The sequence below is a fragment of the Burkholderia sp. Bp8991 genome, assembly GCF_003853795.1.
Taxonomy (GTDB): domain Bacteria; phylum Pseudomonadota; class Gammaproteobacteria; order Burkholderiales; family Burkholderiaceae; genus Burkholderia.
In genome coordinates, this window is sequence record NZ_QTQJ01000010.1 from 114528 (window position 1) to 227224 (window position 112697).

The 112697-nt window shown below is 68.3% G+C and carries 106 protein-coding genes and 2 pseudogenes (2 of these 108 cut by a window edge); 65 read left to right on the forward strand and 43 right to left on the reverse strand.

The features are described from left to right. Window positions 1-740, forward strand: partial view of an ABC transporter substrate-binding protein gene (locus DIE02_RS14035; RefSeq protein WP_124486032.1) — the 3' portion only. The gene continues 64 nt to the left of window position 1, outside the view; only the last 740 of its 804 coding nucleotides appear in the window; the start codon falls outside the window, past its left edge; it ends in the stop codon at window positions 738-740. 55 nt (window positions 741-795) lie between these two features. After that, the gene (locus tag DIE02_RS14040; protein WP_044844966.1) at window positions 796-1644 is read left to right on the forward strand and encodes a phytanoyl-CoA dioxygenase family protein; all 849 of its coding nucleotides are present in this window, start codon (window positions 796-798) and stop codon (window positions 1642-1644) included. Between the two features lie 141 nt (window positions 1645-1785). Here DIE02_RS14040 and hutC read toward each other — a convergent pair whose 3' ends face one another. Together hutC and DIE02_RS14050 are read right to left on the reverse strand one after the other, a co-directional pair. Further along, window positions 1786-2523 (reverse strand): histidine utilization repressor, encoded by a 738-nt coding sequence (gene hutC / locus DIE02_RS14045; RefSeq protein ID WP_044844967.1) that lies wholly within the window; start codon window positions 2521-2523, stop codon window positions 1786-1788. A 43-nt stretch (window positions 2524-2566) separates the two neighbouring features. Next, window positions 2567-3331 (reverse strand): SDR family oxidoreductase, encoded by a 765-nt coding sequence (locus tag DIE02_RS14050; protein WP_124529136.1) that lies wholly within the window; start codon window positions 3329-3331, stop codon window positions 2567-2569. 408 nt (window positions 3332-3739) lie between these two features. Here DIE02_RS14050 and DIE02_RS14055 point away from each other — a divergent pair, with 408 nt between their 5' ends. Further along, on the forward strand, window positions 3740-4450 hold the full coding sequence (locus DIE02_RS14055) for a YceH family protein (RefSeq protein WP_044844969.1): 711 nt from the start codon (window positions 3740-3742) through the stop codon (window positions 4448-4450). Window positions 4451-4509: 59 nt separating this feature from the next. On the opposite strand, the gene DIE02_RS14060 is transcribed toward DIE02_RS14055, so the two are convergent. Beyond that, entirely contained in the window at window positions 4510-5064 is a 555-nt protein-coding gene (locus DIE02_RS14060) for a hypothetical protein (RefSeq protein ID WP_124486034.1), read from the reverse strand. 425 nt (window positions 5065-5489) lie between these two features. Here DIE02_RS14060 and DIE02_RS14065 point away from each other — a divergent pair, with 425 nt between their 5' ends. The 5 genes from DIE02_RS14065 to trhA all read left to right on the forward strand — a co-directional run bounded on the left by DIE02_RS14065 (window position 5490) and on the right by trhA (window position 10861). Next, window positions 5490-6620 (forward strand): 3-deoxy-7-phosphoheptulonate synthase, encoded by a 1131-nt coding sequence (locus DIE02_RS14065; RefSeq protein WP_014900794.1) that lies wholly within the window; start codon window positions 5490-5492, stop codon window positions 6618-6620. Window positions 6621-6995: 375 nt separating this feature from the next. Continuing rightward, on the forward strand, window positions 6996-7424 hold the full coding sequence (locus DIE02_RS14075; RefSeq protein WP_044844971.1) for a PRC-barrel domain-containing protein: 429 nt from the start codon (window positions 6996-6998) through the stop codon (window positions 7422-7424). A gap of 290 nt (window positions 7425-7714) precedes the next feature. Next, on the forward strand, window positions 7715-9793 hold the full coding sequence (locus DIE02_RS14080; RefSeq protein WP_124520108.1) for a carbon starvation CstA family protein: 2079 nt from the start codon (window positions 7715-7717) through the stop codon (window positions 9791-9793). Window positions 9794-9805: 12 nt separating this feature from the next. Further along, on the forward strand, window positions 9806-10012 hold the full coding sequence (locus DIE02_RS14085; protein ID WP_006766647.1) for a YbdD/YjiX family protein: 207 nt from the start codon (window positions 9806-9808) through the stop codon (window positions 10010-10012). 228 nt (window positions 10013-10240) lie between these two features. Beyond that, window positions 10241-10861: a PAQR family membrane homeostasis protein TrhA gene (trhA, locus tag DIE02_RS14090; protein ID WP_044844973.1), complete on the forward strand. Its 621-nt coding sequence runs from the start codon at window positions 10241-10243 to the stop codon at window positions 10859-10861. Between the two features lie 93 nt (window positions 10862-10954). On the opposite strand, the gene DIE02_RS14095 is transcribed toward trhA, so the two are convergent. After that, window positions 10955-11386: a nuclear transport factor 2 family protein gene (locus DIE02_RS14095; RefSeq protein WP_124529138.1), complete on the reverse strand. Its 432-nt coding sequence runs from the start codon at window positions 11384-11386 to the stop codon at window positions 10955-10957. A gap of 129 nt (window positions 11387-11515) precedes the next feature. Further along, window positions 11516-11869: a DOPA 4,5-dioxygenase family protein gene (locus DIE02_RS14100; protein WP_044844975.1), complete on the reverse strand. Its 354-nt coding sequence runs from the start codon at window positions 11867-11869 to the stop codon at window positions 11516-11518. Window positions 11870-11899: 30 nt separating this feature from the next. Between DIE02_RS14100 and DIE02_RS14105 the strand changes: the two genes are divergently transcribed. The 5 genes from DIE02_RS14105 (at window position 11900) to DIE02_RS14125 (ending at window position 13885) form a co-directional block, all read left to right on the forward strand. After that, window positions 11900-12187, forward strand: a complete 288-nt coding sequence (locus tag DIE02_RS14105; protein ID WP_124486038.1) for a hypothetical protein — start codon at window positions 11900-11902, stop codon at window positions 12185-12187. 176 nt (window positions 12188-12363) lie between these two features. After that, window positions 12364-12741: a hypothetical protein gene (locus DIE02_RS14110; protein WP_124529245.1), complete on the forward strand. Its 378-nt coding sequence runs from the start codon at window positions 12364-12366 to the stop codon at window positions 12739-12741. Between the two features lie 14 nt (window positions 12742-12755). Continuing rightward, on the forward strand, window positions 12756-12968 hold the full coding sequence (locus DIE02_RS14115) for a hypothetical protein (RefSeq protein ID WP_124529140.1): 213 nt from the start codon (window positions 12756-12758) through the stop codon (window positions 12966-12968). After that, entirely contained in the window at window positions 12965-13444 is a 480-nt protein-coding gene (locus DIE02_RS14120; protein ID WP_124529142.1) for a hypothetical protein, read from the forward strand. Before DIE02_RS14115 ends, DIE02_RS14120 begins: the two co-directional genes overlap by 4 nt. Before the next feature lie 180 nt (window positions 13445-13624). After that, window positions 13625-13885, forward strand: a complete 261-nt coding sequence (locus tag DIE02_RS14125) for a hypothetical protein (RefSeq protein WP_124529144.1) — start codon at window positions 13625-13627, stop codon at window positions 13883-13885. A gap of 167 nt (window positions 13886-14052) precedes the next feature. Here DIE02_RS14125 and hpnH read toward each other — a convergent pair whose 3' ends face one another. Together hpnH and ispH are read right to left on the reverse strand one after the other, a co-directional pair. Continuing rightward, entirely contained in the window at window positions 14053-15213 is a 1161-nt protein-coding gene (hpnH, locus tag DIE02_RS14130; protein ID WP_124529146.1) for an adenosyl-hopene transferase HpnH, read from the reverse strand. 12 nt (window positions 15214-15225) lie between these two features. Next, complete coding sequence (gene ispH / locus DIE02_RS14135; RefSeq protein ID WP_044844980.1) at window positions 15226-16167, reverse strand: 4-hydroxy-3-methylbut-2-enyl diphosphate reductase; 942 nt, start codon at window positions 16165-16167, stop codon at window positions 15226-15228. 416 nt (window positions 16168-16583) lie between these two features. Here ispH and DIE02_RS14145 point away from each other — a divergent pair, with 416 nt between their 5' ends. Continuing rightward, window positions 16584-17771 (forward strand): glycosyltransferase, encoded by a 1188-nt coding sequence (locus tag DIE02_RS14145; protein WP_124520105.1) that lies wholly within the window; start codon window positions 16584-16586, stop codon window positions 17769-17771. A gap of 124 nt (window positions 17772-17895) precedes the next feature. Here DIE02_RS14145 and DIE02_RS14150 read toward each other — a convergent pair whose 3' ends face one another. Beyond that, window positions 17896-19311, reverse strand: coding sequence for a phage tail protein (locus tag DIE02_RS14150; protein ID WP_124529148.1), 1416 nt, complete (start codon window positions 19309-19311; stop codon window positions 17896-17898). Between the two features lie 108 nt (window positions 19312-19419). Beyond that, complete coding sequence (gene hpnA / locus DIE02_RS14155; RefSeq protein ID WP_044844982.1) at window positions 19420-20427, reverse strand: hopanoid-associated sugar epimerase; 1008 nt, start codon at window positions 20425-20427, stop codon at window positions 19420-19422. 256 nt (window positions 20428-20683) lie between these two features. Between hpnA and DIE02_RS14160 the strand changes: the two genes are divergently transcribed. From DIE02_RS14160 to DIE02_RS14170, 3 genes are all read left to right on the forward strand, one after another. Beyond that, window positions 20684-20980 (forward strand): acylphosphatase, encoded by a 297-nt coding sequence (locus tag DIE02_RS14160; RefSeq protein ID WP_124486044.1) that lies wholly within the window; start codon window positions 20684-20686, stop codon window positions 20978-20980. A gap of 19 nt (window positions 20981-20999) precedes the next feature. Then, on the forward strand, window positions 21000-21899 hold the full coding sequence (gene rarD / locus DIE02_RS14165) for an EamA family transporter RarD (protein ID WP_124520101.1): 900 nt from the start codon (window positions 21000-21002) through the stop codon (window positions 21897-21899). Between the two features lie 398 nt (window positions 21900-22297). Continuing rightward, window positions 22298-23422, forward strand: coding sequence for an OpgC domain-containing protein (locus DIE02_RS14170; protein WP_124529150.1), 1125 nt, complete (start codon window positions 22298-22300; stop codon window positions 23420-23422). Between the two features lie 49 nt (window positions 23423-23471). Here the strand turns inward: DIE02_RS14170 and DIE02_RS14175 are convergent, their stop codons facing one another. Together DIE02_RS14175 and DIE02_RS14180 are read right to left on the reverse strand one after the other, a co-directional pair. Next, window positions 23472-23678 (reverse strand): hypothetical protein, encoded by a 207-nt coding sequence (locus DIE02_RS14175; RefSeq protein WP_044844987.1) that lies wholly within the window; start codon window positions 23676-23678, stop codon window positions 23472-23474. A 120-nt stretch (window positions 23679-23798) separates the two neighbouring features. Further along, window positions 23799-25322 carry a peptide MFS transporter gene (locus tag DIE02_RS14180; protein WP_044844988.1) on the reverse strand — a complete coding sequence of 508 codons (1524 nt, stop codon included), beginning with the start codon at window positions 25320-25322 and terminating at the stop codon, window positions 23799-23801. Between the two features lie 498 nt (window positions 25323-25820). On the opposite strand from DIE02_RS14180, the gene DIE02_RS14190 reads away from it, so the two are divergent. The 7 genes from DIE02_RS14190 to DIE02_RS14220 all read left to right on the forward strand — a co-directional run bounded on the left by DIE02_RS14190 (window position 25821) and on the right by DIE02_RS14220 (window position 33712). Then, the gene (locus DIE02_RS14190; RefSeq protein WP_044844989.1) at window positions 25821-26399 is read left to right on the forward strand and encodes a cupin domain-containing protein; all 579 of its coding nucleotides are present in this window, start codon (window positions 25821-25823) and stop codon (window positions 26397-26399) included. 177 nt (window positions 26400-26576) lie between these two features. Beyond that, entirely contained in the window at window positions 26577-28190 is a 1614-nt protein-coding gene (locus DIE02_RS14195; RefSeq protein ID WP_044844990.1) for a peptide ABC transporter substrate-binding protein, read from the forward strand. Between the two features lie 11 nt (window positions 28191-28201). Next, the gene (locus tag DIE02_RS14200) at window positions 28202-29140 is read left to right on the forward strand and encodes an ABC transporter permease subunit (RefSeq protein WP_124529152.1); all 939 of its coding nucleotides are present in this window, start codon (window positions 28202-28204) and stop codon (window positions 29138-29140) included. 13 nt (window positions 29141-29153) lie between these two features. Next, on the forward strand, window positions 29154-30056 hold the full coding sequence (locus DIE02_RS14205) for an ABC transporter permease (RefSeq protein ID WP_044844992.1): 903 nt from the start codon (window positions 29154-29156) through the stop codon (window positions 30054-30056). Window positions 30057-30058: 2 nt separating this feature from the next. Then, a complete protein-coding gene (locus tag DIE02_RS14210) occupies window positions 30059-31051 on the forward strand; it encodes an ABC transporter ATP-binding protein (RefSeq protein ID WP_044844993.1) in 993 nt (330 codons plus the stop codon). Next, entirely contained in the window at window positions 31048-32079 is a 1032-nt protein-coding gene (locus tag DIE02_RS14215; protein WP_044844994.1) for an ABC transporter ATP-binding protein, read from the forward strand. The genes DIE02_RS14210 and DIE02_RS14215 overlap by 4 nt, the downstream gene beginning before the upstream one ends. A gap of 160 nt (window positions 32080-32239) precedes the next feature. After that, a complete protein-coding gene (locus DIE02_RS14220) occupies window positions 32240-33712 on the forward strand; it encodes an OprD family porin (protein ID WP_044845036.1) in 1473 nt (490 codons plus the stop codon). 68 nt (window positions 33713-33780) lie between these two features. Here DIE02_RS14220 and DIE02_RS14225 read toward each other — a convergent pair whose 3' ends face one another. Both DIE02_RS14225 and DIE02_RS14235 read right to left on the reverse strand, forming a co-directional pair. After that, window positions 33781-34773 (reverse strand): DedA family protein/thiosulfate sulfurtransferase GlpE, encoded by a 993-nt coding sequence (locus tag DIE02_RS14225; protein ID WP_044844995.1) that lies wholly within the window; start codon window positions 34771-34773, stop codon window positions 33781-33783. 163 nt (window positions 34774-34936) lie between these two features. Continuing rightward, complete coding sequence (locus tag DIE02_RS14235) at window positions 34937-35212, reverse strand: hypothetical protein (RefSeq protein ID WP_044844996.1); 276 nt, start codon at window positions 35210-35212, stop codon at window positions 34937-34939. A 325-nt stretch (window positions 35213-35537) separates the two neighbouring features. Between DIE02_RS14235 and DIE02_RS14240 the strand changes: the two are divergent. Both DIE02_RS14240 and DIE02_RS14245 read left to right on the forward strand, forming a co-directional pair. Then, window positions 35538-35675, forward strand: a pseudogene (locus DIE02_RS14240) (GNAT family N-acetyltransferase); the annotation flags it as partial. Window positions 35676-36226: 551 nt separating this feature from the next. Further along, window positions 36227-37822, forward strand: a complete 1596-nt coding sequence (locus tag DIE02_RS14245; RefSeq protein ID WP_124529154.1) for a thioredoxin family protein — start codon at window positions 36227-36229, stop codon at window positions 37820-37822. A gap of 48 nt (window positions 37823-37870) precedes the next feature. On the opposite strand, the gene DIE02_RS14250 is transcribed toward DIE02_RS14245, so the two are convergent. Beyond that, window positions 37871-38122: a DUF4148 domain-containing protein gene (locus DIE02_RS14250; protein WP_124529156.1), complete on the reverse strand. Its 252-nt coding sequence runs from the start codon at window positions 38120-38122 to the stop codon at window positions 37871-37873. Window positions 38123-38584: 462 nt separating this feature from the next. Beyond that, the gene (locus tag DIE02_RS14255) at window positions 38585-39988 is read right to left on the reverse strand and encodes a GntP family permease (RefSeq protein ID WP_044845000.1); all 1404 of its coding nucleotides are present in this window, start codon (window positions 39986-39988) and stop codon (window positions 38585-38587) included. 326 nt (window positions 39989-40314) lie between these two features. Here DIE02_RS14255 and DIE02_RS14260 point away from each other — a divergent pair, with 326 nt between their 5' ends. The 5 genes from DIE02_RS14260 (at window position 40315) to DIE02_RS14280 (ending at window position 46109) form a co-directional block, all read left to right on the forward strand. Next, the gene (locus tag DIE02_RS14260) at window positions 40315-41802 is read left to right on the forward strand and encodes a sigma-54-dependent Fis family transcriptional regulator (protein ID WP_124486052.1); all 1488 of its coding nucleotides are present in this window, start codon (window positions 40315-40317) and stop codon (window positions 41800-41802) included. Window positions 41803-41868: 66 nt separating this feature from the next. Next, entirely contained in the window at window positions 41869-42408 is a 540-nt protein-coding gene (locus DIE02_RS14265; RefSeq protein ID WP_124486053.1) for a BON domain-containing protein, read from the forward strand. Between the two features lie 61 nt (window positions 42409-42469). Further along, window positions 42470-42754: a hypothetical protein gene (locus DIE02_RS35975; RefSeq protein WP_235879175.1), complete on the forward strand. Its 285-nt coding sequence runs from the start codon at window positions 42470-42472 to the stop codon at window positions 42752-42754. 104 nt (window positions 42755-42858) lie between these two features. Then, window positions 42859-43155: an H-NS family nucleoid-associated regulatory protein gene (locus DIE02_RS14275; protein ID WP_044845003.1), complete on the forward strand. Its 297-nt coding sequence runs from the start codon at window positions 42859-42861 to the stop codon at window positions 43153-43155. A gap of 572 nt (window positions 43156-43727) precedes the next feature. Then, window positions 43728-46109: a GNAT family N-acetyltransferase gene (locus tag DIE02_RS14280; RefSeq protein WP_124486054.1), complete on the forward strand. Its 2382-nt coding sequence runs from the start codon at window positions 43728-43730 to the stop codon at window positions 46107-46109. Window positions 46110-46797: 688 nt separating this feature from the next. Here DIE02_RS14280 and DIE02_RS14285 read toward each other — a convergent pair. Both DIE02_RS14285 and DIE02_RS14290 read right to left on the reverse strand, forming a co-directional pair. Further along, window positions 46798-47349, reverse strand: a complete 552-nt coding sequence (locus DIE02_RS14285) for a hypothetical protein (RefSeq protein ID WP_124486055.1) — start codon at window positions 47347-47349, stop codon at window positions 46798-46800. A gap of 248 nt (window positions 47350-47597) precedes the next feature. Then, window positions 47598-48422: an IclR family transcriptional regulator gene (locus DIE02_RS14290; RefSeq protein ID WP_185500306.1), complete on the reverse strand. Its 825-nt coding sequence runs from the start codon at window positions 48420-48422 to the stop codon at window positions 47598-47600. Window positions 48423-49065: 643 nt separating this feature from the next. Between DIE02_RS14290 and DIE02_RS14300 the strand changes: the two genes are divergently transcribed. Then, complete coding sequence (locus DIE02_RS14300; RefSeq protein WP_124486056.1) at window positions 49066-49914, forward strand: ureidoglycolate lyase; 849 nt, start codon at window positions 49066-49068, stop codon at window positions 49912-49914. Window positions 49915-50109: 195 nt separating this feature from the next. Here the strand turns inward: DIE02_RS14300 and DIE02_RS14305 are convergent, their stop codons facing one another. Continuing rightward, the gene (locus DIE02_RS14305) at window positions 50110-50493 is read right to left on the reverse strand and encodes a VOC family protein (protein WP_124486057.1); all 384 of its coding nucleotides are present in this window, start codon (window positions 50491-50493) and stop codon (window positions 50110-50112) included. 255 nt (window positions 50494-50748) lie between these two features. Here DIE02_RS14305 and DIE02_RS14310 point away from each other — a divergent pair, with 255 nt between their 5' ends. Next, window positions 50749-51402 (forward strand): ABATE domain-containing protein, encoded by a 654-nt coding sequence (locus tag DIE02_RS14310; RefSeq protein ID WP_124486058.1) that lies wholly within the window; start codon window positions 50749-50751, stop codon window positions 51400-51402. A gap of 54 nt (window positions 51403-51456) precedes the next feature. Here DIE02_RS14310 and prpR read toward each other — a convergent pair whose 3' ends face one another. Further along, entirely contained in the window at window positions 51457-53445 is a 1989-nt protein-coding gene (prpR, locus tag DIE02_RS14315) for a propionate catabolism operon regulatory protein PrpR (protein WP_124486059.1), read from the reverse strand. A 170-nt stretch (window positions 53446-53615) separates the two neighbouring features. On the opposite strand from prpR, the gene prpB reads away from it, so the two are divergent. The 4 genes from prpB to prpF all read left to right on the forward strand — a co-directional run bounded on the left by prpB (window position 53616) and on the right by prpF (window position 59692). Then, window positions 53616-54509, forward strand: coding sequence for a methylisocitrate lyase (prpB, locus tag DIE02_RS14320; RefSeq protein ID WP_044845010.1), 894 nt, complete (start codon window positions 53616-53618; stop codon window positions 54507-54509). A gap of 117 nt (window positions 54510-54626) precedes the next feature. Beyond that, a complete protein-coding gene (gene prpC / locus DIE02_RS14325; protein WP_044845011.1) occupies window positions 54627-55799 on the forward strand; it encodes a 2-methylcitrate synthase in 1173 nt (390 codons plus the stop codon). Window positions 55800-55880: 81 nt separating this feature from the next. After that, window positions 55881-58475, forward strand: a complete 2595-nt coding sequence (gene acnD / locus DIE02_RS14330) for a Fe/S-dependent 2-methylisocitrate dehydratase AcnD (RefSeq protein WP_124486060.1) — start codon at window positions 55881-55883, stop codon at window positions 58473-58475. Between the two features lie 26 nt (window positions 58476-58501). Further along, on the forward strand, window positions 58502-59692 hold the full coding sequence (gene prpF / locus DIE02_RS14335) for a 2-methylaconitate cis-trans isomerase PrpF (protein WP_044845013.1): 1191 nt from the start codon (window positions 58502-58504) through the stop codon (window positions 59690-59692). A gap of 74 nt (window positions 59693-59766) precedes the next feature. Here the strand turns inward: prpF and DIE02_RS14340 are convergent, their stop codons facing one another. From DIE02_RS14340 to DIE02_RS14370, 7 genes are all read right to left on the reverse strand, one after another. Continuing rightward, window positions 59767-60705, reverse strand: coding sequence for an alpha/beta hydrolase (locus tag DIE02_RS14340; protein ID WP_124486061.1), 939 nt, complete (start codon window positions 60703-60705; stop codon window positions 59767-59769). 63 nt (window positions 60706-60768) lie between these two features. Then, on the reverse strand, window positions 60769-61923 hold the full coding sequence (locus DIE02_RS14345) for an acyl-CoA dehydrogenase family protein (protein ID WP_124486062.1): 1155 nt from the start codon (window positions 61921-61923) through the stop codon (window positions 60769-60771). A 38-nt stretch (window positions 61924-61961) separates the two neighbouring features. Continuing rightward, complete coding sequence (locus DIE02_RS14350; RefSeq protein ID WP_124529158.1) at window positions 61962-63284, reverse strand: MFS transporter; 1323 nt, start codon at window positions 63282-63284, stop codon at window positions 61962-61964. 10 nt (window positions 63285-63294) lie between these two features. Beyond that, window positions 63295-64347, reverse strand: a complete 1053-nt coding sequence (locus DIE02_RS14355) for a porin (protein WP_124486064.1) — start codon at window positions 64345-64347, stop codon at window positions 63295-63297. A 96-nt stretch (window positions 64348-64443) separates the two neighbouring features. After that, the gene (locus DIE02_RS14360; protein ID WP_124529160.1) at window positions 64444-65244 is read right to left on the reverse strand and encodes an enoyl-CoA hydratase/isomerase family protein; all 801 of its coding nucleotides are present in this window, start codon (window positions 65242-65244) and stop codon (window positions 64444-64446) included. Then, the gene (locus tag DIE02_RS14365) at window positions 65241-66458 is read right to left on the reverse strand and encodes a CaiB/BaiF CoA-transferase family protein (RefSeq protein WP_124529162.1); all 1218 of its coding nucleotides are present in this window, start codon (window positions 66456-66458) and stop codon (window positions 65241-65243) included. Before DIE02_RS14365 ends, DIE02_RS14360 begins: the two co-directional genes overlap by 4 nt. 70 nt (window positions 66459-66528) lie before the next feature. Beyond that, the gene (locus tag DIE02_RS14370; protein ID WP_124529164.1) at window positions 66529-67311 is read right to left on the reverse strand and encodes a crotonase/enoyl-CoA hydratase family protein; all 783 of its coding nucleotides are present in this window, start codon (window positions 67309-67311) and stop codon (window positions 66529-66531) included. 134 nt (window positions 67312-67445) lie between these two features. Here DIE02_RS14370 and DIE02_RS14375 point away from each other — a divergent pair, with 134 nt between their 5' ends. The 4 genes from DIE02_RS14375 to DIE02_RS14390 all read left to right on the forward strand — a co-directional run bounded on the left by DIE02_RS14375 (window position 67446) and on the right by DIE02_RS14390 (window position 70098). Beyond that, a complete protein-coding gene (locus DIE02_RS14375) occupies window positions 67446-68210 on the forward strand; it encodes an IclR family transcriptional regulator (RefSeq protein ID WP_124486068.1) in 765 nt (254 codons plus the stop codon). A gap of 198 nt (window positions 68211-68408) precedes the next feature. After that, entirely contained in the window at window positions 68409-69461 is a 1053-nt protein-coding gene (locus DIE02_RS14380; protein ID WP_124529166.1) for a CaiB/BaiF CoA-transferase family protein, read from the forward strand. 117 nt (window positions 69462-69578) lie between these two features. Continuing rightward, complete coding sequence (locus tag DIE02_RS14385) at window positions 69579-69827, forward strand: type II toxin-antitoxin system Phd/YefM family antitoxin (RefSeq protein WP_124529169.1); 249 nt, start codon at window positions 69579-69581, stop codon at window positions 69825-69827. Next, window positions 69817-70098: a type II toxin-antitoxin system RelE/ParE family toxin gene (locus DIE02_RS14390; RefSeq protein WP_124529171.1), complete on the forward strand. Its 282-nt coding sequence runs from the start codon at window positions 69817-69819 to the stop codon at window positions 70096-70098. Before DIE02_RS14385 ends, DIE02_RS14390 begins: the two co-directional genes overlap by 11 nt. Before the next feature lie 64 nt (window positions 70099-70162). On the opposite strand, the gene DIE02_RS14395 is transcribed toward DIE02_RS14390, so the two are convergent. Then, window positions 70163-70606, reverse strand: a complete 444-nt coding sequence (locus DIE02_RS14395) for a PaaI family thioesterase (RefSeq protein ID WP_044845017.1) — start codon at window positions 70604-70606, stop codon at window positions 70163-70165. Window positions 70607-70875: 269 nt separating this feature from the next. Between DIE02_RS14395 and DIE02_RS14400 the strand changes: the two genes are divergently transcribed. Next, window positions 70876-72504, forward strand: coding sequence for a methyl-accepting chemotaxis protein (locus tag DIE02_RS14400; RefSeq protein WP_124529173.1), 1629 nt, complete (start codon window positions 70876-70878; stop codon window positions 72502-72504). Here DIE02_RS14400 and DIE02_RS14405 read toward each other — a convergent pair. Further along, window positions 72477-73586, reverse strand: coding sequence for an AGE family epimerase/isomerase (locus DIE02_RS14405; RefSeq protein WP_124486075.1), 1110 nt, complete (start codon window positions 73584-73586; stop codon window positions 72477-72479). The two genes, DIE02_RS14400 and DIE02_RS14405, sit on opposite strands and share 28 nt — an antisense overlap. Before the next feature lie 114 nt (window positions 73587-73700). On the opposite strand from DIE02_RS14405, the gene DIE02_RS14410 reads away from it, so the two are divergent. From DIE02_RS14410 to DIE02_RS14420, 4 genes are all read left to right on the forward strand, one after another. Next, window positions 73701-74399 (forward strand): MgtC/SapB family protein, encoded by a 699-nt coding sequence (locus DIE02_RS14410; RefSeq protein WP_124486076.1) that lies wholly within the window; start codon window positions 73701-73703, stop codon window positions 74397-74399. 104 nt (window positions 74400-74503) lie between these two features. Then, on the forward strand, window positions 74504-75928 hold the full coding sequence (locus DIE02_RS14415) for a flagellar hook-length control protein FliK (RefSeq protein ID WP_124529175.1): 1425 nt from the start codon (window positions 74504-74506) through the stop codon (window positions 75926-75928). Window positions 75929-76103: 175 nt separating this feature from the next. After that, on the forward strand, window positions 76104-76259 hold the full coding sequence (locus DIE02_RS35500) for a hypothetical protein (RefSeq protein WP_167359264.1): 156 nt from the start codon (window positions 76104-76106) through the stop codon (window positions 76257-76259). A 183-nt stretch (window positions 76260-76442) separates the two neighbouring features. Continuing rightward, window positions 76443-76922 (forward strand): N-acetyltransferase, encoded by a 480-nt coding sequence (locus tag DIE02_RS14420; protein ID WP_124529177.1) that lies wholly within the window; start codon window positions 76443-76445, stop codon window positions 76920-76922. A 194-nt stretch (window positions 76923-77116) separates the two neighbouring features. On the opposite strand, the gene DIE02_RS35505 is transcribed toward DIE02_RS14420, so the two are convergent. Beyond that, the gene (locus tag DIE02_RS35505; protein ID WP_185702624.1) at window positions 77117-77335 is read right to left on the reverse strand and encodes a hypothetical protein; all 219 of its coding nucleotides are present in this window, start codon (window positions 77333-77335) and stop codon (window positions 77117-77119) included. Between DIE02_RS35505 and DIE02_RS14430 the strand changes: the two genes are divergently transcribed. Beyond that, a complete protein-coding gene (locus DIE02_RS14430; protein WP_124520069.1) occupies window positions 77334-77570 on the forward strand; it encodes a hypothetical protein in 237 nt (78 codons plus the stop codon). The genes DIE02_RS35505 and DIE02_RS14430 overlap by 2 nt on opposite strands. A 61-nt stretch (window positions 77571-77631) precedes the next feature. Here DIE02_RS14430 and DIE02_RS14435 read toward each other — a convergent pair whose 3' ends face one another. Beyond that, window positions 77632-80472, reverse strand: a complete 2841-nt coding sequence (locus DIE02_RS14435; protein WP_124529179.1) for a heavy metal translocating P-type ATPase — start codon at window positions 80470-80472, stop codon at window positions 77632-77634. Window positions 80473-80851: 379 nt separating this feature from the next. On the opposite strand from DIE02_RS14435, the gene DIE02_RS14440 reads away from it, so the two are divergent. Continuing rightward, on the forward strand, window positions 80852-82279 hold the full coding sequence (locus DIE02_RS14440; protein ID WP_124529181.1) for a DUF1254 domain-containing protein: 1428 nt from the start codon (window positions 80852-80854) through the stop codon (window positions 82277-82279). A gap of 152 nt (window positions 82280-82431) precedes the next feature. Next, window positions 82432-86265, forward strand: a complete 3834-nt coding sequence (locus tag DIE02_RS14445; RefSeq protein WP_124529183.1) for a DUF748 domain-containing protein — start codon at window positions 82432-82434, stop codon at window positions 86263-86265. 65 nt (window positions 86266-86330) lie between these two features. Here the strand turns inward: DIE02_RS14445 and DIE02_RS14450 are convergent, their stop codons facing one another. Further along, window positions 86331-86552: a hypothetical protein gene (locus tag DIE02_RS14450; RefSeq protein ID WP_185500307.1), complete on the reverse strand. Its 222-nt coding sequence runs from the start codon at window positions 86550-86552 to the stop codon at window positions 86331-86333. Between the two features lie 303 nt (window positions 86553-86855). Here DIE02_RS14450 and DIE02_RS14460 point away from each other — a divergent pair, with 303 nt between their 5' ends. Then, a complete protein-coding gene (locus DIE02_RS14460) occupies window positions 86856-88532 on the forward strand; it encodes an alkaline phosphatase family protein (protein WP_124529185.1) in 1677 nt (558 codons plus the stop codon). Window positions 88533-88611: 79 nt separating this feature from the next. Here DIE02_RS14460 and DIE02_RS14465 read toward each other — a convergent pair whose 3' ends face one another. Beyond that, window positions 88612-89508, reverse strand: coding sequence for a LysR family transcriptional regulator (locus DIE02_RS14465; RefSeq protein ID WP_044845028.1), 897 nt, complete (start codon window positions 89506-89508; stop codon window positions 88612-88614). A gap of 162 nt (window positions 89509-89670) precedes the next feature. Between DIE02_RS14465 and DIE02_RS14470 the strand changes: the two genes are divergently transcribed. The 8 genes from DIE02_RS14470 to DIE02_RS14505 all read left to right on the forward strand — a co-directional run bounded on the left by DIE02_RS14470 (window position 89671) and on the right by DIE02_RS14505 (window position 96270). Then, window positions 89671-90522, forward strand: coding sequence for an ABC transporter permease (locus DIE02_RS14470; RefSeq protein ID WP_124529187.1), 852 nt, complete (start codon window positions 89671-89673; stop codon window positions 90520-90522). Window positions 90523-90529: 7 nt separating this feature from the next. Next, window positions 90530-91561, forward strand: a complete 1032-nt coding sequence (locus DIE02_RS14475; protein ID WP_124486085.1) for an ABC transporter ATP-binding protein — start codon at window positions 90530-90532, stop codon at window positions 91559-91561. A gap of 35 nt (window positions 91562-91596) precedes the next feature. Continuing rightward, entirely contained in the window at window positions 91597-92685 is a 1089-nt protein-coding gene (locus DIE02_RS14480) for an extracellular solute-binding protein (RefSeq protein WP_124529189.1), read from the forward strand. Window positions 92686-92695: 10 nt separating this feature from the next. Next, on the forward strand, window positions 92696-93526 hold the full coding sequence (locus DIE02_RS14485) for an ABC transporter permease (protein ID WP_124529191.1): 831 nt from the start codon (window positions 92696-92698) through the stop codon (window positions 93524-93526). Between the two features lie 70 nt (window positions 93527-93596). After that, window positions 93597-94052: a TIGR00725 family protein gene (locus DIE02_RS14490; protein WP_063927876.1), complete on the forward strand. Its 456-nt coding sequence runs from the start codon at window positions 93597-93599 to the stop codon at window positions 94050-94052. A gap of 284 nt (window positions 94053-94336) precedes the next feature. Continuing rightward, the gene (locus DIE02_RS14495; RefSeq protein WP_044848494.1) at window positions 94337-94531 is read left to right on the forward strand and encodes a YqaE/Pmp3 family membrane protein; all 195 of its coding nucleotides are present in this window, start codon (window positions 94337-94339) and stop codon (window positions 94529-94531) included. Between the two features lie 120 nt (window positions 94532-94651). After that, window positions 94652-95968: a type II toxin-antitoxin system HipA family toxin gene (locus tag DIE02_RS14500; protein WP_124529193.1), complete on the forward strand. Its 1317-nt coding sequence runs from the start codon at window positions 94652-94654 to the stop codon at window positions 95966-95968. A gap of 14 nt (window positions 95969-95982) precedes the next feature. Next, window positions 95983-96270, forward strand: a complete 288-nt coding sequence (locus DIE02_RS14505; RefSeq protein WP_044848495.1) for a helix-turn-helix domain-containing protein — start codon at window positions 95983-95985, stop codon at window positions 96268-96270. Window positions 96271-96375: 105 nt separating this feature from the next. Here DIE02_RS14505 and DIE02_RS14510 read toward each other — a convergent pair whose 3' ends face one another. From DIE02_RS14510 to DIE02_RS14520, 3 genes are read right to left on the reverse strand one after another with little or no spacing between them, the layout of a single operon-like run. Next, on the reverse strand, window positions 96376-96555 hold the full coding sequence (locus DIE02_RS14510) for a hypothetical protein (protein WP_044848496.1): 180 nt from the start codon (window positions 96553-96555) through the stop codon (window positions 96376-96378). Beyond that, entirely contained in the window at window positions 96527-97534 is a 1008-nt protein-coding gene (gene cydB, locus DIE02_RS14515; protein ID WP_124529195.1) for a cytochrome d ubiquinol oxidase subunit II, read from the reverse strand. The genes DIE02_RS14510 and cydB overlap by 29 nt, the downstream gene beginning before the upstream one ends. Window positions 97535-97563: 29 nt before the next feature. Then, window positions 97564-98985 (reverse strand): cytochrome ubiquinol oxidase subunit I, encoded by a 1422-nt coding sequence (locus DIE02_RS14520; protein WP_124486090.1) that lies wholly within the window; start codon window positions 98983-98985, stop codon window positions 97564-97566. A gap of 541 nt (window positions 98986-99526) precedes the next feature. On the opposite strand from DIE02_RS14520, the gene ltaE reads away from it, so the two are divergent. Next, the gene (gene ltaE / locus DIE02_RS14525) at window positions 99527-100540 is read left to right on the forward strand and encodes a low-specificity L-threonine aldolase (protein WP_124529197.1); all 1014 of its coding nucleotides are present in this window, start codon (window positions 99527-99529) and stop codon (window positions 100538-100540) included. 114 nt (window positions 100541-100654) lie between these two features. On the opposite strand, the gene DIE02_RS14530 is transcribed toward ltaE, so the two are convergent. Then, window positions 100655-100867 (reverse strand): DUF1059 domain-containing protein, encoded by a 213-nt coding sequence (locus DIE02_RS14530; protein ID WP_044848500.1) that lies wholly within the window; start codon window positions 100865-100867, stop codon window positions 100655-100657. 156 nt (window positions 100868-101023) lie between these two features. After that, on the reverse strand, window positions 101024-101929 hold the full coding sequence (locus tag DIE02_RS14535; protein WP_124529199.1) for an HTH-type transcriptional regulator ArgP: 906 nt from the start codon (window positions 101927-101929) through the stop codon (window positions 101024-101026). A 234-nt stretch (window positions 101930-102163) separates the two neighbouring features. Between DIE02_RS14535 and DIE02_RS14540 the strand changes: the two genes are divergently transcribed. After that, window positions 102164-103234: an MBL fold metallo-hydrolase gene (locus tag DIE02_RS14540; RefSeq protein ID WP_124486093.1), complete on the forward strand. Its 1071-nt coding sequence runs from the start codon at window positions 102164-102166 to the stop codon at window positions 103232-103234. A gap of 128 nt (window positions 103235-103362) precedes the next feature. Next, window positions 103363-104022, forward strand: a complete 660-nt coding sequence (locus DIE02_RS14545) for a glutathione S-transferase family protein (protein WP_124529201.1) — start codon at window positions 103363-103365, stop codon at window positions 104020-104022. A gap of 136 nt (window positions 104023-104158) precedes the next feature. Here the strand turns inward: DIE02_RS14545 and DIE02_RS14550 are convergent, their stop codons facing one another. From DIE02_RS14550 to DIE02_RS14565, 4 genes and pseudogenes are all read right to left on the reverse strand, one after another. Then, entirely contained in the window at window positions 104159-104854 is a 696-nt protein-coding gene (locus DIE02_RS14550) for a phosphatase PAP2 family protein (protein WP_124529203.1), read from the reverse strand. Between the two features lie 431 nt (window positions 104855-105285). Then, window positions 105286-105452: pseudogene (locus tag DIE02_RS36445) on the reverse strand (MFS transporter); the annotation flags it as partial. Between the two features lie 39 nt (window positions 105453-105491). Continuing rightward, window positions 105492-106130, reverse strand: a complete 639-nt coding sequence (locus DIE02_RS14560) for a 2-hydroxychromene-2-carboxylate isomerase (protein ID WP_124529205.1) — start codon at window positions 106128-106130, stop codon at window positions 105492-105494. 133 nt (window positions 106131-106263) lie between these two features. Continuing rightward, entirely contained in the window at window positions 106264-107085 is an 822-nt protein-coding gene (locus tag DIE02_RS14565) for an IclR family transcriptional regulator (RefSeq protein ID WP_124529207.1), read from the reverse strand. Window positions 107086-107258: 173 nt separating this feature from the next. On the opposite strand from DIE02_RS14565, the gene DIE02_RS14570 reads away from it, so the two are divergent. The 4 genes from DIE02_RS14570 to DIE02_RS14585 all read left to right on the forward strand — a co-directional run bounded on the left by DIE02_RS14570 (window position 107259) and on the right by DIE02_RS14585 (window position 112062). Next, entirely contained in the window at window positions 107259-108245 is a 987-nt protein-coding gene (locus DIE02_RS14570) for a hydroxymethylglutaryl-CoA lyase (RefSeq protein WP_124529209.1), read from the forward strand. Next, window positions 108242-109537: a CaiB/BaiF CoA-transferase family protein gene (locus tag DIE02_RS14575; RefSeq protein WP_124486097.1), complete on the forward strand. Its 1296-nt coding sequence runs from the start codon at window positions 108242-108244 to the stop codon at window positions 109535-109537. The genes DIE02_RS14570 and DIE02_RS14575 overlap by 4 nt, the downstream gene beginning before the upstream one ends. An 85-nt stretch (window positions 109538-109622) precedes the next feature. Then, a complete protein-coding gene (locus tag DIE02_RS14580; RefSeq protein WP_124529211.1) occupies window positions 109623-110930 on the forward strand; it encodes an MFS transporter in 1308 nt (435 codons plus the stop codon). Between the two features lies 1 nt (window position 110931). Continuing rightward, window positions 110932-112062, forward strand: a complete 1131-nt coding sequence (locus DIE02_RS14585; RefSeq protein ID WP_124529213.1) for an amidohydrolase — start codon at window positions 110932-110934, stop codon at window positions 112060-112062. A 28-nt stretch (window positions 112063-112090) separates the two neighbouring features. On the opposite strand, the gene DIE02_RS14590 is transcribed toward DIE02_RS14585, so the two are convergent. Both DIE02_RS14590 and DIE02_RS14595 read right to left on the reverse strand, forming a co-directional pair. Next, window positions 112091-112567 (reverse strand): SRPBCC family protein, encoded by a 477-nt coding sequence (locus DIE02_RS14590; protein WP_044848511.1) that lies wholly within the window; start codon window positions 112565-112567, stop codon window positions 112091-112093. 118 nt (window positions 112568-112685) lie between these two features. Further along, window positions 112686-112697 carry the final stretch of an SRPBCC family protein gene (locus DIE02_RS14595; protein WP_124529215.1) on the reverse strand. Its footprint extends 474 nt past the window's final position, so the window shows 12 of its 486 coding nt (coding positions 475-486); the start codon falls outside the window, past its right edge; it ends in the stop codon at window positions 112686-112688.

Below are 112697 nucleotides of genomic sequence, written 5' to 3' on the forward strand. Positions count from 1 at the left end.
AGGACACGGCGACGATCCGCTGGGGCATCGATCCCACCTATCCGCCGTTCGAGGCGAAGCAGCCCGACGGCTCGCTCGCCGGCTTCGACATCGACCTGCGCAATGCGATCTGCGAGCAGCTGCGCGCGAAATGCGTGTGGGTCGAGCAGGGTTTCGACGGGATGATTCCGGCGCTGCGCGCGCGCAAGTTCGACGTGATCATGTCCGCGATGACGGCCACCGACGAGCGGCTCAAGCAGATCGACTTTTCGAACAAGCTGTATGCGTCGCCGGGCGCGCTCGTCGCACCGGCCGGCTCGAAGCTGCTGCCGACCGCGGCGTCGCTCGCGGGCAAGCGCGTCGGGATCGACCAGGGCACGACGCAGGAGGCCTACGCGAAGGCCGAATGGGCGACCAAGGGCGTGACGATCGTGTCGTACCAGAACCAGGACCAGGTGTATCAGGATCTGGTGAACGGCCGCCTCGACGCGACCTTCCAGGACAAGACGCAAGCCGGCTATTCGTTCCTGAAGACGCCGCGCGGCAAGGGTTATGCATTCGCGGGGCCCGACGTGACCGACGTGCGCATCACCGGCTACGGCGTCGCGATGGGCGTGCGCAAAGGCGACGCCGAGATGAAGAAGCGGCTGAATGACGCGATCGTCGCGATCCGCGCGAACGGCACGTACCAGAAGATCGCCGCGAAATATTTCGACTTCGACATCTACGGCGCCAAGCAGCAGCTGACTTCCGCGCCGTGAACCCGTGACCCTGCAATTCCATGACCCCGTGGCTCAATCAATCGACAGGCAACCCATGACGAGTATCCAGGAACGCGTCGCGAAAGCCGTGACGCCCGAACTGATCGCCGCCTTCCGCGACGAAGGCGCGGTATGCATCAAGGGCATCTTCTCGCCCGACGAAGTGGCCGCGCTGCGTGCCGGCATCGACGCGAACCTCGCGCAGCCGAGCGCGCGCGCGAAGGTCGCGAGCCGGCCCGACGATCCGGGCTGGTTCTTCGAGGACTTCTGCAACTGGCAGCACAACGACGCGTATCGCGACTTCATCGTGCGGTCGCCCGCGCCGTCGGTGGCCGCGGCGCTGATGGGCACGCAGACGGTGCGGCTGCATCACGACCACCTGCTCGTGAAGGAGCCCGGCACGCGGCAGCGCACGCCGTGGCACCAGGACCAGCCGTACTACAACATCGAAGGCGACGACAACGTCAGCATGTGGATTCCGGTCGATCCGGTGCCGCTCGAATCGACGCTCGAATTCGTCGCGGGTTCGCACCAGGGGCCGTGGCTGATGCCGCGCACGTTCATGGACAAGGAGGCGAAGTGGTTCCCGGAAGGCAGCCTCGCCGACCTGCCCGACATCGAAGCCGACCGCGCGGCGTTCCCGATCCGTCACTGGGCGCTCGAGCCGGGCGACATGGTGTGCTTCCGGATGCTGACGCTGCATGCGTCGGGCGGGACGCAGAACCGCCGGCGCGCGTTCTCGATCCGCTTCGTCGGCGACGATATCCGTCATGCGCCGCGCCGCTGGAAGACGTCGCCCGATTTCCCGGGACTGGCCGACGAACTGCCCGACGGCGCGCCGCTCGAGCATGCGCTATTTCCGGTCGTGTGGTCGCGCGGCGCGGGGCAGGTCGGGGCGATCTGAGCGGCGCGGATCGACTTCGTCGCGCGACATCGAGCGACGGCAAGCGACGGCAAGCGACCTTCAGCGACGCCATGCGCGCGGTGGCCGTTGCTTCGCGAAGCGGCGCGCAGCGCGTGGTCTCTTACCCGCGCTGAAGAAGGTTCAGGTCTGGTGACGTCCGGCGCCCGGCTTGAAGCGCGAGCCGAGCCGGTAGCGGTTGCCCGGATGCAGGAAGTGCACGAACGTGACGGGCAGCCCGTTCGTCCAGGTGCGGCGCGTGAGCGTGAGGCACGGCTCGTCGGCGCGCATGTCGAGCAGCCGCGCCTGTTCACCGGACGGCAGCGACGCGTCGACGACGTGCTCGATCTCCAGTTCGTAGTGCGACACGTTGTTGAACAGGTATTCGGACGGTGGCTCGGCCTGGAAATCCTGATCGATGAATTCGGGCGCGGCGGCCGGGTTCACGTAACGATCCTCGAGCTGGATCGGGCGGCCGTTTTCCTCGTGCACGCACACCACGTGAAAGACCGGCGTGTTGACCGCCAGCCCGAACGCGGCCGCGACGTCGAACGACGCGGGCTCGCGCGACTGGCTGAGCACGCGGCAGCGATACTCGTGGCCGCGCGCGCGGATCTCGTCGCGGATGTGCGCGATCATCAGCAGGTTCGACTGCGGCTTCACCTCGGCGACGAAGGTGCCGACGCCCGCGATGCGCTTCAGCACGCCTTCCTCGGTCAGCTCGCGCAGCGCGCGGTTGACCGTCATGCGCGCGACGCCGAATTGCGCGGCGAGATCGAGTTCGGACGGAATGCGGTCCCCCGGGCGCCAGTCGCCCGCATCGACGTTCTGGCGAACGAGTGTCTTGATCTGCTGGAACGGTGCGGTGGTCTTCGTGACCATCGGGGATCCTTGGGGAAGGGCAATCGCGAAATTCTATCCCGGATCAGGGCGCGGGCAGTTCGCGAACGTCGGCCGTCGGCACGGATCCGAACGCATCGCTCAGCGCATAGCCGATCAGCTGCCGCGCGGCAGCCTCGGGTGTCGATAGCGCGCCGCTCGACTTCAGTTCGTCGAATTTCTCGCGCATCGGGAAGTTCGCTTCGCTGGTCGAGCGGATCGTCGCCTGCATGCCCGTATCGACGACGCCCGGCGCGACGCTGCAGATTCGCAGCGCGCGGTTCGCATCGAGCGCGACGGCGCGCGCGTGATGATCGAGCGCGGCCTTGGTCGCGCAGTAGACGCTCCAGCCCGCGTACGCGTTGCGCGCGGCGCCGCTCGACACGTGCAGGATCCGGCATTCGGTCGGCGCCGCTGCCGCCTGCACGAGCGCGGCCGACAGCATCAGCGGCGCCGCGACGTTCAGGCCGACCGCGCGCGCGACGAGCGCCGGATCCTGTGCGTCGAGCGGCCCGATCGGATCGACGATGCCCGCGTTGTTGAAGAGCAGCACGATCGACGCGCCGTCGACGAAGCGGCGCAGCGTGTCGCCGGCGAGCCAGGTTGCGACGGCCGACGTGTCCGACAGGTCGAGTTCGATTTCGGCGAAACGGTCGCCGGCCTGCGCGGCGAGCGACGGATGACGGCTGCGCGATACGCCGAGCACGGCGATGCCTTCCTGCAGCAATTGTTCGGCAAGCGACGCGCCGAGGCCGCGCGTGTGTCCGGTGACGATGGCGCGCACGTGCGGCGCGAGAGAGGAGGCGATCATGGCGGTGAACGAGTGAACGGTTGAAGCGTGTTGACAGGCGCGGCGCGCAGGCGGGGCGGCACGGCGTGCGGGACGGGCGATGCGCGGTATTGAACTGGCGGACGAATCCGGCCGAGCGCCGCGCGTCCGGGTGTACGCATATCGTAGCGCCGGCCTGCGCGACGCGCAAACGCGGGACGACGCCGCGCGTGAGCGCGGAGCACGCGTCCGTGCGGCCGAACGCAGGCGTCGTCGTGCGCCGCCGCACGGCCGAACCGTTGGACGAAAACCGGCCGCGGCAAGTGCGCGCGCCGCGGCGGCGAGTGGCGCCGGGCCTCACGTCGCGAGCTATCATATGGCTCGCCCGTTCGCGACGCCGGACGGGCCGCGACCGTTTCCCTTCACCTGCTGCACGCTGCGACGCCATCCATGAACACCACGCCGGACATGCCCACGCCACGCGCCCTGCGCGAACTCACGCCCCTCGAGGCCCGCATTCTCGGGGTGCTCGTCGAGAAGCAGCACACGGTGCCGGACACCTATCCGTTGTCGCTGAATGCGCTGACCGCGGGCTGCAACCAGAAAACCGCGCGCTCGCCGGTGATGAACGTCAGCGAGGACGAAGTCACGACCGCGCTCGACGGGCTCAAGCACCTGAGCCTCGTGATGGAGGGCAGCAGCAGCCGCGTGCCGCGTTTCGAGCACAACGTGAACCGCGTGCTCGGGATTCCGAGCCAGGCGATCGCGCTGCTGACGATCCTGCTGCTGCGCGGCCCGCAGACGGCCGCCGAACTGCGCCTGAACAGCGCACGCCTGCACGGCTTCGCGGACATCTCGTCGGTCGAGGCGTTCCTCGACGAACTCGCGGCGCGTGCGCAGCCGCTCGTCGTCCGGCTGCCGCGCGCGCCCGGTGCGCGCGAGAACCGCTGGATGCACCTGATGTGCGGCGAGGTGAACGTCGCCGACTACGCCGGTGCGGACGCGGGCGGCGGCGCGGATTCCGTTCCGCCGTCGGAGTTCGAGGCGCTCAAGGCCGAGCAGAAGCGGCTTGCGGATGAAGTGGCGCGGCTGAACGCACTCGTGCAGCGGATGGCGACCGAACTCGGGATCGACGTCGATACCCCGGGCGACGCCGGCTGATTGCCCGCCCGAGCCAACTCGACACCGGCGCGCATTTGAGTCGTGGATGGAGAAGCGATTCAGCCGATGCTGATTCGCGTGGCACCTGCGTCGACGAGCCGGAACAGCAGATCCTCGACGGCCGCGCCCGGCGCCGAGCCCAGGTCCGCATTGACGCGCCATCCTTGCTCCGTGCCCGCCGGTTCCGACAGATAGTGAACGATGCCGTGCAGGCCGTCCTCGGCCGGCTCGCCTGCGTCGTCGGCGTCGAACCACGCGAAGAACCATGTCCTGAACGCGTCGGTGGCCGCGGCCTCGCCGATGCCGTCGGCTTCGATCGTCGCCCAGTCCCACACGAACGGCCGGATCGACACGGCCGCCGTTTCGAGTTCGAACGCGAACGGTTCGAAGTCCAGTTGCGTGGTCGAGTCGACCATTGCCGGCTGGCCGGCCGATTCGCCTTCGGTGTGAACGATGTCGGCGCGGCACGGCAGTGCGAGCGGGCCTTCGGTGGCCAGCGTGCCGTCGGCTTTCCGGTAGGCCGGTTCGACGACGGCCGCCGGTTGCGCTGCCGCTTGTGCGAGCAGGTCGGCGTAGGGCTGGCGGATGGCGCTGAGCAGTTCGGATACGGTCATCGTGGCGTGTCGGGTCATGTTGCGTACGATCAATCACAGACAGGTGGTGCGTCGTGCCGCCTGCGCAGAAGGCGAGGCGTCATCGGCAGCGGACAGCGATGATCGTACGGTACGTCGGCCACACGCGACCACTCGGCCGAACGGCCGGCGCCCCGGGTCGCGTTGCGGCTGGCGACCGGCGGCGCCTGCATGACGCCCGTTCCATGAAGCCCTGTCGACAGGCCCGGAAACGTCGGCAGGCGCGCGCCCGAATCGCGCGGCATCGGCGCAACGCGCCGAATGCCCGGGCGATCCGTTGCGGATCGCCGTTCTTTCGCCCGGCCTCTTGACGCAGATCGCATGCCCCCGCCGCGCCTCGCTGCCGCCTTGCGCGAGTGCCATAATCGAGCCTGCACCTCATTCCAGACGTCCCCCGGAGAATCACCATGCAGAACCTCGACAATCCTTCCCACGATCGCGAGGTAGGCAGTGCCGACGCGACGCAGGACACCACGCGTATCGACGACGTCCGCATCGGCGCCGTGCGTCCGCTGATCTCGCCGGCGCTGCTGCAGGACGAACTGCCGGTGCCGGCCGCCACGCAGACGCTCGTCGAGGACACGCGCCGCGCGATCGGCGACATCCTGCACGGCCGCGACGACCGGCTGCTGCTCGTCGTCGGCCCGTGCTCGATCCACGATCACGACCAGGCGCTCGAGTACGCCCGCCGCCTGAAGGCCGCCGCCGATGCGCTGAAGGACGACCTGCTGATCACGATGCGCGTGTACTTCGAGAAGCCGCGCACGACGGTCGGCTGGAAGGGCTACATCAACGATCCGCGCCTCGACGGCAGCTTCCGCATCAACGAAGGGCTGCGCGCGGCGCGGCAACTGCTGCTCGACATCAACGCGCTCGGCCTGCCTGCGTCGACCGAATTCCTCGACCTGCTGAGCCCGCAGTACATCGCGGACCTGATCGCGTGGGGCGCGATCGGTGCGCGCACGACCGAGAGCCAGAGCCATCGTCAGCTGGCATCGGGGCTGAGCTGTCCGATCGGTTTCAAGAATGGCACCGACGGCGGCGTGCAGGTCGCATCCGACGCGATCGTCGCCGCGCGCGCGAGCCATGCGTTCATGGGGATGACGAAGATGGGCATGGCAGCGATCTTCGAGACGCGCGGCAACGACGACGCGCACGTGATCCTGCGCGGCGGCAAGAACGGGCCGAACTACGACGCCGAGCACGTCGAGGCGAGCTGCGCGGTGCTGCGCAAGAGCGGGTTGCGCGAGCAGGTGATGGTCGATTGCTCGCATGCGAATTCCAACAAGTCGCACGAGCGGCAGATCGAGGTCGCGCAGGATCTCGCGCGGCAGCTGTCGCAGGGCGAGCACCGGATCGTCGGCGTGATGGTCGAGAGCCATCTCGAGGCCGGGCGCCAGGATCTGAAGCCGGGCGTGCCGCTGCAGTACGGCGTGTCGATCACCGACGCGTGCCTGAGCTGGACGCAGACGGAGCCGGTGCTCGACGTGCTGGCGGAGGCGGTGCGGCATCGCAGGGTGTATTCGCGCAACGCGTGAGGCGGTGTGACTGCGTGGCGGGGCCGGGGACGTCCGCCGCACGGTCCGTGCGCCGGTGACGACCGGATGCCCGTCTCCGACGTTCTCCCGATCGACATGCCGCGGCGCGCACATCCTGTCCGCACGGACATTGATCTTCATCCGTCTCGCCCCGCCTGTCACGTCGCACTCCGAACGCACGATCCGGCGAATGCCGCTACCATGAAGCCGTGTTGCACGCTGCGGTCCGGCCACGCCGGTCCGTCATGCACACACGCACTGGCGGCGCGGCTGGCCGCCACGCGACCGACGAAGCGCGGGGCGCTCACCGATCAGCCGTTGCGCCCGCGTCGCTTCGCTCCCGGAATCAACAACAACCGAACCGGAGTGCAATACATGAAGTTCTACAAGACCCTCATCGCGGCAACCGTCCTCGCATCGAGCGTCAGCGCGCACGCGCAGATCGCCGGCGCGCAGCCGCTCAGCGTGACCGTCGAGCAATCGCAGGCGCTGCTCGAAGGCTGGAGCGTGAAGAAGAGCGTGCTCGGCAAGGCCGTGTACAACGACCAGAACCAGAAAGTCGGCACGGTGCGCGACCTGATCGTCGCGCCGGACGGCTCGGTGTCGGCGGCGATCGTGTCGGCCGGCGGCTTCCTCGGCGTGGCCGCGCATGACGTCGCGGTGCCGATCGCGTCGCTCGACGTGCGCAACGGCAACATCTACCTGCCGGGCGCGACGAAGGACGCGCTGAAGGCCACGCCGGCATTCCAGTACGCGAAGGTGCCGTCGCCGCCGAAGCCGAAGAAGGCCGACGACAAGCACTGATCCACGCGGCCCGGCGCGCGACCTGCCATGCCCGGCCGGCCGCGCGCCGGCCCGCGCCACGTCGCGTCGCGCGTCGATCCATCTCGGGCGCGTCGCGCGCCCACGCTCGGTCTACGTAATTCTACGTAGCCCCGCATACGTAGTTGTGCGCTTGTAAGCTGCCCCTGTCGCGCGGAATACTACGGCCCATCGCCGCGGCATCCACGAGACGCGGCACGACGCATCGACGTCACGCGGGTTCGGCGCCTGGCCGGATCCACTCAAAACCACATTGGAGACCAGGAGACGCCATGAATCGGGCTTCCAGTACCCTGCTATGGATCGCCGTCGCGCTGCTCGGCGCATTCGCGTTCGGGACGATCGCACTCGCGCACGGCGAACGCGTCAGCGCGCTGTGGATCGTGATCGCCGCAGTCTGCGTATATCTGATCGCATATCGCTTCTACAGCCGTTTCATCGCCAGCAAGGTCATGCAGCTCGACGGGCTGCGGATGACGCCGGCCGTCCGGCACAACGACGGCCTCGACTACGTACCGACCAACAAGTACGTGCTGTTCGGCCATCACTTCGCCGCGATCGCCGGCGCCGGGCCGCTCGTCGGCCCCGTGCTCGCCGCGCAGATGGGCTACACGCCCGGCATGCTGTGGATCCTGGCCGGCGTCGTGTTCGCCGGCGCGGTGCAGGACTTCATCGTGCTGTTCATCTCGACGCGCCGCGACGGCCGCTCGCTCGGCGACCTCGTCAAGATGGAGCTTGGCACGGTGCCCGGCGTGATCGCGCTGTTCGGCGCGTTCCTGATCATGGTGATCATCCTCGCGGTGCTCGCGCTGATCGTCGTGAAGGCGCTGACGAATTCGCCGTGGGGCACGTTCACCGTCGCCGCGACGATTCCGATCGCGCTGTTCATGGGCGTCTACACGCGCTACATCCGTCCGGGCCGCATCGGCGAAGTGTCGATCATCGGCTTCGTGCTGCTGATGGCGTCGATCGCGTTCGGCCAGACCGTGCACGATTCGCCGGCGCTCGCCGCGTGGTTCACGTTCAGCGGCACGCAGCTCACGTGGATCCTGATCGGCTACGGTTTCGTCGCATCGGTGCTGCCGGTGTGGCTGCTGCTCGCGCCGCGCGACTACCTGTCGACGTTCCTGAAGATCGGCACGATCCTCGGCCTTGCGATCGGCATCCTGGTCGTCGCACCGGAACTGAAGATGCCCGCGCTGACGAAGTTCGTCGACGGCACGGGCCCGGTGTGGTCGGGCAACCTGTTCCCGTTCCTGTTCATCACGATCGCGTGCGGCGCGGTGTCGGGCTTCCATGCGCTGATCTCGTCGGGCACGACGCCGAAGCTGATCGACAACGAAACCAACGCGCGCTTCATCGGTTACGGCGCGATGCTGATGGAATCGTTCGTCGCGATCATGGCGCTGGTCGCCGCGTGCGTGATCGAGCCGGGCATCTACTTCGCGATGAACGCACCGGCCGCCGTGCTCGGCTCGACGCCGGAAGCCGTCGCGAACACGGTCACGCAATGGGGCTTCGTGCTGACGCCCGACATGCTGACGCAGACCGCGAAGGCCGTCGGCGAAACGACGATCATCGCGCGTGCGGGCGGCGCGCCGACGCTGGCCGTCGGCATGGCGCACATCCTGCACCAGGTGATCGGCGGCGAAGCGATGATGGCGTTCTGGTATCACTTCGCGATCCTGTTCGAGGCGCTGTTCATCCTGACGGCGGTCGACGCCGGCACGCGCGCGGGCCGCTTCATGCTGCAGGACCTGCTCGGCACGTTCCACCCGGCGCTCAAGCGCACCGAGTCGCTGCCCGCGAACCTGGTCGCCACCGCGCTGTGCGTGGCCGCGTGGGGCTACTTCCTGTACCAGGGCGTGGTCGATCCGCTCGGCGGCATCAACACGCTGTGGCCGCTGTTCGGCATCTCGAACCAGATGCTCGCCGCGATCGCGCTGGTGCTCGGCACCGTCGTGCTGTTCAAGATGAAGCGCGAGCGCTACGCGTGGGTGACGATCGTGCCGACCGCATGGCTGCTGATCTGCACGCTGACGGCAGGCTGGCAGAAGATCTTCGATGCGAACCCGAAGGTCAGCTTCCTCGCGCACGCGGCGAAGCTGCAGGCCGCGGTGGACGAAGGCAAGGTGCTCGCACCGGCGAAGTCGATCGCGCAGATGCAGCGGATCATTTTCAACGACTACATCGATGCGGCGCTGGCCGGCCTGTTCATCTTCGTCGTCGTGGCGATCGCGGGGTACGGGCTGCTCGCCGTGCTGCGCGCGCGCCGCGAGTCGAAGCCGACCGTGCGCGAGACGCCGTACGAAGCGATGCCGGCCGCGCAGGCGCTTGGCAGCGGACGTTAAAGGGAGGCCGCGATGTTCAGCGATCTGGGCAGCGACCTGCGCAGCGCGGGGCGTTACCTCGGGCAGGCGTTGCGGCTGATGGTCGGCCTGCCCGACTACGACACCTACGTCGCGCACATGCGCGACACCCATCCGGACCGCGAGCCGATGACGTATGAGGAATTCTTCCGCGAGCGTCAGAATGCGCGGTACGGGTCGGGGGCAGGGAAGTGTTGCTGAAGCGGGCCGGCGAAGCCGGCCGGTAAGGGCACCACCAAGGGCAGTCCGGTGACGGACCAGGAAGCGCCGCGAAGGCATTCGCGGCGCTTTTTATTTGGCGGGCCGGGGCGGGCATGTTTGCTGCCTGTCGTGGTTGCGGCGGTTGGCCCGCTTCAGCGCGGCTTGATCCGGCCGCCGGTATCATAGGGCTCTACTTTTTTCCGATGAATCCGCGCAGGAGAACCCGTCGTGCATGTCGGTGAGCGTTTCAACAGCATTTCCCATCTCGTCGGCGCGGTATTGTCGGTGGCAGGGCTGGTCGCGCTGGTGACGATGGGCGCGCTCGACCGCGATCCTTACAAGATCGTGAGCTTCAGCGTGTACGGCGCGATGCTGATCCTGCTGTACGGGATCTCGACCGCGTATCACAGCGTGCGCAACCCGCGGCTCAAGGCGATCCTGCAGAAGTGTGACCATTCGGCGATCTATCTGCTGATCGCGGGCAGCTACACGCCGTTCACGCTCGTCACGCTGCGCGGCCCGTGGGGCTGGTCGCTGTTCGGCGTCAGCTGGGGGCTCGCCGCGTTCGGGATCGTGCAGGAGCTCACGCTCGGACGGCGCACGCGCATCGTGTCGATGATCCTGTACGTGCTGATGGGCTGGCTCGCGCTCGTCGCGATCCGCCCGCTGATCCATGCGTTGCCGCCGGTGGGTACCGCATGGCTCGTGGCCGGCGGCGTCATCTACAGCGCCGGGATCTACTTCTTCATCAACGACGAACGCATCCGCCACGGGCACGGTATCTGGCACCTTTTCGTGCTGGCCGGCAGCCTGTGCCAGTTCGTCAGTGTCGCGATGTATGTGGCGTGAGCGACGCGGGACGCAGGCGAAGGCGCAGCCGCATGCGGCTGCGGCCGTGTCAGTCGGAGCAGGCGCGCCGCGCGTTCTTCGCGGTCGTCGGCGTCAGGTGCGACCGGCCGCTGGCGCGACGTTGCGCAGCGTGTTGAACCCGACCCACCCCCAGTAGACGCGATGATGCGCGATCAGCCCGTCGCGCAGATCCATCACCTCGACGAGATCGACCTGATCGCCGTCCGGCGTTTCGCGCGGATATTCCCAGGTGAGTTGCTTGCCGTTCGAAAAGAACCGGCCCGTGCGGTACCAGCGTCCGAGCCGGTTGCCCGGATTGCGCAGCCCTGCCGCGAAGAACGCGCCGATCGCGGGCTTGCCGTGCAGCACGCCCGAGCCGTGATCGGGCAGCGTGGCGACGATCAGCGGCGTTTCGAGGATCGCGTCGTCCGCGTACAGCGACATCAGCGCATCGAGGTCGCGTGCGACGACGGCGGCGTGCCAGTCTCGATGGATGCGGTGCGCATCGGTGTCGGCGTGGGTCATGGTGCGTTCCGGCAAGCGTGGATAACGGCACCACTGTATTGATTCAATGCTGCCGGACGTTTCACCGCAGGCCGAAACGTGGATGTTGCGTGCGCCGAGCGCAACCGCAACCGCGTTCCGCCGTTCGCGTCAGCCCCCCAGCGCGCCGAGATTCAGTTCATGCGACTTGCCGATCCACACCGCGCTGTCGCGATGGTCGCGCAGTTCGTCGTTGGTATTCGGATGCAGGAAGATGTCGAGCGCGCCGTGATTCAGCACGAGCCACGGCACGATGGTGTCGAACCGCGTGGCGTCGAATGCGATCTGGTACGACCAGGCCGGATGCGGGCCGACGAGGCGTTCGTGAAAGCGGCCGAGCTCGATGATCGCGCCGAACCGTTCTTCGACGACGAGGCGAAACGCCCAGGCCGCGTCGCGGCTGGCGGCGTCGAAGTAGACGTGTGCGTGCCAACTGTTGATCGCGGTGGAATCGATATCAGCCATGACGGGACTCGTGAGAGGAATAGGGAAGGCATGAGCGCCGTCACTTGCGGCGCGATGGGCAATTATCGCGCGTCCTTGTCGGACACGTCTTGTCGCGAAGCGATAAATCGGCGTGAAGAATGGTTGCGCGTCAAAGAAACCGGCGGGTTCGTTGAGGTATTTCCCGCGCGGGCCGGCATGCGCGGCATCGTGCCGCAAGCCCGGCCGGCGCGGGCTCCGAGCGAAATCGCTTCGGCAATACGTCATTTCGAAAATGGCAAAAGCGATTCGCGCACTGCATCGAATCGTCTGCAAAAACGCGATCAGGTCGTTGAATGAAATAAAGAAATTCCACTCGGGCGGCATTGGCGAGTCGCGCGCGTCACGCGCCGGCCGTCAGTGCCGAAAATATCAATTGCGGAATCGGCTATTCAAGCGCGCGGCCGCGCGACATACGATGGTTTCACCGCATCGACGTCGAAGATCGATGCGGACGCAACCATCTGGAGGCCATGATGCGATCCGTTGTTTCCCTTGCAGTGCTGTCCGGCGCGCTTGCCGCGCTGCCCGCCGCGAGCTTCGCGCAGTCCGTCGACACCGAGTGGCAGTCGAACGTCGCGCCGTGGACCTGGTCCGCGGCGCGTGCCGAAACCGACGTGCAGCTGATGCAGATGACGCGCGCCGGCTATCGCGCGACGACGGCCGGCAACCAGAACTATCCGCTCGCGATGCAGCGTGCGCTCGAACGCGTACGGAACCCGGTGCCCGACCGCTCGCGCGACGAGAAGGCCGCGATGGAAGCGCGTGCGGCCAGCGCCGCGCAGAGCGGCCATCCGGTAAAGGCGTTCTTCGTGAAGACCGCGTACTACCTGAAAGGCGAGAACACGTTCTGATGCGGGAGACGAGCATGGCATGCGCGAACCGACTCGCCGACGCGTGGCGCACGTCGACGATCCGCCGGCTGCCGCGCGCGTGCGCGACGCGGCGGCGTGACGATCCGTACGCTGCGCGGCGCCGCGCGAACGGCCATCGCGCCGCGCGCCCCGGCGCAGTCGCGTGCCGCACCGGGTTGCCGCGCTTCGACGCGGACGACGTTGCCGCGAGCGAGAGCGAATCATGAAGGCCGTCCGGAAAAGCCGTCGCCATCCGCCGCTGACGCGCGAATGGCTGCTGCCGTTGCCGCCCGCGCATGTGCGCGACATCTCGCTGAAATGCCACATGGCGCTCGTCGCGCTGCGTGGCGAGCACGGCAGCGAAACGTTGCTGATGCGGTTGCGCACGAGCGTCTACCTGGTGTTCCTCGCGCTCGACGACGCGGTATCGGCGGACGCGAGCGTCGACCTGTGCGTCGATGCGGAGCGCGTGCTGGACGCGAGCGTCGCGCGCGCGGCGGAAAGCGGCGCATGGACGCTGCACGACGACGAATGCGCGGTGCTCGAGCGCATCCTCGCCGCGAACGATGCGTGCGTCGCGACGCTCACGCGGCACCGGCTCGCCGAGCTGTGGCGTCACGTCAGTGCGTTGGCGTCGGCCGACCAGCCGGCCCTCGTCGCGCAAGCCGCGGCGAAGATGCGGGAACCGGCCGTTCTGCATTGAGCATCGTCGACGCGACCGGCGCCGCGCGATGTTTCATACCTGTCCCATTCCCCGACGCCGACGCTCGCCGTCTAATGTCATGACGGGAACCGGACGGGTTCGGTCGATGACGATCCATCGTCGCGTGGGCGATGATCGTACGTGTCGGCGTGAACGCATCCGTTTCGATCAGGAGGAGCGATGGCGCTATACAGGATCGGCGGCTACTTCACGTGCGGAAGCGGCCGCGCATTCAGCGAGAACCTGCCGCCGGGCAGCGAAGTGACGATCGCGGGCATCTATCGATGCACCGTTTGCGGCGATGAGATCGGCATTGCGAAGCGGCAGACGCTGCCGTCCGACGACGAGCATCGGCACGATCTCGATCCACCGTCCGACCCGCTGCTCGACCTCGGCCCGACGGCATGGCAATTGATCGCGGCCGCGGAGTCGAGACACTAGGCGAGCGGCGTTCGCCCGCTCATGCGTGCGCGGATGCGCGCCGCTCCCCGCACGAACGCCGACACAACCCAAGCCCGACAAAACAAAAGCGCCACGGAGCGAACTCCGTGGCGCTTCTTCGATGCCGGCCGATGCGGAGGCGCGAACCTCCGCATGGCGACACGCGCTTAAGCCGCCGTTGCCGGCTTGGCCGGCTTCTGCAGCTTGCCCTTGCCGGCGCGCTGGATTTCCTCGAGCTTGATCTCGACGTGGCGCGAGAACACGTACTCGGCCGGACGCTGCTTCGCGATCGAGATGTCCGGCGCGAACGCGCCTTCGGTCTTGATGCCCTTCCGGCTCACGGCGAACGCCTTCAGCGGATGCGCGATCGTGTCCATCACGGCGGTGGCTTCGAAGCCGCAGTGGACCATGCAGTCCGCGCACTTCTCGTAGTTGCCGACGCCGTAGTTGTCCCAGTTCGTGTCTTCCATCAGTTCCTTGAAGGTCTTCACGTAACCTTCGCCGACCAGATAGCACGGCTTCTGCCAGCCGAACACGGTACGCGCCGGGTTGCCCCACGGCGTGCACTTGTACGTCTGGTTGCCGGCCAGGAAGTCGAGGAACAGCGACGACTGGCTGAACGACCAGCGCTTGCCGCCTTCGCCGCGCTTCAGGATTTCGCGGAACAGGTTCTTCGTCTTGTCGCGGTTCAGGAAGTGCTGCTGATCCGGCGCGCGCTCGTACGCATAGCCCGGCGACACGGTGATGCCGTCGACGCCGATCGGCCCCAGCGTATCGAAGAACTTCGCGACGCGCTCGGGGATCGCATCGTTGAACAGCGTGCAGTTGATGTTCACGCGGAAGCCGCGGCGCTTCGCTTCCTTGATGGCCGCGACCGCCTTGTCGTACACGCCGTCCTGCGACACGGAATGGTCGTGCATTTCCTTGTCGCCGTCGAGGTGGACCGACCAGACGAAGTACGGATTCGGCTCGTAGTCGTCCATCTTCTTTTCCATCAGGAGCGCGTTCGTGCACAGGTACACGAACTTCTTGCGCTTCATGATGCCCTTGACGATCTCCGGCATCTCCTTGTGGAGCAGCGGCTCGCCGCCGGCGATCGACACGATGGGCGCGCCGCACTCGTCGACGGCTTCCAGGCATTCCTCGACGGACAGGCGCTGGTTCAGGATCGGGTCCGGATAATCGATCTTGCCGCAGCCGTTGCAGGCGAGGTTGCAGCGGAACAGCGGCTCGAGCATCAGCGCGAGCGGATAGCGTTTGTTGCCGGACAGGTGTTGGCGCATGATGTATGCGCCGACGCGGACTTGCTGGAGCAGCGGAATAGACAAGAGATGTCCTCCTTAAACTTCGCGGGCGACAGCTTGCGTAAGCTTCGCCGGCAACTTGAATTCGACTTTTTCCTCACGGCCCGCCATCGTCGTGACATCGACGGGCCCCAGCGCGCGCAGCGCGCCGATTACATCCTCGACCATTTCCTCGGGTGCCGACGCGCCGGCGGTCAGGCCGACCGTCTGCACGCCCGCGAACCATTCGGCCTTCACTTCCGAGCCGTCGGCGACGAGATAGCTCGGTACACCGCTTTCGGTGCCGATCTCGCGCAGGCGGTTCGAGTTCGAGCTGTTCGTCGCACCGACGACCAGCAGCACGTCGACCTGGCCGCTCAGCTCGCGCACGGCGGCCTGGCGGTTTTGCGTCGCGTAGCAGATGTCGCGCGTGTCCGGGCCGACGATGTCGGTAAACCGGCGCTGCAGCGCTTCGATGATGCCGCGCGTGTCGTCGACCGACAGCGTCGTCTGCGTGACGTACGCGACCGGCGTGTCGACCGGCAGCGTCAGCGTATCGACTTCGGCCTCGCTCTGCACGAGGATCACCTCGGCCGGGATCTGGCCGATCGTGCCCTCGACTTCCGGATGGCCCGCATGGCCGATCAGGATCAGCCGGCGGCCCGCCGCGACGTACTGGCGGCCCTGCACGTGCACTTTCGTGACGAGCGGGCAGGTGGCGTCCAGCACGTCGAGCCCGCGCGTTTCCGCGTCGCGTTCGACCGTCTGGGCGACCCCGTGCGCGCTGAAGATCGCCACGGCGCCGTGCGGCACCTCGTCGAGCTCCTCGACGAATCGAGCCCCTTTATTACGCAGGTTTTCGACGACGTGCCGGTTATGCACGATCTCATGACGCACATAGACCGGCGCACCGTGCTGTTGCAGCGCGCGATCGACGATCTCGATCGCGCGGACAACCCCCGCACAAAAGCCGCGGGGCTGGGCAAGGATGACTCGCATAAGTGAGCGAACTCCGACGACAGACGCCGGGTTCGAAGAGCTGGCACCGCTCGCTCGCCCCGGCTTGATGTTATGAAGGCAGGAACGAACCGGCCAGGCCAGGCCCCGGAACCCCGAATTAATCGCGCATTTTAACCCTATCGGGCCGTCCTTGCTCTGGTGCTGTATCGGCCGTGTTGCATCCGCCGCAGCGCCGCGTCGGCGCTCGTGCGTGCGGAACCCGGTAAACTGCGCGGTTTCGCGGGCAGCCCGTCCGGCTGCCCGGCGTCGCGCTCATTTCAAGGCCATTCGATGACCGTCGATTCTTACGCGTATTGCCCTGCCGCTGGTGCGGTCAAGGGTGTTTTCACTCCGACCCCGATTGAGATCGAACGATCCGGGGCTGCTGGCGCCGGCGTCCGGCAGGAGGCGTGCCGATGATGCTGGCGATTACCTTCCTGGTGTCCGGCCTGTCGCTGGTGATCTGGATCGTGCTGCTGGTCGCGCGCGGCGGCTTCTGGCGCGCGCGACCCGCGCGGGCCCTGCCGCCGGAAGCGCGCGGCGCCGCGGCCGAGGCCGGCTGGCCGGCGGTCGTCGCGGTCGTGCCGGCGCGCAACGAGGTCGACGTGATCGCGCAAGCGGCGACGTCGCTGCTCGAGCAGGATTATCCGGGCGACTTTCATCTGATCATTGTCGACGACCACAGCGACGACGGCACCGCCGCCGCGGCCCGCGCGGCGGCGCTCGCGATCAACCGCGCCGACCGCCTGACCGTGCTGGCCGCGAAGCCGCTGCCGGCCGGCTGGTCGGGCAAGGTGTGGGCGCAGTCGCAGGGCATCGCCGCGGTGCGCACGCTCGGGCTGCCGGCCGACTATCTGCTGCTGACGGATGCCGACATCGGCCATCCGCCCGACGCGGTGGCCCAGCTCGTCACGCGCGCGCAGGCCGAACAGCGCGATCTCGTGTCGCTGATGGTGCGGCTGCGCTGCGATTCGTTCTGGGAAAAGGCGCTGATCCCGGCGTTCGTGTTCTTCTTCGCGAAGCTCTATCCGTTCTCGTGGATCAACAATCCGCGCAAACGGACGGCCGGCGCCGCGGGCGGCTGCATGCTGGTCAAGCGCAGCGCGCTGGAAGAGGCCGGCGGCATCGAATCGATCCGCGGCGCGCTGATCGACGACTGCAGCCTCGCCGCGCAGATCAAGCATCGCGGCAGCGGCCGGCATCCGATCCGGCTCGACCTTGCCGAGCGCAGCGTGTCGCTGCGTCCGTACGACAGCTGGCGCGACATCTGGAACATGATCGCGCGCACCGCGTTCACGCAGCTCCATTATTCGCCGCTGCTGCTCGCCGGCACGCTGCTCGGGATGACGATCATCTATCTCGTGCCGCCTGTGGCCGCGCTCGCATACGGCGCGCGGGCCTGGCCGGCGTGGCTGGCATGGGCGTCGATGTGCACGGCGTATGCGCCGATGCTGCGCTATTACCGGCGCTCGCCGCTGTGGGCGCCCGCGCTGCCGCTCGTCGCGCTGTTCTACGTCGGCGCGACGTTCGCGTCCGCGTGGCGCTACTGGCGCGGCAAGGGTGGTCAGTGGAAGGCGCGGGTGCAGGCGCCGGTGGAGCGCTGAAGCGGGCCGGCGGATGCCGGCCGTCAGGACCACCGGATTGCTGAAAACAGACAGCCCGAATCGACGTGAGCCGATTCGGGCTGTTTGCTTTCCGGCCGACGTCCGGTCGCCGCTGCGCGCGTGCTTACCGCTGCGTCAGCATCATGTACATCTGAATCACGACGTCCGGCGAGAACGTGAACGGCACCCAGCCGTAGCCGGTGTGGCGCGCGACCAGCAGACGATCGCCGTTCGACTGCTTCTGCACGGCCATCATCGGGTTCTTCGTCGTCACGAAGCGCCAGCCGGCCGGGATGCCCGGCGGCGGTTCCGGCTGCATCGACGCGCGCGCATGCGCGAGTTCCTCGATCAGCTGGCCCAGCTGTTCCGGGTGCAACGTGATCGACTGGCCGTTGACGGTCAGCGTCAGTTCGTTCTGCGACGGGCGCGCGACGTGCAGCGTCGCCTTGTCCGCGGGGGCGTCGGCGGCTGCTTCGGCCGCAGGTGCGACTTCGATCGCGGCGTCGGCGACGGTGGTCGCGACGACGTCGGTGATCGCGTCGGCCGCCGCAGCGGCGACTTCATCGGCGGCAGCCGGCGCGGTGGCGTTCGTCATCGGCTCAACGGCGGACCCGACGGCCGGTTCGACCACCTCAGCCGCGACGGCCGGCTCGATGGCCAAAGCTGCCGCGTTCGTCGCGGCGTCCTTCACGACGGCTTCGACCAGCGCTTCCGCGTCGGCGATCGCCTTCGCGTGACGCTCGGCGGCCGCTTCCGCCTGCGCGATCGCGTCGGTATGGCGCTGCGCGACGGCCTCGGCCTCGGCAGTCGCCTCCGCATGGCGTTGCGCGGCCGCGTCGGCTTGCGCGATCGCTTCGGCGTGACGCTGCGTGATCGCTTCGGCTTCGGCGGTTGCCTCGACATGGCGCTGCGCAGCCGCTTCCGCTTCGGCGATCGCCTGCGTGTGACGCTGCGCGAGTGCCTCGGCCTCGGCGATCGCGGCCGCGTGGCGCTGCGTCGCGGCCTCGGCTGCGGCGGTCGCTTCCGCATGGCGCTTCGCGGCGGCTTCGGCTTCCGCGGCGGCCGCTGCATGACGCTGCGCGGCCGCGTCCGCTTCGGTCGCGGCGGCGTGATGACGCTGCGCGGCGGCCTCGGCTTCGGCGATCGCGGCCGCATGACGCTGCGACGCGGCTTCGGCATCCGCGTGGCGCTGCGCGAGCGCCTCGGTCAGCGCGGTCGCTTCGGCGTGCCGCTGGACGGCGGCCTCGGCCTGCGCGGCGGCTTCGGTGTGGCGTTGGGCGGCGGCTTCGGCCGCGGCGGTGGCGTCGGCGTGGCGCTGCTGCGCGGCATCGGCGTCGGCGGCTGCGGCCGTGTGGCGCTGCGCGGCGGCCTGTGCTTCGGCTTCCGCGGCGGCGTGACGTGCGGCGGCGGCCTGGGCTTCCGCCGCGGCGGCGCGCGCGAACGCTTCCGCGCTGCGTGCCGCCTGCTGCGCGGCGTGGTGATCGTGGAGGAGCTGATCGACGCCCGCGTTGAGCGAATCGATCTGTTCGTTCAGGTTCATGCGTGTCTTCTCTGCGTAAGACCCGCGATTTTAACCGCTGCGCCGGTGCCGGTCCGTCAGCGACGTGTAACAAAGTGCGCAAAGCGGCGTGAAATACGCCGCTTTGTGTTACTTCAGGTAGCCCGCCGAGCCGAACCAGTCGAGCGCATCGCGCAGTCCTTCGCGGTACGGACGCGCACGGTAGCCGAGCTCGCGCTCGGCCTTCGCGGACGTGAAATACATCTTGTTCTTCGACATCCGCAGCCCGTCGACGGTCACGAACGGCTCCTTCTTCGTGAACTTCGCGACGGCCTCCGCACCGACGGCGAGCGGGTAGAGCGGCCAGCGCGGCAGCGCGATCGTCGGCGCCTTGCGGCCCGTCATCTGTGCGATGTCGGCCAGCATCTGCTGCAGCGGCAGGTTCTCGCCGCCGAGGATGTAGCGCTCGCCGATCCGGCCGCGCTCGAGCGCGAGGAAGTGGCCGTGCGCGACGTCGTCGACGTGCACCAGGTTCAGCCCGGTATCGACGAACGCGGGAATCTTGCCGAGCGCGGCCTCGACGATGATGCGGCCGGTCGGCGTCGGCTTTACGTCGCGCGGGCCGATCGGCGTCGACGGGTTGACGATCACGGCCGGCAGCCCTTCGTCGGCGATCATCCGCTCGACCGCGCGCTCGGCCAGCACCTTGCTGCGCTTGTACACGCCGATCGCCTGCTCGGCGGTCAGCGGCCGGTTCTCGTCGGACGGATCGCCGGCGCTCGTGACCTTCAGCGTCGCGACGCTGCTCGTGTAGACGATCCGTTCGACGCCTTCGGCGCGCGCCGCGCGCATCGTCGCGACCGCGCCTTCGAGGTTCGCGCGCTCGATCTCGTGCGGGTCCGGCGCCCACAGTCGGTAGTCGGCCGCCACGTGCAGCAGGTAGCGCACGCCGCGCAGCGCGGCGCGCATCGACGTCTCGTCGCGCATGTCGCCGGTGACGATCTCGGCGTCGAGATCCGCGACGTTCGTGCGCGGGCTGGTCGGGCGCACCAGCACGCGCACCGCATAGCCTTTCTGCTGCGCGATGCGTGCGACGGCCGAGCCGACGAAACCGGACGCGCCGGTGACGAGAACGAGATCGCGGGAGGTATCAGTCATGCGTTTCCTTCAGGGCCGCGCGCGGGCGGCGCGGCGGTTGTGCGTCGGCGAGATTGTACGTGGTCGGCGCGCCCGGCGACGCGAGCGCCGTCCTCCGGCACGCACGCATCGCCGGGCAGCAAACCCGCAGTTGCGTGCTCGCGCGGGCGGCTGCACTGGCGACGGCGCCGAGCCGGCCCGCCGGGCCCGTGTGCGAAGCGGCCGACGCGACTACAATGCCGGGCTTGAATGGATTGCACGACGGGAGGGCGACGCGATGAGCCGCAATGAACTGGACGAACGGATCGAGACCTACTACGTGCGGGTGCGCGGCGTCGTGCAGGGCGTCGGTTTCCGTCACGCGACGGTGCGCGAGGCGCATGCGCTGAAGCTGCGCGGCTGGGTCGCGAATCTCGAGGACGGCAGCGTCGAGGCGATGATCCAGGGCCCGGGCGCACAGATCGACCGGATGCTCGCGTGGCTGCGCCACGGGCCGCCGTCCGCGCGCGTGACCGAGGTGACGTTCGAGGAGCGCCACGTCGAAAAGCGCTTCGAGCGCTTCCAGCAGCAGTAACGCGCAAGGCTAAAACAACATGACGGGGTATCCGGAGGCCGGGCGCGGCATCGCGCTCTCGGTGATGGCGTCGACGCTGTTCGCGCTGATGTCCGCCTACGCGAAACTGCTCGCGCCGCTCACGGGGCTCGACATCTTCGCGTGGCGCATCCTGTGGACCGCGCCGGGCGCGCTCGCCCTGATCGCGCTGCGCGGCCGCTGGCCGGCGCTCGTCGAACTCGTGCGGCGCGGCGTGCGCGACTGGCGCCTGCTGGTCGCGCTGCCCGCGAGCGCGGCGCTGCTCGGCCTGCAGCTGTGGCTGTTCCTGTGGGCGCCGCTGCACGGACGCATGCTCGAAGTGTCGCTCGGCTATTTCCTGCTGCCGCTGACGATGGTGCTCGTCGGCCGCTTCTACTATCACGAACGGCTCGATCCGCTGCAATGGGCGGCGGTCGCATGCGCGGCGCTCGGCGTCGCGCACGAGGTATGGGCGACGCGCGCGTTCGCGTGGCCGACGCTCGTCGTCGCGCTCGGCTATCCGCCGTATTTCGTGCTGCGCCGCCGGATCAACGCCGATTCGCTGGCCGCGTTCGCGCTCGAGATCGTGCTGCTGTGTCCGGTCGCGTTCGCGATGGTGTCGGCGAGCGCGACGCCGGTCGCCAGCCATCCGCGGCTGTGGGCCGTGCTGCTGCCGGGGCTCGGCGTGCTCAGCACGCTCGCGCTCGCGAGCTACCTGAAGGCGAGCCGGATGCTGCCGATGGCGCTGTTCGGGATCCTCGGCTACGTCGAACCGGTGCTGCTCGTCGCGGTGTCGCTGCTGCTGCTCGGCGAGACGCTGAGCGTCGCGCAGCTCGCGACGTACGGGCCGATCTGGGCGGCCGTTGCATTGACCGCGTGGCACAGCGCGATGCTGATGCGGCGCTTGCCCGCGCGCGGCTGAGCATCGCCGCCCGGCCGTGCGACGGCGGCAACGAACGTGCCGCGCAGTGCGCATTGCTTGCGTCGCGTCACGCGATGCCGGCGTCGAACCGGCATCGCGCTGATGTGCAGCTGACGTCTGGCTGGCGGCCTCGCCAGCGTTGCATCGCCGATGTCACGCCTGTAATCGAACAGAAGATTCCGTTGCACTTTGTTACTTAGGGTATCTCCCGACCGGCCGCTAGACTGATCTGACCGCCTCCTCTTCGTATGCGGCTTTTCCATGAACGGTCATTTTCGTGCCGGGCCGGCCGGGTTGGCGCGATACGAGCATACGCGTAGCGCCGCCGATCGCGTTCGCCTTCTCCCTTCCGAATCCTCCTTCGGTGCATGCCGCACCGTCGTCGTGCAGGTGCGGCCATGTCGTTGAACACGCCGCCTGCCGTCCCGATGCCGCCGACCCGTAGCGCGCGCCTGATCGAAGTCGATTTCTTCCGCGGCATCGTGCTGCTGATGATCGTCGTCGATCACATCGGCGCGAGCGTGCTGTCGCGCGTGACGCTCCATGCATTCGCGCTGTGCGATGCGGCCGAGGTGTTCGTGTTCCTCGGCGGCTTCGCGACCGCGAGCGCGTACGGCGCGATCGCCGACCGGCACGGCGCGCGCGCGGCGCAGCGGCGGTTCGTGCGCCGCGCGATGCAGATCTACCGCGCGTTTCTCGCGACGTCGACGCTGATGCTCGTCGTGTCCGCCGTGCTCGACCATTACGGGATCGACACGCCGAACCTCGCGCTCGACGACGTCAGCGTAATGCTCGCGTCGCCGCTCACGGGGCTCGCCGAACTGCTCACGTTCCAGCGCCAGCCGTATCTCGCGTCGGTGCTGCCGATGTACGTGCTGTTCGCGCTCGCGTCGCCGGTGATCGTGCCGTTCGCGCGCCGCCATCCGTGGCTCCTCGTCGCGTTCGGCGCGACGTCGTGGCTCGCGGCGGGCTGGCTCGGCCCCGAGCTGCTGGACACCGATGCGTTCCGCTGGAACTTCAACCCGTTCGCGTGGCAGCTGATGTTCGTCGCCGGCGTGCTCGCCCGCTGCCAGCCTTTCTACCGGTACGTCGCGCTCGGGCGCTGGAGCGCCGCGGCGACCGGCGTCGCGTGCGCGATCGTGCTCGGTTGTGCGAGCTACAAGCTGTTCTCGGGGCTGCCGTTGCCGGAAGGTATTCTCAAGCGCGATCTCGCGCTGCCGCGCATCGTGAGCTTCGCGGCGATTGCCTGGCTGATGGCCGACTGCGTGCGCTACGGCTGGATCGCGCGCATTGCGCGGGCCGTGCGGCCGGTCGTCGCGGTCGGCCGGCGCGGCCTGATCTGCTTCGTCGCGGGCGCGGCGATCTCGCTCGTCATCGATTCGCTGCTGCATCCGGTCGCGAACGGCGCCGAGCTGCGGCATATCGGCGTGGGCCTCGCGGCCGACGCATGCGCGGTCGGGCTGATGATGGCGGTGGCCGGTTCGGGAACGTGGTTCGCACGCCGGCGCGGCGCGGCCGCGTGAACGGTGCGGGAAAACGCGCAGGCGGCACGCAACGTGCCGCGCTGTGCGCTCAGTGAGGTGAGCCGATACGGGAGCGGGGGACGACGGTCGCGTCGTCGGATTCGGCGTCGTCGCGTTCGTCGGACTTCGGATCGTCCTGCTGCGCGAGCACCGCATCGGCTTCGGCCGCGGCCCGGGCGGCGCGCAATGTGGTGCAGCGCTGCGCGTGCCGGATGTCCGACAGTATCCTCAAGAGCCGAGTCGTCTTGTTTTTCATGATCTTCTCCCGCCAGTGCGCATCACGACGGAGCAGATGCGCCGTTGCAACCAGTGTAGGACGTGCTGGCCGCGCTGGCGGGAGAATGTGGCGTGCACGCCGCACGCCGAGGGATAGTACTTACTGCGCCGAGGCCATCGCCTGCGCCTGCACCGCTTCTTCCTCGCGGCGCTCTTCCGCGCAGCGCTGATGCTGGCGCGACAGGCGGTTCATCATCGGCAGCAGCAGCAGGGCGAGCAGCATGCCGATCGCGGCGAGCCAGCCGAGCTTCTCGAACAGCGACAGGTACAGCGGCAGCGATTCGGTGGCCGGCAGGTCGTGCGACGGCATCTGCGCGAAGTTCGCGACGACGCTGCCCAGATACTGCGACACACCCGTCGCGACGAAATACGCGCCCATCATGAAGCCGCTCATGCGCGCCGGCACGTAGCGGGCGATCATCGCGAGGCCGAGGCCGCTCACCAGCAGTTCGCCGAGCGAGTAGAGGCCGTAGCCCCACACCATGAACCACGACGACACGCGGCCGTCCACCGCGTAGCGGCCGCTGATCGTGAACACCAGGTAGCCGGCGGCTACCGCGCCGAAGCCGAACGCATACTTCGCGGCGACCGGCAGGTCACGGCCGCTCTTCGAGAACGCGTTGTAGACCCACACGAGCACCGGGCTCAGCATCATGATCCAGATCGGGTTCAGCGCCTGGAACTGCGCGGCGCTCCACGTGAACAGCGTCGTGCCGAACAGGATGAAGCGCGGATCGACGTTGCGCAGCGCGAACAGCGTGAGCGACGTCGACATCTGCACGTAGAAGATGAAGAACAGGATCACCTGGCCGATCAGCACGAGCGCCGCGATCAGGCCCGCGCGTTCCGAACGCTCCGACTTCGCGATCATGTACGCGAAGATCGCGAGGATCGCGAACGCCGCCGTCCATACGCTCGCGACTGCGAGCTGCTTGTGCTGCAGCACGTACAGCGTGACCAGCGCGAGCGCCACGCCGCCCGCCGCCACGCCGCCGAGGCGCTTCCAGCGGATCGGTTCGTCGTCGGGCTGCGAGCCGATGTGCGCGAGCGTGCGGTGCATCAGCATGAAGTTCAGGATCGCGAGCAGCATGCCGGCGCAGCAGACCGCGAACGCGGTGTGCCAGCCCCAGTGATCCTTGATCCACGGCGTCGCGAGCATCGACACGGTCGAGCCGATGTTGACCGCCATGTAGTAGATCGTGAACGCGCTGTCGATGCGCGCATCGTCGCCTTCGTAGATGCGGCGCACGAGGTTCGCCGCGTTGGCCTTGAACAGGCCGTTGCCGACGACGATCACGCCGAGCGATGCGTACATGTACGCGAGCGCGTCGTTCGGGATCGCCAGCATCAGGTAGCCGGCGCACAGCACGGCCGCGCCGATGATCATCGTGCGACGTGCGCCGAGCACCTTGTCGCCGATCCAGCCGCCGATCGACGGCGACGCGTAGACGAGCGCGGTGAACGCGCCCCAGGTCAGGTTCGCATGGCTGTCGGTGAAACCGAGCCGGTCGACCATGAAGAGGACCAGGAGCGCGGCCATACCGTAGTAGCCGAAGCGCTCCCACATTTCGATGAGGAAGACCGTCGTAAACGAACGGGTCTGTGAAACAGGTGCGTGCATCATCAATCTCGTTTGAAACGGACGGCGCGGATCGCGCGTCGCCTTGGGGTCGAACTGGCGCCGGAGCACGGTGGCCGGGTAGGCTTTGCGTCGGCGATGGAGCAGTCGGGCGGGTTAGCCCGGGCCGGGGTCGGACTCCGCCCGATAAGGCGGTGCGAGGCCCCGACCGGCGCGCGAGTGGTAACGTTTGCCGGTCCGGTGCGTCAGGTCCGCGCCACTCAGGGAAACTCCCGATATGGCAGCAGCTTTCAGGAAAATTTGTCTCATCATCTATTTGTAAGCTTCGCGCCCGTTCTCCGAAAATTCCCGGAGAGCCGCTTGCAGCTTGCCTGTGAAGCCGGCGAGTCTGGCAAGATAGCGCGTCGTTTCGCCCGCTTCGTGCCCTGTTTAGTGCACCGGGCTCAACACCGAAGACGTGTGCGAACCCGAAGATTAAGCTATCTCGTATTAACTTAGTTACTTTCCATCAAACATTTTTTGACGACCACTTTTCGGCCTGCTATGGTTCCCCCCACTGAAAACTCGCGAGCGGCAGACGCTGCCGCACTCGGCAGCAAGATTCGCGCGTTGCGCCAACGACTCAAGCGCACGCTCGACGACACCGCTACCGCCGCGGGGATTTCGAAGCCGTTTCTGTCTCAAGTCGAACGCGGGCTCGCGTCGCCGTCACTGACGTCGCTGGCCGGTATCGCACAGGCGCTCGGCGTGACGGTGCAGTACTTCGTGGATACGCCGAGCGAGGAACGCTCGGTCTGCAGAGGCGATCAGTTGCGCTTCTTCGGATTCGCCGATTCGGCGAACCTGTTCGCGAGGCTGACCAACGTGACCGAAGGGCGTCAGCTCGAGGCGATCCTCGTGCGGATGCCGCCGGGGCAGAAGCGGTCGGAGGTGACGACCCATGCAGGAGAGGAATTCCTGTATGTAATTGAAGGGGAAGTGTCGCTGACGCTGGAAGGCAAGACGTTCGTCCTGCAGGCCGGCGACAGTTCGCACTATCAGTCGACGGTCCCGCACAGCTGGGTCAACACCGCGAAGGTCGAGTCGGTGGTGGTCTGGGTCGGTACGCCGCGGCTGTTCTAACGCACAGGTATTCCTTCGTTTCCAAGACGGAATGCCTGTCGAAAGAAACGTAAGGAATACTAAGATGCAATACGAGAATCACGGGCCTCCTCAATCGCTGTACCCGTCAGCGTCTCACGCGTAACCGCGGCATCCGCCGCGCATCGCTCGCCGAACAACTTTCTCAAGACTGCCACGATGAAATCCTTGCATGCCATGTCGGCCGTGCTGGCCGCGCTCGCCCTGACGACGCCCGTCGCCCACGCCGTTACCGTTCCGTCGAACGTCACGCTCGCTCCTCAACAGGACCTGACGCGCCAGGTGCCCGCCGAAGTCGAGTCGCTCGACCCGGCGCACATCGAATCGTGGACCGGCAACACGATCGGCCTCGACCTGTTCGAAGGGCTTGCCCGCATCGACGCGGCCGGCCAGGTCGTGCCGGGTGTCGCGCAGTCGTGGGAGCGCAAGACGCCGCAGACCTGGATCTTCAAGCTGCGCCACGATGCGAAGTGGAGCAACGGCCAGCCCGTGACGGCCGCCGATTTCGTCTACTCGTGGCAGCGCCTCGTCGACCCGAAGACGGGCTCGAAGTACACGATCCTCGTCGAGTTCGTGAAGAACTCGAAGGACATCATCGCCGGCAAGGCCGCGCCGACGACGCTCGGCGTGCGCGCAGTCGACCCGTACACGCTGGAAGTGACGACCGACGTGCCGGTCGCGTTCTTCCCCGAACTGACCGCGATGGTGCCGCTCGCGCCGGTGAACAAGGACACCGTCGCGAAGTTCGGCGACGCATGGACGCGTCCCGGCAACATCGTCAGCAACGGCGCGTACCAGCTCGTCGACTGGCAGCCGAACAACCGCATCGTGATCTCGAAGGACGCGAAGTACTGGAACGCGCCGAAGGTCGTGATCAACAAGGTCACGTACCTGCCGATCGAAAGCGACGAAACGGCGATGCGCATGTACCAGGCCGGCCAGATCGACTACAGCTACTCGATCCCGTCGGGCATCTTCCAGCAGGTCAGCAAGCAGTTCGGCGGCGAACTGCGCCCGGGCCTGCAGCTCGCGACCTACTACTACTACCTGAACAACAGCGACGCGGCGCTGAAGGACAAGCGCGTGCGCCAGGCGCTGTCGATGGTGATCGATCGCGACGTGCTGACGTCGAAGCTCACGCAGGCCGGCGAGAAGCCGATGTACGGCCTGATGCCGAACGGCACGAAGGGCGTGCACCCGTTCACGCCGGAATGGGCGTCGTGGCCGATGGCCAAGCGCGTCGCGACCGCGAAGGACCTGCTGAAGCAGGCCGGCTTCTCCGATGCGAAGCCGCTGTCGTTCACGCTGACGTACAACACCAACGACCTGCACAAGAAGGTCGCGCTGTTCACCGCATCGGAATGGCGCACGAAGCTCGGCATCGACACGAAGCTCGAGAACGTCGAGTTCAAGGTGCTGATGAAGGAGCGGCATGACGGCAAGGTGCAGATCGCGCGCGACGGCTGGTTCGCCGACTACAACGACGCGATGACCTTCTTCGACCTGATCCGCTGCGGCAGCTCGCAGAATACCGTCGGCTACTGCAACAAGCAGGCCGACACGCTCGTCGAAGAAGGCAACCAGAAGCTCGATGACAAGGCGCGCGCCACGCTGCTCACGCAGGCGCACGACGCGGCGATGAACGACACGCCGATGGTGCCGCTGTTCCAGTATTCCGCGGACCGGCTCGTGAAGCCCTACGTGGGCGGCTACTCGCTGAAGAACGTGATCGACATGCGTGCTTCGCAGGACATGTACCTGATCAAGCACTGAGCGGAGCGATCATGCTGGCCTACGCATTGAGACGCACGTTGTGGGCGGTGCCGACGATTCTCGCCGTCATCACCGTCTGCTACCTGCTGCTGCACTTCACGCCCGGCGGTCCGTTCGATACGGAGAAGCAGCTGTCCGCGGCGACGCTCGCGAACCTGAACGCGAAGTACCACCTCGACGAGCCGCTGTGGAAGCAGTACCTGCTGTATCTCGGTTCGCTGCTGCACGGCGATCTCGGCCCGTCGTTCCGCTACGTCGACTGGTCGGTGAACGATCTCGTGAAGAAGGCGCTGCCCGTGAGTCTCGGCGTGGGCGGCATCTCGATCCCGCTCTCGATCGGGTTCGGCGTGCTGCTCGGCACCGTCGCGGCCGTGCGCCGCGACAGCGTGATCGACCGCTTCGTGATGCTGATCGGCAACTTCGGCAACGTCGTGCCGCCGTTCGTGCTCGGCCCGGTGCTGGTGTGGATCTTCGCGATCCTGCTGAAGACCTCGGCCGGCAACGGCTGGCTGCCGGCCGGCGGCTGGGGCGACGGCGGCTGGCAGTACCGGCTGCTGCCGATCGTGCTGCTGACCTTCATCAACGTATCGCTGCTCGCGCGCGTGATGCGCGGCTCGATGATCGAGACGCTGTCGAGCAACTACATCCGCACCGCGCGCGCGAAGGGCCTGCCGGGCTCGACGATCGTGCTGCGCCACGCGCTCAAGCCCGCGCTGATGCCGGTCGTGTCGCTGTTCGGCACGGTCTGCATCACGTCGATCACGGCGGCCGTCGTCACCGAATCGGTGTTCGCGCTGCCCGGGCTCGGGCAGCTCGTCGTGAACGGCGCGATCAACCGCGACTACACGCTGGTGCTCGGCCTCGTCGTGCTGACGACCGTCTGTGCGGTGCTGTTCAACCTGCTGGTCGACCTCGCGTACGCATGGCTCGATCCGCGCATCCGTTATTGAGCGAGGCACTGCGATGACTCCGACTACTCCCGTCGTCAGTCTGCCTGTGCAGACCGACTCGCCGCCGCGTTCGCGCTCGCCGCTCGCGCTAGCGTTCGCGCGCTTCCTTCACAACCGCGCGGCCGTGTTCAGCCTCGTGCTGCTCGCGCTGATCACGCTCGCATGTTTCGTCGGTCCGTGGCTGCTCGCGGCCGATCCCGCCGCGAGCGACTGGGGCTCGATCAGCCTCGCACCGACGCTCGCGAACCAGCACTGGTTCGGCACCGACGAGCTCGGCCGCGACCTGCTCGTGCGCACGCTGATCGGCGGCCGCGTGTCGATCGAGGTCGGCCTGCTCGGCACGCTGGTGTCCGGCCTGTTCGGCGTGGCGTGGGGCGCGACCGCCGGCTTCGCGGGCGGCCGGGTCGACTCCGCGATGATGCGCGTCGTCGACATGATGTACGCGATCCCGTACCTGCTGATCGCGATCCTGATGATGACCCTGTTCGGCCGCTCGTTCATGCTGGTCGTGCTGACCATCAGCGCGTTCTCGTGGATCGACATGGCGCGCGTCGTGCGCGGCCAGACGCTGTCGCTGCGCAATCGCGAGTTCGTCGACGCGGCGCGCGCGATCGGCGTGTCGCCGGCGTCGATCGTGCTGCGCCACGTCGTGCCGAACCTGCTCGGCGTGGTCGTCGTGTACGCGACCGTGTCGGTGCCGAACATCGTGCTGACCGAATCGGTGCTGTCGTTCCTCGGCCTCGGCGTGCAGGAACCGATGACGAGCTGGGGCGTGCTGATCCAGGACGGCGCGCAGAAACTGGAATCGATGCCGTGGCTGCTGCTGGCACCGGCCGTCATGCTGTGCGTGACGCTCTACTGCGTGAACTTCGTTGGCGACGGCCTGCGTGACGCGCTCGACCCGAAGGATCGCTGAAGATGGCTGCTCTGTTGGAAGTAGAAAACCTCGGCGTGCGCTTCTCGCGCAAGGACGCGCCGCCGATCGACGCCGTGAGCGGCGTGTCGTTCTCGCTCGAAGCCGGCAAGACGCTCGGCATCGTCGGCGAATCGGGCTCGGGCAAGAGCCAGACCGTGATGGCGCTGCTCGGCCTGCTGGCCGGCAACGGCGCGACGACGGGCGCCGCGCGCTATCGCGGCGACAACCTGCTCGAGATGGATACGCGCGCGCTGAACGCGGTGCGCGGCGACCGGATCGCGATGATCTTCCAGGATCCGATGACGTCGCTCAATCCGTTCCTGACGATCGAGCGGCAGATGACCGAGACGCTGCAGCTGCATCGCAAGCTGTCGCGCAAGGAAGCGACGAAGCGCGCGATCGAGGCGCTCGAGTCGGTGCGCATTCCCGACGCCGCGCGCCGCATCCGCATGTATCCGCACGAGTTTTCCGGCGGCATGCGCCAGCGCGTGATGATCGCGATGGCGCTCCTGTCCGAGCCGGAAATCCTGATCGCCGACGAGCCGACCACCGCGCTCGACGTGACCGTGCAGGCGCAGATCATCGACCTGCTGCGCGAGCTGAACCGCGAGCGCGGCACCGCGATCGTGCTGATCACGCACGACATGGGCGTGGTCGCGGGCCTCGCGGACGACGTGATGGTCATGTATGCGGGCCGCACCGTCGAATACGCGCCGGCCGACTCGATCTTCGCGGCGCCGTCGCATCCGTACACGATCGGCCTGCTCAACGCGCTGCCGCGCCTGACCGACGCCGACGACGCGCCGCTCGTCGCGATTCCCGGCAATCCGCCGATGCCCGGCACCGCGCCGGCCGGCTGCGCGTTCGCGAAACGCTGCACGTATGCGGAGGCGCGCTGCGGTACCGCACGCCCCGCGCTCGAAACCTATGGCGCGGCGGGCGCGGTGCGCGCGTGCCACCGGCCGCTGGCCGATCTGACGGGAGGTCTGCGATGAGCGTCGATGAACGCCGCAATGCCGGCGCGACGGGCACGACGAGCGATACGCTGCTGTCCGTCGACGATCTGAAGGTGCATTTCCGCGTGCCGCTCGGCGGCTATCCATGGTCGCCGAAGGGCACGCTGCGCGCGGTCGACGGCGTGTCGTTCGACGTGAAGCGCGGCGAGACGGTCGGGCTCGTCGGCGAGTCGGGCTGCGGGAAGTCGACGCTCGCGCGCGCGCTGATCGGCCTCGTGCCGATGACGGCCGGCACGGTGCGCTGGCGCGGCGAAGCCGTCGCGCCCGATCACCTGCGCGGCACCGCGATGCGCCGCGAAGTGCAGATGATCTTCCAGGATCCGCTCGCGTCGCTCGATCCGCGCATGACGATCGAACAAATCGTCGCGGAGCCGCTCGTCACGCACCACGCGGGCCTCGGCCGCGCCGAAGTGCGGCGCCGCGTGGTCACGATGCTCGAACGTGTCGGCCTGAACGCGCATCACCTGCTGCGCTATCCGCACGAGTTTTCCGGCGGACAGTGCCAGCGCGTCGGCATCGCGCGCGCGCTGATCGGCGAGCCGAAGCTCGTGATCTGCGACGAGCCCGTATCGGCACTCGACGTATCGATCCAGGCGCAGATCGTGAACCTGCTGCGCGACCTGCAACGCGAACTGTCGTTGTCCTATCTTTTCGTCGCGCACGACCTGGCGGTGGTGAAGGCCATCAGCCAGCGCGTGCTCGTGATGTATCTCGGCCGCGTGATGGAGTTCGGCACGCGGCATGACGTGTACGGCGTGCCGCAGCACCCGTACACGAAGGCGCTGCTCGATGCGGCGCCGACGCCGGAGCCGGCGCGCGAGCGTGCTCGCCGTCCGATGCTGCTGGCGGGCGAGATGCCGTCGCCGCTCAACCCGCCGTCCGGCTGCGCGTTCCGCACGCGCTGCCCGGTCGCGATCGACGCGTGCGCGCAGGACGTTCCGTTGCCGGAAGTGCGGCAGGGCTCGCCGGCGCGTGTCGCGTGCATCCGGGCGGGCGTGGCGGCGTGAAGTGACGCAGCAAACATAACCAGGCAGGTCAACAGGGGTAGGGTGCGGCGCGAATGATCTTCGCGCCGCGGGTAAAGGCGCGTCCTTAACCGGGCTCGCCGGGGGGCTGGAAGCGGATCGCAACCGGCGTGGACGACATCAACACAAGACGAGAATGACGATGAACAAGCAAAAGACGATCGGGACGGCATCGAAGATGCTGCTTGCATGGGGCTTGCCGGCGCTTGCCGGCGTATCGCTGAGCGGCGTGGCGTACGCCGACGACGCGGCCCCCGCACCGCTGACGGTCGCGCAGGCGGCGCCGTCCGCCGGCGCAGGCACGTCGGTTGCGCAGGCAACGACCCCGAACGCCATTATCAACGCCGAGGCGACCCAGGCCGTCACGCCACCCGACGAGCCTTCGGCACAGTCGAAGTCGAACGGCTTCATTGCCGACAGCCACCTGAATTTCCTGTTCCGCAACTATGCGGACACGCTCGACAACAAGGGCGGCCCGCACCGTCACGCGTGGGTCCAGGGCGCGATGGCGAACTTCGAGTCGGGCTACACGACCGGCCTGATCGGCATCGGCTTCGACGCGTCGTTGTATGCGGCGCTGAAGCTCGACGGCGGTGCCGGCGCGGGCAGCATGGTGCACATCGCGAAGGGCGGCGGCGGTTCGAACCAGCTCGCATGGGCCTATCCGGGCATCTACGACGTGAAGGCGCGCATCTCGAACACGGTGGTCAAGTACGGTCTGCAGGCCGTCGACAACCCGTTCATGGAACAGCACGACAACCGCGCGCTGCCGCCGACGTTCCTCGGCGCGACGATCGTCAGCAACGAATTCAAGAACGTGATGCTCGAGGCCGGCAGCTTCACGAAGACCGATGCGCGCGGCCACACGACGCTCACCAACCTCACGACGCAATACGGCGGCACGCGCATCAATCGCCTGACCTACGTCGGCGGCACGTGGGACTATTCGCCGGACGGCGAAGTCGCGCTGTACGCCAACCAGGCCGACGACGTGTGGCACCAGTACTACGCGTCGGTGAAGCACAGCATCGGCGATACGAAGTCGATCAAGTGGACCGGCTTTGGTAACGTTTACTCGACGCACGACACGGGCGACGCGCTGCAGGGCAAGATCAACAACAACGCGTACAGCCTGTCGGTGGCCGCGCAGCACGGCCCGCACGAACTGCTGCTCGGTTATCAGCAGGTGCTCGGCGACCAGTTCTTCGACTACCTGAACGAAACGAACGGCATCTTCCTGACCAACTCGATGGACGTCGACTACAACGCGCCGCACGAAAAGTCGCTGCAGCTGCGTTACACGTTCTACGGCAAGGAAGCGGGCCTGCCGGGCTTCAAGGCGATGGTCTGGGGCGTGACGGGCTGGGGCGCGGACGGCAGCGCAGGGGCTGCGAACGATCCGAGCAAGTCGAGCATCTACTGGAGCAACGGCGCGCCGGTGCAGGGCCGTCACCACGAGTTCGGCTTCATCCCGTCGTACACGTTCCAGAGCGGCAAGCTGAAGGACACGAAGGTCACGTTCATCGCGATGTGGCACACCGGTTCCACGCACACCGCGGACGCGACCAACAAGGAGTACCGCCTGGTCGTGAACGTGCCGCTGCACGCGTTCTGATCGAAGGGGGGACGCAACGTCCCCTTCAGTCGTTTTCGTCTCGCGCGGCCGGCCTGCGACCCGTTCGATCAGGCCGGCTTGTGCAACCCCGCCACCGGATCGTTCGCGGCGGGCATGTCCTCCACCAGCGACGTGAGCTGGCGGCCCGTGTCGCGCCAGGCGTCGAGGCCGCCGCGCAGCGGCAGCGCATCGGTGAAGCCTGCGTCGAGCAGGCGCTTGGCCATCAGCGCGGCCGTCACTTCGTTCGGGCACGAGCAATACACGACGAACTTCTGTGAGAACGGATAGCGCGCGACGATGTCCTCGATGTGCCGTTCGTCCGCGAACTGCGCGCCGGGAATCGTGAACGGGTCGAGCTTGCGGTGTTCAGGCGAACGCACGTCGAGCACCACCGGCGCGGCCGCATCGCGCAGCAGTTCTTCGAGCTCGTCGACGCCGATTCGCGCAGTCGCGAGCTGGCGGATCAGCGCGCGGCGGCGCATCCAGCGCACGGCCGCGTAGACGGCCAGCAGTGCGACGATCACCAGCAGTACCGCGCGGCCGAGCCGGCTCGCGCCGGCGAACAGCCAGTCGATCTGCCGATAGAACACGAGCCCCGCGAGGAGGCCGACGATCGTCCACAGCGCGGCGCCGAGCGCGTCGTAGCCGGCGAACGTGCGATAGCGCGTGCCGAGCGCGCCGGCCATCGGCACCGACACGAGCGACAGCCCGGGAATGAAGCGGGCGACCGCGAGCACGCGCACGCCGTAGCGGCCGAAGAATCGTTCGGTCTTCTTCACGCAGGTGTCGCGCGACAGCGACAGCCGGCAGATCGTCTTCAGCGTCGTGCCGCCGTAGCGCCGCCCGGCGACGTACCACACGGTGTCGCCGATCAGCGCGCCGAGCACCGACAGCGCCAGCACCGTCAGGAGCTGCGAGCCGATCATCGCCGGATTCATCGCGGCCATCGCGCCGAACAGCACGAGCGTCGGCATCGCCGGTACGGGCAGGCCGATGGCCGCCGCGAGCACGTTGGCGAAGACGAGAAGCGGCCCGTATTGGGCGACGAGGTCACGGAGCATGACGGCTGGCCGAAAAGGAAGCGCGTGTGGAAGGTACGAAGATGGGCCGATTATCGGCCATTTTCAAGCGGACGGCGGGGAATGACGCAAAGCGCCTGACGGCGGCAGGGTGATGCGGGCGGATCGGTGAGCCGGTGCGTTGTGCGCGGCTCACCGGTCGACATCACGAAGGGGTAGGGGTGCGGACGAGCGAGGCGGCGCCGTGGTTTTCGCCAGGCAGTTCGGCGCCGTGCGAGCGGATCGCCGCGATCAGCTCGGCCGGCGTGATCTCGTAGCGAACCTCGCGGTGAATGCCGGGCTTGCGCTCGTCGATGTCGATCAGCAGCACGCTCTTGCCGTCGTCGGTCGATTCGAGCCGGAGCGAGCGCAGTTCGCGGCCGTCGGCCGGGTCATGTTCGGTGAGCAGGGTCATTGCCCCGGATGAGCCGGTAGTGCGCATCGAACCTATCCTCGTATCGTGTGTGCCAGGTTGGCGAAGATGTCGTTGTTGAATGCAGCTTGACGAAGTTTAACGCGAATGGGCCACAACACGGAGCATTTTCGTGGTCCTTGAATGAGGGCTGCACCGGCCATCCTTCTGATGTTTGAGCCGCGCCGGGCGGGCGTTTTGGCCGGATCGGACCGATCCGCGCCCGGCGCCCGGCCGGGAGGCACGGGTGCCGTCAGAAGCGGTCGGCGAGGCCCATCGCCGGGTCGCTGACCGAGTGGCGGCCCGTTTCGACGCGGCCGGCCACGCGGCGGGAGAAGCTGGCGTCGCTGTCGGTTTCATCGACAATCCGGCGGCGATCGCACTGTACGAAAAGCACGGCTTCCGGATAGAAGGCGAGGCGCCGGACTATGCGCTGCGCGACGGTGCGTATGCATCGGTGTTTCAGATGGCGCGGATCAAGGGGCGGCAGTGATGGACGCGTGCTGAAGCGCGTGCGGGCCGGCGCGTCGTTGCATCGGCCGCGGCATGTGCATGTATTGGCCATGCCGTGCGCCTTGTCGTGCCTGCCTCCGTGTACCCGATCGCGTGCAGCGACCGACGGCAGTCAATGCAGCGCCGCATGCAGCGCAGTGGGTGGTCGCGTCGACCGCGCAGGCGCGCACGTCGGCGACGCCACACTTCATATCCATTCGAGAATTCGTTCGTTTTCAACCGGCCGCGCGAATCGTATCGTCGAATGATTTGCCGGTCGCTGTGGTAGCCGCAGTTGGTACGGCTGCGCGGTGTGCGCATGCAGCGGCCGGTCTGGGCCTTTCGCATCGATGCCTGCGTGATCCCTACGCGATGCCCACGGCCGATGCCGGCATGCGTCGTGCCATCCGTCGATGCCCTTCGTTGTTGCATCGCTTCGTCGTGTTTTCGCTTCGCCGTTTCGTGCGCACGGGCCGGCCGTCGCAGCGTACCGGTTCCGCCGTCGCGCGACGCCGCTATCCGCAACCGTCTCTTTCAACGGAACCCGCCTTGATGAAAACCGTCCTCCGTAACCTGACTGCCGCCTGCCTGTTCGCCGCCGCGGGTGCGGCGTTTGCCACCAACGCGCCGCAGGGCGCTCCCGTATCGGGCCCGTCGAGCGGCGGCACGCATCTGCCGCCCGGCATCGCTTGGCAGCAGGGCGACGTCGATGCCGCGTTCGCGCTCGCGAAGCGCACCGGCAAGCCGCTGCTGCTGTACTGGGGTGCCGTATGGTGCCCGTCGTGCAACCAGGTGAAGTCGACGATCTTCAGCCAGCAGGCGTTCAAGGCTCGCTCGTCGTTCTTCGTGCCCGTGTATCTCGACGGCGATACCGAAAGCGCGCAGAAGCTCGGCGAGCGCTTCAAGGTGCACGGCTATCCGACGATGATCCTGTTCCGTCCGGACGGCACCGAAGTGACGCGGCTGCCGGGCGAGGCCGATCTCGAGCGCTACATGCAGGCGCTGTCGCTCGGGATGACGGCCGCGCATCCGGTGCGGCAGACGCTCTCGACCGCGCTGAACAACGGCGCGGCGCTGACGCCGGCCGAATGGCATCTGCTGGCCGACTATTCCTGGGACACCGACGGCGCGCTGCCGGTGCCGGCCGATCGTGTCGCGCTGACGCTGCAGACGCTGTCGCAACGTGCGCGTGCCGCCGGCGCGAAGGCGGACGCCGCGCGCTTCGCGCTGAAGTCGGCGGTGGTGGCGGCATCGGACGATCCAGCACAGGCCGGCGCGCTCGACAAGGCGGCGCTCGCCGACGCGCTGCGCGCGGTGCTGCGCGAACCGGCGCTGGCGCGGGCGGATTCGGACGTGCTGGTCGCGGCGCCCGCGCGCGTGGTCGCATACCTCGGCGGCGACGCCGCGCAGCGCACGACGCTGCGCGACGCGTACGACACGGCGCTCGCGCGCCTGTCGACCGATTCGACGCTGTCGTCGATCGACCGGCTGATGGCGCTGCACGGCCGCGTGCTGCTCGCGCGCAACGACGCGCACGCCGGCGCGCCGCTCGTCGCGCCGGCGCTGGTCGATACCGCGCGCAAGCAGATTGCCGCATCGGTGCAGGGCGCCGCGAACGCGTACGAGCGGCAGGCGCTCGTCAGCGAAGCGGCGGACACGCTGACCGACGCGGGGCTGTACGACGAATCCGACGTCTTGCTGAAGGCCGAGTTGCCGCGTTCGGCGACGCCGTACTACTTCATGTCGGGGTTGGCCGCGAATGCGAAGGCGCGCGGCGACAAGGCCGCGGCGCTCGACTGGTACCGCAAGGCATACGACTCGGCGAGCGGACCGGCGACCAAGCTGCGCTGGGGCGCGACCTATTTCGCGAATGCGGTCGCGCTGGCGCCGGACGATTCTGCACGGATAGAAGCGATCGCCGCGAGCGTGCTCGCGCAGGCCGGCAAGACCAAGGATGCGTTTTATGGGGCGAACCTGCGTGCGCTGACCAAGGTCGTCACGCAGCTGAATCGCTGGCGCGGCGGCGGCGCGCACGATGCGTCGGTCAGGTCGGTCGTGAAGCAGTTCGACGGAGTGTGCGCGAAGCTGCCGGCGGGCGACCCGCAGGCAGCGGCATGCGCGAAACTGATCGAGCCGGTGAAGGCGTGACGGCTCGCGACGGAGCGGTCGGGCGGGACGGCCGCGTCGTTGCGGCGATTACTGGGCCGACTCCGGTGATGCACCGCGGTCGTTGCCATATCCGGCACCTTGCTGGCGCGCGATCTTCGCTTCGGCGGAAACGATGCTGGCCGGATAGAACCAGTCGCTCGGCTGGAAGCCGGCCTGCTTGAGCGCCTTCACTTCGGCGCGGACCTGCGCGCGCGTGAGCGGCGGGTTCGACTGCGCTTGCGCGGCGAGCGGGGCGGATATAGCCAGGGCAACGGCAACTGCGTGAATCAGGCGCTTCATGATCGTGACCTCCATGTTTCCAGCTGGGCGGCCGGACTTCGTTTGACGAAGCGGCGGCGGTTGAAAGCAGTGTAGGCCCGACCACGCGCGGGAAAAATGCGATCGCTCCCAACGCAGTGTTCTGCTGCCGGAAACAATGAACGGTGGAGCGGACGGGCCGGATGGCGGCACGTGACGGGCGACAGGCCCTCCGGTCTGCACCGCAATGTGGCGTCGAGCGATTCCGGTCGGCCGGGGACGAAGTGGCGGATGCGAATCCCGGCGATCCGTGCTGGTTTGCAAGCGGAGGTATCGGGAAGGTGCGGCGCGTCGCGACAAGCATCGCGCTGTGATGCCGCTGCCGGCGCGGCAATGCCGGCCGGTCGAACAGCCGCGAACACGCGGAGGGAGGAAGGCGCGCCGGCCGCGTCGATGCGGCCGGCAGGGTTGGGCGGCGCTCGGAACGCCGCCCGATGCGGCGGCTTACACGAGGCCCGTCGTGTAGTACACGGCGATCACGAAGAACACCGCGAGCGTCTTGATCACGGTGACCGCGAAGATGTCGCGATACGACTCGCGGTGCGTGAGGCCCGTGACCGCGAGCAGCGTGATGACGGCGCCGTTGTGCGGCAGCGTGTCCATGCCGCCGCTGGCCATCGCGACGACCCGGTGCAGCACCTCCATCGGAATGTTGGCGGCCTGCGCGCCCTTGATGAACAGGTCCGACATCGCGGCGAGCGCGATGCTCATGCCGCCCGACGCCGACCCGGTGATGCCTGCGAGCGAGCTGACCGACACGGCCGCGTTCACGAGCGGGTTCGGAATGCTCTTCAGCGCGTCGCTGACGACGAGGAAGCCCGGCAGCGCGGCGATCACGCCACCGAAACCGTATTCCGACGCGGTATTCATCGCGGCGAGCAGCGCACCGCCGACGGCGGCCTTCGAACCGGCCGCGAAGCGGTCGCTGACGCGCTTGAACGCGGTCAGGACGACCAGCACGATGCCGAGCAGCAGCGCGGCCTCGACCGACCAGATCGCGACGACGGTCTTGATCGACGTCGTGACCGGCGTGTGCACGCCGGGCAGCACGTCCGGCGCGACCGTGTACGACGCAGCGCCGTACCACTGCGGAATCAGCTTCGTGAACGTGAAGTTCGACGCGCCGACGAGGAGCAGCGGCAGGATCGCCAGCGCCGGATTCGGCAGTGCCGTCGCTTCGACGCGCTCCGGCTCGTTGACGAGCGACGTGCCGTAGCCTTCGCCCTTCGCCATCGCCGAACGGCGGCGCCATTCCAGGTACGCGAGGCCGACGACGATGATGAACAGCGAGCCGATCGTGCCGAGTGCGGGTGCGGCCCAGGCGGTCGTCTTGAAGAACGTGGTCGGGATGATGTTCTGGATCTGCGGCGTGCCGGGCAGCGAGTCCATCGTGAACGAGAACGCGCCGAGCGCGATCGCGCCGGGCATCAGCCGTTTCGGAATGTTGCTCTGGCGATAGAGCTCGGCCGCGAACGGGTACACCGCGAACACCACGACGAACAGCGAAACGCCGCCATAGGTGAGCAGCGCGCACACCGCGACGATCACCGCATTCGCGCGCGAGCGGCCGATGTAGCGGATCGCGGCGTGCACGATCGACTCGGAGAACCCGGACAGTTCGATCACCTTGCCGAACACGGCGCCGAGCATGAATACCGGGAAATACAGTTTGACGAAGCCGACCATCTTCTCCATGAAGATGCCGGAGAAGACCGGTGCGACGGCGGCGGGTTCGATCAGCAGGACTGCGCCGAGCGCGGCGATCGGCGCGAACAGGATCACGCTGTAGCCGCGATACGCGGCGAACATCAGGAACGCCAGCGCGGCGAGGACGATCACGAAAGACAAGGGAGTCTCCTAATAGCTTGGAATGGCTTTGGTTGTTGTTCGATCGCGGAGCGCGCCGCGGACCGGCCCAGGTTCTTGCAGATTTCGTGCCATCGGCCGCATTGCGCCGCCGGACATGGGTCCGGGGCAGGCCGGCGAGCCCGCGCCGGCCAATGTCTGAAGATTCTACATAAATCGTCTCCATCCGGAGACGCTTTGGCCGTCGGGACAGCCCATCGAATCGGGCAGGGCTTTCCCGGACAAGGCATTCCGGCGTGTCTCCAAAATGAGATACTGCGTCCCGTTCCGGAGACATCCGGCCAAGCATATGCGGAGACGACGACACGATGATGAACGACTGGGCGCGCCTGCCCGTCAATTACGGCGACGTGCTGCTGCGCGCCGCCGAGTCGCTGTTTCGGACCTTCGAGGATTCGAGTGCGGGCACGGTGGTCGTCGATCGCGACGCGCGCGTCGTGTGGATGAACGAGCGTTATGCGGCGCGCTTCGGGTTCGCCGATCCGCAGCAGGCAGTCGGCCTCGACTGCGAGGCGGTGATTCCGAACAGCCTGATGCGCGAGGTCGTGTCGACCGGACAGCCGATCCTGCTCGACATCATGGAGACGGGCCGCGAGCCGCTCGTCGTCACGCGCCTGCCGTTGAAGAACGAGGCGGGCGAGACGGTCGGCGCGATCGGCTTCGCGCTGTTCGACCAGTTGAAGACGCTCACGCCGATCTTTTCCCGTTACGCGCAGCTTCAGCAGCAACTGATCGCGACACAGCGTTCGCTCGCGCAGGCGCGCCGCGCGAAATACACGTTCGCGAGCTTCGTCGGCACGAGCGCCGCAAGCCTCGAAACCAAGCGGCAGGCGCGGCGCGCGGCACAGGTCGATTCGCCGGTGCTGCTGCTCGGCGAGACGGGGACCGGCAAGGAACTGCTCGCGCATGCGATCCACGCGGCGTCGGCGCGCGCGCTCCAGCCGCTCGTGACCGTCAACGTCGCGGCGATTCCCGACACGCTGCTCGAAACCGAATTCTTCGGCGCGGCGCCGGGCGCGTATACCGGCGCCGACCGCAAGGGACGCGTCGGCAAGTTCGAACTGGCCGATCGCGGCACGCTGTTTCTCGACGAGATCGGCGACATGCCGTTGCCGCTGCAGGGCAAGCTGCTGCGTGTGCTGCAGGACAAGGAGTTCGAACCGGTCGGCTCGAACCGGATCGTGCGCGCCGACGTGCGGATCATCGCCGCGACGTCGGCCGACCTGCCGGCGCTGGTCGAGGCCGGCCGCTTTCGCGCGGATCTCTATTACCGGCTCAACGTGCTGACGATTCACGCGCCGCCCTTGCGCGAGCGCGCGTCCGACATCGCGGCGCTCGTCTATGCGACGCTCGAGGAACTCGCCGCGCAGCACGGCCGTGCCGCGCACTGCGAACTGACCGACGATGCGCTGCGGATGCTGTGCGCGTACCCGTGGCCCGGCAATGTGCGCGAGTTGCGCAACACGCTCGAGCGCGCGCTGATGCTGTCGGATCGCTCGGTGATCGATGCGGGTGCGCTCGCGCCGTTCCTCGGGCCGGTGCGCGTGGCGCCGGACAGCGTGCCGGCGGGCACGCGGGCTGTTCCGTTGCCGCTCGGCCGAGACGCGGGCGACGCATCGGGTGCCGCCGGTGTGCCGGTCGTTTCGTATGCCGATGCATTGGCCGCGTGGGAGCGCCAGTTCCTGATCGACGCGCTCGCGGCCTGTGACGGGAAGGTCGTGGAAGCGGCCGCCCGCATCGGCATTGGCCGGGCGACGCTCTACAAGAAACTCGCGGCGCTCGGGATCGAGCGGTAGCAAGCGGTGGCCGATGCGCCCGGACATGACGAACGGCACCGGTGATGTGCCTGACAGGAGACAACGATGAAGCGAATCGGCATGGCCGGATGGCTGGCCATCCTGGCGGCGACGTCCTCGTTCGCTCAGTCGGGCGACGAGGATTCGCCTGCGGTGCGGCGCAACTGGTACAACGATCCGTTCGTCGCGTTGTCGCGGGGCTTCGCGGAATGCCCGCTGCCGCTCGGCCCGTGGATGACGCGTGCCGAGATGACGGACGACGCGCATTACCGCGCCGAGCGCGGGACCACCTGCTGGCTCGCTCACCGCTGCACGAAACCGAATTCCTATATGTATGACGCGCCGATCGCCGAGGCGGCGAAAGCGCATTTCGCGGGCACCGATCGTCTGCAGGGCACGAGCCTGTGGATCACCGTGCAGCGGCGCTTCATCTATGTCGAAGGGTGCGCCGATCCGGCATTCGATCGGGAGGCGCTGGCGCGCGAACTCGGCGCGCTCCCCGACGTCGAGCAGGTGTTCGTTCGCATCACCGACGATCCGCACCGGGCCGTGCCGTACAAGACGCGGGGACGCCCGGACCGGACGCCGGACCGAGCGCGGGACTGAACGTGTGACGACGGTGCGTGGCATACTCGCGGCATTCAAAAATCGGTTGACGGAAAGAACAATGAATCACATGCTTGCGTCGGTCTGTCGGTGGCCTCGAACGCATTGGCGTCGGGCCGGATTGTTGGCCCTGGTTGCGGGGCTCGGCGGCTGCGGCGGTGGGGCGCCGCTGTTCACTTCTGACGGGCGCCCGACTACGCAGGTGCAGTGCACCGGCAGCGACTGGAGCAATTGCACGGACAATGCCCGCGCCATCTGCAATGGGGAATACGACGTCCTCCAGCAATCGACCGATGACGCCGTGCGAAATCTTCTCTTCGCATGCAAGAGGAAAAGCGGCTATTGATCCTGATATGCCTGGATAAGGAGACCATAATCGGGTGAAGCGCTTTTCCATTCGCTTGGAGTCGGCTATTTTTCATGAATAACACTCACGGAGTCCCATCCAATATGGCGACCTACAGGCAACTGACAGCGCAGCTCGAAAGACTTCAGCAAAAGATCGACAAGGAACGCGAAAAGGCGATTGCCGATGCGATTGCCGCCATTCGGGCGAAAATCGAGGAGTTCGACATTACCGCGGAAGAGCTCGGTTTCCGGCCGATCGGCACTGCTGCCGCCGCGAAACCGAAGCGTCCGTTGCCGCCGAAGTACCTGAATCCGAAGACGGGCGAAACGTGGAGTGGCCGCGGGCGTGCGCCGGCATGGCTCGGCAAGAACCGCGCGCGTTTCCTGATCAAGGACTGACTCCCGAAAATCCTCACCTTTCGTGCGCTGACTGACGGTGCGAACGGCCATGCGGCCGTCGCACCGTTTTGTTTTTGGGTGGCGACAGCACGACTTGAAACCGCGAATTGAACGCCAATGCCGCGCGATTGACGGATCCCGTTTTGCGAATTCACCGCGATTCGACCGGATATCGCCGCGAATTCCGGTAAACAACCCTGCAATTACGCGGCATGCGTGCATTGGTGTTGTCGATCGCCGCGGTGCTGATGTATCGCCGATTGCCTTCACCTCTCGCGCATTGGCGCATTGCGCCGTGCAATTCCCGAACTTGCTCACCATGGTTCCTGTAAATCCTCACCTTTGAAGTGACGGCCGAATGACCGCATCGTGTCGCCTTCGCCCATTGCGTCGTGCGAAGGCGTCGGCGACCGGCCCATGTTGCGGGCATTGATGCGCGTCGCACAGTCGGCCGTTCGGCATATAGGCAGCCGCATCGGGTTCGCCTATGCTTGGAGTTCGCGTCGACCGGTGCACGGCCATCCGTGCCCGTGTGCCGGTCGGGTCGTCTTTCGTTACCGTATGGAGCCGATGTGACCGTCCGCCATCTCGATGCCTTGTTCCAGCCCAGGTCCGTCGCGGTCGTCGGTGCATCGTCGCGCGCGGGCAGTATCGGCGCGATGGTGTGGGCGCGCGTGCTCGACGGTGCGTTCGAGGGGCCCGTGTGGCCCGTCAATCCGAAGCATCGCGAGCTGAACGGGCACTCGGTCGTGGCCGACGTCGACCGGCTGCCAGCGCCGCCGTCGGTCGCCGTGATCTGCACGCCGCCTGTCACGTGGGCCGGCATCGTGCGCAAGCTCGGCGAGATCGGCACGCGCGTCGCGGTGATCGTCGGCGAGGCGCGCACCGACGCCGATCGCGCCGCGCTCGATCGCACGCTCAAGGCCGCGAAGCCATTCGTGCTCCGAATCGTCGGGCCCGGCAGTCTCGGCGTGCTGTCGCCCGCGCGGCATGCGCATTTCGGCGCGCCGGCCTATACGGCACGATCGGGCGGCGTCGCGTGGGTGTCGCAATCGAACGCGCTGACGAACGCGGTACTCGGCTGGGCCGATGCGCGAGGCCTCGGTTTTTCGCATGTCGTCGCGCTGGGCCGTGAAGCCGACGTCGACGCGGGCGACGTGCTCGACTACCTCGCCAGCGATCCCGGCACGCGCGCGATCCTGCTGGAACTCGACACCGTGTGCGCCGCGCGCAAGTTCATGTCGGCTGCGCGGGCAGCGGCGCGCAACAAGCCGGTGCTCGCGCTGCGCACCGGGCGCGCCGATCCCGGCGACGCGCTTTACACGGCGGCGTTCCAGCGCGCGGGGTTGGTGCGTGTCGATGCGCTCGACGATCTGCTCGACGAGATCGAGACGCTCGGCGTCGGGCGCGTCACCGCGCGTGGCGCGGCGACGCTCGTGACGAGCGACGCAGGCGTCGCGAAACTCGCGGTCGATGCGGTCGCGGAGGTGCGCGACGTGCTGGCCGACTGGCCCGCGGCGGCCACGTCGGCGGTCGCGGCCGCGCTGCCGCATCTGGCCGCGCCCGGCAATCCGCTGACGCTCGGCGACGATGCGCGTCCCGAACATTTCGGCGCCGCCATCAAGGCGCTCGCGCCGTTTCCGCAAACGGGCACGCTGTTCGTCGTGCATTCGACGTCTCACAGCGCGCCGGCCGACGCGGTCGCGCGTACGCTGATCGAGTCGCGGCAGTACGCGTACCGCGGCATCCTCGCGTGTTTCTTCGGCGCGGTCGACGCGGCGACGCGCGACGCGCTGCACGCGAACGGCATTCCCGTGCACACCACGCCGCAGCGGCTTGCGCGCGCATACGCACGGCTCGTCGACTACAACCTCGGGCGGCAGTTGCTGATGCAGACGCCCGAGGGCACGCCGCCGCAGCCGGCTGAATGCGTTGCGTCCGCGCAGGCCGAGGCGCGACGGATGGTCGAGGCCGGCGAGCATGAACTGGCCGGCGAAGCGGCGTTGCATTGGCTCTCCCACTTCGGCCTGCACGGCGAGCCGGCCGATTCACCGGCCGACGAATCGGCCGACGAATCGGCCGGCGCCAGAATCGTCGACGTCACGGTCGACATGTACGACGATTCGAACTTCGGCCCGGTGTTCCGTTATGCCGTGCCGCCGGCGGATGGCGTATCGGCGCCGTTCGTCGTGTACGGGCTGCCGCCGTTGAATACGGTGCTCGCCCGCGCGGTGATGGAGCGTTCGCCATATGCGCGCCGCACGCCCGTCGAACCCACGCTCGATGCGCTGACGGCACTGTCGCAAGTCGTTTGCGACGTGCGCGAAGTCGTCGCGATGTCGGTCACGCTGCGCGTGCTGTCCGATCGGGCATACGTGGTCGCGCCGCGCATCACGGTGGCGGCCGGGCGCAGCCGGCTCGCGATCATGCCGTATCCGCGCCATCTCGAGCAGACGCTCGAATGGCGCGGCGAGACCGTGACGATCCGTCCGATCCGTCCGGAAGACGAGGAAGCACACAACGAACTGCTCGGCGCGATGACGCCGGACGATCTGCGGATGCGGTTCTTCGGCGCGGTGCGCAGCTTCGATCATTCGCAAGTCGCGCGCATGACGCAGATCGACTACGACCGCGAGATGGCTTTCATCGTGTCGTTCACCGACGTGTCGGGCCGGTCGCACACGCTCGCGGTGGCGCGTGCGGTTACCGATCCCGACAACGAGACGGCGGAGTTCGCGATCGCCGTGCGGCCCGATCAGAAGGGCAAGGGGCTCGGGCGGCTGATGATGACCCGCATCATCGACTATGCACGCTCGCGCGGCACCGGATGGATGATCGGCGAGGCGCTGCGCGAGAACACCGCGATGATCTCGCTGGCGAAGGCGTGCGGCTTCGCCGTGTCGACGACGGAGGAACCCGGCGTGGTGGGGTTCAGGATGAAGCTGCAACCGTAATCGCGTGGGTGAGCATGCTCGCACGTCCGGCGGCATCGTGCAGAGTCGGTACGGCATGCATGATGTCGATGGTGTACAGGCACTGCCGAGCGAATTCGTCGACGTTCGGCATGCCGATCGTTCGACTGGTTCGCTCGATTGCGCGGATCGGTACGACAGTCGCTCGGTGACCGGCGGGAAACGGCGAACGCGTCGAGTCACGGCATCCGCGGCGGGCGCGTTGCTTGTGCCGATGACCTCCGCGTATCACCGGTTCCGGGGTGTCATGGTCGAGCGCATGAACGCCGGCATTTCGCATGCGCAGGATCGGAAACAGAGCAAAGGTGAGACTTTTCGGGAGCCACGAGTGAGCTTTTCCGGGAGCTGTCGAGTGAGCCGATACGGGAGCGCTCGGTGAGCCTTTCCGGGGATCTGCCGGTGAGCCCTTGCGGGAAGCCCTGGTGAGCCTTTCCGGGAGGGCCCGGTGAGCATCTCCGGGAGGCGTCGGTGAGAACGTTCGGGAAGGGGTTGGTGAGCATCTCCGGGGGCTTCAGGTGAGCTTTTCCGGGATGTCTGGGTGAGCGTTTACGGGACGCTTCGGTGAGACTTTTCGGGAGCTTGCGAACGCAGTGCTCCGGCTGGCGCGGCGCCGGCTGTTGCCGGCGTCCGCACCGGTGCGGGCACGCATGAACCGTGCCCGCGGCAGCGTTTATGCAGCGAGTTTCGATGCCGCGTCGTTCACCTGCTCACGCGAAATCGCGAGTTCTTCGAGGTGCGCGTCGGCATAGATGCCGCCGGTTTCGCGCTCGAGGCGGGCGATCGTCAGCGCGCAACGCGCGATGTCCTTCGGCATCGCGATGAAGCGCTTGACCGATTCGCCGGACGTGAATGCATCGAACAGCGCGCCGCGCACGTCGTCCGGAAGCGTCTTGGTCCATTGGTACGGCTTGCCGTTGAACGTGATCGACGGCGGCAGCGTGCGTTCCTTCTTGGTGGCCGTGATGAGGCCGTAGGTACGTGCGGCGTCGCCGATCTGCTCGGGCGAAAAGAGTTCGTCGGGCGTGATGTCGAACTGCTCGATGTAGTTCTCGATCGCCCGCATCGCTGCGGCGCGATCGTCGCGCTTCTTCTGCGCGCGCGCGACGATGTCGCGCAGCTCGTCCGCTTCCTCGGACGTGATCGTGAAGCTCGCCTGCTTCTGCTGAAGTTCGGAGAAACGCTGGAATTCTTGATCGTTCAGAAGTTTGGCCATGACATCCATCGGATACGACGGCCGCGACAGCCGGCCGCCGTAGTTTTTGAGAGGGCCGCTATTCTAGCGTAGCGCGGCGTCCGCGCATCCGGAAACGGTCTGCGGAATGCCGGTACGAACGCCTGCGCGACCGGCGCACATCGCATACCGCGTGGGCGGCGTCGCACCGGCCTGCCCGACCCGCTGACCGAACGACCGCCCGCCGCGCCCGCCCGCTCGCCCGACCAATTTCAACCCGGTCGCCCGCTCGACAACAATCAGCAAGTCTCCGCGCGGCACATCGACAACTGGCCTGCCGTATCGCGCAGCCTTGCGACGACCACCTCCACGGACGGCGCCATGTGCGCGTCGATCCGGCGCATGTATGGGCAGGTCAGCACCGCGATCGCATGGCCGGCCGGGCCGAGGATCGGCGCGCTCAGGTCGGTGACGCCGTATGCCTGGCGGCTGTCCTGGCGCACGTAGCCGGACTGGCGAATGGACTGGCACGCGTGCGCGAGTTCCTGCTCGTTCATCGGCGTTTCACCCTTGACCTTGCGATGCTCGACCAGCATGTGCGCGCGCTGCTCGGTACCCTGGAACGACAGCATCACGCGTCCCGACGCCGTATCGGCAAGCCCGACGCGCGAGCCGAGCCGCACCGACACGCCCCACGGGCCGGGGCCGTCCACCTGTGCGATCACGAGCAGGTTGCCGCGATCGTAGACGGTCAGATGGCACGACTGTTCGGCCGCATCGGCGAAGCGCTGCATCAGCGGCAAGGCCTCGGCGATCAGCCGGTTCATCGGCGGATGGCGGTGCGCGAGCGCGAACAGTTTCAGGCTGAGCGTGTAACGGTCGCCGCCGCTCGAGCGCATCACGTAGCGGCGCGCGACGAGACGTTCGAGCATCCGGTAGATCTCGCTCGCGTTGCGGCCGAGCTCCTTCGTGATTTCGGTGCGGGTGAGCCCTTCCTTTTGTTCCGACAGGAGTTCGAGAATGTCGAGCCCTTTGTCGAGGGCGGGTGCGCGATAGCGGTCGGCTGCGCCCATCGACGCCCGTGCGTCGCTGCCGGGGAGCGGGTTATTGGTCGTTTGCGTCATGGTAGGAAGTCCGGGAATGGCCAATCGGTTGGCGACGCACGCTGGCCGGTTTGCACGCAGATTCGCGAAGCCGCATGCGGATGTGACTGCCGTCCGGACGAGCCTGACAATAAACGTTCAGTGTGCAATGCGGCGTCTTTTTGCCGATCGTTGTCCAGCAAGAACGGATCACGTGCCGTTCCCGATGACAGGGTCGTAAGAAATATTCGACATTCATCTTTCGGTATCGAAGGACCGCGGCATTGGGCGTAAAGCCGGATGGTTCGGCGGCCCCGATGCTGCTGTGCAATCTCCGCAGGCGCACCAATAGTCGGTATCCGTCGCGCGCCATTTCACGGCGGGCCGCCGATGGTACAAAGAGCGGCGGGCCAGCGACGGTGCGGCCGCGCGTGAAGCCGACCGGCACATGGCGCGGAGGCCGGGCCGTCGTCGCCGATGCGCAGACCGGCGGCCGCCCGTTCGATGCGCGTCGCACCCGGTGCGCGCCGCGATCGCTGCGCCTGCGCGAGCCTCGCGTGTCGATTGGCCTGCCGGATTCGGGGGCCGACGCGCGTCATCGACGATCGGCATTCAGTCCGGCCGTGGCCGTCAGCGGCCGCGTCGGCCGGTATCCTGTCACATTCGACAACAGAGGTTGAGCACGATGAAACTGCTTCGCTATGGCCCGTCGGGCCAGGAAAACCCCGGTATTCTCGACGCGGACGGCCGGATTCGCGACCTGTCCGCGCACGTGCCGGATCTTGCCGGCGACGCGCTGTCCGACGCCGGTCTCGCGCGCCTGCGCGCGATCGACCCGGCCACGCTGCCGCTCGTCTCCGGCGAGCCGCGCATCGGCGCCTGCGTCGGGCGCGTCGGCAAGTTCATCGGCATTGGTCTCAACTATGCCGATCACGCAGCCGAAGCCGGCATGCCGGTGCCGAAGGAACCCGTGGTGTTCGGCAAGTGGACCAGTTCGATCTGCGGCCCGAACGACGGCATCGACATCCCGAAGGGCTCCGTGAAGACGGACTGGGAAGTCGAACTGGGCGTCGTGATCGGCGCGACGTGCAAGGACGTCGACGAAGCGCGCGCGCTGGATTACGTCGCCGGCTACTGCGTCGTCAACGACGTGTCCGAGCGCGAGTGGCAGATCGAGCGCGGCGGCCAGTGGGACAAGGGCAAGGGCTTCGACACGTTCGGCCCGATCGGCCCGTGGCTCGTCACGCGCGACGAGGTGCCCGATCCGCAGCGCCTCGACCTGTGGCTCGAGATCGACGGCCACCGCTATCAGAACGGCAACACGCGCACGATGGTGTTCACCGTCGCGCAACTGATCGCCTACCTGTCGACCTGCATGACGCTGCAACCGGGCGACGTGATCACGACCGGTACGCCGCCGGGCGTCGGGATGGGCATCAAGCCGTCGCCGGTGTTCCTGAAGGCCGGTCAGACGGTGCGCCTCGGGATCGCGGGGCTCGGCGAGCAGTTGCAGGGCACGCGCAACGCGCAGTGAGCGCTCGCGCGGCGCGGGCGAGGCTGGCGGACGTAACCGGCTGGCTATCCGCCAGCGCTGCCGGACCCGTCGCCGGATCGCCGGCGGCGACCGACGCGAGTCGAACGCCGACCCCGATGCAACAAAGACAAGGGCCCGGTTCCGCATGACGCGGAACCGGGCCCTTGTCGTTCATCCGCGTTGGGACTCGGCGGATCAGACGACGTTGCCCAGCTCGCAATGGGCTTCGAGGCGATACCCGTCGGGATCGATGACGAACGCCGCGTAATAGCCGGGGCCGTAGTGCTCGCGTTTGCCCGGCCCGCCGTTGTCCTGTCCGCCGTGCTGCAGCGCGGCGCGGTAGAACGCATCGACTTCCACCGGCGACGCCGCGCGAAACGACAGGTGCAACCCTGAATCGGGATCGGCGACGACCGGACGTGCCGCGTGCTGCAACCACAGCACCGGTTCGCTGGTGCCGTAGCCGAGGGATCCGTCGTCGCTGTACAGCCGCTTGTAGCCGAGCGCGCCGAGCGTGCTGTCGTAGAACGCGCGGCTGCGGTCGATGTGGGCAACGCCGAACGAAAGGTGATCGATCATCTGTGGCTCCTTGAACTGAAGGGGGGCATCAGTGCAGCAAACCTGTTTACAACCACCAGGCCATCCGCTTGTGACGAAGCGCGCCGAGCATGCTGTCGTGGAATGCGCGGCTGCGGCCGGTGTGGACAACGTCGTGCGAAAAACGATCGATCATCTGTGGCTCCTTGAACTAAAGAGGGGACATCACAGCAGCAAACCCGTTTTTAACCACCATGCTGGTTATGTTAGGAAGCGTCCGGATGCTTGTCAACCGGCATGGTGGTTAGATACGATCGCGTCATGAGCAAAACGCAACCTTCCGTCACGACGGACTGCCTGGTTCCGGCGCCGTCCGAAACGCTGAGCATCGATTTCGCGAACACGCTGTACTGGCGTGGCGCCGACGTGCCGACCGAAACCTTCGGCACGCTGGACGACCTGTTCACGTGGTGCCGCGAGCAGGCTGGCGTGCCGGCCGGCCTGGCCGACGCGTGTCGCGCACGAGCACAAGAGAACGAGAAGGAGGACGCGCCGGCGATGCTGACGCGCGCGCTCGCGCTGCGCGAGGCGTTGTACCGGCTCTTTCACGCGCAGGCCGAGCGGCGCGAGCCGCAAGCCGACGATCTCGCGCTGCTGGGCGGTTTTCTGGCGGAAGCGGCGCCGCGCGTCGCGCTCGCGCGGATCGACGGCGGCTATGCGTGGCGGATCGGGGCAGCGGGCGCGACGCTCGCGGGGCTGCTGAGCCCGGTGCTGTGGTCGGCGACCGACCTGCTGGGCGGTGCGCGCCTCGCGAAGGTCAAGCGCTGCGCGAACGACGCATGCCAGTGGCTGTTCATCGACGACAGCAAGAACGGCAGCCGCCGCTGGTGCTCGATGTCGTCCTGCGGCAATCGCGCGAAGGCGTACCGCCACTATCACAAGGCCGATTGACGGCGGCGCGCGTCCCGGTACGTCACGCGTCGATCGCGCCCATCCCGCCCGAACCTATTTCGCCGACAGCTTCCGCCACAGCGTCGTCTTGCTGATGCCGAGCATCGCGCACGCGCGATCGCGATCGCCGCCGCACGCATCGAGCACCGCGCGGATCTCGTCGGCTTCCGCGCGACGGCGGCGCGCGTGGAGCGTCTGCGCGTCGGCGTCGTCGGCATCGGCCGCATCGGGCGGCGCCGCGAACAGCTCGGGTGCGATCGCCTGCAACGCATCGGGCGCGAGTGCCGCGCATGCCGCACCCGGATCGTTCTCGTCGACCTCCTCGGCCAGTTCCACCGCGATCCGCTCGACCACGTTCTGCAGTTCCCGCACGTTGCCGGGCCAGCGGTAGCGCGCGAGCGTCGCCTGCGTCGCGCCGAGCACGCGCATCGCATCGTCGGCCTCGCGCACGCGTTCGGCCAGCCGCGGCTCGCGTCGCGCGGCCTGCACGAGCAGCGTGGCCGCGAGCGCCGGAATGTCGGCGGCGCGCTCGCGCAGCGGCGGCAGGCCGACGTTCAGGATGTTGAGCCGGTAATACAGGTCCGCGCGGAACGTGCCGGCCTCGACGGCCGCGAGCAGCGGCCGGTGCGTCGCGGCGATCACGCGCACGTCGATGCGGATCGGCTCGGTCGAGCCGAGACGGATCACCTCGCGCTCCTGCAGCACGCGCAGCAGCCGGCTTTGCAGCGACGGCGGCATCTCGCCGATCTCGTCGAGAAACAGCGTGCCGCGGTGCGCGGCCTCGAACAGCCCGGTCTTGCCGCCGCGCCGCGCGCCGGTGAACGCGCCTTCCTCGTAACCGAACAGCTCGCTCTCGAGCAGCGCCTCCGGAAACGCGCCGCAGTTGATCGCGACGAACGGATAGCTGCGCCGCACCGACAGCGCGTGCAGGCTCTGCGCGATCATTTCCTTGCCGGTGCCGCTTTCGCCGAGCACGAGCACGGTCGCATCGGATTTCGCGTAGCGGCGCACGAGATCGCGCACGCGCGCCATCGGCGCGGACGCGCCGACCACGTCGTCGAGCGTGTAGCGCGCCGCGAACTGCTGCGTGTTCGGCTGCGAACGCAGCGCGCGGTCGAGCCGTTCGACCGCGCGCGATTCCTGGAACGTCAGCACGCTGCCCGACGTGACGCCGCGATCGACGAGCGGCCCGCGATGCACGACGTAGCGCACGCCGCGCACGGTCGCGAGCGCGTCGCCGTCCTCGCCGCGCAGCGTGCGCAGTTCGGGGCGCAGGTCGACGAGCGCGCGGCCGACGGCCGCCGCGGGTTCGACCCCGAGCGCCGACGCGAGCCGCTCGTTGATGGCTTCGACGCGGCCGCGCGCGTCGAGCGCGACCACGCCGTCGCGCAGGTGCTGCAGCAGGTTGTCGAGCCGCTGGCGGCGAAACGCCTCGGCGTGCGTCGCGTACGCGACCTCGAGCGCCGTCTCGACCGCCTTGCGCACCGACGCGTGCGAATACAGGAACACCGCGCCCATGCCGGCGCTAGCCGCGAGATCGGTGACGAGGCCGGGGCCGACGATCGTCTCGATGCCGCGGTCGTGCAGGTCGTGCACGCAGGCTTCCGCTTCCTGCGCGGACTGATATGACGCAAACTGCACGTCGAGGCCGTAGGCGGCGACGAAGCGGCGCACTTCGGGCGGCGTCTCGCCGGCGCTGACGAGCGCGATCCGCGACGCGTCGCGCCGCGCGCGCGCGAGCGCCTGCATCACGTCGAAGCCGGTCGGCGACACGACCACGACCGGCACCTGCGCACGCGTTTTCAGGAAGCCGCCGTTCGAGCCGGCCGCGACGATCACGTCGGGGCGCGCGGTGCCGGCCTCCGCGATCGCGCTCAATGCGTCTTCGTACGCGCGCGTGACGATGCGCACGTCGGCGCGTTCGTCGAATTCGCCGGCGATCTCGCGAAACAGGTCGCGCAGGCGGCTGATGCCCATCGCCCAGATGCGCGGACGCGCCGTGCGGTCGGCCGGGCCGACGGGCTTGGTCGAGGAGAGGTCCATGGCGACCGATTATGCGCGCGCGATTTCATTTTTGAAACATGAAATTGCTGAAATGAAATCATCGGGCGCTGCCTCGCCCGTGCCGGTTGCTTAAGAATCAGTGGGTTAGCCCCGATTCACGAGCTGGCCCGGTCCTTGCTGTTCATGGTCATTCCTTCAGGAGGCCGTTCATGAGCAACACGCATCTTCAGAGCGCCGGCGCGAAATTCCGCGCGGCAGTCGCGGCCGAGCAGCCGCTGCAGGTGGTCGGCGCGATCACCGCGTACGCAGCCAAGATGGCGCAGGCCGTCGGCTTCAAGGCCGTGTACCTGTCGGGCGGCGGCGTCGCCGCGAATTCGCTCGGCATTCCCGATCTCGGCATCAGCACGATGGAAGACGTGCTCATCGACGCGAACCGGATCACCAACGCGACCGACCTGCCGCTGCTCGTCGACATCGATACGGGCTGGGGCGGCGCGTTCAACATCGCGCGCACGGTCCGTTCGTTCATCAAGGCCGGTGTCGCGGCCGTGCACCTCGAGGACCAGGTCGGCCAGAAGCGTTGCGGCCACCGTCCGGGCAAGGAAGTCGTGCCGACCGACGAAATGGTCGATCGCGTGAAGGCCGCGGTCGACGCGCGCACCGACGACCAGTTCGTGATCATGGCCCGCACCGACGCGGCCGCTGCAGAAGGGATCGACGCCGCGATCGAGCGCGCGATCGCCTACGTGGAAGCCGGCGCGGACATGATCTTCCCGGAAGCGATGAAGACGCTCGACGACTATCGCCGCTTCAAGGCCGCGGTGAAGGTGCCGATCCTCGCGAACCTGACCGAGTTCGGCTCGACGCCGCTGTTCACGCTCGACGAGCTGCGCGAGGCGAACGTCGACATCGCGCTGTACTGCTGCGGCGCGTATCGCGCGATGAACAAGGCCGCGCTGAATTTCTACGAGACGCTGCGCCGCGACGGCACGCAGAAGGCGGCGGTGCCGACCATGCAGACCCGCGCCGAGCTGTACGACTTCCTCGGCTATCACGCGTACGAGCAGAAGCTCGACGAACTGTTCGCGCAGGGCAAGAAGTAACGCGACCCGCGCGCCGGGACATGGTTCCCGGAACGCTTTTGCATGAAGTCGGGCCGCGCGCACGAGCGCCGCGCCCGGCCGACGTGACACCCCAGATACCCATTGGAGAACGGAAACATGAGCGAGACGAAAGACGCAGCAGCACCGGCCGCCGCAGGCGCATTCAAGCCGAAGAAGTCGGTGGCGCTGTCGGGCGTGACGGCCGGCAACACGGCGCTGTGCACGGTCGGCAAGACCGGCAACGACCTGCACTATCGCGGCTACGACATTCTCGACGTCGCCGAATCGTGCGAATTCGAGGAAATCGCGCACCTGCTCGTGCACGGCACGCTGCCGAACCTGACCGAACTCGCCGCATACAAGACCAAGCTGCGCGCGCTGCGCGGCCTGCCGAGCGCGCTGAAGGCCGCGCTCGAGCAGATCCCGGCGTCGGCTCATCCGATGGACGTGATGCGCACCGGCGTGTCGGTGCTCGGCACCGTGCTGCCGGAGAAGGACGATCACAACCTGCCGGGCGCGCGCGACATCGCCGACCGCCTGATGGCGTCGCTCGGCTCGATGCTGCTTTACTGGTATCACTTCTCGCACAACGGCAAGCGCATCGAGACGGAAACCGACGACGACTCGATCGGCGGCCACTTCCTGCACCTGCTGCACGGCAAGACGCCGTCGAAGTCGTGGGTCGACGCGATGCACACGTCGCTGATCCTGTACGCGGAGCACGAGTTCAACGCGTCGACGTTCACCGGCCGCGTGATCGCGGGCACGGGCTCGGACATCTATTCGGCGATCACCGGCGCGATCGGCGCGCTGCGCGGGCCGAAGCACGGTGGCGCGAACGAAGTCGCGTACGAAATCCAGAGCCGCTACAGCTCGCCGGACGACGCCGAAGCCGACATCCGCCGCCGCGTCGAGAACAAGGAAGTCGTGATCGGCTTCGGCCACCCGGTCTACACGATCTCCGATCCGCGCAACAAGGTGATCAAGGGCGTCGCGCACAAGCTGTCGAAGGAAGCGGGCGACCTGAAGCTGTACAGCATCGCCGAGCGCCTGGAATCGGTGATGTGGGACGCGAAGAAGATGTTCCCGAACCTCGACTGGTTCAGCGCGGTGTCGTATCACATGATGGGCGTGCCGACCGCGATGTTCACGCCGCTGTTCGTGATCTCGCGCACGTCCGGCTGGAGCGCGCACATCATCGAGCAGCGCGTCGACAACAAGATCATCCGCCCGAGCGCGAACTACACGGGTCCGGAAGACCTGCAGTTCGTGCCGATCGAGAAGCGCTGATCTTCGGCCGCGCGCGCCGGCGCCCGTGATGCGGGCCGCCGGCGCGCGCGCAACGTCTTACCCCGAATTCCGCCCCACATCATGAATACCGCCAACCGCAAACCCCTGCCCAGCACGTCGCTGGACTACTTCGACGCGCGTGCCGCGGTCGAAGCGATCGCACCCGGTGCGTACGACACGCTGCCGTACACGTCGCGCGTGCTCGCCGAAAACCTCGTGCGCCGCTGCGATCCGGCGATCCTCGCCGATTCGCTGAAGCAGATCATCGAGCGCAAGCGCGAACGCGACTTCCCGTGGTTCCCGGCGCGCGTGGTGTGCCACGACATCCTCGGCCAGACGGCGCTCGTCGACCTCGCGGGCCTGCGCGACGCGATCGCCGAGCGCGGCGGCGACCCGGCCAAGGTGAACCCGGTCGTGCCCGTGCAGCTGATCGTCGACCACTCGCTCGCCGTCGAGTGCGGCGGCTTCGATCCGGACGCGTTCGCGAAGAACCGCGCGATCGAGGATCGCCGCAACGAGGATCGCTTCCACTTCATCGAATGGACCAAGCGGTCGTTCGAGAACGTCGACGTGATCCCGCCGGGCAACGGCATCATGCACCAGATCAACCTCGAGAAGATGTCGCCGGTGATCCAGGCGCAGGACGGCGTCGCGTTCCCGGACACCTGCGTCGGCACCGACAGCCACACGCCGCACGTCGACGCGCTCGGCGTGATCGCGATCGGCGTGGGCGGCCTGGAGGCGGAGAACGTGATGCTGGGCCGCGCATCGTGGATGCGCCTGCCCGACATCGTCGGCGTCGAGCTGACCGGCAAGCGCCAGCCCGGCATCACGGCAACCGACGTGGTGCTCGCGCTGACCGAGTTCCTGCGCAAGGAAAAGGTGGTCGGCGCGTATCTGGAATTCCGCGGCGAAGGCGCCGCGAGCCTCACGCTCGGCGATCGCGCGACGATCTCGAACATGGCGCCCGAATATGGCGCGACGGCCGCGATGTTCTTCATCGACGGCCAGACGACCGACTACCTGCGCCTCACCGGCCGCAGCGACGAGCAGGTGAAGCTGGTCGAGACCTACGCGAAGGCGGCGGGCCTGTGGGCCGATACGCTGAACGATGCGCAGTACGAGCGCACGCTGACGTTCGACCTGTCGAGCGTCGTGCGCAACATGGCCGGCCCGTCGAACCCGCACAAGCGACTGCCGACGTCCGACCTCGCCGCGCGCGGGATCGCCGGCCAGTGGGAAGAGAAGGCGGGCGAGATGCCTGACGGCGCGGTGATCATCGCTGCGATCACGAGCTGCACGAACACCAGCAACCCGCGCAATGTGATCGCAGCCGCCTTGCTCGCGCGCAACGCGAACGCGCGCGGCCTCACGCGCAAGCCGTGGGTGAAGAGCTCGCTCGCGCCGGGCTCGAAGGCGGTCGAGCTGTATCTGGAAGAAGCGAACCTGCTGCCGGAGCTCGAGAAGCTCGGCTTCGGCATCGTCGCGTTCGCGTGCACGACCTGCAACGGGATGTCGGGCGCGCTCGATCCGAAGATCCAGCAGGAGATCGTCGAGCGCGACCTGTACGCGACGGCCGTGCTGTCGGGCAACCGCAACTTCGACGGGCGTATTCACCCGTATGCGAAGCAGGCGTTCCTCGCGTCGCCGCCGCTCGTCGTCGCGTATGCGATCGCCGGCACGATCCGGTTCGACATCGAGAAGGACGTGCTGGGCCACGACCAGGACGGCAAGCCCGTCACGCTGAAGGACATCTGGCCGACCGACGAGGAGATCGACGCGATCGTCGCATCGAGCGTGAAGCCCGAGCAATTCCGCAAGGTCTACGAACCGATGTTCGCGCGCGCGGCCGATGCGGGCGAGCGCGCGGCGCCGCTGTACGACTGGCGCGCGCAGAGCACGTACATCCGCCGCCCGCCGTATTGGGAAGGCGCGCTGGCCGGCGAGCGCACGCTCAAGGGCATGCGCCCGCTCGCAGTGCTCGGCGACAACATCACGACCGACCACCTGTCGCCGTCGAACGCGATCCTCGCGAACAGCGCGGCCGGCGAATACCTCGCGAAGATGGGCCTGCCCGAAGAAGACTTCAACTCGTACGCGACGCACCGGGGAGACCACCTGACCGCGCAGCGCGCGACCTTCGCGAACCCGACGCTGATCAACGAGATGGCGGTCGTCGACGGCGCGGTGAAGAAGGGCTCGCTCGCTCGCGTCGAGCCGGAAGGCAAGGTCATGCGGATGTGGGAAGCGATCGAGACGTACATGAATCGCAAGCAGCCGCTGATCGTGATCGCGGGCGCCGACTACGGCCAGGGCTCGTCGCGCGACTGGGCCGCGAAGGGCGTGCGGCTCGCGGGCGTCGAGGCGATCGTCGCCGAAGGCTTCGAGCGGATCCACCGCACGAACCTGATCGGGATGGGCGTGCTGCCGCTCGAGTTCAAGCCGGGCACGAACCGCACGACGCTCGGCATCGACGGCACCGAGACCTTCGACGTGATCGGCGAGCGTACGCCGCGTGCCGATCTCACGCTGGTGATTCACCGCAAGAACGGCGAGCGCGTGGAAGTGCCGGTGACGTGCCGGCTCGATACGGCCGAGGAAGTGTCGATCTACGACGCGGGCGGCGTGCTGCAGCGTTTCGCGCAGGACTTCCTCGAATCGTCGCAGGCGGCTTGACCGGGTCATACAGGGACAACGCAAACATGGCTCACATTCCTCAAATCAGGATTCCCGCGACCTACATGCGCGGCGGCACCAGCAAGGGCGTGTTCTTCCGGCTGCAGGACCTGCCGGACGCCGCGCAGGCGCCGGGCGCCGCGCGCGACGCGCTGCTCTTGCGCGTGATCGGCAGCCCCGATCCGTACGGCAAGCAGATCGACGGGATGGGCGGCGCGACGTCGTCCACCAGCAAGACGGTGATCGTGTCGAAGAGCACGCGGCCGGGGCATGATGTCGACTACCTGTTCGGGCAGGTCGCGATCGACCGCGCGTTCGTCGACTGGACCGGCAATTGCGGCAACCTGTCGGCGGCGGTCGGCCCGTTCGCGATCAGCGGCGGCCTCGTCGATGCGTCGCGCGTGCCGCGCGACGGCGTCGCGACCGTGCGGATCTGGCAGGCGAACATCGGCAAGACGATCGTCGCGCACGTGCCGATCACAAATGGCGCGGTGCAGGAGACGGGCGATTTCGAGCTGGACGGCGTCACGTTCCCGGCCGCCGAAGTGCAGCTCGAGTTCATGGACCCGGCCGCCGACGAAGAGGGCGCGGGCGGCTCGATGTTCCCGACCGGCAACCTGGTCGACGACCTCGCCGTGCCGGGCATCGGCACGCTGAAGGCGACGATGATCAACGCGGGGATTCCGACCATCTTCGTCGAGGCGGAGGCGATCGGCTATACGGGCACGGAGCTGCAGGACGCGATCAACGGCGACCCGAAGGCGCTCGAGAAGTTCGAGACGATCCGCGCGCACGGCGCGCTGCGCATGGGGCTGATCGATACGCTCGATGAAATCGCGACGCGGCAGCACACGCCGAAGGTCGCGTTCGTCGCGAAGCCGGCCGACTATGTCGCGTCGAGCGGCAAGCGCGTGAATGCGGGCGACGTCGACCTGCTGGTGCGGGCGATGTCGATGGGCAAGCTGCACCACGCGATGATGGGCACGGCGGCGGTCGCGATCGGCACGGCCGCAGCGATCCCCGGCACGCTCGTCAACCTTGCGGCGGGCGGCGGTGAGCGTAATGCGGTGCGCTTCGGGCATCCGTCGGGCACGCTGCGCGTCGGCGCGGAAGCGCAACTCGAGAACGGCGAATGGACCGTCACGAAGGCGATCATGAGCCGCAGCGCGCGCGTGCTGATGGAAGGCTGGGTGCGGGTGCCGGGGGATGCGTTCTGATCGTTCCGGGCGTCGTATCGACGACCGGCAAGGGCGGCTTCGGCCGCCCTTTTTCGTCTCTGCTTAGATGGCGGTCAGCCGTGCAGGAAGCGGCGCAGTGCGTCGTGGCTGATGCGCCGCGCGGCCGTCGATACACGCGCGTCGGGCACGATGTCGAAGCCGTGCACGCCGCCCGGGAAGACGTGCAGCTCGGTGGGCACGCCGGCCCGGATGAGCCGCTGCGCGTAGCCGATGTTCTCGTCGACGAACAGGTCGACCGTGCCGACGGCGATGAACGCCGGCGGCAGCCCGTCGAGCCGTTCCGCGCGGGCGGCCGCCGCGTATGGCGACACGCCGTCGAGGCCCGGCGCGTGGCCGAGCAGTGACGTCCACGCGAACCGGTTGTTGGCCGCGTGCCAGACGAATTCGCCGGCATGCGGATGCGGTGCGCGCACGCAGGTGCGGTCGTCGAGCATCGGATACATCAGGTGCTGGAACGCCAGCGGGTATTCGCCGCGATCGCGCGCCAGCAGCGCCAGCGCGGCCGCGAGCCCGCCGCCCGCGCTTTCACCCATCACGCCGATGCGTGCCGGATCGATGCCGAGCGCGTCCGCGTGGTGGAAGGTCCAGGCGAGTGTCGCGTAGCAGTCGTCGATCGCGCCGGGAAACGGCGTTTCGGGCGCGAGGCGGTAGTCGAGCGACACCAGCGCGCACCCCAGCGTCTTCACCAGGGGGCGATGCACGGCTTCGAGATCTTTCGCGGCCCCGCGCACATAGCCGCCGCCGTGCATGTGCACGATCGCCGGCAGCGGGCGCGTTGCGTCGTCGGGCAGGTATACGCGCACCGGCACGTCCGGCGAGCCGCCGGAGCCCGGCACGCGCCGATGCTGGAGCGTGTTGCCGACCGTGTCGATCGGCGGCAGCGGCAGGACGCGGTCGCGATGCCGGGCGAGGTTGTCGGCGGTGAGCGTGACGGTCGGCCAGACGTCCAGCCAGGGGCGGATGTCGGGATCGACGAGATGACGTGTGTCCAAGGTGCGACTCCGTGAGGAAAACGGCGCAACGCGCGCGCGACCGGGGAACCGATGATGGCGGTGTCACAGCACGCTGCGTGCGACGACCCAGCGATGCACTTCGGTCGGGCCTTCGAAGATGCGCATCAGCCGCGCTTCGTTCGCCATCTGATGCAGCGGCAACTCCTTCGTCATGCCCATCGCGCCGAGCGTCTGCATCGCATGATCGATGACGCCCGACGCCATCTCCGTCGCGAACACCTTGACCATCGAGATCTGCGTGCGCGCATCCTGTCCGGCATCCACCCGCGCGGCCGCTTCATAGGTCATCAGGCGGCACGCGTGGATCTGCGTCAGCGCGTCGGCGACCCACCACTGGACCGCCTGGCGCTCGGCCAGCGGCACGCCGAAGGTCTTGCGCTGTTTCGCATGGTCGCACAGCAGCGCGACCGCGCGCTCGGCGCGGCCGATGCACCAAGCGGCCATCTCCAGCCGACGGTTCGACAGGCGCGCCTGCATCGGCGCGAAACCGGCGCCTTCGCGGCCGAGCAGCTGCGTGGCGGGAATGCGGCAATCCTCCAGCACGATTTCATAGGTCGACAGCCCGCCGATCATCGGAATGCGGCGTTCGATGACGAACCCCGGCGTGTCGCGCTCGACAATGAATGCCGACATGCCGCCGCGCTTGCCCTTGCTTCGGTCGGTCAGCGCCATCACGATCGTCCAGTCGGCTTCGCGCGCGTGGCTGATCCAGATCTTCCGGCCGTTCAGCACCCACGTGTCGCCGTCGCGCTCGGCCGTCGTCGACAGCGCGCCCGGGTCCGAGCCGGCGCCAGGCTCGGAAATCGCCATCGCGGAACGCGTGATGCCGCGCGCGTACGGTTCGAGGTAGCGCGCGCGCTGTGCGTCGTCGGCCGCGTCGCACAGCATCCGCAGGTTCGGTGAGTCGGGCGGCAGGATGTACGGCGTCACGGTCATGCCGATCGCTTCGTTCACACCGACCATCGCGACGGCCGGCAGGTCCGAGCCGCCGGCATCGGCGGGCGCGTCGAGACCCCACAGACCGAGTTGCCGCGAGCGCTCGTCGAGCTGCGCGCGTTCGTCGGCGAGCAGCGCGAAGCGCTGGCCGTCGGCCTCGCGCGCCATCACGGCCGCTTCGAGCGGCATCAGCTCGTCTTTCACGAAGCGTGCGACGAGATCCTTGATCATCCGGTGGTCGAGATCGAGTTCGAAATTCATGGGTGTGTCGATGAAGGAGTGAAGGGCAGGGTGCGCGCTCAGATCGCGCGCGCAGGGGACGCCGCCCGGGCGCGCAGCGTGCCGAAGAGCGCCAGGCAGCCGGCCGCGAGCAACGCGGCGTTGAAATAGAGGCCGCCGCGCATCGAGCCGCTGGCGGTGTTCAGCACGCCCATCAGGAACGGGCTCGCGAATCCGCCGATCGCGCCGGACATCGTGATCGCCGCGATCGCGATGGCCATCGAGCGCTTCGGCAGCACGAGCCCGGGCAGCACCCAGAACGCGGGCAGCGCCGCGGCATGCGCGGCGACCGCGACGCAGAGCGCGATCGTCAGGTTCGCGGCGCCGTCGACGCGCGCCAGCACGACGAGCGCCGCCGCGCACGCGAGCATCGCGGCCACGCCGTGTTCGCGCCACGCCTGCCGGCGTTCGGTGCGCCAGCCCATGCCGAGCAAGCCGATGACGCCGCACAGGTAGGGCAGCGCGGACAGCACGCCGATCTGCATCGCGCCGTGCAGGCCACCGCGGTGCAGGATCACCGGCATCCAGAATACGAGCGCGTAGCCGGCCGCCGCGATCGAGAAATTGGCCGCGCACAGCAGCCAGAAGTCGCGAAGCGCGAGCAACGGCCGTGTCGACGCCACGCCGTTGCCAACGTCGGCATCGGCCTGCGCGTGCGCATCGCGCAGCGCGGCCTTGTCGGCGTCCGACAGCCAGCGCGCGTCTTCCGGCCGGTCGTCGAGGAAGCGCAGCGCGACGAAGCCGAGCGCGCTGCTCGGCAGCCCTTCGACGACGAACAGCCATTGCCAGCCGCTCAGGCCGGCGACGCCGTCGAAGACCGTGAGAATCACGCCCGACACGGGGCCGGCGATCAGCCCCGCCAGATACAGCGCGCTCATGAAGAGGGCGAACGCCTTCGCACGCTGCTTCGGCGGATACCACGCGCCGAGATGGAACAGGATGCCGGGGAAGAAGCCGGCCTCGAACACGCCGAGCAGGAACCGGCACACGTAGAACTGCGCAGGCGTCGCGACGAACATCGTCGCGGCCGAGCCGAGCCCCCACAGCACCATGATCCGCGCGATGGTCCGGCGCGCGCCGATCCGCGCGAGCAGCGCGTTGCTCGGAATCTCGAACGCCATGTAACCGATGAAGAAGATGCCCGCACCGAGCCCGTAGACGGCGTCGGAGAAGCGCAGCTCGGCGGCCATCTGCGCGTGCGCGAAGCCGATGTTGATGCGGTCGATGAACGACAGCGTGTAGCAGAGAATCAGGAACGGCAGCAGGCGCCGCGAGATCCGGCGGTAGAGCGCCGGCATCGCGTCGTCGCGTACGCCGGCCGGGGTGGACAGGGTCGAGGTCATGGGCACTCCGTCAGAAGCGGTGAGTGATGCCGAGCGCCAGCACCTGCTCGGTGCCGCCCGGTTGCGGTTGCAAGCCGGCGACGACGGTGTTGCGCGCGCGGCCGCCGTTCTTCATGTACAGGTAGCGGGCATAGAGCGAGGTCCGCTTCGATAGCGGATGGTCGTAGCCGAGGCCGAACGCGGTCGCGTCGTTTGCCGAGCCCTTCACGTCCCGGCGCACGGCCGACACCAGCAGGCGGTCGAGCGCGCCGACGTCGACCGTCGCGCCGACGCCCGCCGTCGAGAACGCGGGCGAGCCGGGCGCCGTGCTGGCGCCGTGGAGGAACGCGCCGTACAGCTTGACCCGCGCGAACGCGTAGTTGGCGGCGAATACGTAGTGGCGGGTGGTCGTCGGCTGGACGACGGGTGCGAGGTTGCCGGCCGACATGTCGTCCTGGAAGCCGGCGCCGACGTAGAGGCCGCCGATCCGGTACTGGAGCCCCGCGCCGTAGTTGCGGCCGGCCTGCGTGGACAGTGCGTTCGGCGTCGGAAAGCCGTAGGTGGCCATCACGCGCAGGCCGTTCCAGTCTGGGCCGAGATACGACGCCGCCTGGTTGAAGCGCGGAATCGGCGGCGTCGTGGCGGTCGTGATCGAGTCCGTCGACGTCGCGAGCAGCGCGAGCGGCGACATGCGTTCGTTCAGGCCGAACGGGTCGCCCTCGTACACGATGTAGAACGACGGCGTGTATTGCCGGCCGAGCCGCAGGTCGCCGTAGCGCGTGTCCTGCAGCGCCACGTACGCCTGCCGGTAGAACAGCGTGCCGCCCTGGAGCGAACCGTCGGCCGGCAAGAAGCCGCTTTCCAGCACGAATTTCGTCGAGGTGCCGCCGCCGAGATCCTCGACGCCCGTCAGACCGACGCGGCTCGTCGACCCGCCGCCGCCGCTCTGCCGGAAGCTCGACCGGCTGCCGATCCGATCGAATTCGACGTAGCTGTCGACGATTCCGTACAGTGTCACCGACGACGCGTGCGCATGCGGCGTGCACAGCACGCAGGCGCCGATCAGGAGTGCTTTACATTGCATGAATGTGTGTCTCCGTTCCATGTTTGTTATGCGCCGCGCCCGCGTGCGGGGCGGCGATCGACGGCGCGCGGCGGACGGGGCCGCGCGCCGCCGGGCTCAGCGTCCCTTGAACACCGGCTTGCGCTTCTCGAGAAACGCGAGGGCGCCTTCGACCCGGTCCTCGCTTGTATAGACGTCGGGACCGACGTCGAGCCGCAGCGCCGCGGCAACCGGCAGGCCCCAGCTGCGGGTCGCCGTTTCCTTGATGCGCCGGATCGTGAGCGGCGCGTTCGCGGCGATCGCCTGCGCCAGTTCGCGCACGGTATCGTCGAGCGCGGCGCCGGGGACGACCCGGCTCAGCAACCCGACGCGCAGCGCTTCGTCGGCGTCGAAGCGGCGGCCCGTGAACAGGAGCTCCATCGCGACCGCGCGCGGCAGGATGCGCGGCAGCAGCACGCTTGCGAAGTTCGCGCCCATGCCGACTCGCACTTCGGGCAGCGCGAAATACGCGTGATCGGCGGCGATCCGCAGGTCGCACGCGAGCGCGATTTCGAAGCCGCCGCCGACCGCGTAGCCGTTGATGGCAGCGATGGTCGGCTTGCGCAGTTCGAGGATCAGCTCGTGCACGTTGCGTGCAAGTCCGCGCATCGGCCGCATGCCGCGCATCTCGGGATCGCCGAGATCGATGCCCGCGCTGAAGGCCCGCTCGCCCGCGCCGCGGATCACGATCGCGCGCACCGCGGGGTTGTCGTCGAGCGTGACGAGCTCGTCGCACAGGCGCCGGATCGCGTCGGCGGACAGTGCATTGGCGACATGCGGGCGATGAATCGTCAGCCACGCGATGCTGTCGTCGTCGCTGCGCAGGATCGACGGGGCGTCGTCGCCGGTCAGGGAGGAGAACGTGCGCGGCGTGGTCATGACGCGCTCCCGGTGGTGGCGCGCTCGTCGTGAACGACGCCGGCCCTGCGCAGCGCGTCGCGGCGGGCCGCGTCGAGGCCGAGCGCGTCGAGCACCGCGTCGGTGTCGGCCGCGAACGGCCGCGGCGGCCGGCGGATCGAGCCGGGCGTGCGCGACAGCCTGGCCGGGATGCCCGCGCCGGTGTAGGTGTCGTTCTTGACGAACATCGCGTTGCGGACCGCGTGCGGATGGCCGAACCCGTCGGCGATGGTGTTGACCGGTCCCGTCGCGACGCCGGCGCGCATCAGCCGGTCGACGACCTCGTCGGCGGGCAGCTCGGCGGTCAGCTGCCCGATCAGCGAGTCGAGCGCGTCGCGGTGCGCGACGCGCTCCGCGTTGGTCGCGAAGCGCGGATCGCGCGCGAGCTCGGGCACGCCGAGCGCTTCGACCAGCTTCGCGAACGTGCGGTTGTTGCCCGCGCCCGTCGCCACCGGCTTGTCTTTGCAAGGATAGACGCCGTACGGCGCGATCGCGGCGTAGACGTTCCCCGTCGCGACGGGCACGTCGCCCGTCGCCATCCAGGTCGTGCTGAGCGGATGCAGCATCGACAGCGCGGTGCTGAACAGGTCGATGTCGACGTGCTGCCCGAGCCCGGAGCGCGTGCGTTCCACCAGCGCGAGCAGGATGCTCGACACGGCGCTCAGCCCGGCCGCGTAGTCGACGACCGGAAACGGTACCTTCAGCGGCATGCCGCCCGGCTCGCCGTTGATCGACATGAAGCCGGCGAGCCCTTGCGCGACGGCGTCGTAGCCCGGAAACCGCGCGAGCGGGCCGTCGGTGCCGTAGCCGGAGATCGAGCAATGGACGACGCGCGGAAAGCGTTCGCGCAGGCAATCGTCGTAACCGATGCCCCAGCGTTCGAGTGTGCCCTGCTTGAAGTTGTCGACCAGCACGTCGGCCGTCTCGAGCAGGCGGAACAGCACGTCGCGGCCGTCGGGATGCGACAGGTCGAGCGCGAGGTTGCGCTTGTTGCGGTTGAGCCCCCAGTAGTAACTGGAGAGGCCGCTCGGCATCGCGGGCCCCCAGTCGCGTGTTTCGTCGCCTTGCGGCGGTTCGATCTTGATGACGTCCGCGCCGTGGTCGGCGAGCGTCTGCGTGCAGAACGGGCCCGCGTAGACGCGGCTCAGGTCCACCACGCGCACGCCCGCGAGCGCGCCTTCGTTGCTGATGATCATGACGATGTTTCCTTCGATGGTCGGCGATGCTGGCGTTCGCCTGCTGGGTGCCGGGCGAAGCGCCGCGGGTTCAGTCGCGCGCGGCGAACAGCGCTTCGACGGCCGCGCGGTGTTCGGGCGTTGCATGGGCGAACGCCTGGTACGACGCGGACAGGTCGAGCAGCGTGTCGAGACTTGCGTGCCGGCCTTCGCGCAGCAGCCGCTTGGTCAGGCGCAGTGCGGTGCCCGGATGGCGCGCGATGCGCGCGGCGAGCGCGTGCGTGTCGGCCAGCAGTTCGCCGTCGGGGACGACGCGCGACACCAGCCCGTGGCGCAGCGCCGTTTGCGCGTCCACTGCGTCGCCCGTGAACGACATCTCGGCGGCGACGGCCGCGCCGACGATCTGCGGCAGGAACCACGCGCCGCCGTCGCCCGGCACGAGGCCGAGCGCGATGAAGCTTTCCGCGAAGCGCGCGCTGTCGGCGGCGATGCGGATGTCGCACATGCAAGCAAGGTCGGTACCGGCGCCGATGGCCGGGCCGTTGATCGCCGCGACGGCCGGCACTTCGAGCTGCTGGAACGCGTGCGCGAGGCGCTGGATGCCGCGGCGATAGCGGGTGCGGATCGCCGCGAGGTCATGCAGGCCCGACTCGGCGAGCGCACGCATCGCCTTCACGTTGCCGCCCGACGAAAACACGGCGCCGGCGCCGGTCAGGACTAGCACGCGAATCGACTCGTCGCGGTTCGCTTCGTCGCAGCACGCGACCAGTGCATCGATCGCATCGGTGTCCGAAATGGCGTTGCGCGTTTCGGGGCGGTTCATCGTGACGGTCAGGATCGGTCCCTGCCGTTCACGGATCAGAAAGGCTGACATGATGTCTCCGTATGTTCTGTACCGCGGGGCTTCACGCCGCGGGCCGAAGCCTAGTATCGTCACGACGGTTGGCGGCGGGAAATTCTGTTCCACATACGTGGAAGGGGCCGCCGTGACGGGCGCGGAGGGGCGGGATGAACGGAAACGTGGTCAAGAGCGCGGCGCGGGTGTTCGAGGTACTGGAGCTGTTCAGCGAACTGCAGCGGCCGCTGAGCGTGCGCGAGATCGCCACGCGCTGCCGCTATCCCGGGTCGAGCGCGGCGGCGTTGCTGACCAGCATGAAGATGCTCGGCTACCTGTCGTATGACGAACGGACGCACGCGTATGCGCCGACGGCGCGGCTCGTCAATCTCGGCGAAGCGCTCGTCGATTCGGCGGCAGGCAGCCGGCGGTACTGGCACGCCGTGGCGAAACGGCTGGCGGCCGGCACGCGGGAGGCCGTCGTGATCGCGGTGCAGAGCGACCTGTACGTGCAGTACATCGACGCCGTCGCGGGCGCGCACCGGATTCCGGTCCAGTTCTATGCGCCGATCGGCACGCGTCGCGAGATCTGCATGTCGGGGCTCGGCTGGGCGCTGCTGAGCCTGCAGCCGGACAGCACGATTCGCCGGCTCGTGGCGCGCAGCATCCGGCGCATCGGAAGGTCGGGCAGGACGATCGACGAGGACGTCGTGCTGGACAAGGTCGAAGAGACGCGCCGGCTCGGCTATTCGTATTCGGCGCATACGGTGACGCAAGGCGCGGCGATGATCTCGATGGTGATCGCCGACGGCTGGAACGGCATGCCGCTCGCGATCGGCGTCGCCGGGCCGGTCGAGCGGATCGAAGAACATCGCGGCGCGATCGTGCTCGCGATGCGCGATGCGCTGGCCGAGCGCATGGACGAAGCGGTCGGCTAGTCGCGCGGTCGCTTGTGCGGCGACCCGTCCGCCTGCGGCGGTCTCCGCCGGCATCGGGCGGACGGCGGCGGGTGGTCATCCGGTGTCGACGCGAACCTCGCGTATCGGCCGTCTTGCCGTCGGCGCCGCGCACGTTCGCATAAAATCGGAGCGCCGTTTCGTTTCGCCCCTGTCCGGTTGCATTTCCGCGAGGTCGCCATGTCATTGAACGCGCCGCTTTCCGGCGTCCACATCGTCGAATTCGAAGGCCTCGGCCCCGGCCCGCTCGCGGGCTGGATGCTCGCCGGGATGGGCGCGCGCATCACGCTGATCGCACGTCCGGCCGGCCGCACCAGCGCACCGGACGCGCTGCAGGGCCGCGACGGCGACCTGCTGCGCGAAGGCAAGACGATCGTCGAACTCGATCTGAAGACGCCGACGGGCCGCGACGCGGCGCTCGCGCTGATCGCGCAGGCCGACGCGCTGATCGAGGGCCTGCGTCCCGGCGTGATGGAACGCCTCGGCCTCGGGCCCGACGATTGCGCGCGCCACAACCCGAAGCTCGTGTATGGGCGCATGACGGGCTGGGGCCAGGACGGACCGCTCGCGACGGCCGCCGGGCACGACCTGAACTACGTCGCGCTGACGGGGCTGCTGTCGCTGTCGGCACCGCGCGACGGCCGGCCCGGCGTGCCGCCGACCGTCGTCGGCGATGCGGGCGGCGCGCTCGGGCTCGCGTTCGGGATCGTCTGCGCGCTGTTCGACGTGCGCGGCGGCGGCCCGGGGCGCGTGGTCGACGGCGCGATCGTCGACATCGTGTCGATGCTCGGCTCGCTCGCGTTGTGGGCACGCGCGAACGGGCAGCTCGATGGCGCGCAGCCGAGCCTCTTCCACGATGCGCCGTTCTACGACGTGTATCGCTGCGCGGATGGCGAATGCGTGACGATCGGCGCGCTCGAGCCGCCGTTCTATGCGTTGCTGGTCGAGCGGCTCGGGTTGAGCGATGTCGATCCGGCGTCGCAGTACGATCGGGCGCGCTGGCCGGCGCTGAAGGTGCGTTTCGCGGAGGTGTTCGCACAGCAGCCGTCCGCGCACTGGCGCGCGCTGCTCGAAGGGACGGACGCATGCTTCGCGCCGGTGCTGAGTGTGGCCGACGCGCTGGAGCATCCGCACAATGCGGCGCGCGGGATCTATCGAACTGACGAGAACGGGAACGTGCGGGCGCGTGTGGCGCCGCGTTTTTTGCCACTGGCGGGCGATGGGGCCGAGTAGCGCGTCGAACCTCACGGTTCGGGAGCAAACCTGGTGTGGTCCGTAGAGCATTCAGGATGGGGCTAAATTTGGTGCTAAATAAGGTACAATAAAAATTCAATCGAACCAGGAGCGAGCATGCCCCACACCATTCTGGCCAGCGTGACGGCGAGCGTTTCGGAGCTGAAGCGGAACCCGATGGGAACCGTGGCGGCGGGCGAGGGCTTCCCGGTCGCGATCCTGAATCACAACGAACCCGCGTTCTATTGCATCCCGGCGAAGACATGGGAGGCGATGGTCGAACGTCTCGAAGATATTGAAGACAACGCGCTCGCCGATTCACGCGCCAAGGGGAAAGTCGTCAAGGTCAACCTGAATGACCTTTGAGCTCGCCTTTCTCGAACCTGCATTGAAGGAGTGGAAGAAGCTCGATCGCACCGTTCGCGATCAGTTCAAGGCGAGAATTGCCGAACGGCTCGAAAATCCGCGCATTCCTTCGGCGAAACTGCACGGTCATCCGGACCGCTACAAGATCAAGCTGCGCAGTGTCGGCTATCGCCTCGTGTACGAAGTGCGCGAGGCGGAGGTCGTGGTGCTGGTGGTCGCTGTGGGGCGTCGCGAGCGCGATGCCGTCTATCTCGCTGCGATGAAACGCTAGCGCGACACGCGTTGCGGCTTCGGCGTTTCGCGGCTTATCTCATCGAGCCGGCCGGCGGCGCCCGTCACGCCGTCTCCTCCCGCGCATCCGGCATCTTGCCGTCGCCGACGCGGTTGATCGTGCCTTGCGCGATTGCGACGAGCCGTTCGTGATCGCCGTCGATGACGAACACATGACACTGGCAGGTCGCCTGGTGCCGGCCCGCGTAGACGACCTTCGCGCGCGCAACGAGCGTGCCGTTCACGGCCGGCCGCAGGTAGTTGATCTTGTATTCGGCGGTGATGACGCGCGGGCCGAGCACCAGCGCGCCGGCGAACGTCAGCGCGTTGTCGGCGAGATAGCCGATCACGCCGCCGTGCACGAAGCCGTGCTGCTGCCGCAGTTCTTCCCGCACGGGCAGGCACAGCGACACTTCGTTGTCGCCGATATGCATCAGCTCCGTGCCCAGCAGCATGCTGAACGGTTGCGCGCGCAATGCGCCGCGCGCGTGGTCCGTGATGTCCGTCATCGACTTCCCCAATGCGTGTCCGCTTGCGCTGAACTCTAGGAAGGGGGCCGCGGATAAGCAAGGAAATTCGTCCGCATTTCGCGCAGATGCCGGCGCGATGCGACGTGATGATTGCGTCGAACGCGCGCGTTGTCCTCGTTTGCCGGCGATTCGACGGGAATGGCGGGCACTGGCCGGGCGCCTCTCGCCGGATGTTCCTAAAGTCCGACGAAGAAATGCCGCTAATGCCGGGGCATTGCTTCATCGTCGGCTCTCCAGGAATCTCCCCCATGTTCGGAAAAATCAAGCTCGCGTCGGGTCTGCTCGGCGTGTTGACCGTGTTTTGCCTCTTTCTGTTCGCGATCGAGGCGCTCGGCTTCTGGGCGCTCGCGTCGACGCGCAGTGGCGTCGACGATCTCTCGAACGTCGCGATCGCGCAGGTCGACGCGGCCAGCCAGGCGACCGAGCGCCTGCTCGACGCCCGCGTGAACCTGTCGCGCGCCGGCACGCGGATGGTGCGCGGCGGCCCGAAGCCCGACGAGATCATCCGTCATGCCAGCGCTTCGCTCGGCGAAGCGGACAAGGCGTTCGCCGCGCTGACGGCCGCACAGGCCGTCGACGCGACGAACCGCGCGCGCGTCGCCGCGCTCGCCGAGCGCTATCGCGCGCTGCGCGGCGCGCTGGGCGAACTCGTGCGGTTCCTCGATGCCGACAACATCCAGGCGTTCCTCGACCAGCCGACCCAAGGCTTCCAGGACGCGTACCTCGCCGAACTGCACCGCTTCGCCGACTACGGCGGCGCGTCGAGCCGCGACGCGCTCGCCACGATCGACAGCGGGATGCAGTGGTTCAAGTGGGTCGGCATCGTGCTGCTCGTGGCGATGCTCGCGGCGAGCGCGGCCATTTACGCGGCCGCGCGGCGCGCGGTGGTCGCGCCGCTGGACGAAGCCGGCCGCCATTTCGAGCGGATCGCGCAGGGCCGGCTCGACGAAGCCGTGCGGGCGGGTGGCGTGTTCGAGATCGACCGGATGCTGCGCGGCCTCGCCGCGATGCAGGCGAGCATCGCGGACACCGTGCGCACCGTGCGTCACGCGTCCGACGCGATCCACCTCGGCGCGGGCGAGATCGCCGGCGGCAACGCGGACCTGTCCGCGCGCACGGGCACGCAGGCTGCGTCGCTCGAGGAAACCGCCGCGAGCATGGAGGAACTGACCGCGACCGTGCGCCAGAACACCGACAGCGCACGTGCGGCCAGCGCGCTGGCCGACGCGGCGCTCGACGCGACGCGCCACGGCGGCGGCGTGGTCGACAGCGTGATCGACCGGATGCGCGGCATCGCGCAGAGTTCCGGGCGGATCGCGGAGATCATTTCGGTGATCGACGGCATCGCCTTCCAGACCAACATCCTCGCGCTGAACGCGGCGGTCGAAGCCGCGCGGGCCGGCGAGCAGGGCCGCGGCTTCGCGGTGGTCGCGGGCGAAGTGCGCTCGCTCGCGCAGCGCAGCGCGCAATCGGCGAAGGAGATCAAGGCGCTGATCGAGGAGTCGGTCGCGCAGATCGACGGCGGCTCGGAACTCGTCGAACGGGCCGGCGACGCGATGCGGACGGTTTCGGCGTCGATCACGCGGGTCGTGCAGACGATGTCGGAGATCACGGCCGCGTCGGTCGAGCAGACCGTCGGCATCGAGCAGGTCAACCAGGCCGTCACGCAGATGGACCAGCTGACGCAGCAGAACGCGGCACTGGTGGAGGAAGTCGCGGCGGCGGCCGCGTCGCTGAACGACCAGACCGCGCACCTGATGCAGGCGGTGTCGGTGTTCGAACTGGGCGACGCGCGCGCGGCTCGCGGGGTTCGCGACGAGCGCGGGTCGCCGTCGCCGGCCGACGCCGGTTACGAAACGGCGGGCAGCGCCGCGTAAGCGGTCGCGAGGTGGTAGGGCGTCGTCGACGGCATGTCGGCGCGCGACACCTGCCCGTCGGCCGTCTTGCACTCGAACCAGCCGCGCGGATGCAGGAAGCGCGCGGCGAAGCGCTCGATCTGCCGCGCGAGCGGCGCGGACGCCGGCGTGCCGCCGTGCGTCGCGAGCGCGCGCAGGTATTCGGTCTGCGCCCAGATCCGCTGCGTGCCGTCGAGGCATGCGCCTCGTGCGTCGACCGCCGCGCACACGGCGCCCGTCTGCGGATCGACCCCGTGCTGCTCGGCGAACGCGAACGCGCGCGCGAGTGCGCCGGGCAGCCCGGTTTGCGCGAGGCGCGCGCCGGCCGCGTCGACCAGATAGAACCACTCGAACTGATGGCCGGGCTCGAAGCGGTTGTCGGCCGCCCCGAGCGGCAGCTCGGCGACGCAGCCGGTCGCGGTATCGACGAACGTGCGTTCGACGGCCTGCGCGGTGCGCGCGAGCGCATCGTCGAACGCCGCGTCGCCGAACGCATCGGCGGCCGCGAGCCACGCTTCGGTCAGGTGCATCAGCGGGTTTTGCAGCGCGCCGCTGCCCGACGACGAGAAATCGGCGTGACGCGCGGCGTCGAGCAGCGCGTCGCCCGGCTGCAGCGCGAAGCGGTCCTGGATCAGCGCGGCGGTGTCCTCGGCGGCCGCGCGTGCCGCGGCGTCGCCCGACGCCGCATGCCACGCGGCACACGCGAACACGACGAACGCGTGCGTATAGAGGTCCTTGGTCGTGTCGAGCGGCGCGCCTTGCGCGTCGACGCTGTAGAACCAGCCGCCGTGGCGCGGGTCGCGGAAGCGGCCGCACAGCGAATCGAACAGCGTGGCCGCGTGCGCGATGTTGCCGGCCTGCGCGAACACGAACAGCTGCCGCGCGCAGGCCATGGCGCGATAACGGGTGACGGGCAGCGGTGCATGGCTGGCCGGGTCGACGGCCTCGAACGGTAGCCGCAGCGTGTGGTCGAACCCTGAACCCTGCCAGATCGGCAAGACGACGTGCGCGAAATGACGGCGCAGCTGGGCGGCCTGGGCGGAAGCGGAGTCGGAAACGGACATGACGGGGTTATGCGCTTGGATCGAAACGTGTCGGCGCGGCCCGGAGGATCGGCGCGGCCGGGGCCAAGGATAAAACATTCCGCGCGGCCGACGCCAAAAAAGGAGAGAAATCGGATGCTCGGCAACCTGGAACTCGTGATGCGGCTGGTTCTCGCGGCTGCGCTCGGCAGCGTCATCGGCATCGAGCGCGAGCGCCTTTCCTGGGCGGCCGGCCTACGCACGCACATGCTGGTCTGTGTCGGCTCGACGCTCATCATGATCGTATCGGCATTCGGTTTCGCCGATGTGCTGGGCAGCAGCGACCACGTCGTGCTCGATCCGTCGCGGATCGCCGCGCAGGTGGTATCGGGGATCGGTTTTCTCGGCGCGGGCTCGATCCTGCTGCGCGGCGAGATCGTGCGCGGGCTGACGACGGCCGCGAGCCTGTGGTCGGTCGCCGCGATCGGCCTCGCGGTGGGCGGCGGCCTGTACGTCGCGGCGATTGCCGCGACGCTCATCATCCTGATCATCCTGGCCGGCATCAAGCCGCTCGAGCGGCGCTACTTCACGGTGCGGCAGCGGCGCCAGCTCGCGCTGACGGTGGTGAGCGGCGCGCTGACGTTCGATTCGCTGCACGCGGCGCTCGGCCCCGACAGCGCGCGCGTGAAGCAATTCATCGTGCAGCGCGCCGACGACACGGGCGAGCACGACGAGGTGCGCATCGCGCTCGGGCGCGTGTCGGATCTCGAATACCGCGCGATCTGCGACAAGCTGCGCGGGCTGTCGTGCGTGACGCGATTCGAGCAAGGCGGCGGCGTGCCGGGCGACGAATAGACGGCATCCGATCGGCCGGATCGGCGATCGGTCATGCGACAATGGCCGGTCACTGATTCCGTTCGACCTTCGGTTCCGCGCTCGCGGGCCTGCAATCCGACTCCATGACCGAATCTGTTTCCGTGCCTCGCTCCCGTTCCCATTCCCGCTCCGACCGTTCATCGGCCCGTTCGCGCCCGCGTTCCGTCGCGGCCGCGGCAGACACCGCCGCCAAGGCAACCGCGCGGTCCGGCAACGCGGGCGGCGATGCGCCGCGGGACGAACACACGCTCGACCTGTTCGGCGATCCGGTGCGCGAGCCGGCTGCGCGTGCGCCGGCCGTCACGCGTGATGACGCGGTGGCGGACGCCGAGCCGATGGCCGCCGTTGCGGACGGCGAGGACGCCGCTCGGCAGGCGACGCTGGACGGATTCGCGACGCCGGGCGCCGCTGCCGATACGGCCGAGCCGGCTCCCGACGTCGCGACGACGACGGAGTCTGCTTCGACGCGTGGAAACGGCGATGCGGTCGATGCCGATGTCGTGCCCGCGCCCGCTGCAGACACGACGAAACCTGGCGGGGCGCGGCTGTTCGATGGTGGCGGCGCGCGCGCAGCTGGTGAGCTGGCAACGGGCGGCGGCCAGATGAAGGCCGGCAGCGTGTCGGAAGCCGGCGGCGCGGCCGGGACGAGCGCCGATCGTTCGACCGCGAATGCCGATGCGGTGGGTGGTGCGGTCGATGCGGCCATCGCCGATCGTCTCGTGAAAGCGGGCGGGGAGGCCGAAGGTGCCGCCGTGCCGGTCACACACGATGACGCGGCGCGGGCGCCCGGCGAGACCACGAAGGGGCGTCGCGCATCCTCCGGCGGCAAGCGACGTGCGACTGCCGGCACGCGCGAAGCGGCAGCGCCAGCGGTGCGTAGTGTGCCGGGAGCAGCGGCTGTCGGCGCCGGGGCGGAGGTGCCTCCGGCGCAGCACACTCCGCCGTCCGCCGAACCGCAAGCGACCGCCGAACCGGCCGGGCCGGTCGCTGCCGCGATTGCCGCGAGTACCCGTGATGCTGCGCGAGCAGCCGCAGCGCCGGCGTCGCCGGTCGTGCAGCCGGTGGCGTCTGCGGCGTCGTTCGTGACGAAGCCGTCGGCGGATCGCGCGCAACCGGCCGCGTCGAGCGGGCCAGCCTTCGATCCCGACACGCATCTGCGCCCGCTGTCGGATCGGCTCGCCACCCTGCAGGCCGACACGGCCGGCATGAAGCAGGCGGCCGATCGCGAGATGCGTCGCGTCAACCGGCTGCTTCTGGCACTGGCGATCGTCGTGTTCGCGGGCCTCACCGCACTGGTGCTGCAAACACGGCAGATTGCGCACCTGAAGCAGGAACTGGATGCCCGGCAACAGCGGATCGACCGGCTGGCTGCCGATCTGTCGACGCAGCAGGCAACGCTGATGACGCTCGCGGAACACCACGAAGCGATGCTGTCACAGGTCGACCGGCTGCAACGCAATGCGAACCGCGAGGCGGCGGCCGCGAAGCGCGTGCGTCGAACGCACTAAATCGTCCGACCCTACCTGCAAACCCCGGCCTGGCAAGGCGCGTCGCGGGAGACCGACCGTTGGCGGTTGCACGGGTGCGGCAAACTGATGCGGCGCGCTGGCAGAGTTCAGGGAAAACCCTTAGAATGAAGTCCGTATAAGGGAAAACCCTAGAGCCATCTGTCAGGAGTCTCACATGAGCTTCATTCTTGCCCTGCTGCAAAAGATCGACGACCTGTTCGTCTCCCCGCACCTGCCGCTCGACGCGGAATATTCGTACGCTGCGCGTCGCGCCGAAGCCGAGCGCGTGCGTCGTGCGAATCTCGTGCCGATCGTCCTGTATCGTCGCTGATCCGCTGATCCGCTGATCCGCTGATCCGCTGATCCGCTGATCCGCTGATCCGCTGATCCGCTGATCCGCTGATCCGGCGCAGCGCTCGCTGCAACTGCCTGCCCGCTTTCCGCCGTCGCATCGCGCGCCGGTGTGACCGTCCCGCTACACTGGAAGTCCGACTTCCCTCGCGACACCCGGGCCATGCTGCAGATGCGGCCGATGACGGCCGGTGAATTCCACGCATACCGCACGCGCGCCATCGACGGCTACGCGCGCGATCTCGTGTCGTCCGGGCAGAATGCGGCCGACGGCGCGGCGAGCCGCGCCCGCGCCTGCTTCGATACGCTGCTGCCCGACGGCCTGCTCACTTCCGGCCAGACACTCGTCCAACTGATCGACGCTGCCAGCGGCGACACGGTCGGCGATCTCTGGTACGCGATCGTGCCCGAAGGGCCGAACCGCACGCTGTTCATCTACGACCTCGACATCGTCCCGTCACGGCGCCGCCAGGGCTGGGCCACACGCGCGCTCGATGCGCTGGAGGCCGAGGCACGCCGCCATGGCGTCACCGAGATCGGGCTGTCGGTGTTCAATCACAACACGGCTGCCCGTGCGCTGTATCGGGCGTGCGGCTTCGCGCCGATCACGACGACGCTGATCAAGCCGGTCGTCTCTGGCTAACGACGAAGATTCGACACCGCAGGCGCAACGTTTTCGTTTCGACACGATTTGACGTAAGCACACGCGTGGGCCGTGGCGCGCTCTGGACGGGCCCGCGAGCCCGATTTGGTCTTTTGAACGCGGGGCGCCCAACCTGCATGGCAACCGAAATCCAGTGTGGATCCTATGATGAGCGGGCCAACAGTTTGGCGTACTCATACGCAGCACGGGGCGATCACCGACTGACCATTCATGTCATGCCCGGAACCCGAGCGTTCGGTCGCGGTGGATTCTTCATCCATGGTGGCACGAACGCGGGATCTGCCGGATGCATCAATCTTCATTCCGGAATGGAAAATTTCGTTCGAGACATCGAGGCGGCGACGAAGGACGCGCCCGAGTGCTACGTTCCACTGACGATTCAATACTGACATGCGAAAACGCCCGTTGCATATCTTGATTGGTGTGGCGCTGCTGATTTCGATCCTGCTCGTTTTTGCGTTCAACGCGATCAATCTCGAAGAGGCATACGGCGACGGACCACCCTACTACGCGCGGACGACCAATATGGACAAGTGGACGAATCCGCTCCCGTTGCTGGGTATTGTCGATGGCGCAATGCTGGTCGCGATCGGCGCGTATTGTTTCTGGATTCGTCGAAGCCGTTGAATCCTGCGCGCGGCGGCGAGCGTGCGGGTTGCAGTCCCGCCCGTTTTCGCGCCGCGCCGGCTCATCGCGCCCGCCCTTTCCATCTCCTCAGCAGCAACGCATTCGTCACGACGCTGACGCTGGAAAACGCCATCGCTGCCCCCGCGATCACCGGATTCAACCAGCCGAGCGCCGCGAGCGGCACGCCGATCAGGTTGTAGACGAACGCCCAGAACAGGTTCTGCTGGATCTTCCGGTACGTCCGCTTCGAGATGTCGATCGCATCGGCGACGAGCGCCGGGTCGCCGCGCATCAGCGTGATGCCGGCCGTGTGCATCGCGACGTCGGTGCCGGTGGCCATCGCGATGCCGACATCGGCCGCGGCGAGCGCGGGCGCGTCGTTGATCCCGTCGCCGACCATCGCGACGATTCCGCCGTGCGTCCGCTTCAGTTCGGCCACCACGCGTGCCTTGTCGTCGGGCAGCACCTGCGCATGCACTTCGCCGATCCCGAGCGTCGCCGCGACGGCCGTGGCGCTGCCGCGGTTGTCGCCCGTCACGAGCACGCTCGCGACGCCCCGTGCCGACAGGGCCGCGACCGCGTCGCGCGCGCCGGGCTTCACGGTGTCGCCGAACGCGATCAGCGCGAGCAGCGCACGCGGCGCATCGGCGCGCATCAGCCACGAAATCGTGTTGCCCGCGCGTTCGAGTTCCGCGGCACGCGCGTCGAGTTCGGGCGGCACGACGATGCCGAGTTCGTCGCGCCAGCGGGTGCTGCCGAGTGCGAGAAGCTGCCCGTCGACACGCGCTTCGACGCCGCGTCCGGCCACCGCGCGCGCATCGGCCGCGACGATCTCGGCCGAACCCGCGCCGCCGCCGCGGGCCAAGACGTCCGCATCGTGTGCGGCGACCACCGCGCGTGCGAGCGGGTGATCGCTTTGCCGCTGGACCGCGGCCGCGAGCGCGAGCGCCTGCTCGCGCGGGATGCCGACGGCGTCGAACGCCGTCACGGACGGTTTGCCTTCGGTCAGCGTGCCGGTCTTGTCGAACGCGATCACGGTGGTCCGCTGCGCGAGTTCGAGCGCCTGGGCGTCCTTGATCAGCACGCCGCGGCGGGCCGCGACGCCGGTGCCGGCCATGATCGCCGCGGGCGTCGCGAGGCCGAGCGCGCACGGGCACGCGATGACGAGCACCGCGACCGCGTTGAGGATCGCCGTTTCGGTGCCGGCGCCGGCGATCAGCCAGCCGATCAGCGTCAGCACGGCGATGCCGAGGATCGCCGGCACGAACACTTCGCTGACGCGATCGACGAGCCGCTGGATCGGCGCTTTCTCCGCCTGGGCGGATTCGACGAGGCGGATGATGCGTGCGAGCGTCGTTTCCGCGCCGATCGCGGTGGTTTCGACGACGAGCGCGCCTTCGCCGTTGATCGACCCGGCCGTGACCGGGTCGCCGTCGTCCTTCGGCACCGGCAGGCTTTCACCGGTGATCAGCGATTCGTCGACGTGCGAGCGGCCCGACACGATCCGGCCGTCGACGGGCACGCGCTCGCCGGGACGGATGCTGACGGTCGTGCCGACGCGCACCTGCGCGAGCGGCACGTCGCGTTCGACGCCGTGCTCGACGACGCGCGCACGGTCCGGGCGCAGTGCGTTCAGTGCGCGGATCGCCTCCGTCGTCTGGCGTTTCGCGCGCGCTTCGAGCCATTTGCCGAAGCGCACCAGCGTGACGATGACGGCCGATGCCTCGAAATACAGGTGGCCGGGGTGCGCGGGGTCGCGCAGCAGCATCCACAGGCTCAGGCCGAACGCGGCCGACGTGCCGAGTGCGACGAGCAGGTCCATGTTGCCCGTGCGTGCCTTCACCGCATGCCAGGCAGCGCGGTAGAAGCGCGCGCCGAAGCCGAACTGGACGATCGACGCGAGCACGAGCTGCAGCCAGCCGGGCAGCATCGCGTCGAAACCGAACGGCGCGACGAGCATCGGCACGACGAGCGGCGCGCTCAGCACGGCCGAGCCGATCACGAGATTGCGCTCGCGGATCGCTTCGCGTTGCTTGCGGGCGTCGGGGGCTTGCGCGGCGGCGCCGCTGCCGGCGCGGGCGGTGGCGTCGGTCGAGGCGCCCGCGTCCGGCGAGGCGGCGAGCGACGCCCGATAGCCGGCCGTCGTGACCGCCGCGATCAGCGTGGCGGCGTCGAGCGCGCCGGTGCCATGCACCGATGCGCGTTCGGTCGCGAGATTGACCGACGCATGCGTGACGCCCGGCACCTTCTCCAGCGCCTTTTCGACGCGCGACACGCATGACGCGCAGGTCATCCCGTCGATGGCGAGTTCGAGGCTGGCGGATGCCGGAGACGCGGACGGGGCAGGGAGGGCGGCGGTATCCGGCGCGAGCGGCGTCGCACCATAGCCGGCCTGCCTGACGGCATCCGCCAGTTGCGACGCGGAAACGTCCGCTGCGGCGTCGACCGTCGCGCGTTCGGTCGCGAGGTTGACCGTTGCGCGCGTGACGCCCGGCACTTTCGCGAGCGCTTTCTCCACGCGCGACACGCACGACGCGCAGGTCATGCCGTCGATATCGAGTTCGATCGTGGTGGCGGTGGCGGGCGATGCCGCTGCCGTTACCGGCGGTGCTGCGACGCGCGTCGCGTGCCCCGCGGGCGAGGCCGCCGGGGCTGCGCCCGTCGCTTCGCGCACGGCAGCGCGATAGCCGGCGGCGCCGACCGCGTCGACGAGCTGCGCCGGCGTGACCGCATCATGCGCGGTGACCGTGGCCGCATGCGCGTCGAGATCGACCGCGGCCTCGACGACGCCCGGCACCGCAGCCAGCGCACGTTGCACACGGCCGGTGCAGCCGCCGCAATGCATGCCGTCGACGGTCAGTTCGACCGTTTGCAGGGCTGCGGAGGCGAGTGGTTCAGTCATGTCGGATTCCCCAGGAGCGCGGATCGAGCCGCGAGTGATGTCAGTATCAACATTCCCATGATGGGAAGGTCAAGGGGGGATGCAATACAGGATCGTGTCGACGGCCAACGCATTCTCGCCTGTCATGCCCGGCCAGCGCAGGCGGCGGACCGCTTCGTACAAGGGGCCGGATCAGCGGAAATTCAGGCTGACGACAGGCCGGCTACTGCTGCGCCCGTTATTCGGCATATTGGGGGATGCCCTTAGGCGCTATGATACCGGCCTGACATCAGCGTCCGCCCGGCGAAGCGGCGACCGGGCAGGCTGGGGTGCCTTGCCTTCGCCGATCGTGAGTCGAACAAGGCGTTGACTGACAAGAACGATATTCGGCCAGTACTCAATGATTGAAAACCTACGAGAATCAATTTCTCTGCGGCGCGCGGCAGGCGCGTCGCTGGCCCTGGCGACGCTGCTGGCAGGATGCGCGTCGCAACCGGATGCGATCCAGCGGAAAACCGGCTGGATGCGCGCCGAAGTGGCCGACTCTTATGTATACGCGTATCCGCTCGTGCTGATGGACGTCGCGAAAGAAGCCGCGACGGGCGGCGACGGCGCTCAGCCGGGCCAGGCGCCGCTCAACACGCTGCGTCACGCGCAGGCGCTGCCGCCCGTCGGCGCGCTGAACCCGCCGCTGCCGGGCGTCGACACGCTCGACTCGACCGGCTGGCTCGACGTCGGCGCCGAGCCGGTGATCGTGACGCTGCCGGACACTCGCGGCCGTTACTGGGATGCGCGCGCGCTCGACATGTGGACGAACGTGCTGTGGTCGGCGTCGAGCGTGGCGGCGCGTGGCGCTCGCGGCGCCGTGCGAGCGCAAACGATTGCCTTCGCCGCGAAGGACTGGCAAGGCACGCTGCCGAAGGGCGCATTGCGGATCGACGTGCCGTCGGCCAACGCGTGGCTCGAAGTGCGGCTGCAGACGAGCGGCGGGCGCGACCTCACGAACGTGAAGAAACTGCAGCGGACGATCCGCGTGGTGCCGCTGTCCGTCTATACGGGCAGCGCGCGCGGCGCGTCGGTCGCGGTCCATGCGGGCAGCGCGCCGTCGGAAGCGGCGAGCGGCGGCACGCCGGCCGAGCAGGTGGCCGCGCTCGACCCGAAGGCGTTCTTCACGCGCTTCGCGCAGGCGCTGCAGGACAACCCGGCACCGGCCGACGATGCGCACGCGCAAGAACAGCTGAAGGACATCGGCGTTACGGCCGGCTACCCGGTGCTGTGGACGGGCGATCGCCTGAACGCCGCGACGGCCGGCGTCGCCGAGGCGCGCGCGCGGCTCGCGACACCGCCGTCGAACCTGCTCAACGCGAACGGCTGGAGCTGGATCGGCGACACGGCCGGCAAGTACGGTCAGGATTACACGCTGCGCGCGTACGCGGCCTACACGCAGTTCGGCACCGCGACGCGCGACGACGAAACGCTCGCGTTCGTGCGCGTCGACAGCGACGGCCATGCGCTGAACGGCGCGAACCGCTACGTGCTGCACTTCGCGCCGGGCGCGCTGCCGCCGGTGCGCGGGTTCTGGACGCTCACGCCGTACGCGACGAACGGTGCGCTGCCCGACGTCGGCTCGGCGCGCCGCTCGCTCGGCGACCGCGACCGGCTGCGCCGCAACCACGACGGCTCGATCGACGTGGTCGTGTCGGCATCGCATGCGGCCAACTGGCTGCCGGCGCCGCGCACCGATTTCGCGCTCGCGCTGCGGCTGTACGCGCCGAAGCCGCAAGCGAGCGACGGCTCGTGGATGCCGCCCGTCGTCGTCCGGAAATGAACCGACGGGCGCCGCCGCTGTCCGATCCGCGGGCGCGGCGGCCGCGCCCGAACGTCGTTCCGTTACCACCTGAGCCTATACTTTCGGGATAGCGTGCACGGCCGTGCCGGTTTTCCGGCGCGGCCAGGCATCCATTCCCGAGGCATCCAAGCATGGCAAGCGCAGACAAAGAAACCGTACCCTCGACCCTCCATGCCCTCGGCGGCGTTGCACGCTCGCGCCGGACCCGGCGTATCGGCCTCGGCGTGTTGATCTTCCTCGTTTTATTCGGACTGCTCGGGTTCTTCGCGGCGCCGCCGCTGATCCGCCACATCGCCGAACAGCAACTGAGCCAGCAGCTCGGCCGGCCGTCCACGGTCCAGCGCGTCGCGCTGAACCCGTACACGCTGAACCTCGAAGCCGACGGCGTGCACGTCGGCGAGCGCGGCGGCCAGGGCGACTTCATCGACATCGGCAAGCTCGTCGTCAGGCCGTCGTGGTCGTCGCTGTTCCGCGGCGCGCCGATCGTCAACGAAGTGCGCGTCGACTCGCCGCGCTTCCATATCGTCCGTTACGACGCGCAGCGCTTCAACTTCACCGACCTGATCGAGAAGTTCTCGACGCCGTCCAAACCCGAAAGCAAGCCGACACTTTTCTCGGTGTCGAACATCCAGGTCAACGACGGCCGGATCGACTTCGACGACCGCCTGCTGAACGAAAAGCACGTGGTCGACAACTGGACGCTCGGCATTCCGTTCATCGCGACGCTGCCGTCGAAGACCGACATCTTCGTGCAGCCGAAGCTGCGCGCGCGATTCGACGGCAGCCCGATCGCGATCGACGGCAGGACGAAGCCGTTCGCGCAGTCGCGCGAGTCGGAAGTCGCGCTGACGTTCGACCGGCTCGACGTGCCGAAGCTGATTTCGTACGCGCCGGCGAAGCTGCCGGTGATCGTCACGAGCGGCCTCCTGAGCAGCGACCTGAAGCTGCACTTCGTGATGAGCGGCGACACACCCGCGCTGCGCGTGTCGGGCACCGTCGATCTCAACGACGCGAAGGTGACCGACCGCGCGTCCGCGCCGCTGTTCGCCGCGCGCGGCGTGCACGTCGCGGCCGCCGGCCTCGAGCCGCTGCGCAACGTGCTGCATTTCGACGAGATCCGGCTCGACCAGCCGGTCGTCGACCTGGCGCGCGACAAGCAGGGCGTGCTGAACGTCGAGAAGCTCGCCGGCCAGCCGTCTGCCGCGCCGAAGGCGGCCGCCGGCAAGCCGGCCGCCGCCTCGTCGGCCGCTGCCGCATCGGGTGCCGCCGCATCGAGCGAAGCCGCCGCCGCCGTCGCCGCCGCGAGCGGCGCGAAGGCCGAAGCCGTCGCGAAGGAAGCGCCGCCGCTCGATCTGACGATCCGTCATTTCGCGATCGACGGCGGCACGATCAACGTCGACGACCGCGTGCCGGCGACGCCGACCGCGCTGTCGCTGACGAAGCTGGCCGCGACGCTCGACGGCTTCACGCTGCAGGGCAAGACGCCCGCGAAATACACGTTGTCGACGTCGTTGTCGCGCGGCGGCGACCTGAAGGCCGAAGGCGCGTTCAGCCTGGCGGCGAAGCAGGCCGACACGAAGCTGACGGTCGATGCGCTCGCGCTGCCGGCGCTGCAGCCGTATCTCGGCGAGGCGACCCGCGCGCGCGTGCTCGACGGCACGCTCGGCGCGAGCGTCAACGCGAAGGCCGACTGGGGCAAGACGCCGCTCGACGCGCAGGTCGCCGACAGCACGGTGAGCCTGAAGTCGCTGAAGCTCGCGACCCCGGACGCGAAGGCGCCCGCGATCGTGCTGCCCGACGCGAGCGCGAAGATCACGAAGGTCGACGTCGCCGCGCGCAGCGCGGAAATCGCGAGCGTCGACGCGACCGGGCTCGCGCTCGACGTGAAGCGCCTGAAGGACGGCAAGATCGACCTGGCGGCGCTCGCCGAACCCGCGCAGGCGGTGGTGCCCAGGCGCACGGTCGCGCGCAAGGCCGCGGCGGCCGCGCCGTCGTGGCATTACCGGATCGACGCGCTGAACGTGAAGGAATCGTCCGCGAACTTCACGGACCTGTCGACGCCGCGCCCGGTGAAGCTCGCGATCAAGCCGCTCGACCTGTCGGTGCAGAAGATCAGCGACGACCTGACGAAGCCGCTGCCGGTGCAGCTGAAGGCGACGCTGAACCGCAAGGGCTCGGTGAACGTGTCGGGCGACGTGACCGCGCAGCCGCTGACGCTCGGCCTGAAGATCAACGGCAACCGCCTCGACGCGGCCGCGTTCGAGCCGTACTTCGGCAGCGCGCTGAACGCGACCATCGCGAGCGCGCTGCTCAACGCGCAGGGCAACCTGACGTTCGCGCAGGTGAAGGACACGCCGCGCGCGACCTATCGCGGCGATGTCGCGCTGGTCGACGTGCGGATGCTCGACAAGGCGACGTCCGACCCGTTCGCCGGCTGGCGCTCGCTCGCGCTGTCGAACCTGAAGGTGAACCACGACGAGAAGGGCACCGACGTCGACGCCGCGCGCGTGACGTTCTCGAACTTCTACGGCCGCGTGCTGCTCGATGCGCAGGGTCGGCTGAACCTGAAGGACGTCGTCGCGAAGGAGACGGGCCCCGCGCAGTCGCTGACGCGCGACGCGAGCAAGCCCGAACCGGTGCCGCTGTCGCCGGGCATGACGCCGCCGGCCGCCGCCGCGCAGGCCTCGTCGGCCGCGGCCGCGCAGCAGGCGTCGGCGCCGGCCGCCGCATCGGCGACGGTCGTCGTGAAGGCCGCGCCGCCGCCGCAGAATCCGGTGCGCATGCATTTCGGCGAGCTCCTGCTGCAGGACGGCCGCGTGACCTACACCGACAACTTCATCAAGCCGAACTACACGGCGAACCTGGTCGCGATCAAGGGGACGGTCGGCGCGTTCGGCACGGACTCGACGACGTCCGCGCCGGTCGACGTCGCCGCGAACCTCGCGGGCAACGGACCGATCTCGATCAAGGGCTCGGTGAACCCGCTGATCGACAAGCCCGCGCTGGATCTCACGGCGACCGCGCACGACATCGAGCTGACCAACCTGACGCCGTATTCGGCGAAGTACGCCGGCTACCCGATCACGAAGGGCAAGCTCAACGTCGACCTGCACTACCAGCTCGCGAACGACCAGCTTCAGGCGAACAACCACATCTTCATCGATCAGCTCACGTTCGGCGATCACGTCGAAAACGACACGGCGACCAAGCTGCCGGTGAAGCTCGCGATCTCGCTCCTGAAGAACACGCGCGGCCAGATCGACGTGAACCTGCCGGTGTCGGGCTCGCTGTCGAATCCGGAGTTCAGCGTCGGCGGGCTGATCTGGCGCGCGGTGCTGAACCTGATCGCGAAGGCCGTCACGTCGCCGTTCACGCTGCTCGCGAATGCGTTCGGCGGCAGCGGCGGCGAGGATCTCGGCTACGTCGAGTTCGCGCCGGGCGCGTACGAGCTGACCGACGCGCAGCAGAAGAAGCTCGATACCGTCGTGAAGATGCTGACCGAGAAGCCGTCGATCCGGCTGGACCTGATCGGCCGCGTCGATCCGGCGAAGGACACGCCGGGGCTGCGCGACGCGTACGTCGAACGGCTGGTCCGCCAGCAGAAGCTGAAGGACGTGGTCGGCCAGGGCGAGAGCATCGATCCGATGTCGGTGAAGGTCGAACCGGCCGAGTACACCAAGTACCTGACGCGCGCGTACAAGGACGCCGACTTCAAGAAGCCGCGCAACCTGATCGGCCTGCAGAAGACGCTGCCCGATGCGGACATGAAGCAGGCGCTCGCCGATCACGCGCCGGCCGACGACAACGCGCTGCGTGCGCTCGCGCAGCAGCGCGCGCAGGCCGTGCGCCAGTACCTCGACGGCAAGATCGATGCGAGCCGCATGTTCGTCGTGGCGCCGAAGCTCGATGCGAAGGGCATCGAGGACAAGGGCGCGACGACGCGCGTCGACTTCGGCCTGCAGTAAGCGTTACGCCCTCATCCGCCGCCGCCGCGTCCGATCGGCAATCGGGTGCGGCGGCGCGCTTCCCGTCAGCGCACCTCGATCGCCGGTTCGCGCTTGTCCAGTTCCTTCCTCGCGGCCAGCGGCAGGCGCGCATCGTCCCAATGCGTGAGCCATTCGACTTCCTTCGCGGTGAACACCTGGCCGTAGTTGCGCAACGCGTACTGCAGCGCGTCGACGACGTGGTGGCGAATGATTTCGGGGGTGCGTGCATCGTCCAGCACGAACCGGAGAGCTTCCAGGGTCGACATACTCGTGCTCCGGGTCAGGGAAAACCCTTTATCACACGCCAATAGTCATACGCCAAGCGTGAAAAAAATTCGCGCGGCGGGCGACGGCGCGCCCGATGCACCGACCCGGTGCGAACCTCGCGCGCACACGTCGCGGCGTGCGCCGGGTCGCCTCGTTTTGCGACCGCGTCGTGTCACTTGCGATTGGTTACGTTTGACAGAAAACAGAAAGCCCCGCTTCACGCGAGCGCCCCACGGCGCGGCGATATTTTGCGCGCCTGATGGCAGGTCACGCAGTTCAACGTCAATCGATGAGGTGGGGTGATGATTTCCAGGTTCGCTAAGCAACGAAAAATGGCGGTGATGGTGGCGGGCGCGCTGGCGCTCGCAAGCGCCGGCGCCTACGCGGCGCAGCAGGACGGCAACAGCCAGGGCGATGACGCCGGCCACGGCCGGCGTGTCGTGAAGCACGTGCTGCTGATCAGCGTCGACGGCCTGCACGAGCAGGATCTCGCACGCTGCATCGGCGCGAACACGTGTCCGAACCTCGCCGTGCTCGCACAAAGCGGCGTCACGTACACGAACGCCTACACGCCCGGCCTGTCGGACTCGTTCCCGGGGCTCGCCGCGCTCGTGACGGGCGGCTCGCCGAAGACGGCCGGCCTGTTCTACGACGTGTCGTACGACCGCAACCTGTACGCGCCGAGCGACACGACCTGCTCGGGCAAGCAGGGCTGGAACGTCGTGTTCGACGAGACGACCGGCATCGATGCGTTCAACGGCGGCGCGCTCGTGCACCTCGACGGCGGCGGCGCATTCAATCCGCAGGCGATTCCGCATGCGAAGGTCGGCGGCCAGTGCGTGCCGGTCTATCCGCACAACTACGTGAAGACCAACACGGTGTTCGAGGCCGTCAAGGCCGGCGTGCCGAACGCCTACACCGCGTGGGCGGACAAGCACGCGTGGGGCTACGACTGGCTGAACGGCCCGTCGGGCACCGGCGTCGACGATCTGATGCGCACCGAGATCAACTCGATCGACCCGGCGACGAACACCGCCTACACCGACGTCTATTCGCACACGGCGCGCTTCGACAACCTGCACGTGCAGGCGCTGGTCAACCAGATCGACGGCCGCGATTCGACGGGCACGAAGAACGCGCCGGTGCCGACGCTGTTCGGCGCCAACTTCCAGACGCTCAGCGTCGCGCAGAAGGCGCCGGTCGCGAAGGGCGGCGGCTACCTCGACGCGAACTTCACGCCGAACGGCCAGGTCGCGAACGCGATCACGTACGTCGACAACTCGATCGGCCGCATCGTCGCCGAGCTGAAGCAGCGCAACCTGTACACGTCGACGGCCGTGATCGTCACGGCGAAGCACGGCCAGTCGCCGACCGATCACACGAAGCTCGTGAAGAACGGCGACACGCTGACGAAGCTGCTCGAAGCGAACAACTACGTCGACCCGAACGGCAACTTCGGCCAGAACAACACGACGACGGGCAACCTGAACGACGGTTCGGGCCTGGTCGGCACGGGCTTCGTGCAGACCGACGACGTCGGCCTGATCTGGCTGCGCGACCGCAGCCAGCGCACGGCCGTGGTGCAGACGCTGAAGTCGAACCTCGGCTGCAACGCGCCGGGGATCTGCGCCGACGGCCCGCAGGCATCCATCCTGTACGGCGCGGCGCTGGCCGACCGGTTCGGCGATCCGGCCAACGGCCGCACGCCGGACATCATCGTCCAGCCGAATCCGGGCGTGATCTACACGTCGAGCACGAAGAAGGACGAGGAACACGGCGGCAACGCGCCGGACGACAGCCACCTCGGCCTGCTCGTGTCGTACCCGGGCCTCCATCGTGCGCGTACCGTGAGCGATGTGGTCGGCACGAAGCAGGTCGCGCCGACGATCCTCGGGCTGCTCGGCGCCGAACCGAAGCTGCTGCACGCGGTCGTGGCCGAGAACACGCACGTGCTGCCGGGGCTCGGCATCGACCACTGACGCAACGGGACGGGCGGCACGGCGCCGTGTTACCGGCGCCGCCGTGCCGTCCGGGCGTGCCCGGCCATGCCGGGCACGCTCAGCGCTCCGCGCATGCGCCGAGGATCCATTCCCTGAAGCGCCGCAACGCGGCGCTCGTCTCCAGGCGCTCCGGCGCATAGCACAGGTAGTGCCCCTGCGCGTCGACGTCGACGGGCGCGTCGAACGGTTCGACGAGCGCGCCGCTCGCGAGCGTGTCGACGATCAGGAAGCGCGGCACGAGCGCGAGCCCGAGCCCGGCTTGCGCGGCCTGGATCAGCACCGAATACTGTTCGAAGCGCGGCCCGGCCAGCGCGTTCATCCGGGCGACGCGATGGCGCTCCGCCCAGAGCGACCACGCGATTTCCGCCTGCTCATGCACGAGCCGCGGCGCGGCGGCCGTGTCGGCGGGCGTGCGCAGCGCATGTCGCGCCGCGAATTCGCGGGAACAGACCGGCACGAACGTGCGGCCGTCCAGGTAATCGCAGCGGACGCCTTCCCATGCGCCGTCGCCATAGCGTATCGCCGCGTCGAGTCCGAACGGAAACACGTCGCCGTGCGCGAGATGGCGGCGAAAACTCAGCGTGACGTCCGGCGCGCCGGCCAGAAAGCGCGCGAGGCGCGGCACCAGCCACTTCGTCGTGAAGGTCGGCACGCTTGCGATCGTCAGCAGGTCGCTGTCCTCGCGCGCGCTCAGCAATTCGATCGACGCGTTGCCGATCTCGCGCAGCGGGCCGATCACGCGTGCGTGATAAACCTGCCCGGCCCGCGTGAGCGCGAGATTGCGCCCCTCGCGCACGAACAGCTTCACCCCGAACAGCGTCTCGAGATTCGCGATCTGCCGGCTGACCGCGCTCGGCGTCAGGCCCAGCTCGCGCGCCGCATACGAGAAGTTCAGGTACTTCACGGAAGTCGCGAACGCGTGCAGCTCCGCGACGTTGGGAAACAGGTGCTTCACGGCGAACTATTCCTTGCGCGCACAGATCGATGCGGGCGTTGTACGTTTTTTTCATGACGATGCCATGTCGGATCCGCACACTGCGGCCGTCATGACAACGCGTGCCGGCCCTGCCCGGCGGGCGTTGCGTGACCCGTTCCGTGTCCGTCAGCGAGATTCGCCATGCATCCGCCAGCCGCTCCGGCCCTTGCCGAAGCTATTCCGATTCGTCGTAACAAACGGCCGCGCGCGATCGCGGGACGCCTGCTGCTGCAGGCGCTCGTCGCGGTCTTCGGGCTGTACCTCGCGTTGCCGATCGTGCTGCTGCTGATCGGCTCGGTCGGCCAGTCGTGGACGAACACGCTGCTGCCGACCGGCATCACGTCGCACTGGTTCGCGGACCTGGCCGCGAATCGCAGCTTCACCCGCGCATTCGGCACGAGCCTCGTCGTCGCGCTCGCGTGCTGCGCGATCAATGCCGTGCTGGCGCTGCCGCTCGCCTATGCGCTGCATCACCGCGCACTGGCCGGCCGCGGCTTCGCGGCGCGCATCGTGATGCTGATGCCGATCGCGGTGCCGGCGCTGACACTCGGGTTCGGCTACATCGCGATCTTCAGCGGCGATGCGCTGCCGTGGCTCGGCACGCTGCCGCTGATGATCGCCGCGCACGCGGTGCTGACGCTGCCGTACCTGCTGCAGACGCTGCTGAGCGACCTGCGCCACCTGGGGCTCGCGCATCTCGAGGCGTGTGCGGCGACGCTCGGTGCGACGCCGCTGCGCCAGTTCTTCACGGTCGTGCTGCCGAACCTGCGGCACAGCCTGTTTTCCGGCCTCGTGATGGTCGCCGCGCTGTCGATCGGCGAATTCCAGATCTCGAACCTGATCGCGGGCTTCCGTTACCGCAACTATCCGATCGTGCTGCTGCAGGCGTTCTACGGCGCGTCCGGGATGGCCTGCGCGGCCACCGTCGTGCTGCTCGTCCTTGCCGTGCTCGCGACGCTCGCCTCCGTCCTCACCGTGCCACGCCTGAAGTGAAACCGTCATGAGTCTCGATTTCGAAAACGTCAGCTTCCAGTATCCGGGCGCCCGTCACGGCGTCGACGCGGTCACGCTGTCCGCGGCCCAGGGCGAACTGCTCGCCGTGATGGGCCGCAGCGGCTCCGGCAAATCGACGCTGCTGCGCCTCGCCGCCGGCCTGCTCGACGGGTACGACGGCCGTATCGCGATCGGCGGCCGCGACATGGCCGGCGTGCCGGTGTGGCAGCGCGAGGTCGGAATGGTGTTCCAGCACTACGCGCTGTTTCCGAACCTGTCGGTCGTCGACAACGTCGCCTACGGCCTGAAGATGCGCGGCATGGCCGCGGCGCCGCGCCGTCGCCGCGCGCTCGAGATGCTCGAACGCGTCGGCCTCGCCGCGCAGGCCGGACGCAGCACGGCGCTGCTGTCCGGGGGGCAGCAGCAGCGCGTCGCGCTGGCTCGCGCGCTCGTGATCGAACCGAAGCTGCTGCTGCTCGACGAGCCGCTCGCGGCGCTCGACGCCGGCATTCGCCACCAGCTGCGCGACGAGATCCGCGCGCTGCAGCGCGCATGCGGCGCGACGACGCTGCTCGTCACGCACGACCAGGACGAAGCGCTCAGCATGGCCGATCGCGTGGCGATCGTCGACGGCGGACGCATGCTGCAGGCCGGCACCCCGCGCGACCTGTACGAGCGTCCGGCGACCGCGCAGGTCGCGCGGTTCGTCGGCCATTCGACGCTGCTGCGCGGCCGCGTGCTCGCGCATGGCGCGGTCGACGTGCGGTTCACGACGCTGCGCGCGGATACGGGTGCGCACCGGCCGGGCGACCCGGTCGAGGTGCTGATCCGGCCGGAACACCTGCAGCCCGATCCGCCCGAGTCCGTCGCGAACCGCATCGACGGCCGGGTCGGCGAGGTGCGCTACTTCGGCGCGACCCAGCGCTTCGACTTCGTACCGGCCGGCGCGACCGACGCACTGCTCGGCGAAGGGCGCGAGCTGCCCGCGCGCTGCGTGTCGATCGAGCCGCGCCATCTGCTCGTGCTGCCCGCCGCGTGAGCGCGGGCGACCCATTCATTCAACGGAGAATCACGATGTCTGCACGCCGCCATTTCCTTCATGCGACGCGCCGCCGCCTGCTGGCGCTCTGCGCGTTCGCGACCCTCGCGCCGGCGCTGGCCCATGCCGCGCCGCTGTATCCCGGCGAGGACGCGCTGTACGAGAAGGCCGCCGACGAAGGGCTCGTCGTGTCGTTCGACACGGGCCCGGAATGGGCGAACTGGAAGTCGCTGTTCGCCGAATTCCGCAAGCGCTACCCGAAGGTCGAGATCACATACAACGACATCGGCTCGGCGGCCACGGTCGTCGCGCTCGACAAGTCGCGCCGCCGCCCGCAGGCCGACACGGCGTACTACTTCGCGGCGTCGGCGCTCGATGCGACGGCCAAGGACGTCGTCGCGCCGTTCAAGCCGGTCAATTTCGACAAGCTGCCCACGGTGTTCCGCGCGGCCGACGGCCGCTGGTTCGCGGTGCATTCGCTGAACATCGCGCTGCTCGTCAACAAGAAGCTCGTGAAGAACGTGCCGCACCGCTGGTCGGACCTGCTGAAGCCCGAATATCGCAATGCGGTCGTCTATCTCGATCCGCGCTCGACCGGGCAGGGGCAGGTCGCCGTGTTCGCCGCCGCCTATGCGAACGGCGGCAGCGTCGACAACCCGAAGCCGGGCGCGGATTTCTTCGGCAAGCTGAAGCAGGCGGGCAACGTGCTGCGTGTCGAGGGCACGACGCCGTACGCGAAATTCGTCAAGGGCGAGATTCCGGTCCTGATCGGCTACGAGAACGACGGGCTCAAGGCCAAGTACGCGGACGGCATGGGTGACGCGGCCGAAGTCGTGATTCCGCAGGACGGCAGCGTGTCGGCGCCGTACGCGATGAGTCTCGTGAAGAATGGCCCGAATCCGGCCGCCGCGCAGCTGTGGCTAAACCTCGTGATGAGCGACGTCGGGCAGGGGCTGTTCGCGCAGGGCTTCGTGCGTCCGGCCGTGCCCGGCACGCCGGTCGCGCAGGACGTCGCCGCGAAGCTGCCGAACGCGCCGCAGGTGCGTCCGCTCGACGTCGCGAAGGCCGCGGCGCACAAGGCCGAAGTCGACCAGCTCTGGTCGCAGGCCACGCTCGGCAAGTAAGGGGCGCGCGATGCGGGTTTCGTCCATGCAGCGCGGCGTCCTGCGCGGCTACGGCGCGGTGCCGGCGGCCGGGCTGTTCGCGGTGTGCTTCGTGCTGCCGCTCGCCGCGCTCGTCGGCGCCGCGTTCGACGGCGGCGGCCGTGCGTTCGCCGCGGTGTTCGGCGATCCGCTCGTCGCCGACGCGATCGTGCGCTCGCTGGCGCTCGCGATCGGCGCCGGCACGCTGTCGGTCGCCGTCGGCGTGCCGGTCGCGTTCGTGCTGGCCGGGCAGTCGCCGGCGCGGCGCCGCTGGTCGCTCGCGCTGCTCGGCGTGCCGCTTGCCTTCTCCGGCCTCGTGATCGCGTACGGCTTCATCCTCGTGTTCGGCCGCGCCGGCTTCGTGACGATGCTGCTGGCGTCGCTCGGCGCGGACCCGACCGTGGTCGGCGGCGCGATCTACACGATGCCGGGGCTCGCGTTCGCCTACGCGTACTACCTGATCCCGCGCGTCGCGCTGATGCTCTACCCGGCGCTCGCGAATCTCGACCGGCGGCCGCTCGAGGCGGCGCTGACGCTCGGTGCCCGGCCGTGGCGCGCGTGGTTCGACGTCGCGTGGCGCGAGCTGTGGCCGTCGATCGCGTCGGCGTGGTGCCTCGTCGGTGCGATCGCGCTCGGCACGTACGGCACGGCGCTCGCGCTGGCCGGCACGCAGGTCAACATCCTGCCGCTGCTGATGTACCTGAAGCTGTCCGACGGACAGACCGATTTCTCGCAGGCCGCCGTACTGTCGATCGTGCTGACGGCGCTTTGCACCTGCGTTCTTGCACTGGGGGAAGGACTTGCACGGCAACGACGTCATTGAATGGTCGGACGACACGCGCGGCGCGCTGGCGCAGCTCGCACAGCGACAGCGCGGCGCACGCCGGCACCGGATGCCGGTCGGCGTGATCGGGCCGCGCGACGCGACCGACGCGCAGCTCGCCGTCGCCGAGCGGATCGCGCACGCGATCGCGGCGACGGGCATCGCGATCGTCGGCGGCGGCAAGCAGGGCGTGATGGAGGCCGCGGCGCGCGGCGCGCGGGCCGCGGGCGGATGCGCGATCGGGCTGCTGCCCGAGGACGATGCGCGGGACGCGAATCCGTACCTGTCGGTCGCGCTGCCGACCGGGCTCGGCATCACGCGCAATGCGCTGATCGCACGCGCGTCGCTGTGCCTGATCGCGGTCGGCGGCGGTCTCGGCACGCTGTCCGAAATCGCGCTGGGGCTGCAATGGGGCAAGCCGGTGTTCGCGATCTGCGACGCGCCGCAGGTCGCGGGCGTCGAGCGTTTCGACGAAGCGGATCCGCTCGTCGCGCAGGTTGCGCGATGGCTGTCCGGTTCGGCGTAGGTCGGCATCCCGGCTGACGGGAACACGCGGACGCGCGTGCGGATCGGCATGCGGCACATGTTCCGGGCGCGGCGCGGTACCTTCTCCAGTGATTCCGATACGGCTCTCGCGCGATGCGAGGGCCGTTTTTTTTTGCGGCCGGCGGGTGAAGAAGGCGGTGCGGTGCGGACGTTGCGGCGCGGGGCGTCGGCTGCGTGCCGGGCGCGCGCCGGCTTGAAATGGGGTGCGTGACGCGCCATATTGGCCGCGTACGCTGTTCTTCAACGATGCGAAAAGGAAATCCGATGCGTCTGCTGCTTGCCCTCTTGCTGCCGTGGTTCCAGTTTTTCACGATCGGCCGCCCGATCGCCGGCGTGATCTGCCTGATCCTGCAGCTCACGATCATCGGCTGGCTCCCGGCCGCGATCTGGTCGGTGTATGCGCTGAGCCAGTACAAGACCGATCGCAAGATCGAGGCGGCGCTGCGCGAGCGGCGGTAAGCGGCGGCAGTTTCCCTCGACCGCTGCTTCCGGAGTTCAAGGGGCTCGATTCCTATTTCGGTAGAAATTTACATAATTCAGCTACGATGAACGGCACGATTTGTATAGATTTCTGCTGAAATGAACGCTTCCTGCACGATCCAGCTCCACGCCGATGGTATTTGGCACGACGTCGGCGTCGTCACCCTTTTCGGCGAGCCTGACGAGAGCTGGCGCAGTCGTGCCTGTACGGGTTACGACGTCGAATGGATCGTTCGACATCAATTCGCCCGCGATGCGCACGCGATGGCATGCGGTTTTCCGGTCGATCTCGAGCCACTGGTGACGCCCCATTGGCCGATTTTCCTGATCGATTTGCTGCCGCAAGGCTTCGGCCGTCAGGAGTTGTTGCGCCGCCTCGATCTGCCGGAAACAGCCGAGGAGCGTGCCGACTGGCCGTTGCTGCTCGCGGGAGCCGGTAACTCGATCGGCAATCTGCGGATCAAGGAAGCCGCGCAGCGGCTCGCCGAGCGCCAGGGGCCGCGGCAAGGATTTACCGACGATGACGTTGTCGCACGCGGAGACGCATTCAGCGAATACCTCGCCGAACATGGATTCTTCGTCGCGGGCTCCTCGGGTGTGCAGGGCGAGTGGCCGAAGCTGCTGCTGACCCGTGCCGACGACGGACTGCTCTATCTCGATCACACGCTGCCCGATGCGCGCGCGGTCGCGCACTACATCGTCAAGTTCGGACGTGGCACGAACGAGCGTCTTGCACAAATCCTTCGTCACGAAGCGCCCTACATGGCATTGGCCCAGCGTCTTGGATTGCGCGTGCATGCGCCGCTGACGCTGCGCGATCGATCGCTATTCATTCCGCGGTTCGATCGCGCGCGCGTTGGTGGCAGCGTTGTCCGGTTCGCTCAGGAAAGTATTGCGTCGCTGACCGGAAAAGCCGGCTTCCGCGTCGTGCCGAGTCACGACGAGGTGTGCGGGCATCTCGTGCGCCGATGCACGGATCCTCAAGCCGAGGTGGCCGAGTATCTGTGCCGCGACGTCGCGAATCTCGCGTTGGGGAACAAAGACAATCATGCACGGAACACGGCATTGCAACGCGACTTCGATGGACGCGTTGCGTTGACGCCGCTTTACGACTTCGCACCGATGTATCTGCACCCCGACGGCATCGCACGGCGCATCCGCTGGGAAGGAAATGACGGTGGTCAGCCAGACTGGGCGCGGGTACTCGATGCGGTCGTCCGGTCGAGCGAGCCGCAGGCGGGGGAGGCGCATGCCGCGCTGGATCGCGACGCATTGCGGGCACGGCTGCACGCAATGGCGCCGCGCTTGCAGGAGATCGCCGATCGGGGTGTCGATCTCGGACTGGAGCACGATGTGCATGCTTTCCTGAAACCGGGCATCGAGCGGCTCGCCCGCGAACTGGATGCACTGCGCTAGGCGAGGGCGACACGATGGACAAACGCTATAACGCGATGTCGCTTCCCGATCAGCTCGCGTTGCGCCGGCAAGCGATCGAGGACGTTCTCGCGCATCCCGAGTGGTCGCTGCGCGAATCCGTGCGTCATCTGAAGCAGACGATGCGGCTGACGAGCGCCGAAATGGCGAAGCTCGCCGGTGTGTCGACAAAGACGATTCAGGATATCGAGCAGGGCCGCAGCGACGGGACGGTTCAGACGATGAACCGCATATTCGGCATGCTGGGATTGAAGCTCGGCGTCGTGCGGCGGGCGCCGCAATAACGCACGCGGAGGAAGAGGCAGCGGATCACGCATCCATCGGGCGATCGATGCGCGCCGCGCCCGGGCCGCGCGCGTGACGCGATCGCCCGGCCGGCGCGCTGCCTTTTACTTCACCGCGAACAGCGTCAGGTTCATGAAGATCTTGAACGCATAGCCGAGCGTGACGGCGCCGAGCACGCCGCCCGCCCACAGGACGACGAACCACATCCAGCCGCGCATCCGCGGCCGCGGCGCGTCGGGCCGTCGGGCGGCGGGATCAGTGGTGGTAGTAATGCTGGTCTTCATGGCGCACCTTGCCTCGGAATACCCAGTAACCCATCGTCGTGTAGGCGATGATGATCGGGAGGATAACCGCTGCGCCGACCAGCGTGAAGGTCTGGCTCGACCGCGGCGCCGCCGCTTCCCAGATCGTCATCGTCTGAGGAATCGCATACGGGAACATCGTGACGAGCAGGCCGACGTAGCCGAGCAGCACGAGTGCCAGCGCGAGCACGAACGGCGTCATGTCGTGCCGGTTGCGTACCGCGCGACGCATCCACACCGCGCACCCGGCGACCAGGAACGGCACCGGCAGCAGGCGCCAGAACAGCCCCGAATCGAACCAGCGCTGCGCGACCGCCGGATCCTGCAGCGGCGTCCACAGGCTGACGACCGCGATGAAGCCGAGCAGCACGACGGTCAGCGGCCACACGACGCGATGCAGGCGCCGCTGCAGGTCGCCTTCCGTCTTCGCGACGAGCCAGCAGCAGCCGAGCAGCGCGTACGTGACGATCAACCCGAGGCCCGTCAGCAGGCTGAACGGCGTGAGCCAGTCGAATGCGCCGCCGGCGTACACGCCGTCCTTCACGTCGATGCCCTGCAGGAACGCGCCGAGCGCGATCCCCTGGAACAGCGTCGCGCCGGCCGAGCCGCCGATGAACGCGAGATCCCACAGCTGCTTCGTGCGCCGCGCCTTCGCGCGGATCTCGAACGACACGCCGCGGAAGATCAGGCACACCAGCATGAAGATCAGCGGCAGGTACAGCGCCGACAGCACCGTCGAATAGACGATCGGGAACACCGCGAACAGCCCGGCGCCGCCGAGCACGAGCCACGTCTCGTTGCCGTCCCACACGGGCGCGACGGTGTTCATCATCAGGTCGCGTTCCTTCTCGTCCGGGAAGAACGGGAAGACGATGCCGATGCCGAGGTCGAAGCCGTCGAGCACGACGTACATGAAGAGCCCCAATGCGATGATCGCGGCCCAGATTGCGGTGACGTCCATAGGTTTTCTCGTTTGCGAAAGTGGGGGGCTCAGACGGTCTCGATCAGCTCGTCGACGGCCGACATCGGGCGGCGCGCGGTGTGATCGGGGCGCGTGTCGGGCTCGCCGTGCCGCGCGTCGTGCTTGACGTCGGGCAGCGCGGGGCCGGCCTTCATCAGCTTCAGCATGTAGTACACGCCGGTGCCGAACACGAGGAAGTAGACGATCACGAACGTCATCATCGACAGGCTGACCTGCTGCACCGACAGCGGCGACACGGCCTGCGCGGTGCGCATCACGCCATACACGACCCACGGCTGGCGGCCCGCTTCGGTCGTCACCCAGCCCGCGAGCAGCGACACGAAGCCGGTCGGGCCCATCACGAGCGCGAGGCGCTGGAACCACTTCGATTCATACAGGCTGCCGCGGCGGCGCAGCAGCCACGCGAGCGCGGCGAGGCCGATCATCGCGAAGCCGAGGCCGACCATGATCCGGAAGCTCCAGAACACGACCGTCGAGTTCGGACGATCCTCGGGGCGGAATTCCTTCAGTCCGCGGATCTCGCCGTCCCAGCTGTGCGTGAGGATCAGGCTGCCGAGGTGCGGCACCTGCACCGCGTAGCGGGTCGTTTCGGCCTTCATGTCCGGAATGCCGAACAGGTTGAGCGCCGTGCCGCCCTTTTCGGTTTCCCACAGCCCTTCGATCGCGGCGATCTTCGCGGGCTGGTGCTTCAGCGTGTTGATGCCGTGCTGGTCGCCGATCACGGCCTGCAGCGGCGCGAGCACCAGCAGCAGCCACAGCGCCATCGAGAACATCTTCTTCACGCCCTTGTCGCGGCGGCCCTTCAGCAGGTGCCACGCGCCCGTCGCGGCCACCACCAGCGCGGCGACGATGAACGCGGCGATCGCCATGTGGAACAGGCGGTACGGGAACGACGGGTTGAAGACGATCGCGAACCAGTCGGTCGGCACGATGCGGCCGTCGACGATCTCGAAACCCTGCGGTGTCTGCATCCAGCTGTTCGACGCGAGGATCCAGAACGTCGAGATCAGCGTGCCGATCGCGACCATCAGCGTCGCGCCGAAGTGCGCGCGCGGGCTGACGCGGTTCCAGCCGAACAGCATGATGCCGAGGAAGCCGGCTTCGAGGAAGAACGCCGTCATCACCTCGTACATCAGCAGCGGGCCGGTGACCGAGCCGGCGAAGCTCGAGAAGCCCGACCAGTTGGTGCCGAACTGATAGCTCATCACGACGCCGGAAACCACACCCATCCCGAACGCGACCGCGAAGATCTTCGACCAGAACAGGCAGAGTGTCTTGTAGTACGGCTTGCCGGTCTTCAGCCAGCGATATTCGAGCACGGCGATGAAGCTGGCGAGGCCGATGCTCAGCGCCGGGAAGACGATGTGAAAGGAGACGGTGAACGCGAATTGCAGGCGGGCCAGATCGAGGGCCGAAAATGCGGTGTCCATACCAGTTGACCGAGGCTTGACGATACCCGCCGGCGGGGTGCCGGCGGACCCCGGCCGGAGGGGGCATCGGGGTTGGCTGGAGTATGTGCCGCGATGTTGCGCCGCGAAATGCGCCAACTCGTCGCAGATGTCCAGCCCGGCGCGCGCGGTTTCGGGATAAATCGTTGATTCGTATCAAGATCGCGGCGCGCGCCGCAGGCGACCGTGGCGTGGCGGTCTGCCGCACGTGCGGCAATATGGCGCGTCGCATCACGGGAACGATGCGGCGTGCGCGAAGGTGCCGCGCGTTGGCACGCGCGGCCTATGCCTATGCCTATGCCGGGTGTCCGGCCGCCGCCGCGTTGTTGACGATGCCGCGCCGGCGTGGACCGCGTCGCGTCGTGCCGGTTGTATCCGGATCGTGCACCTGCGGCGCCCGGTCACGTGGCTTTCGCCCGGCGCGAAGCATCGGCAAGCGCTGCGCGAATTGCGTACACTCTGAGTCTCGTTTCGGCAGGGCCGGGCGCATCGGTACCGGTCCGCGTTCACTCAGGGCACGAAGATGATCGATTTACGCAGCGATACCGTGACACGTCCGAGCCAGGCGATGCTGGCCACGATGACTGCCGCCGAAGTCGGCGACGACGTATGGGGCGACGACCCGACCGTGCTGCGCCTGCAGGCGGTCGCGGCCGAGCGGGCCGGCAAGGAAGCCGGCCTGTTCTTCCCGAGCGGCACGCAGAGCAACCTCGCCGCGCTGATGGCCCACTGCGAACGCGGCGACGAATACATCGTCGGCCAGCTCGCGCACACCTACAAGTACGAAGGCGGCGGCGCGGCCGTGCTCGGCAGCATCCAGCCGCAGCCGATCGAGAACGCGCCCGACGGCACGCTGCCGCTCGCGAAGATCGCCGCGGCGATCAAGCCGCTCGACAATCACTTCGCCCGCACGCGCCTGCTCGCGCTCGAAAACACGATCGGCGGCCAGGTGTTGCCGGACGGCTATGTGCAGGAAGCCGTCGCGCTCGCGCGCAGCCGCGGGCTGGCCACGCACCTCGACGGCGCGCGCGTGTGCAATGCGGCCGTCGCGTCGGGCCGTCCGATCGCGGAACTGTGCGCGCCGTTCGATACCGTGTCGATCTGCTTCTCGAAAGGGCTCGGCGCGCCGGTCGGTTCGGTGCTGGTCGGCAATCGTGCGCTCGTCGAGCGCGCGCAGCGCTGGCGCAAGGTGCTGGGCGGCGGGATGCGGCAGTCGGGCATTCTCGCGGCGGCCTGCCTGTATGCGCTCGACCACAATGTCGAGCGGCTGGCCGACGATCACGCGAACGCCGCGCATCTCGCGGCAGGCCTCGCGCGCATCGAGCCGGTGAAGGTGCTGTCGCATGCGACGAACATGGTGTTCGCGCAATTCCCCGAAGCCGATTGCGCGCCGCTCGAGGCATGGCTCAAGGCGCGCGGGATCCTCACGCAGATGCTGTACGCGTCGCGCTTCGTCACGCACTGCGACGTGTCGCGCGCGGACATCGATACCTTCATCGATGCGGTCGGCGCGTATTTCGCGCAGCGGCGTACGTAAGAGCCGAATGCGCCGGCCGGCGGGGGCGCCGGCGCGTCGTGGCGCGAAGCAGGAGCAGGGAGGCGACGGGGGCGGCGATGCAGCCCGTCTGTCGATATCTGGCGTGCCGGCGGGTTACGCTTGCCGGAGCATGTCGGCGGGCGGCGTGCCGTCGCGGAACAGTGTTTTCAGCTGCGTGCGCAGTTCGGCGCTGTCGGTGTGCTGGTGCACCGAGACCGCGTGTTGCACGGCGGCCTCCAGCAGTTCGTCGTCGGAGTCGGCGGAAATTGCGACCGAGCAATTCATCGCGCTGGGAAACTCGCGGCAATCGATATAGCGGCGGGGCATGATGTTCTCCTCACGGGAAAGGGAACGGCCGGATGTGCGTGATCGGCCGCGCGGCGCGTTCGCGGGGCCGATGGAAAAAGTATAGGCGGCGCGGCGGCGTTTCTCTTGGCCACGCATGCCGCGCATGCCGCGCCGGCGGTGTCGATCACCCGTTCGTCACGGCAGCGGCGCGAGCAACCGGCGCGCCGCTTCGACCACCCGTGCGGACAGCGACGCCATCGTCGGCGATTGCACGGTCCATGCGTGCCAGTACAGCGTGATGTCGGTCGGATGCAGCGGCGCGAGATCGACGAGCCCCTGCGCGTCGAGCGGTGCGCCGCCGAGCAGCGGCTCCGGCACCATCGCGTAGCCGAGCCCGTGCCGCACCGCCGCGAAATGCGCGTGCGTGCCCGGCACGTAGTGGCACGGATACGCGCCTTCGGGCAACCCGAGCTTCTCCTTCAGGAACGAGGACTGCAGCGTGTCGCGCCGCGAATACGCGACGACCGGCGCATGGCGCGCGCCCGTGCGGTTCAGGCCGCGCGGAAACCAGCGCAGCGCGAACGCGGCGGCCGCGAGCAGCCGGTAGCGCATCGTGCCGAGCGGCGTCGCGACGCAGCCGCGCATCGGCTTCGGCTCGGTCGTCACGCAGCCGACGGCCATCCCGCTTTCGAGCAGCGCGAACGTGTGGTCCTGGTCCTCGACGATCAGCTCGAACAGGATGCGCTCGCCCGCGAGCACCGACGTCAATGCGGGCAGGAACCAGGTGCCGAGGCTGTCGGAGTTCAGCGCGATCGTGACCGAGATCGGCGATTCACGCTCGGTCGCGAGCGTGCTTTGCAGGTCGGCCTGCAGCAGCGCGACGCGGCGCAGGTGCTGCAGCACGCGCTGCCCGGCCGCCGTCGGCCGGCACGGCCGCGTGCGCAGCACGAGCGGCGCGCCGAGGCTCGCCTCCAGCGCGCGGACCCGCTGCGTGACGGCGGACGCGGTCACGTGCAGGCGCACGGCGGCCTGCTCGAAGCTGCCGGTGTCGGCGACGGCCAGCAGCGCGGCGGCTTGCTTCGGATCGATCGTCAGAGACATGTCGACGCAATTCTTGTGAACGTAAGACGAGAACAGGCGGTAGTGTAAGGCAGCACGCGCAACGGACCGGATGCGGCGTGACGTCTCGCCGCGTGCAACGACGCCGGTGGCGCGCGTGTTTTGAACTACGCTGTATGAACGTGTGCGTCGCGAGCCGGCGCCACACGCGGTGCGGGTTGCACGACCCGCACCCTTCACCCGACCGACACGCCCAGCCGACGGAGCGACTTCGCGATGATCTTCCGGCAACTCTTCGACCCGCAATCGTCGACCTACACGTACCTGCTCGCCGACCGCCCATCGCGCGAAGCGTTGCTGATCGACCCGGTGTTCGAGCAGGTGCGCCGCGATGCGGCGCTGCTCGACGAGCTCGGGCTGCGGCTCGTCGCGACCGTCGATACGCACGTGCACGCCGATCACGTGACGGGTGCGTGGCTGCTGAAGCAGCGCACCGGCAGCGCGATCGCGATTTCGGCCGCGAGCGGCGCGCAGGGCGCCGACCGCTACCTGAACGACGGCGATCGCTGCGCATTCGGCCCGCGCTACCTGACCGTGCGCGCGACGCCGGGCCACACGAGCGGCTGCATCAGCCTCGTGCTCGACGATGAATCGATGGCGTTTACCGGCGACTGCCTGCTGATTCGCGGCACCGGCCGTACCGACTTCCAGCAGGGTGACCCGCGCGCGCTGTATCGCGCGGTGCACGGCCGGCTTTTCACGCTGCCGGCCGCATGCCTGCTGTATCCCGCGCACGACTATCGCGGGCTCACGGTCACGAGCGTCGGCGAGGAGCGGCGCTTCAATCCGCGCCTCGGCGGCGATCTCAGCGAGGACGATTTCGCGGGCTACATGCGCAACCTCGGGCTCGCGCATCCGCGCCAGATCGACGTCGCGGTGCCCGCGAACCTGCAGTGCGGACTCGCCGCGAATGCGCCCGACGTGCAGGCGGCGCCCGACTGGGCGCCGCTCGTCTATACGTTCGCCGGATTCTGGGAAATCGATCCGCAGTGGCTCGAGGATCACCTGCCGGCGGTGCAGGTCGTCGACGTACGCGAGCCGGACGAATTCACCGGCCCGCTCGGCCACCTGCCGGGCGCGACGCCGATTCCGCTCGGCGAACTGGCCGCGCGCACCGGCGAACTCGCGCGCGACCGGCCGATCGTGACCGTGTGCCGCGCGGGCGGCCGCTCCGCGCAGGCGACCGTGATCCTGCTGAAGGCCGGCTTCGATGCCGTCGCGAACCTCGGCGGCGGGATGCTGCGCTGGCGCGGCGAAGGCCGCGTCGTGATGGATGGCCGGTCGTAGCGGCGCGATGCCGCGCAACGGAAAAAAATGTTCGGCCCGGTGTCGATTCGGCCCGGCGCCGTTCGTCGTCAAGGTATCCGATCACGTGGCGCTGCATGACGCGGCGCCGAAACCCCGAGAGACCCGCGATGACGCCGACGCTTTACGCCCATCCCTTTTCGTCCTATTGCCAGAAGGTGCTGACCGCGCTGTACGAGAACGGCACGCCGTTCGACTATCGCGTGCTCGCGCACGACGATCCGAAGCCGATGCAGGAACTGGCCGCGCTGTGGCCGCTGAAGCGCTTCCCGGTGCTCGTCGACGCGGGCCGTACCGTGATCGAGGCGACGATCATCATCGAGTATCTCGATCTCTACCACCCGGGCCCCGCGCGGCTGGTGCCCGACGACCGGCGCGCGGCGCTGGAAGTGCGGATGATGGATCGTTTCTTCGACAACTATGTCGCGACCCCGCAGCAGAAGGTCGTGTTCGATGCGTTGCGGCCGGAACACGAGCGCGATGCGCGGGGTGTCGCCGATGCGCGCGCGATGCTCGAAACGTCGTACGCATGGCTGGATCGCACGATGGCCGATCGCGAATGGGCGGCCGGCGACCGCTTCAGCCTCGCCGACTGCGGCGCGGCGCCGTTCCTGTTCTACGCGGACTGGACGCACCGGATCGATTCGTCGTTCGCGAACGTGATCGCATATCGCCGGCGGCTGCTTGCGCGGCCGTCGTTCGCGCGTGCGGTCGACGAAGCGCGGCCGTATCGCGCGTTCTTCCCGCTCGGGGCGCCCGACCGCGACTGACGTGCGCGGCCGCCGTCGCCGCGGCGGCGACGATCCGGACGGCGGCGCGCGCCGGGCGCGATGCCGCCACGCAGGGCCGGCAGCGTGTGCCCGGGCGTCGTGTCGACAGCAGCGGATGCATGGCGGCGCCGTCCCGTTACATCGCCGTATGCTTGACCGACTGCGCAAGCGTCAGCAGTTCGTCGAACTGCGTGATCAGCTCGAAGCACAGCAGGAACGCGAGCGTATAGGCCGGCGCGGGGAAGCGCCGGATCGCCTCCAGCACCTGCGGCGCGAAGCGCGATCGAATCGCATCGCGCGTCAGCAGCCACGCGAGCGCGATGCCGATCGCGGCACCGGCGATCAGGTCGGTCGGGTAGTGATAGCCGAGATACGCGCGCGGCACGCAGATGAACACGACCGCGTACAGCAGCGAGAACACGCCGGCGCGTCGCGCGATGATGAAGATGCCCGTCGCGATCGCCATCCACAGCATCGCGTGATCGCTCGGAAACGAACTCCAGGCCTGCAGCGTGGCCGCACGCAATTCCTCGGACGGGAAGTGCAGGTGCAGGTCGGGGTTGTAGATCGGCCGCACGCGGAACGGCAGGACTTTCGCGAGCCACCGGCCGAACGCGAGCGCGACGAGCCCGCTCGCGACCGTCGCGATGACCAGCTCGCGTTGCCGTTCGCGCTGCGGTCCCGGCTGGAACCACAGCCAGCACAGCACGGGGATCAGGACGAAGCCCTTGAACGTATAGAGGCCGGCGATCACGCGGATCGCATGATTCATCAGCGGTCCGAACGTAATGTGGGTGAGGAAGATCTGGATCGTGGTGTCGAAATTGTTCATGTTCTGCGACCCCGGCGGACACGCAGCGCAGGACATGCGACCGGCAGGGATCAGGAAGCGCGCTCGCACCGGAGCGCAATGGGGGGCAAGTATGTCACCGGTAATTTCGAAGAAAATGGGAAAAAATACCGGGAATCCCCTGAGAAAACCTACTTTGCCGATGGGGCCGGATTCGGGAGGGCCGTGCGGTGCGGCCGTGAGAAATGATCCGATGATTGCGCGCGGGGGCCGGGCGCGGGCGAAAAAATAATCGGTTGAACTGCGCAACCCGGCGACGCGTTCCGAGTATTGCATCGGATGAACGAATGCCGGCTGTCTCTCGCACGAATCGGCCGTGCCGCGCGGGGCCGCACAGCCCCGATCGAAAATAAAAGAAAAGGCGGGCAAGCCCTGCGGACCCGCCTGCCGTGCAATCGCACTGCCGAAAATCGACGGCGCCACGTGCGCACGGCCAGTGCCGGTGGCGACGTTGTCGGCGCCGGCGCGATCACCGCATGCCGGTCAAGTTGCGCGAGCAACGAACCGCCGAGCGCGGCGCCGCTCGTCATCCCGATGAACATGCCGAGAACAGCACCGCGTCGAGGCGGCTGCGCGTCGAACGACGCGACACGTGAGCCGCCAGCGCCGAGGCGCGCCGTCAGCCGCGCCGGATGCCTTCGGGCAGCGCGCTGATGCGGCACACTTCGGGCGAGTCGAGCCACGCGCGGGACGTCGCGCAATCGACGAACATGTCGGTCGCATCGTCGCCCCAGAACAGGTCGCCATCGAGTTCGAAGGTCGGCACGCCGAACACGCTATGCGCGATCGCCTGATCGGTGTTCGCGCGCAGCGCATCCTTCACCGCTTGCGCGTCGACGGCCGTCACGCCTTCCGGAAAGCCCACCGCCTCGCACAGCGCGGCGAAACCCTCTGGCGTCGATACGTCCTGGCCGTCGCGCCAGATGTGCCGGAAGATCCGCCGGATCGCATCGGGCGTGTTGCCCATCGCGATCGCGAGACGCAGCGGCCGGATCGGGTTGAACGGATGCGCGGGCGGCATCCGGAATGGAATGCCGAGTTTGTCCGCGCGGTACTGCGCGTGGCGATAGGTGAAGATGCGCTTCGCCGCGATCTCGGCCGGCGCTTTCTGGCCCCAGTGCGTGAGCACGGCGCCGAGCACGATCGGTTTCGGCTCGTAGGCGGCAGCCGGCGGCAACTCGTCGAACCGTTCCTGCTGCAGGTAGGCGAACGGCGAGACGAAATCGAAATACCAGGTGGCGGTGCGCGGGGCGTTCATCGTGGGTTCCCTTGTGCGTGTCCGGACGGCAGTGGCATGTGCCGCGCCGGCGGGCGGCGTGCTGCATGCGGCAGCGGCCAGTGTCGCATGCGGCCGGCGTTTGCGCTGCCGCGTCGCCGGACGCGCGTGCCGGCTAGGGCTGCGCGGGTTCGTCCGCGGCCGCGGTGAAGCGCGCGAGACTGTCGCGCACGGCCTGCGCGTCGTAGCGCGCGCCGGTGCCACCGAGCGCGACGGTCGCCTTCTGCGCGAGCGGCAACAGCAGCGCGAGCGCCGCGGCCATCGCCGGCGCGGCGGCCAGCCGCGATTTCGGGCCCGACACCGTGAGCGCGCCGACGCAATCGCCGGCCGCGCCGAACACCGGCACGGACGCCGAAGCCGTCTCCGGGTCGCGCTCGCCGTACGACGCGGCCCACAACTGTTCGCGTACGTCGTTCCAGCGCGCATCGTGCGGGTCGGTGAACGCGAGCAGCACCTTCCCGGACGCTCCCTGGTGAACCGGAAACTCCTCGCCGACCCGGATCGACACGCGCACCGTGCGCGTGGGTTCGACACGATAGAGCACCGAGCGCATCTCGCCGTGGCGCACGTAGAACGACGCCGTTTCGCCGAGTTCGCGGCTCAGCGTCTCGAGCAGCGGCTCGACGACCGGGCCGACCCGGAACGAGCGCTGGTACAGCGCGGCGAGCCGCAGCGGCTCGTGTCCGACCGCGTACTGGCCGTCGTCGAGCTTGCGCATGAAGCCGCCGTGCTCGAGCGCGGCGAGCAGGCGCAGGATCGTGCTCTTGTACAGCCCGGTGCGGCGCGACAGTTCCGCGAGCGACAGCCGGTCGTCGGTTTGCCCGAAGGCATGGAGGATCGCGAACGCGCGATCGAGGACGGCGACGCCGCTGGAGGCGTCGGCCGACGAGTCGGCGGCGGTGCCGGTGGGTTCTGCGGGGAGCGAGGTCGGAGGCACGGCTTGCAGGTCCTTGGGTGACGGTCGATCCACTATATCGTTCTGCCTGATAGAACACAAGTTCCAGAAAATCGCAATTTCACGGGTATACCCCGCTTACAGCCGATTCGACGTGCCTCTAAAGTTCCGTCAAACAGAACGATGTTCTTTTAGATAGAACTATGAGGTGTCGAATGAGCGTTTCCGGGTATCCAGAGGTGCTGGTCAGCGAGGTCGGGCCGCGAGACGGCCTGCAGAGCATCAAGGCCGTGATGCAGACGGCCGACAAGCGGCGCTGGATCACCGCACTCGCCGCGGCCGGCCTGCGCGAGATCGAGGTCGGGTCGTTCGTGCCCGCGCGGCTGTTGCCGCAGATGGCCGACGTGCGGGAAGTCGTCGCGCATGCGCTGGCGATTCCCGGGCTGCACGTCGCCGCGCTCGCGCCGAACCTGCGCGGCGCCGAAAGCGCGTTCGAGGCGGGCGTCCACAAGCTGACGCTGCCGGTCTCGGTGACCGAGGCGCACTCGCTGGCGAACATCCGCAAGACGCCGGCGCAGATGATCGACGAGGTGCGCGCGATCGTCGCGCTGCGCGATGCGCGGTTTCCGTCGGTGCAGATCGAGGCCGGCGTGTCGGTCGCGTTCGGCTGCACGATCGCCGGCGCCGTCTCCGACGACGAGACGATCGCGATGGCGGCTGCGATGGCCGAATGCGGGGTCGACGAGATCGGTCTGTCCGATACGAGCGGCTATGCGAATCCGGTGCAGGTGCGCCGGCTGTTCACGCGCCTGCAACGCGAAGTCGGCGACAAGGCGGGCGGCGCGCACTTCCACAACACCCGCGGGCAGGGGCTCGCCAACGTCGTCGCGGCGCTCGACGCCGGCGTGACGACGATCGACGCGAGCCAGGGCGGTCTCGGCGGCTGCCCGTATGCACCGGGCGCGACCGGCAACATCGTCACCGAGGATCTCGTGTTCCTGCTGGAGTCGATGGGGATCGACACGGGCATCGACGCCGATGCGCTGCTCGCCGCGCGCGCAATCCTGCACGCGGCGCTGCCTGCCGAGCCGCTGTACGGCCACGTGCCGGACGCGGGGCTGCCGAAGGGATTCCGTTACGCGGACGGCCGTGCGCCGTCGGCGGCCCAGCCGGAAGGTTGCCTGACGGGAGTCGCGCAATGAACGATCGCCAACCGGCCGCGGCGCTGCCGTACGAAGGCGTGCGCGTGATCGAGATGACGCACATGGTGATGGGCCCGACCTGCGGCATGCTGCTCGCCGATCTCGGCGCGGAAGTCATCAAGATCGAACCGATCGCGGGCGACAGCACGCGTGCGCTGCGCGGTTCCGGCGCGGGCTTCTTCGGGATGTTCAACCGCAACAAGAAGAGCCTCGCGGTCGACGTGAAGGATCCGCGCGGGCTCGAGATCGTGCGGCGGCTCGTCGCGACGGCGGACGTGTTCAGCGAGAACTTCAAGAGCGGCACGATGGATCGGCTCGGGCTCGGCCATGCCGCGTTGTCCGCGCTGAATCCGCGCCTGGTGTACGTGTCGCACAAGGGTTTCCTGCCGGGGCCGTACGAACATCGCACCGCGCTCGACGAAGTGGTGCAGATGATGGGCGGTCTCGCGTACATGACGGGCCCCGAAGGCCGGCCGTTGCGTGCGGGCTCGAGCGTGAACGACATCATGGGCGGGATGTTCGGCGCGATCGGCGCGATGGCCGCGCTCGCGCAGCGCGAACGCACCGGCCGCGGCCAGCAGGTGCAGAGTTCGCTGTTCGAGAACAACGTGTTCCTCGTCGCGCAGCACATGATGCAGTTCGCGGTGACGGGGCAGGCCGCGTCGCCGATGCCGAGCCGCATTTCCGCGTGGGCGGTCTATGACGTGTTTTCGGTGAAGGACGGCGAGCAGATCTTTCTCGCGGTCGTATCGGACACGCAATGGGCGCTGTTCTGCGACGCATTCGGCCTCGCCGCGCTGAAGGACGATGCGCGTCTTGCAACCAACAACTTGCGCGTGCAGGCCCGCGAGTGGCTGCTGCCCGAACTGCGTGCGCGGCTCGCCGCGCATTCGGCCGCGGAGATCGGCGCGATCTTCGAATCGATCGGCCTGCCGTATGCGCCGATCACGAAGCCGCAGGACCTGTTCGACGATCCGCATCTGCTCGCGACGGGCGGGCTCGAAGCCGTGACGCTGCCGGCCGACGCGAGCAGCGCCGGCCGGCCGGTCGACACGCGCACCGCGCTGCTGCCGCTCACGCTCGCGGGCGAGCGCCTGCGGCTGCGCGCAGCGCCGCCCGCGCTCGGTCAGGACACGTGCGCGTTGCTCGGCGAGCTCGGCTATACGCCGGACGAGGCCCGGGCGCTGATCGCTGCCGGCGTCGTCGCCGGGTCGCACGGACATGGTGCGGACGTCCAACCGCCGGGCGTGGCGGCCGATGTGCCTTCGGCGAACGAAGTGGCGAGCGCGTAGCGCCGCCGCGATCCATCGAACGAACAACAGGCGTCGTGCCCGTGCGATCGCGCGGGCGAGGAGCGCCGTATCCACGGAGACAACCATGACATCCGCTTCCCCGGCGCTGGCCGCCGATCGCGAAACCGACGCGTCGATCGAGCAACGGGCCGTGCGCAAGGCCGCGTGGCGTTTCATTCCGCTGCTCGCGCTCGCGTACTTCTTCAACTACCTCGACCGCACGAGCGTCGGGTTCGCGGCGCTTACGATGAACCGCGATCTCGGCTTGACCGCGACGCAGTTCGGCTGGGGCGCGGGGATCATGTTCGCGGGCTACTGCGTGTTCGAGGTGCCGAGCAATCTCGCGCTGTACCGCTTCGGCGCGCGGCGCTGGCTCGCGCGCATCATGATCACGTGGGGGCTGATGGCGGCCGCGACCGCGCTCGCGACCGGGCCGACGAGTTTCTATGCGATCCGGCTGCTGCTCGGCATCGGCGAAGCGGGCTTCTTTCCGGGCGTGATCTTTTTCCTCGCCGTGTGGTTTCCGGCGAGTTACCGCACGCGGGTGCTGGCGTGGTTCACCGTGTCGACACCGCTGTCGTCGCTGATCGGCGGCCCGTTGTCGACGTGGCTGCTGCAGCTCGACGGCGCGCTCGGCCTTGCGGGCTGGAAGTGGATGTTCATCGTCGAAGGGCTGCCCGCTTGCGCGCTCGGCTTTCTCGTGCTGAAGCTGCTGTCCGATTCGCCCGCGGATGCCGCGTGGCTGTCGAGCGACGATCGTGCCGCGCTGCAGCGCGCGTTCGAGCGCGAAGGCGCGGCCGCCGGCCGCAAGAAGCACTTCGGCGTCGCGCTGCGCGACGTGCGCGTGTACGTGCTCGCGCTGATCTCGTTCGGCTTCACGATGGGTTCTTACGGGATCGGCATCTGGTTGCCGCAGATGCTCAAGGCACACGGCATGTCGACGATGCAGACGGGCTGGCTTTCCGCGGTGCCGTACTTCTTCGCGACCGTCGCGCTGCTGTGGTGGGCGAAGCGGGTGGACCGGCGCGGCGGCCCGGTCGCGAACCTGGCGATCGGGCTGGCCATCGGCGCGGTGGCGCTCGGCGTGTCGACCCACTTCCTGACGCTCGGGCCCGCACTCGTCGGCATCACGCTCGCGCTGATCGGCACGATTGCCGGCCGCACGATCTTCTATACGCTGCCTTCGCGCTTCCTGTCCGGCCAGGCGGCGGCCGGCGGGCTCGCGCTGATCAATTCGATCGGCGCGCTCGGCGGATTCGCGGGCCCTTATCTCGTCGGCTACCTGAAGGACGGCTTCGGCACCTTCACGGCCGGGATGCTCGGCCTCGCGATCGTGCTGGCGATCACGACGCTGCTCACGCTGTCGCTGTACGCATTCGACCGGAGCGAATGACATGGATGCGACCATTTCGATCAAACGACGCCGGTTGCTCGGTGCGGCCGCCGCATCGCTCGCGCTCCCTGCATGGGCCGATACGCGCGCGCCGGCTGAAAACGGACCCTCCCGCATGACGACCCAAGGCAACTATCTCGCGGTGCGAAGCGACTGGCTCGCATCTGCGCTCGAACCCGCACTCGATCCGGATCTGCCGATCGTCGATGCGCATCATCACTTCTACGAGCGGCCGGGCTGGATCTACATGCTCGACGACTATCTGCAGGACGCGCGATCCGGCCACAACGTCCAGGCATCCGTCTACATGCAGGCGCTGACGCGCTATCGCGACGCGGGCCCGGCCGAACTGAAGCCGGTCGGCGAGACGGCCTACGTCGCCGGCGTGACGGAGCCGCTGCAACGCAGCGGCCCGGCCGTCGCGAAAGGCATCGTCGGGCACGCGGACCTGCGGCTCGGCGAGCGCGTGCGCGACGTGCTCGAAGCGCATGTCGACGCGGGGCGCGGACGCTTTCGCGGCGTTCGACACCTGAGTACCTGGGATGCCGATCCGACGCTCGCCAACCCGTTGTCGGCGGTGCCGCGCGGGCTGTTGCTCGACCCCGCGTACCGGGCCGGCGTCGCGCAGCTCGCGCCGCTCGGACTGTCGTACGACGCGTGGCTGTTCTTTCCTCAATTGCCCGAGCTGTTCGATCTGGCGAAGGCGAACCCCGACACGCGGATCGTCGTCAATCACTGCGGCGGCGTCGTGCGGATCGCGAGCTACGCGGACCAGCGGCCGGAAGTCTTCCAGCGCTGGTCGGCATCGATGCGCGAACTCGCGCGGCTGCCGAACGTATTCGTGAAGGTCGGGGGCCTCGGCATGCGGATCAACGGGTTCGATTTCGAGAAGGGCGCGCGGCCGCCGTCTTCCGAACAGCTCGCCGCCGCGTGGAAGCCGTGGATGCTCACGTGCATCGAGGCGTTCGGCGCGAAGCGCTGCATGTTCGAGAGCAATTTTCCGGTCGACAAGGGCTCGTATTCGTACGTGAACGGCTGGAACGCGTTCAAGCGGCTGACCGCACACGCGAGCCCGGACGAGCGCGATGCGCTGTTCCGCGGGACCGTCTCGCACGCGTACCGGCTCGGTTGACGCATACCGAGCACGTCGCGTCGCGCTGCTAGCCCGTCTCGACCAGCGCCGCCAGCCGGGCGAGCGCCATGCGCCAGCCGGTCTCGTTGTCGGCCGCCGGCACGCCGGGCGGCACACCGTCGTGCACCGCGTCGACGCGTGTGCCGCCAGCTTCGTCGGACAGCGTGATCGTGATCGTCATCGCGCCGCGCAGCATCGGATCGTCGGTTTCGAACACGTCGATTTCGACGATCCGTTCGTCGGGCACGAGCGTCACGAAGCGGCCGTGATAGGTGTCGGTGTGCGCGGTGGTCTTGCCGGTGCCGTCCGACGGTTCGTCGTAGCTCAGCGACACGCGCAGCGCGCCGCCTTCGCGCGCGTCGTAGGCGAGCACGCGGCACGTCATGCCGTCCGGCACCTTCCATTGTTCGACGGCGTGCGGATCGAGCAGCGCGCGGTAGACGCGCCCGCGCGGTGCGTTCAGGTGCCGGCTGACCCGGGTGGAATGCGTGTGCATCTGCAGCATGTGGCCTCCCGCGGAGCGCGCGCGACGGTGCACGCCGGATGCCGGCGTGTCGTCACGCTTCCTTCAGGAATCCTAGGCGCGCGCGCGGCGGCATGCAATGGCCCGCGCACGTGCTAATTCAGCGCAATGC

Coding starts and splice junctions, on each gene's coding strand:
- DIE02_RS14040 (WP_044844966.1), top strand. CDS start 796: ATGACGAGTATCCAGGAACGCGTCGCGAAAGCCGTGACGCCCGAACTG.
- hutC (WP_044844967.1), bottom strand. CDS start 2,523: ATGGTCACGAAGACCACCGCACCGTTCCAGCAGATCAAGACACTCGTT.
- DIE02_RS14050 (WP_124529136.1), bottom strand. CDS start 3,331: ATGATCGCCTCCTCTCTCGCGCCGCACGTGCGCGCCATCGTCACCGGA.
- DIE02_RS14055 (WP_044844969.1), top strand. CDS start 3,740: ATGAACACCACGCCGGACATGCCCACGCCACGCGCCCTGCGCGAACTC.
- DIE02_RS14060 (WP_124486034.1), bottom strand. CDS start 5,064: ATGACCGTATCCGAACTGCTCAGCGCCATCCGCCAGCCCTACGCCGAC.
- DIE02_RS14065 (WP_014900794.1), top strand. CDS start 5,490: ATGCAGAACCTCGACAATCCTTCCCACGATCGCGAGGTAGGCAGTGCC.
- DIE02_RS14075 (WP_044844971.1), top strand. CDS start 6,996: ATGAAGTTCTACAAGACCCTCATCGCGGCAACCGTCCTCGCATCGAGC.
- DIE02_RS14080 (WP_124520108.1), top strand. CDS start 7,715: ATGAATCGGGCTTCCAGTACCCTGCTATGGATCGCCGTCGCGCTGCTC.
- DIE02_RS14085 (WP_006766647.1), top strand. CDS start 9,806: ATGTTCAGCGATCTGGGCAGCGACCTGCGCAGCGCGGGGCGTTACCTC.
- DIE02_RS14095 (WP_124529138.1), bottom strand. CDS start 11,386: ATGACCCACGCCGACACCGATGCGCACCGCATCCATCGAGACTGGCAC.
- DIE02_RS14100 (WP_044844975.1), bottom strand. CDS start 11,869: ATGGCTGATATCGATTCCACCGCGATCAACAGTTGGCACGCACACGTC.
- DIE02_RS14105 (WP_124486038.1), top strand. CDS start 11,900: ATGAGCGCCGTCACTTGCGGCGCGATGGGCAATTATCGCGCGTCCTTG.
- DIE02_RS14110 (WP_124529245.1), top strand. CDS start 12,364: ATGCGATCCGTTGTTTCCCTTGCAGTGCTGTCCGGCGCGCTTGCCGCG.
- DIE02_RS14115 (WP_124529140.1), top strand. CDS start 12,756: ATGGCATGCGCGAACCGACTCGCCGACGCGTGGCGCACGTCGACGATC.
- DIE02_RS14120 (WP_124529142.1), top strand. CDS start 12,965: ATGAAGGCCGTCCGGAAAAGCCGTCGCCATCCGCCGCTGACGCGCGAA.
- DIE02_RS14125 (WP_124529144.1), top strand. CDS start 13,625: ATGGCGCTATACAGGATCGGCGGCTACTTCACGTGCGGAAGCGGCCGC.
- ispH (WP_044844980.1), bottom strand. CDS start 16,167: ATGCGAGTCATCCTTGCCCAGCCCCGCGGCTTTTGTGCGGGGGTTGTC.
- DIE02_RS14145 (WP_124520105.1), top strand. CDS start 16,584: ATGATGCTGGCGATTACCTTCCTGGTGTCCGGCCTGTCGCTGGTGATC.
- DIE02_RS14150 (WP_124529148.1), bottom strand. CDS start 19,311: ATGAACCTGAACGAACAGATCGATTCGCTCAACGCGGGCGTCGATCAG.
- hpnA (WP_044844982.1), bottom strand. CDS start 20,427: ATGACTGATACCTCCCGCGATCTCGTTCTCGTCACCGGCGCGTCCGGT.
- DIE02_RS14160 (WP_124486044.1), top strand. CDS start 20,684: ATGAGCCGCAATGAACTGGACGAACGGATCGAGACCTACTACGTGCGG.
- rarD (WP_124520101.1), top strand. CDS start 21,000: ATGACGGGGTATCCGGAGGCCGGGCGCGGCATCGCGCTCTCGGTGATG.
- DIE02_RS14170 (WP_124529150.1), top strand. CDS start 22,298: ATGTCGTTGAACACGCCGCCTGCCGTCCCGATGCCGCCGACCCGTAGC.
- DIE02_RS14175 (WP_044844987.1), bottom strand. CDS start 23,678: ATGAAAAACAAGACGACTCGGCTCTTGAGGATACTGTCGGACATCCGG.
- DIE02_RS14180 (WP_044844988.1), bottom strand. CDS start 25,322: ATGATGCACGCACCTGTTTCACAGACCCGTTCGTTTACGACGGTCTTC.
- DIE02_RS14190 (WP_044844989.1), top strand. CDS start 25,821: ATGGTTCCCCCCACTGAAAACTCGCGAGCGGCAGACGCTGCCGCACTC.
- DIE02_RS14195 (WP_044844990.1), top strand. CDS start 26,577: ATGAAATCCTTGCATGCCATGTCGGCCGTGCTGGCCGCGCTCGCCCTG.
- DIE02_RS14200 (WP_124529152.1), top strand. CDS start 28,202: ATGCTGGCCTACGCATTGAGACGCACGTTGTGGGCGGTGCCGACGATT.
- DIE02_RS14205 (WP_044844992.1), top strand. CDS start 29,154: ATGACTCCGACTACTCCCGTCGTCAGTCTGCCTGTGCAGACCGACTCG.
- DIE02_RS14210 (WP_044844993.1), top strand. CDS start 30,059: ATGGCTGCTCTGTTGGAAGTAGAAAACCTCGGCGTGCGCTTCTCGCGC.
- DIE02_RS14215 (WP_044844994.1), top strand. CDS start 31,048: ATGAGCGTCGATGAACGCCGCAATGCCGGCGCGACGGGCACGACGAGC.
- DIE02_RS14220 (WP_044845036.1), top strand. CDS start 32,240: ATGAACAAGCAAAAGACGATCGGGACGGCATCGAAGATGCTGCTTGCA.
- DIE02_RS14225 (WP_044844995.1), bottom strand. CDS start 34,773: ATGCTCCGTGACCTCGTCGCCCAATACGGGCCGCTTCTCGTCTTCGCC.
- DIE02_RS14235 (WP_044844996.1), bottom strand. CDS start 35,212: ATGCGCACTACCGGCTCATCCGGGGCAATGACCCTGCTCACCGAACAT.
- DIE02_RS14245 (WP_124529154.1), top strand. CDS start 36,227: ATGAAAACCGTCCTCCGTAACCTGACTGCCGCCTGCCTGTTCGCCGCC.
- DIE02_RS14250 (WP_124529156.1), bottom strand. CDS start 38,122: ATGAAGCGCCTGATTCACGCAGTTGCCGTTGCCCTGGCTATATCCGCC.
- DIE02_RS14260 (WP_124486052.1), top strand. CDS start 40,315: ATGATGAACGACTGGGCGCGCCTGCCCGTCAATTACGGCGACGTGCTG.
- DIE02_RS14265 (WP_124486053.1), top strand. CDS start 41,869: ATGAAGCGAATCGGCATGGCCGGATGGCTGGCCATCCTGGCGGCGACG.
- DIE02_RS35975 (WP_235879175.1), top strand. CDS start 42,470: ATGAATCACATGCTTGCGTCGGTCTGTCGGTGGCCTCGAACGCATTGG.
- DIE02_RS14275 (WP_044845003.1), top strand. CDS start 42,859: ATGGCGACCTACAGGCAACTGACAGCGCAGCTCGAAAGACTTCAGCAA.
- DIE02_RS14285 (WP_124486055.1), bottom strand. CDS start 47,349: ATGGATGTCATGGCCAAACTTCTGAACGATCAAGAATTCCAGCGTTTC.
- DIE02_RS14290 (WP_185500306.1), bottom strand. CDS start 48,422: ATGACGCAAACGACCAATAACCCGCTCCCCGGCAGCGACGCACGGGCG.
- DIE02_RS14300 (WP_124486056.1), top strand. CDS start 49,066: ATGAAACTGCTTCGCTATGGCCCGTCGGGCCAGGAAAACCCCGGTATT.
- DIE02_RS14305 (WP_124486057.1), bottom strand. CDS start 50,493: ATGATCGATCACCTTTCGTTCGGCGTTGCCCACATCGACCGCAGCCGC.
- DIE02_RS14310 (WP_124486058.1), top strand. CDS start 50,749: ATGGTGGTTAGATACGATCGCGTCATGAGCAAAACGCAACCTTCCGTC.
- prpR (WP_124486059.1), bottom strand. CDS start 53,445: ATGGACCTCTCCTCGACCAAGCCCGTCGGCCCGGCCGACCGCACGGCG.
- prpB (WP_044845010.1), top strand. CDS start 53,616: ATGAGCAACACGCATCTTCAGAGCGCCGGCGCGAAATTCCGCGCGGCA.
- prpC (WP_044845011.1), top strand. CDS start 54,627: ATGAGCGAGACGAAAGACGCAGCAGCACCGGCCGCCGCAGGCGCATTC.
- acnD (WP_124486060.1), top strand. CDS start 55,881: ATGAATACCGCCAACCGCAAACCCCTGCCCAGCACGTCGCTGGACTAC.
- prpF (WP_044845013.1), top strand. CDS start 58,502: ATGGCTCACATTCCTCAAATCAGGATTCCCGCGACCTACATGCGCGGC.
- DIE02_RS14345 (WP_124486062.1), bottom strand. CDS start 61,923: ATGAATTTCGAACTCGATCTCGACCACCGGATGATCAAGGATCTCGTC.
- DIE02_RS14350 (WP_124529158.1), bottom strand. CDS start 63,284: ATGACCTCGACCCTGTCCACCCCGGCCGGCGTACGCGACGACGCGATG.
- DIE02_RS14355 (WP_124486064.1), bottom strand. CDS start 64,347: ATGCAATGTAAAGCACTCCTGATCGGCGCCTGCGTGCTGTGCACGCCG.
- DIE02_RS14360 (WP_124529160.1), bottom strand. CDS start 65,244: ATGACCACGCCGCGCACGTTCTCCTCCCTGACCGGCGACGACGCCCCG.
- DIE02_RS14365 (WP_124529162.1), bottom strand. CDS start 66,458: ATGATCATCAGCAACGAAGGCGCGCTCGCGGGCGTGCGCGTGGTGGAC.
- DIE02_RS14370 (WP_124529164.1), bottom strand. CDS start 67,311: ATGTCAGCCTTTCTGATCCGTGAACGGCAGGGACCGATCCTGACCGTC.
- DIE02_RS14375 (WP_124486068.1), top strand. CDS start 67,446: ATGAACGGAAACGTGGTCAAGAGCGCGGCGCGGGTGTTCGAGGTACTG.
- DIE02_RS14380 (WP_124529166.1), top strand. CDS start 68,409: ATGTCATTGAACGCGCCGCTTTCCGGCGTCCACATCGTCGAATTCGAA.
- DIE02_RS14385 (WP_124529169.1), top strand. CDS start 69,579: ATGCCCCACACCATTCTGGCCAGCGTGACGGCGAGCGTTTCGGAGCTG.
- DIE02_RS14390 (WP_124529171.1), top strand. CDS start 69,817: ATGACCTTTGAGCTCGCCTTTCTCGAACCTGCATTGAAGGAGTGGAAG.
- DIE02_RS14395 (WP_044845017.1), bottom strand. CDS start 70,606: ATGACGGACATCACGGACCACGCGCGCGGCGCATTGCGCGCGCAACCG.
- DIE02_RS14400 (WP_124529173.1), top strand. CDS start 70,876: ATGTTCGGAAAAATCAAGCTCGCGTCGGGTCTGCTCGGCGTGTTGACC.
- DIE02_RS14405 (WP_124486075.1), bottom strand. CDS start 73,586: ATGTCCGTTTCCGACTCCGCTTCCGCCCAGGCCGCCCAGCTGCGCCGT.
- DIE02_RS14410 (WP_124486076.1), top strand. CDS start 73,701: ATGCTCGGCAACCTGGAACTCGTGATGCGGCTGGTTCTCGCGGCTGCG.
- DIE02_RS14415 (WP_124529175.1), top strand. CDS start 74,504: ATGACCGAATCTGTTTCCGTGCCTCGCTCCCGTTCCCATTCCCGCTCC.
- DIE02_RS35500 (WP_167359264.1), top strand. CDS start 76,104: ATGAGCTTCATTCTTGCCCTGCTGCAAAAGATCGACGACCTGTTCGTC.
- DIE02_RS14420 (WP_124529177.1), top strand. CDS start 76,443: ATGCTGCAGATGCGGCCGATGACGGCCGGTGAATTCCACGCATACCGC.
- DIE02_RS14430 (WP_124520069.1), top strand. CDS start 77,334: ATGCGAAAACGCCCGTTGCATATCTTGATTGGTGTGGCGCTGCTGATT.
- DIE02_RS35505 (WP_185702624.1), bottom strand. CDS start 77,335: ATGTCAGTATTGAATCGTCAGTGGAACGTAGCACTCGGGCGCGTCCTT.
- DIE02_RS14435 (WP_124529179.1), bottom strand. CDS start 80,472: ATGACTGAACCACTCGCCTCCGCAGCCCTGCAAACGGTCGAACTGACC.
- DIE02_RS14440 (WP_124529181.1), top strand. CDS start 80,852: ATGATTGAAAACCTACGAGAATCAATTTCTCTGCGGCGCGCGGCAGGC.
- DIE02_RS14445 (WP_124529183.1), top strand. CDS start 82,432: ATGGCAAGCGCAGACAAAGAAACCGTACCCTCGACCCTCCATGCCCTC.
- DIE02_RS14450 (WP_185500307.1), bottom strand. CDS start 86,552: ATGTCGACCCTGGAAGCTCTCCGGTTCGTGCTGGACGATGCACGCACC.
- DIE02_RS14460 (WP_124529185.1), top strand. CDS start 86,856: ATGATTTCCAGGTTCGCTAAGCAACGAAAAATGGCGGTGATGGTGGCG.
- DIE02_RS14470 (WP_124529187.1), top strand. CDS start 89,671: ATGCATCCGCCAGCCGCTCCGGCCCTTGCCGAAGCTATTCCGATTCGT.
- DIE02_RS14475 (WP_124486085.1), top strand. CDS start 90,530: ATGAGTCTCGATTTCGAAAACGTCAGCTTCCAGTATCCGGGCGCCCGT.
- DIE02_RS14480 (WP_124529189.1), top strand. CDS start 91,597: ATGTCTGCACGCCGCCATTTCCTTCATGCGACGCGCCGCCGCCTGCTG.
- DIE02_RS14485 (WP_124529191.1), top strand. CDS start 92,696: ATGCGGGTTTCGTCCATGCAGCGCGGCGTCCTGCGCGGCTACGGCGCG.
- DIE02_RS14490 (WP_063927876.1), top strand. CDS start 93,597: ATGCCGGTCGGCGTGATCGGGCCGCGCGACGCGACCGACGCGCAGCTC.
- DIE02_RS14495 (WP_044848494.1), top strand. CDS start 94,337: ATGCGTCTGCTGCTTGCCCTCTTGCTGCCGTGGTTCCAGTTTTTCACG.
- DIE02_RS14500 (WP_124529193.1), top strand. CDS start 94,652: ATGAACGCTTCCTGCACGATCCAGCTCCACGCCGATGGTATTTGGCAC.
- DIE02_RS14505 (WP_044848495.1), top strand. CDS start 95,983: ATGGACAAACGCTATAACGCGATGTCGCTTCCCGATCAGCTCGCGTTG.
- DIE02_RS14510 (WP_044848496.1), bottom strand. CDS start 96,555: ATGAAGACCAGCATTACTACCACCACTGATCCCGCCGCCCGACGGCCC.
- cydB (WP_124529195.1), bottom strand. CDS start 97,534: ATGGACGTCACCGCAATCTGGGCCGCGATCATCGCATTGGGGCTCTTC.
- DIE02_RS14520 (WP_124486090.1), bottom strand. CDS start 98,985: ATGGACACCGCATTTTCGGCCCTCGATCTGGCCCGCCTGCAATTCGCG.
- ltaE (WP_124529197.1), top strand. CDS start 99,527: ATGATCGATTTACGCAGCGATACCGTGACACGTCCGAGCCAGGCGATG.
- DIE02_RS14530 (WP_044848500.1), bottom strand. CDS start 100,867: ATGCCCCGCCGCTATATCGATTGCCGCGAGTTTCCCAGCGCGATGAAT.
- DIE02_RS14535 (WP_124529199.1), bottom strand. CDS start 101,929: ATGTCTCTGACGATCGATCCGAAGCAAGCCGCCGCGCTGCTGGCCGTC.
- DIE02_RS14540 (WP_124486093.1), top strand. CDS start 102,164: ATGATCTTCCGGCAACTCTTCGACCCGCAATCGTCGACCTACACGTAC.
- DIE02_RS14545 (WP_124529201.1), top strand. CDS start 103,363: ATGACGCCGACGCTTTACGCCCATCCCTTTTCGTCCTATTGCCAGAAG.
- DIE02_RS14550 (WP_124529203.1), bottom strand. CDS start 104,854: ATGAACAATTTCGACACCACGATCCAGATCTTCCTCACCCACATTACG.
- DIE02_RS14560 (WP_124529205.1), bottom strand. CDS start 106,130: ATGAACGCCCCGCGCACCGCCACCTGGTATTTCGATTTCGTCTCGCCG.
- DIE02_RS14570 (WP_124529209.1), top strand. CDS start 107,259: ATGAGCGTTTCCGGGTATCCAGAGGTGCTGGTCAGCGAGGTCGGGCCG.
- DIE02_RS14575 (WP_124486097.1), top strand. CDS start 108,242: ATGAACGATCGCCAACCGGCCGCGGCGCTGCCGTACGAAGGCGTGCGC.
- DIE02_RS14580 (WP_124529211.1), top strand. CDS start 109,623: ATGACATCCGCTTCCCCGGCGCTGGCCGCCGATCGCGAAACCGACGCG.
- DIE02_RS14585 (WP_124529213.1), top strand. CDS start 110,932: ATGGATGCGACCATTTCGATCAAACGACGCCGGTTGCTCGGTGCGGCC.
- DIE02_RS14590 (WP_044848511.1), bottom strand. CDS start 112,567: ATGCTGCAGATGCACACGCATTCCACCCGGGTCAGCCGGCACCTGAAC.